Source organism: Nocardia gamkensis NBRC 108242, from assembly GCF_001612985.1.
Lineage (GTDB): Bacteria > Actinomycetota > Actinomycetes > Mycobacteriales > Mycobacteriaceae > Nocardia > Nocardia gamkensis.
On sequence record NZ_BDBM01000008.1, the window covers coordinates 56,533 to 169,528 of the forward strand.

Sequence of the window (112,996 nt, forward strand, 5' to 3'; positions counted from 1 at the left end):
CGGCCGGACAGCGCCTTCCACCGATATCCGGTCAACTATCGGGCACATCCCGACAGTCACTCCATCAACCGCTGCGCCCGCTCGAAGAGTTCCAGCGTGATCGCGTGCAGGAAGTCGCCGACCTCCTTGGGGGCCTTTCCGGCGAACGCGCGCGCGTGCGTGCCCTCCAGGACGATGCCGAGCTTGAAGCAGGCCAGCACGGTGTACCAGGGCATCGCGCTCAGGTCGCGATCGGAGAACTGCCCGTAGTGCGCGATCATCTCCTCGGCCGTCGGCAGACCGCCCACCGCGCCGAGCTTGCCGACCAGCGCCGCGCCGGTGGTACCGGGTTCCGGGCGGGTGGCGATCTGCCAGCCGAGGTCCAGCAGCGGATCGCCGATGGTGGACATCTCCCAGTCGACCATCGCCGCCACCTGCGGGCCGTCGAACTCGAACATCATGTTCGCCAAATGGCAGTCACCGTGCAGGATGCCGGGAGTCCACTGCGCGGGGCGATTGCGGTCCAGCCACTCGCCCACCGCCGCCACGCCGGGAATCTCCGGACCGGGGTAGCCCTCGTTGGCCGAATACGACTCCAGCTCACCGAGCCAGCGCGGCACCTGGCGCTCCAGGAAGCCCTCCGGCTTGCCGTAGTCGGCCAAGCCGAGCGCCTGGTAGTCCAGCGCACCGAGCCGCGCGATGGCTTCGACCGCCGACAGGCCCATCTGCCTGCGAACTTCCGGATCGCCCGCGTGCAACTCGGGCAGTTCGTTCTGCGGATTGAAGCCGTGGATCGGCTCCATCAGGTAGAAGACCGCGCCGAGCACCGACTCGTCGGCGCAGGCCGCGATCACCCTCGGCGCGCGGACCTCGGTGCCGCCCAGCGCGCCGAGCAGCCTGGCCTCGCGCCGGATCACGTCGTTGCTCTTGGCGCGCAGGTGCTTCGGGCCACGGCGCAGCACGTACGTGCGGCCGCCGCGCGTGAAGCGGAGCATGATGTTCTGCGTTCCGCCACCGAGCGCGATCACATCCTCGAACTCACCCCCGGACAGACCCTGCTCATCCATCCACTTTCCGACGACGGCGAAGTCGACGACGGCGGGATCCACATCGACCGGTTGCGCAACAGACATGCACCACATTGTGCACCACCCGCCGACCCGAACTGAAGGCAGACGACAACAGTTTAGCTCCGACCGGTGCGGCGTAGGGTTTCCAGCACCATGCACACGCTGTTGATCGACAACTACGACTCGTTCACCTACAACCTCTACCAGCTGATCAGCGAGGTGAACGGCGTCGAGCCGGCGGTCGTGCGCAACGACGAGGCGCGCACGGTCGCCGAACTCGATCTGGGCCGCTTCGACAACGTCGTGGTCTCGCCCGGACCGGGACGGCCGGGCGTGGCACGCGACATGGGAATCTCCACGGCGGTGATCGTCGAGAGCGACCTGCCGTTGCTCGGGGTGTGCCTGGGCCACCAGGGCATCGTGGTCGCGGCGGGCGGCGTGGTCGCCGAGGCGCCCGCCGCCAGGCACGGGTATCTCGACCGCATCCAGCACGACGACCGCGATCTGTTCGCCGGGATTCCGCAGGGCTTCACCGCGGTGCGCTATCACTCGCTGTGCGCGCTGCGACCGCTGCCGGACGATCTCGAGGTCACCGCGCTGTCCGGTGACGGCGTCGTGATGGGTGTGCGGCACCGCGCGCGCCCGCAGTGGGGCGTGCAGTTCCATCCGGAATCGATCGCGAGCGAGTTCGGCGCGGCACTGCTGCGCAACTTCGCGAAGCTCACCGCCGCGCACCGGAGCAGGCGTGCCTCCACGGTGCGGAACCCGTCGATCGCCCCGGCGCGTGATCGCGTGGCCGAGCCGGTCCTGGCACGATTCCCCCTCCCCGACGCGGCCTCGCCCGTGCCGCTCGCGGCCGAGCAGTTCCCCGCCGCGGCCGTCGAACTCGATCGCGCGTCATCCGCTGGGCGTACGGGCCCGATGCGTTCCATGCCGCGGACCTACCGGCTCCAGCGGGCCGTGCTCGAACGGCCGATCGATACCGAGCGCGCGTTCGTGCAGTTGTACGGCAACTCCCCGACGGCGTTCTGGCTCGACAGCGAGCATGTGGAGCCCGGAGCCGACCGGTTCTCCTTCCTGGGCGACGCGAGCGGTCCGCTGGCCGAGGTGCTGCGCTATCGCGTGGGCGACGGCGAGGTGACCGTCGAGTCCTCCGACGGGCATCGGCGCACCGCACCGGGCGGCATCCTCGATTTCCTGGCCGCCGAGCTGCGCACGCGCCGGCTCGAATTGCCCGATCTGCCCTTCGATTTCGTCGGCGGCTACGTCGGTTATCTCGGTTACGAGGTGAAAGCCGACTGCGGCGGGAACGCGGTTCACCGCGCCCCGACCCCGGACGCTCAGTGGATCTTCGCCGACCGGATGGTGGTGGTCGACCACGTCGGCGGGCGCACGCACCTGCTGGCGCTGAGCGACGACGTGGAGACCGCCCGATCCGCCGCCGACTGGCTGCGCGACACCCGCGAAACCCTGAACAGCCTTCCGACCTGGACGAATCCGCCGCCGCTCGAGGTGCCGCCGGACGATGACGCCGTCGAGCCACTGCTCACCCGCGGCCGGGAGCGCTATCTCGCCGACATCGCGGTCTGCCAGGAGCGGTTGCACGCCGGCGAATCCTACGAGATCAACTTGACCGACAGCGCCACGATCCCCGCCGCCGCGGCCGACGGCCTCGATTTCTACCGCACGCTGCGCCGGTGCAACCCCGCCCCGTACGCCGCCTACCTGCGCTTCGACGACCTGGACATCGCCTGCTCGTCGCCGGAGCGCTTCTTGAAGGTCGACCGCCGCCGCATCGTGGAGAGCAAGCCGATCAAGGGGACCGCGCCGCGCGGCGCGACACCCGAGCAGGACGAGCGCCTGCGCCGCGAGCTGGCCGACAGCCCGAAGACCAGGGCGGAGAATCTCATGATCGTCGATCTGCTGCGCAACGATCTGGGCCGGGTCTGCGAGATCGGCAGTGTGTATGTCCCGAAGCTGATGGTCACCGAGCAGTACGCGACCGTGCACCAACTGGTCTCGACGGTGCGCGGCAGGCTGCAACCGGAGATCGGCGTGGTCGATTGCCTGCGCGCCTGTTTTCCCGGCGGCTCGATGACCGGCGCGCCGAAGCTGCGCACCATGGAGATCATCGATGCGCTGGAAACCGAAGCGCGGGGCGTCTATTCGGGCACGATCGGTTTCCTCGGGCTCGGTGGCACCGCCGACCTCAACATCGTGATCCGTACCGCAGTGCGCTACGGCGGACGCTGGCGGATCGGAGCGGGCGGAGCCATCGTGCTCGACTCCGACCCGGCCGGCGAGTACCACGAGGTCCTGCTCAAGGCGGCCGCCACGTTGCGCGCGGCCGCCGACCACGCGCACCGCTGAACGCGAGCGTCCTTCTCGACTATTTGCGCCGCTTCGTCGGCTTTCGCCGGGCGGGCTGCTCGACGGGTTGTTCTTCGGCCGTGCTCAGGCCGGTCAGCTTGCCGAGCAAGGCGATGCCGGGCAGTTTCGCCAGACGCCCGAACAGGTCCTCACCCAGCGAGATCATCGCTTCCAGCCGGGGCAGCAGCCGGTCGTAGGCCGCGAAGGCCGGATCGGCCAGGGCCAGGGTGCGGTCGAGCCGATCGATGGTGGAGTTGAGCCGCTCGATCGCGGTCGAGAGGTTCTCGATGAGGCCGGGCAGTTGCGCGGCCAGCTGCGCGGACGCGGGCGGCAGCCGCACCGCCGTGTCGAACGCCGAGGTCGCGGTGAGCTGGGCGGCTTCCAGCGCTTGGCCCGCGGCCGTCTGCGCCGCTTCGACCGCCGCCTGGGCGGCGGCGAGGACGTCGGCGGGGCCGGGCACGCGCCCGCTGGGCAGTCTCGGGGTCGGCGGCTTACGACCCGGGCGTTTCGGGTTCGTCATGGGGAACACTGTGCCGCACGCCCCGCCGAAGGACCTCCCCTCGCGCGTTCGGCGTGTCGGAGGGGCGTGGCATAGTTCGAGCACAATGAAACTCAGCAAGGGCGCGAACGCAGCGGTACCGACATCCCTTCTAGCCGTGGTTGTTTCATGGCGATCGGAGCACGCGGTGGACGCGCACGCCTTGCTGCTGGACGCGAACGGCACGGTCCGCTCGGATCGGGACCTGGTGTTCTACAACGCGCCGCGCCACGTCTCCCAGGCGGTCACGCTCGATCAGGAACCCGCGCCGGGCACCGCGCGGCTGAGCGTCTCGCTGCCGCGCACCGAAGCGGACGTCGAACGCATCGTCGTATCCGGATCGGTGGAGGGAAGCACCTTCGGCGACATCCGGGAGCTGACCGTCGCCGTGCACTCGGTCGACGGGGTGGTCGCGGCGTTCGAGATCGACGACGCGGACGCGGTCTCAGCGCTGATGTTCGGCGAGTTCTACCGCCGCGACGGGCAGTGGCGGTTCCGCGCGATCGGCCAGGGCTGGTCCAGCGGGCTGGCCGGGTTGGTCGGCGAGTTCGGCGTGCAGGTCGACGACCCGTCGGCGCCAGCCCGCACCACCCATCCCACCAACCCGTTCCGGCTACACCGATCGGCCGCGGCGGCACCGGCTCGAGAACGACTTCAGGCCGTCGCCGACTCCGGCCTCGACTCGGCCGAACGGGCCGATCGCCACGACTTCGCCCAGCCCCGGCACGTCTCGCACGGGTCGTTGTCCTCCGGGCAGTCGCGCAGGAACGGGGAATCCGCCGCGGCCGAGCGAACGGACGCACCGAACGTCGCCGCCGAACACGCTCCGGTGCAACGCGTCCGCGAGCACGACCATCAGGCCGAGAACCCATCCGGGCGATCCGAAGGCGCCGAAGCGCCAGGGTCCGGCACCACCGCATGGCCACACACCGAAGTGCTCGGCCGCGCGGACACCGCTCCCCTCCCGCACACCCCCCGTCCGGTCGATCTCAACCGCTACACCCCCGAAAGCGCACCTCCCCCACCGCCCCCGGACCCCGAACGCGCGGACTGGCACCCGGATCCGGAGAACCCGCAGCGCATGCGCTGGTGGGACGGCGCAGGATGGACCGAGGACCGGTACCTGCCCCCTCCGCGCGGCGACCGCCACTGCGCTCGCTGCGCAAGCCCGCTGCGCCGCAAGTTCTTCGGCGGGTTCGCCCCGTGCCAGAGGTGTGCCGAGGAGATCGAGGAATACCTCGTTCATTGGCACACCCGCGCCTGGCGGGTGCTCACCGGCCACGGTCCGCGCGGCCCCGAGTGGGCGGCGCTGTGGGCGTCGTTGCGTTATCAGCGGATCGTCGCCGAAGCCGGACGCGCGGCGTTGCGCGACGCGGCGCTCAGCTATGTGGAGCGGCTGGTCACGTTCGCCTTCGCCGACAGCGAGGTCAGGGACGCGGAGCTGGAACTGTTCGAGCAGGCGGTCACCGAACTCGGCCTCGGCGGACCGCTGATCGATGACCTGCGCAGACGGATGCATCGCGGCAACACCCTCTATCGGTTGCGCACGGGTGACCTGCCGGTGGTCCGCACGCCCGGACTGCATCTGGACCCCGAGGAGAAGGTGCACCTCGACCTGCCCGCGACGCACGTCCGTCAGCTCGCGCGCGGCCCGAAGCTCACCGAGGGCAGGCTGATCGGCAGCAATAAGAAGCTGCGATTCGTCGGCGCCGACACCGGTATCGAGATGCTCTGGTCACGAGTGGTTTCCGTGCACGCGGAGCAAGGCGCGGTGGTGATCGCGGCCACCTCCGCGCGCGGCGGCGCGACGTTCGCCGTCGACGATCCGGACTACGTCTCGGCCGCGCTGGAAGGCGCGCTGCGCGTGGCCAAACGTCTCGTCCTCACTCCGGGCCAGCGTGATACCCGCAGCATCTCGCAGGAAGTGAAGGCGCAGGTGTGGCAGCGTGACGGCGGCCGGTGCGTCGAGTGCGGCGACGGGCACTACCTGGAGTTCGACCACATCATTCCGCTCAGCCGCGGTGGGGCGACCAGCGCGGCGAACCTCCAGATCCTGTGCCGCGCGTGCAACCGAGCCAAGGGCGCCCGCATCTGACCCGGTCTCACTCGGTGAGCAAGCCCGCCGTGCGGCCCAGATCGGCGAGCATCGCGTCGAACAGGATCTCCGGATTGTCCAGCGGGATCGGGTAGTTCCCGAAGACCTCGAGTGTGACGTGCCCGTAGAGCCGCGCCCAGATCTGGATCATCAGATACGTCACCCCGAGATCCAGTTTCTCGGCGGGGAATTTCTGGCTCGACTCCGACAGCGCGGCCAGCAGTTCGGTCTGGAAGTGCACCAGGTCCTCGCGCAGCCCCGGCGGAATGACGTCGGTGGACGGCGTGACGATGTCGTAGGTGGCCAGCAGCCTGCCCGCCGCGGCCAGGAAGACCCGGCCGAAGGGCTCGTCGAAGCGGCGCAGCGCGCGGGCCTGCCCGGCGCCGGGCGAGGCGAACACCAGGGTGAACTCCCTGGTGTGCGTCAGCGCCCAGCGCCGGAAGCCACGGCAGATGGCGAAGAACTGCACGGCGCCGTCGTCGGGCAGCGTGGCGATCTCGGCGGTCAGTTCCGCCGCCAGGTCGGCGCAGAAGTCCAGCCGCAGTCGCTCCAGCAGGTCTTCCAGCGAGTTGTAGTACCGGTACAGCGCGGGCGCGGTGACACCGAGTTCGCGCGCGATGGCGCGCAGGGTGACCGCATCGGGTCCGCGTTCGACCAGCAGCGCGCTGGCCACCCGCCGGATGTCGGTGTCGGTCACCACCGGCGCGCGACCCCGTGGTCTGGACTGTTGCACCGATCGATTCAAGCGTATTCGACTTCCCAGCGCTTGATTCCGTTCAGCCAGCCCGACCGCAGCCGCACCGGCTCGGCGACCTGCCGCAGGTTGGGCATCACGTCGGCGATGGCGTTGAACATCAGATCGATCTGCAGCCTGGCCAGGTTCGCGCCGACGCAGTAGTGCGTGCCGGTGCCACCGAAACCCACGTGCGGGTTGGGATCGCGCAGCACGTCGAAGGTGAACGGATCCGCGAAGGCTTCCTCGTCGAAATTGGCCGAGCTGTAGAACAATCCGAGCCGCTGCCCCTTCTCGATCTCCTGGCCGCCGAGCACGGTGTCCTGGGTCGCGGTGCGCTGGAACGCGGTGACCGGCGTGGCCCACCGGACGATCTCGTCGGGCGCGGTGCGCGGGCGCTGCTGCCGGTAGATCTCCCACTGCTCAGGGTGGTCCACGAACGCTTTCATGCCGTGGGTGATCGAATTGCGGGTGGTCTCGTTGCCCGCGACCGACAGCAGGATGACGAAGAACGCGAACTCGTCCGAGCCGAGGTGCTCGCCGTCGATGTCGGCGTTGACCAGCTGGGTGACGATGTCCTCGGCCGGGCAGGCGCGCCGCTGCTCGGCCATGTTCCAGGCGTAACCCATCACCTCGGCGGTGGCGGCGTGGTGATCGCCGTCGAACTCCGGGTCGTCGTAGGAGATCATCTGGTTGGACCAGTCGAAGATCTTCTTCCGGTCCTCCTGCGGGATGCCGAGCAGCTCGGCGATGGCCTGCAACGGCAGTTCGCAGGCGACCTGTTCGACGAAGTCGCCGCTGCCGGACTTCTTCGCCTCGTGCACGATCCGCGCGGCGCGTTCGGTCAGCGCGGCGCGCAGGCTCTCCACCGCGCGCGGGGTGAAGCCCTTGGAGATGATGCGGCGGGTCTTGGTGTGCTTGGGCGGATCGAGGTTGAGCAGCAGCATGTCGCCGAGCATGTCGATCTGCTCGCGCGTGGTCTCCTCGTTGAACCGGATGATGGCGGTGTTCTCGTGCGAGGAGAACACCTCGGGATTCTTCGAGATCTCCTTGATGTGCGCGAGCTTGGAGACGACCCAGTAGCCACCGTCGTCGAACCCGCTGGCCCGATCGGGCTGCGCGCACCACCACACGGGGGCGGTGCGGCGCAGTTCGGCGAACTCTCCGATGGGCAGGCGGGTGGCCAGCAGGTCGGGGTCGGTGAAGTCGAATCCCGTGGGGATCGAGGGCGTGGTCACGGTCACGGCTAACTCCTACGGCGGTCTGGGCGCAGACCTGACAACGATGCAGGGGACACGGTCAAGGACATGCAACCACAGAACCAGGCTTCGTGAACAGTGTTTAGTAAACCCTGTTTACTTTTTCGGCGCGCCCGGGTCTCGCCGGGGTGGATACGCAGACCGGCTCGTCAGAGCGTGATCAGCGGCGGCGGCTGCCAACGCCGCTGCAAGACGGCCGCTTTCGGTGCGAACAACGCCAGGGTCACCGAGAACGGGTCCGATTCCGGGATGGGCAGCCAGTTGCCCACGGGGACGCCGGAACCCGGATCATCGTGCTGAAGCGTGAGGTCGAGGGAGCTGTCCGCGTTGAGCACGACGTGCACATGGTGACCGATCGAGTAGATCTCGGCCGGATTGGCCACCAGGTAATCGGCGGCATCGTAGACGGCAAGCGACCAGAACGCGTCCACCGGCGGCAGCTCGCCCGATGCGAAGTGCAGCCGGAAAGGACCGGAGCCGGCGGGGACCGCCGTGAAGAGGTAATGCGCGTCCTCGGGCAGCGGGATGCCGAGCGCGCCGAACGCGGTGACCGCTCGCAGCAGATAGTCGGTGCCGTACCGGCCCGCCCCGAGGTCGGAGACCCAGCCGTTGTCGTTGACCGTATTCGTGCCCAGCGTCACCGGGAGCTGCTGCTTCACGGTGTCGGCCGCGGCGGTCAGTTCACCTTCGGAGACGCCTTCGACCGCGCCGCCGGGCCGGATGCCGATCGCCGCGAAACGGCGCATGGCGGGCGCGTCCTCGGGAGCGGGCGGATCGACCGCGAGCACCGCGCACATCCGATCGAAGAAGTCGCGCGCGTTCATCCCCATGACCTGATCGACCGGGCGTCGCGTCTCCGATTGCCCGCTGGGCGGTCCACTCGCGGGCGGCTCGGCGCCCGCCCTCCACGCACTCAACGGAACCAGCCGCAACCTCTCCTGCACCGAGCGCACCACCGCGAGGTCCTTCTCGCCGTCGACCTGGATACGCACGATCAGCCACACCGTCGGCGTGGGCATCGGCAAGGGCGTGAGACCTTCCGGCAGGGCACCCGACCAGCCCGGGCCGGTCACCGCGTAGGTGAACGGCGCTGACGCCGACCGCGCCTGCGGCCGGACACTGCTCGGGTTGTGCACGTTGTTCGTCCAGGCGTCCAGCACCTGCGCCAACCAGAACCGGCCCCCTTCCATCGCGGGGACGCTCAGCACCATCGGCTCGTTCGTCACGTCGAGCCACGCGGTCGAGTGCAGCGTGTCCGGGTCCGGCCGCGCCACGTTCCGTTGTGCGTGGGTCGGCAACGAGGTCGCGTGCTCGAACCGGTTGACGGGCGTGGACGCCTCCGCCGCCATCCGGGCGACGTCCATCAGCACCAGCGGAAAGCCGAACACATAGGCGTCCTTGGCGATCGCTCCGGCCTCGCTGGTCACCGTCGGGTGGGCCGAGTCGTCCTCGTCCGATCCGCCGCACGACGCCACGCCGAGCGCGGCCACCGACGCCGCCATCCCCAGCACGGTGCGCCGCGACAGCGCGGATTCACGGTAGGTCCGGTCGTCCATGATCCTGTTCCGTCTCCGATCCGATCGGTCGCCGAGCCGGGTCCGTTCCGGAGTATAACCACCTCCGGCGGGAAAATAGCTGGTCAGCGCCCGGCGAGCGGCCGGGAACGTGCGGCGGTGCGGGTCAGAGCACCGGCACCAACGGCGGCGGACGCCAACGGCCGTGGATGGCCTCCTCCTTCGGCGCGTACATCCGCAGGGTCAGCGAGAATTGACCGGCTTCGGGGATGGGCAGCCAGTTCCCGGCGGGAACGGAAGGGCCGGGATCGGTGTACTGCACCGCGATGTCGGTGGACCCGTCGGGGTTGAGCGTCACCGGCTCCGGATGGCCCACCGCGTAGATCTCCGCGGGGTTGGGCACCAGGTAGCTGTCGGCGTCGTAGGCGGTCAGCGACCAGAAGTTGTCGACGGGCGGTAGCTGACCCGGTGCGAAGTGCAGCCGGAATCGGCCCGTGCCGCCATCGCCGGTGCCGGTGCCGGTCGAGGCGAACAGCGTCGGATAGAAGGCGTCCTCCGCCGGACTGGCGCCCAGAGCCACCCTCGCGATGGCGGCGCGGAGCAGATAGTTGGTGCCGAACCGGCCGACGTCGGGGTCGATGAGCCAGCCGTTCTCGTTGACCGTCCGCGCGCCCAGATAGACCGGGATCTGCTGCTGGGCGGTCTCCACCGCGGCGGCGAGTTCCACGTCCGAGAGGCCTTCGACCGTGCCGCCGGGCCGGATGCCGATCGTCTCGAAGCGCCGCATGGCGGGCTCGTCCGCACGCGCGGGCGGATCGACCGCCATCAACGCGCACATCCGATCGAAGAACACCTTCGGGTCCATCTCGTCGACCCACTCCGGCGGTGGCTGCGCGATCCCCTCCCTGGGTGGCGCGGCGGGCGGCTCGGTGCCCGCCACCCACGCGCTCAACGGAGCCAGCCGCAACCGCTGCTGCAAAGAGTGCACAGCGGGCAGATCGCTCTCGCCGTCGACCTGGATCCGGACGATCAGCCACACCGTCGGCGTCGGCATCGGCAACGGGGTCAGCCCGGCGGGCAGGTCACCCGACCAGCGCGGGCCGGTAACCACGTAGGTGTAGGGCGGCAACACCGATCGCGCCTGCGGACGGCGACCGCTGGGGTTGTGCACGTTGTTCGTCCAGGCGTCCAGCACCTGCGCCAACCAGAACCGGCCCCGGTCCATCGCGGGGACGCTCAGCACCATCGGCTCGTTCGACAGATCGAGCCACGCGGTCGACCGCAAAGTGTCCCGGTCCAGCCGCACCACCTCGCGCTGCGCCGGGGTGGGCAGCGACGACGCGTGCTCGAACCGGTTGACGGGCATGGACGCCTCCGCCGCCATCCGGGTGACGTCCATCAGCACCAGCGGGTACCCGAATTCGTAGGCGTCCTTGGCGATCGTGGCGGCGTCCCGGGGGACGGGATTCCTGTGCTCGGCCTCGCCGCAGGCAGCCAATCCGAACGCGGCCACCGATGTCGCGGCGATGCCCAGCGCCGTGCGCCGCGACACCGTGAACTCGCCCTCGGTCCAGTCGTCCATGATCCTGCTCCGCCTCCGATCCTATCGGGCACCGCGAGATCCGCACCGGAGTATAACCGCCCTCCGCAGCGAAAATCGCAGGTCAGCGGGGCAATCTCAGGAGGAGGAGCCGAATTCGGCGGAGTCCCCGGCGAGTGCCACGGGCGGCGATCCGGCGTTGGCACGCTCGTCGTCACCGACGAAGGCGCGCCGCCAGGATCGCCGCGACCGCCTGCGGTCAGAACTCCAGAACGGTGTTCATGATGGTGCCCGCGCTGGTGGCGACCACCCCGCCGAGCATCGCCCCCGCGATCATCTTCGGCGACTGCAATCCGCCGCCGCTCCACTTCTCCCAGGCGAATCTGCCGCCCGCGTAGATGATGCTGACGATGCCGGACGCGAGCGCGAACCAGGTCAGATACCGCACGAACTGTAAGAGCTTGTCCGCCAGGGGCGGAGCCTCCGGGGTCGGATTGCCGATCTGCGCCAACGTCGTGAACGAATCGCCGACCGACGCCAGAATGATGCTCACCGTCTACTCCCTCTACGCTCGAATACAACCCTGCGTCGACCAGCCGCTATGCGAAAACTGTTCGACCACCGATGAATTCGGCCACGCCCAGGATACGGGCATGCGGCCCGCCGCGGTGTGCGCACGGCGCGGATCCGCCGCGGCCGGACACGAGTTCGGCTACCCGGGCGCGGGCAGCGGAAACACGAACTTCCCTGCGCTGCACCGACCTGACTGCATCGGGGCGAGCGAACGGATACGATCTTCTCAGCGATTCACTTGCCCCTGTCCCGAATCCAGAATGAGCGAACGACGATGATCATGGCCGCCGCTTTCGACACCTTGGCGCAGATCGGCAATCCCACCCCAGAAGCGCCGCCGATCTCCGACAAGTTCCTCCAACTGGTCCGCTACCTGACGTGGTTCGTCCTCCTGTCGGGCATCTGCGGCATCATCTACGCCGGTGGGCGCTTCGCCTGGGAGAAGTGGACCGGCGGCGGGCTCGAGTCGCCGAAGATGGTGGCGGGAGCCATGATCGGCGGGGTGATCGCCACCAGCGCCGGCACCATCATGAACGCCGTCATCGGCTGAGCCGCGGCGGAGCGATCACCGCCTGCTATAGCTTCTCGCTATAACAAGCGGGCGATGCTCCGTGGGCAGGGCAGCCGCGGCATCGTTGCGGCGATGACGCCCACGCGTTCAGCGCAGGATGTTCGCGTTCCGCGCGGCGCGCAGCCAGTCGGGGAACTCGCCGAGCAAGCGGGCGTAGAGCTGCGCGTCGTCGACCTGATCGATGTCGTCGAGTGCGAAGAACCCCGCGTTGTCGACCGCCCGGTCGGACAATTCGTCCAGGGTGCGCAGCAGACCGTAGTTGGCGCGCCCGAGGCCGACGAACTGCCAGAACGCGGGCAGTAGCGAAGCCTCCCGCATGAGCGCGGCGATCTCGCGCTTCTTGGCGAAGCCCCCGTCGGTGAAGAACAACACGAGGGTGGGGCGGCCGCCGGGGCGCAACGAGTCGATGATGTCGCGCATGATCGGCAGCTCCTCGTTGCGGGCGCCGAGCGCGTCGTAGTCGATGCCGCCGTGGGTGCCGGTGAGGTGCAGATAGGTTCGCGCCCACTCCTCACCGCGCTCGACCGTGATGTCGGGCAGCTTGGCGAAGGAGCGGGCGTAGAGGTACGCCTCCAGGGTGCCGTCGTCGTCGAGCTGGGTGGCCACCGGGATCATCCGCTGCACGACGCGATGCACCACCTGGTCGCGATACTGCCGGTGCATGCTGCCGGTCTTGTCGACGACCAGAACGACGCGCGCGCGGATGCCGAAAGCGTTCTTGTCGACGAGGACTTTCGCGACCTCCCGCTTGCGCAGGTCCAGCTTCGCCCGCTTCTCGAAGGAGAGCTGCGCCTCGCCGGGGACGGTGAACACGTCCGACGCCGGGGTGTGCCCTGCCGCCAGGCCCGGCTCGGCTCGAATCGCGGACGAGGCCTCTACCCCCGGGGCGTCGTCCACGCTCACGCCGTGATCGGTGACCAGCGCGGCGAATCCGCCCGCATAACCTTGCCCGACCGCTCGCACCTTCCATCCGCCCTGGCGGCGATACAGTTCGAGCGCGATCACCACCGATTCGCTGCCCAAGCCCTCGATGCGGTACTCGTAGAGCACGTTTCCCGCCGCGTCGGCGACCGTGGCGACCAGAGGCGCGAACCCGCCGAAGGTCTGCGCCGGATCATCGAGAGTGAGCACCGCGCGTACTTGCGCGATGTCCACCGGCAGGTCGCTCAGCGAAACCGACAGCGCGCCGGGCGTTCCCTGCCCCAGCGACACCCCCGGTGCGCTCGGCTGATTGAAGAACACGAAATCCGCGTCCGAGCGCACCCGCCCCGCTTCGGTCACCAGCAGCGCAGACACATCGACCGCGGCCTCGGTGCGCACCGACACCAGCACGCGCGCCACATCCAATGCCCCGTTCTGACCTTTGACCAATGCCGCGCCCACCGAGACTCCCAGCCGTCGTCACTCCGAAATCGCCACCGGGATCAGCGTAAGTCCACTACCGGCAGGATGCGGGGCGTTCGCCGCGTCATCGAATACCCGTAGCGGTCAGCGTGGCCATCGGCGGCCGGTCGGCCGCGGGCACCGCGCCGGGCGTCATGCGCCGGCTCGAGCCGTGCGGGAGGTACTGCGTCAGCGCCGCTCCCGAGTCGGGAATGTCGAGCCTGCCGAGCAGCGTCGCGATCACCTGCCTGCTCATCTCGGCCAGCTCGTGCAGCGGGCGATTGCGGTGCACGCGGGTGCCGAGGTCGACCTGCGCGATGGCGCCTGCGCCGTGCCTGCGCCAGGTGTCGATCAGCAGACCGATCTCGACGCCGTAGCCGGGCGCGAACGGCAACGCCCGCAGCAGTTCCCGGGTGGCCGCGTACTCGCCGCCGAGCGGCTGGCGCAACTCGGCGAGCTCCGGGGCGAGCGCGGTGAGCAGCGGCCGGGCCACCAGCTGGGTGACGCGTCCGCCGCCGTCCGGCGCGTCACCGTGCGGGCGGCGGTAGAACCCCTTCACCAGGCGCAGTTCGTCGTCGGACAGCAGCGGCGCGAGCAGCGACGGCACGAACCGGGGGTCGGGAGCGACGAGATCGGCGTCGACGAACACGATGAAGTCGCCCGAGGCCACCGCCAACGACCGCCAGAGCACCTCGCCCTTGCCCGGACACGGCGGCACGGCGGGCAGCGCCTGCTCGCGGGAGTAGACGGTCGCGCCCGCCGCTCGCGCCCTGGCGGCGGTCCGGTCGGTGGAACCGGAGTCGAGCACGATCAACTCGTCGACCAGCGTGCCGACCAGGTTGCGGATCGAGGCGACCACGCCCGCCACGGTGTCTTCCTCGTTCAGGGCGGGGATGACCACCGAGACGCTGCGGTGCCGCTTGCGGTCGAGCAACTCGCCGTACGACCACGTGCGGTCGTAGAGGACGACACCGGACGCCGATGAGCTCATGTGGGAGCGTCCTTTCCCGGACCGTGGCCCGTCGTGTTGTTCGCGGTGGCCGTGTCTCCCACCTCGCCGGGCGCCGTCGCTCCCGACTCCCCGTTCCGCGGCGGCAGCGCCAGACTGAGCACGACGAGCGCGAGCGCGGTCCCCGCGACCACCCACAGCACGGTGACGCAGGCGGCGAGAAAGGTGTGCGCGGCGGCGATCTGTCCGGCCAGATCCGCCCCCGCGCCAGGACAGGTGTGCGCGTCGAGGCGCGGGGTCGGCGAACGCAAGGCCGAGTCGGCGCAATCGGCGAACGAGGTCACTACTCGGTCGCGCTGCGCGGTCGTCGTCGGCGAATCCGTCAGCGATGCGGCCAGAACCGCTTTCGCGTGCCCGACGCCCAGATCGGTGTCGGCGTCGACCCTGCGGAAGAACAGCGCGCCGAGCGCCGCCACCCCCAGCGAGCTGCCGATCTGCTGCACGGTCGGCACCGTTCCGGACGCCGAGCCGGTCGCCCGCTCGGCGACGCCCGTCATCATCGCCGCGGGCAGCGGCGCGGCGAACAGTCCCATCCCGGCTCCGGCGGCGAACACCGGGACCGCGAGCCGCCGCAGATCGATCGACGCGTCGGCGGGGTGGACGGTGAGCGCGACGACGGCGATGGCGGCCGCGAACAGCAGCACACCGAGGGTCAGCCCACGGCTGCCCAGCCGCGTCACCAGGATCGGTGAGGCCAGCGCGCCGCACGCCCCGCCGATCGCGAAGGGCAGCACCAGGATTCCGGTCCGCAGGGCGGTGAACCCCAGCCCCGATTGCACCGTCACCGACACGGTGAACAAGAACGCGGTGAAGATTCCGAAGAACAGCAGCGTCAGCACGGAGCCGACCGCGAAACCGCGGTCCGCGAAGAGGTCGATCCGCAGCAGCGGGCTCTCACCGGACCGCAGCCGCCTGCGCTGATGCCAGACGAACACCGCGAGCAGCGCGAGCCCGGCGCCGAGCAGACCGAACAGCGAAGGTGGCCATCGCTGTTCGCGTCCGGCGGCGAGGGGATACAGCAGGGCCACCAGCCCACAGGTCACCAGTAGTGCGCCGGCGACATCCAGCCGTTCCCTGGTCGCGGGCTTGCCCACGTGCAGATGCCGGTGCGCCAGTAGCAATCCGAGCACACACGGCGGCACGTTCAGCAGGAAGACCGCCCGCCAGCCGAGACCGAACGGATCGGAGGCGATGACCGCCCCGCCGAGCAGCGGGCCCGCGATCGCCGCGAGGCCGGCGGCCGCGCCGTAGAGCCCGAAGGCCAACGGCTGCTCGCCCTTCGGGAACACCGCGCTGATGATGGCGATCACCTGCGCGGACATCGCGGCGGCCGCCAGGCCCTGCACGGCACGCGCCGCGATCAGCTCGCCCGGCAGGTGCGCCAGGCCGCACCACACCGAGGCGGCGGTGAAGCCCGCCATGGCGCCGAGGAAGACGCGCCGCCGCCCGATCGACTCCCCGATGCGCGCGGCGGTCATCAGCGTGCCCGCGAAAGCCAGGCTGTAGCCGGCCACCACGAACACCTGGACCGAGCCGGGCGCCGCCAGATCCCGCGCGATGCCGGGCAGAGCGGTGTTCACGATCGTCATGTCCAGCATCTGCATGAACACCGCGAGCAGGCAGGCGCCCAGCGCTGCCCACGCCGCAGAGCCTGCGACCACCGGTACCGGGCCGGTGACGATGCGCGCCCCCGTGCTCATGGAAGGGCGCCGACCCGCACCGCGCGGTCGCCGTTCGCCACGACGTCGGCGACGATCGTCCGCATGGCGGTGACGTAGCGACCGATCACCTCGTGCGCCCGCGGGGTATCGGGGAACAGCAGACTGAGCGTGGTGACATCGTCGAACCGGTTGACCCAGATGTAGACCTCGCGCGAACTGCCGCGGTTGGCGAACATGCCGCCGTCGATCTTGTCGAACATCTCGACACCGGCCATCTTGCGGATGTCCAGGTAGGACAGCATGCGGGCGGTCCACCCGGGCCGGGTGCGGATCCCGAGTTCGGGCGGCGCGAGTTGCAACGCGCGGTGCAGGGAGACGTCGGTCAGGTCCTTGCCCTGGTCGTAGGCCGCCTGGGCCGCGGCGACCACATGTGTGAACGATTGATCGGCGCCCACCGGAAAAGCCACCGGGATCAGATTCGTGTACCACCCGACCGAGGCGGCCTCCCCCTCGGTGCGGCGTGTGTTCACCGGTGTGAGACCGAAATACCAGTCGCCGCCCGCCAGTTCGATCTCCGCGAGCGCGGCTGCGGCGAACAGCCCGCCGGTGAACCGGCCGTCATGTGCCCGGCAGACCTCCTCGAAACGCAGCGCACCCGGTTCATCGATCAGGACGGTGGTCACCTGCGCACCTCGGACGTGCTCGTCGTCGTCGACCCACAGGTCCACCGGGAACCCGGGAACGTCACCGCCGTTGCGCCGCAACAATTCCAGCCAGACCGCGATCTGCGGTGACTCGGCGGTCAGCTCGGCGCTGAGGCGGCGTTCCCGCTCGCAGTAGGCGATGTGACCGGTCACCGGCGCGGGAATCAGGCTGCCGCCGGACAATTCGCTGCCGTAGAGCGTCAACAGGTCCACACACGACAGCGCCTGTGCCACGCCATCGGTATGCAAGTGATCCACCGCCGCGTACATCGTGAAAGACTCCGCGTGTTCGATGATCCCGAAACCGAAGCAGTCCCAGTCCAGCGGGCCGGGCGTCTCGGCTAGGACGTGCGCCCGAATGGCGTCGCTGTCGGCGTAGACACCGTGCTCGGTGGGCACCATCCGGATGTCGGCCGGGTCGAGAACACGGCGCTGCACCCGACCCGCCGCGGTGATGGCGAACCAGCTCCAGAACGTATCGTGCCTGCGCAGGAAGGCCTCGACCGTGCGTGTCATCGCGGCGTGGTCCGGCGCACCGGGAATCGTGAACGCGATCATGCACACTCGCGAAACGCGCAAGCCCGCGTTCGCATTGCGGTGCGTGGTGCGCAGATACTCCTCCTGCTGATGGGACGGTGGCGCCGGATGCGCCGGGGCGCGGCGCGCCGCGGAGAGCGATTCCGGTGCCGGCCGCCAACTCGTGAGCTTTCCCGCCGTGGGATGCCATTCGTCGATGAAACCGAAATTGACCACAGGTGTTCTCGATTCGTGCGGGTGAGGAAAATCCTCTACTGGCCCCTTGAAAGTCAACGACAAAAATCATCGGACTACCATGGCTGCCGCCGAATTTTGTGACCACCACCAGACGGCGGATCCGGCACCTCGTCGAGTTTCCCAAGAATGCGCGTCCATGCTTGCCGGACAGCCTGATCGCGCCCTACGTTCGCCAGCATTACAGTGCACGAACCGAATTCGGAGGTCTCGCGTGCGGGCTCGGACGACAAGCAGGCCGGGCGCGATCGTCACTTCGATCGCCGTGTCGCTCGCGCTCGCCACCACGACACTGTTACCCAGTTGGCCTGCGGCGACAGCGCAGACGGATCCGTCCGATCCGGTGGCCTCCGACGGATCACGGGTGCTCGAAGTAGGCCAGGACACCGGCCGCCTGACCGACGTGCGGGTCTATTCCGCCGCGATGGGCACGACGGTCCCGGTGAAAGTAATCCGCGCGCCGGACATTTCGAGACCGGCGCCCGTTCTGTATCTGCTCAACGGAGCCAGCGGCGGCACCGGAGGAAGCAACTGGCCGAAGCAGACCGATATCGAGGATTTCTTCCGCGACAAACAAGTGAACGTCGTCGTGCCCATGGGCGGCGAAGGAAGTTATTTCGCGGATTGGCGGGTGGACGACCCGGCGCTCGGCAGGCAACGCTGGACGACATTTCTCACCAGAGAACTGCCGCCCCTGATCGACGCCACCTTCGCGGGCAACGGCGCCAACGCCGTCGCCGGAATCTCCATGGCGGCCACCTCGGTATTCCAGCTCTCGCTGGCCGCACCGGGGCTCTACCGCGCCTTGGGCTCCTACAGCGGGTGCGTGCGCACCAGCGACCCGCAAGGCCAGGCCATGGTCAACGCCGTCGTCACCCGCTGGCGCGGCAACACACTCAACATGTGGGGACCACCCACCGACCCGCAATGGGCCGCCAACGACCCTTACCTGCACGCCGAACAACTGCGCGGCACCGCCATCTACGTCTCCACCGGCACCGGCATGCCCGGCCCGCTCGACACCCCCGACGGGCCGGGCATCGACGGCAACGGCGAGAAATTGATCAGCCAGCTCGTCACCGGCGGATTTCTGGAGGCGGTCATCAACCGGTGCGCGCACGACCTGAGCAAGCGGTTGGGCGAACTGGCCATCCCCGCCACCTTCGACTTCCGCCCCTTCGGCACGCACTCCTGGGGTTACTGGCAGCAGGACCTGCACAACTCCTGGCCGGTGATCGCCGCGGCGCTGGCGATCGAGGACTCCCCCGCTCCCGGTTAGCGGGTCATCACGTGCGGGACGATTCCGCGGCGCCGGTGATGTTGCGCGCCATCCCGCCGAAGATGCCCGCGTGGAACGGCGCGATGGATTTCCAGTACAGGTGCCCGGCCAGCCCGTGCGGTTCGAACAACGCGCACTGGTGATAGGTGGCGCCCGGGCCGCACGGCAACCACCCTTCCGATGACCTGCTCAGGTGATGACCCCGGACTGCCGGGTCAAACAGCGCGTTCCCCAGCTGTGCGGCTCGGGTGCGCGGCCGCGAGCCCTGATCGATCGGGTCCTCACGTGCCAGACTGGGCCGGTGAGCGAACGTAGCAAAAGCCACGGACCGGACAAGCCCGCACCGCGCGATCGCGGCGACGTCATCGGTGCGGGCCTGGTGTGGCTGGCCAAGTGGGCACTGTGCATCGTCGCCATCGCGGCGGGGGCGTGGGTGCTCGGGTTCCTGGTCGCCCGCCTGTGGGTGGTGATCCTGCCGGTCGCGCTGGCGATCGTCGTCGCCACCGTGCTGTGGCCGCCCGTGCGCTGGCTCACCGCACGCGGCCTGCCGCCCGCCGCGGCCGCCTCGATCGCGGTGCTCGGTTTCGTCGGCGTGCTGGCCGGCATCATCGCGCTGATCGTGCCGTCGGTCGTGGATCAGGCGCCGGAACTGGCCGACAAGTCGAGCGCCGGTGTCGAACAGGTGCGCGACTGGCTACAAGGGCCGCCACTGAGAATCCGTGACGAGCAACTGGATTCGGCCGTGGACGCGATCGTCTCCCGGCTCAAGTCGAGTTCGGAGCAGATCGCGAGCGGCGTGTTCAGCGGCGTGTCCACCGCGACGTCGGTGCTGGTCACCCTGTTCCTGGTGCTGGTGCTGGTGTTCTTCTTCGTCAAGGACGGACCGCGTTTCCTGCCCTGGTTGCACGGCGTTTCCGGCAGCCGCGGCGGCAAGCACCTGGAGGAGGTGCTCGGCCGGGTCTGGGTGGTGCTCGGCGGGTTCATCCGCACACAGGCGCTGGTCAGCCTGGTCGACGCGGTGTGTATCGGCGCCGGGCTGGTCATCCTCGGAGTGCCGCTGGCACTGGTTCTCGCGGTGATCACCTTCCTCGGCGGCTTCGTCCCGATGGTCGGCGCGTTCGTCGCGGGTGCGCTGGCGGTGCTGGTCGCGTTGGTGGGCAACGGTTTCGTCACCGCGCTGATCGTGCTCGGCATCGTCATCGCCGTGCAGCAGCTGGAAGGCAACGTGCTGCAACCGGTGCTGCAAAGCCGCAGCATGCAACTGCACGCGGTCATCGTGCTGCTCGCGGTCACCGCGGGCGGCTCGCTGTACGGGATCGTCGGCGCGTTCCTGGCCGTCCCCGTGGTCGCGATCGCCGCGGTCGTCCTGCGGTACGTCGGCGAGCAGATCGATGCGGCCACAGCGCCGCCGGAGCCGGAGCCGGAGAGCGAGACCGCGGACTGACCGCGCCGCGGGAAACGCCATCGTTGCACTCAGTCCGAATGTAACTCTCGCCGTCGTCCGCCGCGGTTCCTAGCGTCACTGGACATGACAACTGATGTGAGCACCCCGCTCAACGACATCGCCGACGCGACGGCCAGGGCCGTCGCGGACGACGCGGCGAACGCGCTGGTGGTGTTCCGTGCCTCCGGAACCACGGAGGGGACGGTGGGCAGTGCGATCACCCTCGGCAAGTACACCGTGCGCGTGGACGAACCGCACGCGCTCGGCGGCGCGGACACCGCGCCCAATCCGGTCGAGGTGTATCTGGCGTCGCTCATCTCGTGTCAAGTGGTGACCTACCGGTTCTGGGCGCAGCGCCTCGGCATCACGATCGATGATTTGTCGGTGAGCGCCGAAGGCGATCTCGACGTACGCGGATTCTTCGGCTTGGATGACAACATCCGCGCCGGGTTCCAAGCGGTGCGGGTGACCGTTCGCATCAGTGGACCCGACACCGAGCAGCGCTATGCCGAACTCCAGCAGGCCGTCGACGCGCACTGCCCCGTGCTGGATCTCACCACCGGGCGCACCCCGGTCGACACCACCCTGATCACCGATTAGCCGCCGCCCCACCCCGATCGATCACCCGCCAGAAGGAGGACCTCCCCGATGACCGAATCCGACCTGTCCCAGAACTGGAGCTTCGAGACGAAGCAGATCCACGTCGGACAGATTCCGGACGGCACGACGAACGCCCGCGCGCTGCCGATCTACCAGACCACCTCCTACACCTTCCGCGACACCGCGCACGCGGCGGCGCTGTTCGGTCTGGCCGAGCCCGGCAACATCTACACCCGGATCATGAACCCCACCCAGGACGCGGTGGAGCAGCGCATCGCCGCACTGGAAGGCGGCGTCGCCGCCCTGCTGCTGGCCTCCGGGCAGGCCGCGGAGACCTTCGCGATCCTCAACATCGCCGGAGCGGGCGACCACATCGTCTCCAGTCCCCGGCTCTACGGCGGCACCTACAACCTCTTCCACTACTCGCTGCCCAAGCTCGGCATCGAGGTCTCCTTCGTCGACGATCCCGACGACCTCGAGCAGTGGAAGGCCGCCATCCGCCCGAACACCAAGGCGCTCTATGGCGAAACGATCTCCAACCCGCAGAATCACATCCTCGACATCCCGGGGATCGCGGGCGTCGCCCACGACAACGGCGTCCCGCTGATCGTGGACAACACCGTCGCCACGCCGTATCTGATCCAGCCGCTGGCCCACGGCGCCGACATCGTCGTGCACTCGGCCACCAAGTACCTCGGCGGACACGGCGCGGCCATCGCGGGCGTGATCGTGGACGGCGGCAAGTTCGACTGGACCGGTGGCCGGTTCCCCGGCTTCACCGAACCCGACCCGAGCTACCACGGTGTCGTGTACGCCGAACTCGGCGCACCCGCCTACGCGCTCAAGGCGCGCGTGCAACTGCTGCGCGACCTCGGCGCCGCGGTCTCGCCGTTCAACGCGTTCCTGATCAGCCAGGGACTGGAGACGCTGAGCCTGCGGATCGAACGGCACGTGCAGAACGCGCAGGCGGTGGCCGAATTCCTCACCAGCCGTTCGGAAGTCACCTCGGTGTCCTACGCGGGCCTGCCGTCCTCCCCGTGGTACGAGCGCGGCCGCGCCCTCGCACCCAAGGGCACCGGCGCGGTGATCGGCTTCGAGCTGGCCGGCGGCGTCGACGCAGGCAAGCGATTCGTCGAGGCACTGCGGCTGCACAGCCACGTCGCCAACATCGGCGACGTGCGCTCGCTGGTCATCCACCCCGCCTCCACCACCCACTCCCAGCTGACACCCGAAGAGCAGCTGGCCGCGGGCGTCACCCCCGGCCTGGTCCGCCTCGCCGTCGGCATCGAGGGAATCGACGACATCCTCGCCGACCTGCGCGCCGGATTCGCCGCAGCCTCCTGACAAGGTGCGCCCCGGGGTGATCGGCCCCGGGGCGTCGGGTGGCTACCGGTTAGGCCGCGATCGGCCCGACCGTGATCGCTCGCCCGTCGCGAGTGGTCACGGTAACCCGCGGTGTCTCGCTGCCGGTCGCGCGGATGACCGCGAACGCGAGACCGTCCGCGCCGATCGGCACGACGCATTCCTCGAACGAGGACGTAACCGAAAGGGACACCGCGTCGTGGGCGGCTCGGCCGATGACCGCGTACCAGCCATCACCGAACCGGTCGGCGGTGGCCGACCGGAACCGGGTGCCGACTCGTTGCAGCGCCTCCCAGGCCGGGGTGTGTTCGTGCCGAGGACCGGAAGGACGGGGTGCGCCGAACATCGTTCCGCGCGTCTTCCACTGGTCACCGTCGGGGTGGACGAACACGATATAGCGGCCCCGGTCGCCGTCTACAAGGACTGCGATGATCTCCTCCCGGACGATGACGTTGATCGGGGCGAGGCTCGAGTCAGCGGCCGCAAGGGCATCGAGCGCTACGCTGACCGCTGGGTGGTCCAGTGTGCCCATCGGCTGTGCCCTTCCCTTTCGTGTCAGCAGATCGCGGAAATGGTGGCGCTGTTGTCGCCGCCGTCATCCCACGTACCGGCGATCGCGGTCACCTCCACCTGGGTATGGAACCCGTAGAGAATTCCCGCCGACGAGCACGACGCGGAGTACAACGCTTGCACGTCGGGGTCGGTGCTGGTGTCGATGCGTTCGGCGTGCTTGTACCAGTCGGTCTTCCACGGCTCGATGGCGTGCACGAAGCACACGATCTCGTCGTTCGCGGCGCGTACGGGTTCGGCGTCGGCGATGGTGGCCGGGCCGAGCACCCACGCGCTGGTGAGCATGGTGGCGCGGATCGCGACAGCAATGGTCATGGATTCCTCCCGTTCCGGCGCCTGGACCAGACATCGAGGTGCACGCCGCGGTAGGGGTGCTGCGAACCGAATTGGCCGCTTACGATCTCGACAACGACAATGTGTCGCACGTGCGCCCGATCGGACAGATCACGGCCGACGTCGAGCAGGTGTGTCGATATCGCCGCGCCGCATCGTTCCACAAACTGGGCCGATCTCTGCCACCGCTGCTCGGCGAGGTACGCGCTGCGGTGCACCGCAGCAGCGGCCGGGAGCGGGACCAGGCGCTCGTCCTGTTGTGCGAGCTGTACTACTCCGCGCACAGCATCGCCCACAAACTCGGGTATGGGGACCTCGCCGCACTGGCCGTCGATCGGCTCGCGTGGGCGGCCACCGAATCCGGCAACGAATTGTGGATCGGCACCAGTCAATTTCACCGCGCGGCGCTACTCAGTTCCGGCGGCGACTGGACCGCCGCACTCGGATTCTTGGAGCGCTGCCGGTCCAGCATCGAACCCCGCCTCAGCGCCGGACACCGCGACGACCTCATCGCCTGGGGCGGCCTGCACCTGCAATCCGGGCTCGCCGCGTCGCGCTGCGGCAATCGCGACCTTGCCGACGAGCACTTGGCCGAGGCCCGGGAGACCGCGCTGCGCCTCGGTGATGATCGCGACGTCATTCTGTCGTTCGGGCCGACAAACGTCGAGATCTGGTCGGTGGCGCTTGCCGTGGAGAGCATGGACGGCACCGAAGCACTCAACCGGGCACAGTCGCTGGTCATCCCGGATGGCACCCCGAAGGAGCGCGCGGGTCATCACTACATCGACCTGTCGCGCGCCTACCTCCTGCATGGGGACCGCACACGCGCCTTGGATGCGCTGCTCACCGCGAAAGCGATTGCCCCGGCGCAGACTCGCTGGAATCCGATGGTGCACGAGACAGTACGGGCGCTGGCTCGTGCGGAAGCACGCAGCGTCGACACCGTCCACGGCTTCGCCGTATGGTGCGGGATTGCCGCGCGCCTGTGATCCGGTCAGCCCGCCGCGGGCAGACCCTTCGCATCGGCGGGCGACAGGAACTCCACCCGGAACGAAGCGACGTAGTTCTCCCGCCGGCTCAGGAAGTGCCGCGTGTGTGGTTGCCGCTCGTGCTCCTCGAAGGCCGAACGATCGCGGTACACCTCGTAAAAGATCCGCGACAGCGGCTCACCCTCGACGGCATGCGTGGCGTACACCAACGTCCCGGGTTCGAAGTCGGCTATCGCTTGAACGGTTTCCGCCACCAACTTGTCGAACTCGGCCGCCTTCCCGGCGTCCAGCAGGTCGAACCTCACGACGAGCGCGAACATAGCCCCTCCTCCGCACAGTGCGCCCCGACCGGATGAGGATTCGGGACACGGCCACCGTACAGGCAGATGCGGCTATGCCACTGTAGAGCGGTCCACCCAGTCCGCGTACTCATCGGGGCACCATGCGATGGGCTGGCCGGTCAGCTCCGGGTTGTCCCAAGGGTGCAGTTCCTTGATCCTGGCGGCGAGCTTGTCCCGGGTGGTGTCGGAGGTTCGCAGCTCGACGCGCCACTCCTGGCCTTCACCGGATTCGCCGAGGTGCCAGAACACCGACTTGATCGGGCCGGTGATGAACGCACCCGCCGCCAGCTTCTCCGTTACCGCGGCGCGAGCGATGGATTGGGCAGCGTCTTCGGTGGGGGTAGTGGTCGTTACGGTCCACACACTCGGAGTTGCCATTCCGACAGACTAGGGGACAGGCGCTCCACGGACCGGCCGCAGTCTCCTGACGCGTTGCCCCGGAGCGATCGGCCCCGGGGCACTCCGCCTGGTCGCGATGCGGACCGGAAGCCTTGCAGCGGGGCGCGAACCCGTTTCCCCGCCGGTTTTCCTGATTTCCGTCAGCAATTTGACCGCAATCGCTTACGCCATCGGTTGCCTCACGGCGCCACCGATATTCGATACCGCCGCACGGATTCGATTGGCACGTGGAGCGGTTCCCCGCTATCGGAAAAGAAATCCAAATTTCGCGCATCCGTAAGGCTTTCTGAATCGAACTAGAAAGGTAGGTATATGTCCTCTTCAGAATGAGGTGGGTAAGTCCATGGGCATAGCAGTACCCGAAACTCCAGCACACCCCTTCTTACGCCGCGCCGCCACGCTGGTCGTCGCGGGCGCCATCCCGTTGTCCGTGGTCGGCGCGGCGACCGCCACCGCCGATCCGCTGCTGCCGGAGATCTCCGTCCAGCTCCCGTTCGCTCCGGCGCCCGCCGTCGGCGTCATCACCCCGGTGGCCGATCCCGCGGACCCGGGAGCTCTTCCCCCCGAAGCCGTTCCGCCCGCGCCCCCGGTTTCGGCGGGCCGCAACGACCTGAGCGTCAACCGGCCGATGCCGGATCCGAACGTGCTCGCCCCGATAGTCCCGCAGCGGCTGCACCTGCCCAACCCCGCCGCCCCGGCACCCTCGGTCGCGCCGATCGAGGCGCCTCCCGGCACCCTGCGCGTCGGTTCGGTGGTGATCGGCAGGCCGGACTTCCTGACTCCCGAGCAGGGCAAGATGTTCAACGACGCGATCGCGGGCCCGGAAGCCGGCATCGCGCAGACATTGGACTCGGCTGGCTTCGAGCCGTCGCGCTCCGACGCCATCGCCGCCGACATCCTCGGTTCCACCGCCATCGGCGCCTCGGTGGGCAGCATGGTGGCCTCGCCGGTCGCCTCGATCGGCGCGGTCATCGGCGCCGTCTGCGGCGCCATCGCGGGCCTGCCGATGTTCCCGACCGGGACGGTAGCCGTCATGGCGTTCGGCGCCGCCATCGGTTACGGGTTCGTCGCGTCCCCGGCCATCGCCGTCGGCGCGGCTGTCGGCGCGGGTGTCGGTGTGCTCCAGGGGCTCCTCACGCCGCCCACGGTGCCCGCCTAGTAATTCGCTTTCCGACGTGCTCCGCGGCCGGAGAACGCCGCGTGGCCTCGTCGTTTCGATACGCCCGAATTTCGTGAAGACCCGGTTTCGACCGGGTCTTCCGCTTTGCGCGGAAAGGCCGGACGTTTGGCTTCTCGATAACGGGCTATCGCGAAGAAGACCGGCTGAAGATGGTCGGCCGGTCTCTTCACAAGGAGGTTGTGACATGAGCACAGTCGACAAGGCGAAGAACAAGGCCGATAAAGTCGCTGGTCAGGCCAAAGAGAAGGTCGGCGAGGCGACGGGCGACCGGGGGAAGCGCGACGAAGGCCGCACCGACAAGGTCAAGTCGGACCTGAAGGACGCAGGCGAGAAGGTCAAGGACGCCTTCAAGCACTGACCACCGTCGAACGGCGCCGCGGGAGGTGGTCCCCGGCGCCGCGCATGGTCGGAGCGATGACAGAGATACGCCTTCCCGAGCGGATGGCCGCACGAGCGGTCATCCGCTTTTCTCTGTGACTTCCCCGCCCTGCGCCGATTCGGCGGCGGCCTCCCCCTCGACGAGTCGCAGCTCGCTCGGCCACCAGAGCTTGCGTCCGATCAGGCTGAACAGCGCCGGGATCACCACCGTGCGCACGACGAAGGTGTCGAGCAGGATGCCCAGGCCCACCACGATGCCGACCTGGGTCAGGGTGATCAGCGGGAGCACGCCGAGCACGCAGAACACCGCGGCCAGCACGATGCCCGCACTGGTGATCACCGCGCCGGTGACCGCCACCGCCCGCACCATGCCGCGCGTGGTGCCGTACCGCGGCGTCTCCTCGCGCGCCCTGGACACCAGGAAGATCGTGTAGTCGACGCCGAGGGCGACCAGGAACAGGAACGCGAACAGCGGCACGCTGATATCCAGCGCCGGGAATCCGAAGACGTGCTCGCTCATCCAGCTGCCCAGCCCCAGCGCGGCCAGCGCGCTCAGCACGGTGACGGCGACCAGCAGCAGCGCGGCGGGCACCGCGCGCAGCAGCGCGAGCAGCACCACGAGCACGACGACGAGGATGAGCGGGATGACCACCTTGCGGTCCCGGCTCGCGGCGGTCTGCACGTCCAGCGCCTGGGCGTCGGTGCCGCCGACCATCGCGTCGGCTCCGGGCACCCGCGCGACCGACGCGCGCAGCGCCTCGATCGTGTCGAAGGCGCGCGCGGAAGACGGTGGCGCGTCGATCACCACCGACCACCGGGTCAGTCCGGTCGGCGAGGTTCCCGTCTGCGAGGTCAGCACCACGCCATCGGTGCGGCGCAACGCCTCATCGATCCCCGCCGCCGCATCGCTGCGCGCGAGGACGATCGCGGGATCGGAAGCCCCGGAGGGGAAATGCCGCGCGAGGGCGTCGAAGCCCTCCACCGACTCCGCGCGGACCCGGAACTGCTCGGTCTGCGAGAGTCCCACCCGCGTCGACAGCAATCCGGTCGTGCAGACCGCGAGCACCACGATCGCACCGCCCGCGACCAGCGCGGGCCTGCGCACCACCCGCGCGGCGATCGCGTGCCAGACGCCCTCCTCCGCCGTGTCGCGGTCGTCTGCCTGCGGCACGAAGGGCCAGAACACCTTGCGCCCGCACAACGCGAGCGCGGCGGGCAGCGCGAGCAGGACGAACACCACCGCCACCAGCAATCCGAGCGCGGCCATCACACCGAGACTGCGTGTGCTCGGCACCGAGGCGAGCAGCAGCACGAGCAGCGCGGCGACCACCGTCACGTTGCTGGCCAGGACCGCGGGTCCGGCGCGCCGCACCGCCTGCCGCAGCGCCGCGCGGTGGTCGGATTCCCGGTGCAGTTCGTCGCGATAGCGCGATACCAGCAACAGCGCGTAGTTGGTGCCCGCGCCGAACACCAGCACGCTCGTCACGCCGGAGGTCGACCCGTCGAAGGTCAGGTCGGTCAGGCGCGCCAGCGCGGTTCCCGCGCCGGTGGCCACCCGGTCGGCCGCGCCGACCACCGCGAGCGGCACCAGCCACAGCACGGGTGAGCGATACGTCGCGATCAGCAGCACCGCGACGACCACCGCGGTCACCGCCAGCAGCGTGACGTTGGCGCCGGAGAACGAGTCGGCGATGTCGGCACCGAAGGCCGGACCACCGGTGACCTGGAGAACGAGCCCGTCGGGCAAGCCGTCCCGCGCGGCGGAACGGATTTCGTCGATGCGGTCGGTCAGCGCGAATCCGTTCAGGTCGGCGTTCACCGGAACCTGCCCGATCGCCGCCTTCCGGTCCGGCGCGGCGAGGAGGTCGCCCGGACCGGGCGGGCGTCCCGCCGCGCGGGAAACCGCCGCGGCGGTGGCGTTCCGGTCGTCGTCGGTCAGCTCGCCGTCGTCGGCACGGGTGACGACGACGATGGCGGCGGCCGTCCCGGCGTCCGGGAACTCCTCCAGCGCCTGTTCGACGTGCGCCGATTCCGCCGAGGACGGTAGCGCGGTCGGAGCCTGCCCGGCGGACTCGTTCTCACCCACCGCACCGATCAGGCCTACCGAGGCGGCGGCGAGCACCACCAGCAGCACCCACGAGGTCCGGGCGGTCACCACCGACGCATAGCGATCCCAAGCGCTCACACCGCAACTCTCTCAGAAACTGAAATATTAAGCAATCGAGACATCGACTGAACTACGCTGACCCCCGTGTGGAAAAGGATGCGCCGTTGACCCCTGAGCCGAACGCGGACCGGCCGGACCGTGATGGATTGGAAGCCGGCATCGCCGCCGACATCCGCGCTCTCACCGCGATCTCCGAGCAGATCGGCCAGGTCTTCGCGCGTACACACCAACTGCGCGCCAACGACTTTCGCGCGCTGATGCACGTCGCGACCGCCGAGATCGAGGGCGCGCCGCTCACCGCGGGCGGGCTCGGCAAGCTGATGGGAATCTCCTCATCGGCGGTGACCTACCTGGTCGAGCGCATGATCGACTCCGGTCACCTGCGCCGCGCCGCCGACCCGACCGACCGCAGGCGGGTCATCCTGCACTACGACGAGCACGGCATGGATGTGGCCCGCGGGTTCTTCACCCCGCTCGGGCGGCAGACCCGCGCCGCGATGGCCGAACTGCCCGAGGCGGACCTGGCCGGTGCGCATCGCGTCCTGGTCGCCGTGGTCCAGGCGATGCGCGAGTACCACGACGAGCTGACCGGCGACTGAACGCCGCGCGCGTGCGTCAGTCCCGCAGAGCCTGCTCGCGCAGCGATTTCAACGTCTTCGACAGAATCCGCGAGACCTGCATCTGCGAACAGCCGATCCGCTGGGCGATCTGCTCCTGGGACATCGAGTCGAAGAAGCGCATCACCAGCACCTGCTTCTCGCGCTCCGGCAACGCGGCCAGCAGCGGCTTCACCGCCAGGTAGTTCTCCACGGTGCCGAAATCCGGGTCCTCGGCGCCGAGCGAGTCCAGCAGCGAGGGGCCGCCGGATTCCGAATCGTCGGTGTCGGAGGCGGCATCGATCGAAGAGGTCTGGTAGGCGTTGCGGGCGATGAGCGCCTGGGTCACCTCGTTCAGGTCGGCGCCCAGTTCCTCGGCGATCTCCCGCGCCCGCGGCATCCGGCCCAGCCGCTGCGACAGGATCTCCACCGTGGGACCGATGGTGGACTGGATCTCCTTGAGCCGACGCGGCACTCGCACCGACCAGGCGTAGTCGCGGAAATGCCTGCGCACTTCGCCCATGATCGTCGGCACCGCGAACGACAGGAAGGTCGCGCCGTGTCCCGGATCGAAGCGGTCGACGGCGGCGAGCATGCCCACCCGGGCGATTTGCAGCAGGTCCTCGAAGCTCTCGCCGCGCCCGCTGAACTTGCGGGCGATGTGTTCGGCCAGCGGCAGGCAGCGCTCGATCAGCTCGGCGCGCACGGCCTCCCGGCGCGGATCGTCCGGGGCCAGCGCGGCCAGTTCGGCGAAGAGCGGCTCGATATTGTCGTAGCTGTCTCCCCGGGATTTGCGCTTGGCACCGGCCGGATTCGACTCGCTACGCATTATTCGAGCCGCCGCGGACCCAACGGAAGTCGACGACAGTCGGGTAGCCGCCCGCGGCGGAGTCGTGTGCGCCTCGGGTGGCCGAGACCGAATCCGTCAGCGTCGCGACGATGTGCCAGCCGAAGCCGGACTCGTCCGGGCTGGTGTCCGACACCGTGACGGTGGACACGCGCACCTCCACCGCGTCGTCCTCGAAGCCGAATCCGCACTCGAGCTCCGCCCCGTCCACGGCGTCCAGCACCAGCGCGCTGGCCACCTCGTCGAGGGCCAGCCGGATATCGGTCACCTCATCGATGCCGAAATCGGCCATGAGCATGACGGTCTCGGCCAAGGCACGCAGCATCGCCAGCTGTTCGGAGACCGCGGGCACCCGCACGCTGATCGTGCCGGTCCGCGTAGTAGCGGGAGGAGTCCCCTCACCCTTGCTCATGCACCGCTCCCAGAAAGTCGCGCCGTCCGTCGGAGCGCTCAGCCTACGCCCTCTCGTCCACTCGCTTCGATCGGCCACGGTACAACACGTGGGTCCTCGCCCGCGGCGACAGGTCACGACGGCCCGCGCCGCGTCCCCACCACCGTCGACAATGCGGATGACCTGCACTTTCCACGGGGTGGCCTCCGCCTCCTCGGGTCCGGTGCTCGATCGTTCCCGCCCGGATCATTCGGTTCCCGGGGCAGGCAACGGCCCTACCCGTTTCGGCGGAAGACGACGACGTCCGTCTCCGACCGCACGCACCAGATCGGTGTAGGAGATCTCCAATTCCGCCAGCCTGGTCCATGCCGCGTGCATGCGCTCGCCACCCGGATCGTCGTTCATCAGCAGATGGAACGCCTCTTCCGCCACGGCGGCCATCCGGTCGATCATCACGCCCAGGCTGACGTCGTGCAGCCGCACACCCGGCGCGGCGGACGGCAGCTGCAACGTCGCCCACGTGTCGATCCGGTCGACCAACTCGGCACGGCGCCGCTCCAGCTCGGCCAGGTCCCGCGCCTGCTCACGCCGCTGCCGGTGCAGTTCGGTCAGCTCGCGTGCCCACCGGCTCACCGGGCCCTGCACGTGCTGACCGCCCAGCGCGCACAGCAGAGCGCTGGGGCTCGGCAACGCCGAACTCTCGGACGGCTTTCGTGGTCGCGCACGCTGGACCAGCATCGGCTACCTCCTCGGCACGACCACACCGATGCCGCGGCCGGTCGTCGAAGCCTTCATCGGGACAGCGTTCATTCCGGAACGGGCATGCCCGCGCTGGGCGCATGCAAACTCACAGTGGCGCAGTGAGTTCGAGATGTATGCCGTCGGGATCGGAGAACGACAGGATAGCGATGCCGAAATCGGCCATTTCCGTGATCTTCCCGTGTTCGATGCCCGCCTCGGACAGGCGCGCGGCCGCGGCCACCAGATCGTCCCGCGCGGGGACGGCGAAGCTGAGGTGGTCCAATCCCACACGCTCGGAATCGAATCGATCCGTCGCGGCGGCCACCGGGCGCAGGCCGAGCAACATCCCGTTGGCCTGGAACACCACCCCGCCGAACAGGCGCATCGGGTCGGCGCGCACCGCAGGATCGTCCGGGCTGCCAGGGGATTCGGCGGCGATCGGGAAGCCGAGCACGTCTCGGTAGAAAGCGCGGGACCGCGCGATATCGGTCACCGTCAACCGGATGTGGTGGGTCCCGGTGGTTTCGATCATGGTCACGCGAACTCCCAAGCGTCGAGGTACTGCGGGCTCGAACGACTCCGCCGGCGGCGAGCCGTCTCGCGATGACAGTAGGACAGAACTTCCGCGGAACGGAGTGTCGTGAACGACATCTTCGGTACCGTTTCCGACATGGACGTCGTTGTCTTCGTGGTGGACGGGGTAGCCGATTTCGGATACGCCGCCTTGCTGGAGACCTTCAACACCGCCAACGCCGTGCGCACCGAACTGGCCGACCCGCCGCAGCCGTGGCGGATCCGCAGCGCGTCGTTCGGCACCACGGTGCGGTCGGGCAACGGCAACACCGTGCCGACGATCCCGCTCGACGAGCTCGGCGACGAATTCGAGCTGATGATCGTGCCCGCGGTCAACGTGCTGGAGGCCGCGGCGCTGATCGAACTCATCTCCGCACCGGCCAGCCGCCCCGTGCTCGACCGGCTCGTCGCCGCACGGGATCGAGGAGCTCATCTGGCCGCCGCCTGCACCGGAACGTTCTTCCTGGCGGAGGCGGGCGTGCTGGACGCTCCGCGGCGACCACGAGCTGGTGGCTCGGCCCCAGCTTCCGGCGCCGTTATCCGCGCGTCGAACTGGACGAGGGCCGGACGCTGTGCCGCGGCCAGGGCGTCACCACCGCGGGCGCGGCGCTGTCGCATATGGACCTGGCGCTGTCGCTGATCGCCTCCAGGAGCCCGGCGCTGGCCGAGCGCGCGATGCGCTATCTCGCGGTCGGCGCGGGACGACCGCAACGCGAGTTCATCGTTCCCGAGGTCATCGCCAGGGGCGATTCCGTCACCGCCGCCTTCGAACGCTGGGTCCGCGAACATCTCGGCGAGAATTTCCGGATCGCCCACGCCGCCCGCGCCATCGGTGTCACCGAACGCAGCCTGCAACGGGCCACGCACGCCGAACTCGGCATGTCCCCCACGGAGTTCGTGCACGACATCCGCCTCGAACGGGCCGTGCACCTGCTGCGCACCACAGCGCTCACGGTGGACGCGGTGGCCGCCAAAGTGGGCTATCTCAACGCCGGAACCCTGCGCGGATTGTTCCGCCGCCGTCGGGGCATGTCGATCTCCGAGATCCGCATGACGCGCGTGTCGTATTGAGTCGAGCGCCGGAAGCGGCCGAGGAACCCGCGCGAGGAGGATCCCCGTGACCGATCAGCAGTTCACGACCACATCCGACGAGGCACGATTCCCGGCGTCCGCCGGGCCGACCGCGCACGACACCGCGCGGCTGAGCGTGGTGATCGCCGCACTGGGCGTGGTATTCGGCGACATCGGGACCAGCCCGATCTACACCATCCAGACCGTGTTCAACCCGCGCGACCCGCATCCGGTGCCCGTCACCACGGACAACGTGTACGGCGTGGTCTCGCTGATCTTCTGGTCGGTGACCATCATCGTCACCGTCACCTACATCCTGCTGGCCCTGCGCGCCGACAACGACGGCGAGGGCGGCATCATGGCGCTGATCACGCTGCTGCGCCGGTGGGGCTCGCAACACGGGCGCCGCCAGACCGCGGTGCTGGCGGCGCTGGGCATCTTCGGTGCTTCGCTGTTCTTCGGCGACAGCATGATCACTCCGGCGATCTCGGTGCTGTCCGCCGTCGAGGGAATCGAGGTCGTGGAGCCGTCGCTGCGGGAGTTCGTCGTGCCGATCACCGCGGTGATCATCGTGACGCTGTTCCTGGTGCAGCGCCGGGGCACCTCGGCGGTGGGCCGGGTGTTCGGACCTGTGATGATCGTGTGGTTCCTGACCATAGGCGCGTGCGGGGTGGCGGGCATCGCCGCTCATCCGCAGATCCTGCGGGCCCTGTCACCGACCTACGCGCTGGGTTTCCTGTTCGGACATTTCGGCACCGCCTTCTTCGCCTTGGCCGCGATCGTCCTCGTGGTGACCGGAGCCGAGGCACTGTTCGCCGACATGGGTCACTTCGGCCGCCGCTCGATAACCCGGGCCTGGTTGATCCTGGTGTTCCCGGCGTGCATTCTCAGCTATTTCGGCCAGGGCGCGTTGATCCTCGGCGATTCCCGCCACGTCAGCAGCCCGTTCTTCCTGCTCATGCCCGCATGGGGCCGGCTGCCGCTGGTGCTGCTGGCCACCGCGGCGACGGTGATCGCCTCCCAGGCGGTGATCACCGGCGCGTACTCGGTGGCTTCCCAAGCCGCCCGGCTCGGCTACCTGCCCCGGCTGCGGATCGCGCACACCTCCGAGGCCACCGTCGGCCAGATCTACGTCCCGTGGATCAACTGGCTGCTGATGGTCTCGGTTCTCACCCTGGTGTTCGCCTTCCGCAGTTCGGCGGCGCTGGCCTACGCGTACGGCATGACGGTGACCGGCACGATCACCATCACCACCCTGCTGTTCTTCTACATCGCCCGCCTCAGATGGAACATCCCGCTGTGGCTGCTCGCCTTGGGCGCCGTCCCCTTGGTGTCGGTGGACCTGCTGTTCGTCGCGGCGAACCTGACCAAGCTCGCGCACGGTGCGTGGCTGCCGCTGCTGATCGCGCTGACCGCGTTCACCGTCATGACCACCTGGCAGCGCGGACGCGAGATCGTCAGCGCCGAACGCGAACGACGGGAAGGGTCGCTGCGCGAATTCATCGATCACCTGCACGCGGGCGACGACCCGTCGATACGCCAGGTCCCCGGCACGGCCGTCTTCCTCAACCGCGGCAAGCGAACCGCGCCGCTGGCCATGCGGGCCAACGCAGAACACAATCATGTACGCCACGCGCACGTCGTGATCATGTCGATCGAGACCGAGCCCGTACCCCGCGTTCCGGCCGATCAGCGGATCAGCGTCGACTCCCTGGGCTACACCGAAGACGGGATCATCCACGTCCGCGCCCGCTTCGGCTACATGGAGGCCCAGGACGTGCCCGGCGCGCTGGCGCTGCTCGACCCCGCCGTCACCGAGGGGCCGTTGCAGCTGGACCAGGCGTCCTACTTCTTGTCGAAGATCGAGCTGCGCGCCGGCTCCGAGCCGACGATGGCCGCGTGGCGCAAACGCCTGTTCATCGCCACCTCCTACATCACCGCCGACGCCGCCGAGCAGTTCGGCCTACCGCGCGAACGCACCGTCATCATGGGCGCGCACATCGAGATATAAGCGCTGCGACTGTCGGCCGTCCGCCACGGCGACAGCTTTGGCCGAACGTCGGTAAAGCCGACAGCGATTTCCGCTGTATCGGTTACCCGAACAAACTTTTACCCAGCATTACGACCGGGCGTTCCGGGTAGTTCGCTACTCGTGTGCTGCGGGCACCGTGACCCGACGATGGCAACAGCCGGTGCGACGACGACGTCGTCACCCCGCTCACCTCGAACCCGGAGTCCCCGATGCCTGCGAAAAAGAACTCACCTTCCCACCGGTCCCACGCCGAAAACGACGATCTGCTCACCGCGCTGCGCACATTCATCCGCAGCAAAGGGGAAAGCTTCCTCGAAGACCCCAATATCTCCTCGATCGGCGTCGGCTACAAGCAAGTCGACGGAAAACCGACGGACGAGATCGCGGTGCAGTTCACGATGAACGAGAAGGTGTCCGAGCCGGAGGAGCTCGAAGCACTCGGCACGTCGACGATTCCGGAGACGGTCACCGTCGACGGGTTCGAGGTGCCCACCGATGTCCTGCAGCGCAAGTTCGAGCCCGCCTTCCGGCTGGTCACCGAAGCGGCGGCGCCGCAGCGCAAGACGCGCCAGGATCCCATCGTTCCGGGCATCAGCGTCGGCCATCCCACCACCACGGCCGGAACGATCGGTTGTGTCGTCTACGACCGAGACGACGGGACGCCGTACGTCCTGAGCAATTGGCACGTCCTGCACACCGCGGCGGGCGCACTCGGCGACGTGGTCGTGCAGCCCGGCCCGCGCGACGACAATCGAATCGACCGCAATCGGCTCGGCAAGCTCGTCAGGTCTCATCTCGGCACGGCGGGCGACTGCGCCGTCGCCGCCATCGAGGACCGGCGGTTCAGCGCCGAGATCACCGGGCTGGACGTCGTTCCGGACCGTCTCGGTGAACCCGAGCTGGGCGACAAGGTGATCAAGAGCGGCCGGACCACGGCGGTCACCCGCGGCATCGTGCGGCGCGTCGACGTGATCGCCCGGATCGATTACCGCGGGGTCGGCCCGAAGAGCATCGGCGGCTTCGAGATCGGACCGGATCCGGCCCATCCCGCGTCCGACGGTGAGATCAGCAGCGGCGGCGACTCCGGGTCGGCGTGGCTGTTCGAATCGGCCGACGGCCAGACCAGCACCGTACTGGCCGGATTACATTTCGCGGGTGAGACGGGCGCCGACACCGACGAGCACGCGCTGGCCTGCCTGCCGCAATCGGTGTTCGAGAAGCTCGGCATCAGCTTGACCCCGCCGCCCGCGGAGGAAGTCGCGGCGGTGGCCGGATACGATCCGCGGTTCCTCGCCTCGCCGATACCGCTGCCCGAGGTGGACGCGCAGCTGCGCCCCGACGTGGCGACCGCCCTCGACGGTGCCGACGTCCTGCACTACACGCACTTCTCCCTCGCGATGCGCCGCTCACGCCGCTTCGCCATCTGGGTGGCCTGGAACATCGACGGCGCCTCGATCAAGAAGCTCTCGCGCAAGAAGATCGACTTCGTCAAGGATCCGCGACTCGACGCGGACGCGCAGGTCGGCAACGAGTTGTACCGCGACAACCGGCTCGATCGCGGCCATCTCGCGCGACGCGCGGATCTGCTGTGGGGCAGCCTGCCCGAAGCGGCGAAAGCCAACAAGGACTCGTTCTTCTACACCAACATCACCCCGCAGATGGACGACTTCAATCAGAGCATGCGCGACGGGGTGTGGGGGCGACTCGAGGATGCCGTCTTCGCCGACGCCACCGTCGACGATCTCAAGGTCAGCGCGTTCGGCGGCCCGGTCTTCACCGCGGACGACCGCGAATTCCGGCAGGTCAAGATTCCCCGCGAGTTCTGGAAGGTCATCGCGTTCGAGGAACACGGTGAACTGAAGGCCCGTGGCTTCCTGTTGAGCCAGAGCCTAGACCAGCTCGAGGTCCTCGACCTCGACGAGTTCCGCGTCTTCCAGGTCCCGTTGAACGAGATCGAGCAACGCGCCGGCTTCCACTTCCCGCAAGCTCTGCGGGACGCGGATCTCCAGTTGGCACCGGAGGAAGTGGAAGCCCCGTTGACCTCGGTCGCGGACATCCAGTGGTGAGCCCGGACCGGTTCGCTACGTGACAGCTACACCGCGCGCGATTGCGGAGGGGCGGCGAATCCCTCCGCGAATTGGATGAAGTTGCGCGCGACGGTTTCGCTCTCCCGGCGCACGCTGCGTTTGAGGAGGAGACCCGGCAACAACAGGGAGGACTGCAACTCGGTGTGATACCAGACCTGCGCTCCCGCACGGTCCTCGGACACTTCGAACCATCCACCGCCGCCGAGGCCGACACAGCTGTCCACGACCTGCCACGACACCCGGTCATCGGTCCACTCGTATTCCAGCACCTGCAGATCGGACCTGCCGAGCAGAGTATCGGCGGTCACGTAAACCCGTTGTGGCCGACCGGATTCGCCGCGGGTGGCCACGCGCGCATCCGAATACGCCGACCATTCGGGGAGCATTTCGATCGCTGCGAGGGCATCGAAGACCTGAGCGGGATCGACAGCGACGTCGAAATATATATCCGTTTTAACGCGCATAACTCCTCCACCCCCTGTTCCGACCCGGCCGATTCTGCCCGGGACGGTTCGCATCCGTCAATACGTCCGCGGCCCGCAATCATCGGCTATGCGCGAAGGCCGATGTCAGAAGCTCCCCATGGTTGAAAATAAGTAGTTAGCTACTTATGAGCTATTGGGAGCTATAACAGTTACCGGCGAGTATCAAAGTGGGATCCGCCGGTGGCGACGCCGACGCACGGGGGGAAATCCTTACGCGAATTCGCGGTACAACTCCGGCAGGAACTGGGCGAGGTGGTTCATTTCCTGGCCGCAGTGCATCGGATCGGGTGCGTGCGGCCCGCACAGCCTGAGGTCCGCACCCTCATCGAAGCCACCGCGCACACCGTCGAGGCGCGACTGTCTTGACCGGCTCTCGGGGCGGGGATCCTCCGAATCCCCGCCCCGAGGTTCTTCCGTTTACCGGGCCGTTTCCGTCCAGGTGACCGGCAGTTCGTGGACGCCGTAGATATTCATGTCGGTCCGGAGTTTCACTTCGCCTGCGGGGATGGCCAGCTCGAGGGTCGGAAAGCGGCGCAGCAGACCGGCGAAACCGGCGCGCATCTCGATGCGGGCCAATTGCTGGCCCAAGCATTGATGGATGCCGTGGCCGAAGGACAGATGCCCGCGGGCCGTGCGGTGGATGTCCAGGGTGTCGGGGTTGTCGAAGCGCTGGGGGTCGTGGTTGGCGGCCAGCAGCGAGACGACGACGGTCGAGCCCTTGCCGATCGTCTCGCCGCCGAGTTCGATGTCGTCGGTGGCGTAGCGGTAGAAGATGTCGGCGACGGACAGGTAGCGCAGCAATTCCTCGACGGCGCCGGGCACCAGATCCGGGTCGGCGCGCAGTTGCGCCAGCTGTTCGGGGTGCTCCAGGAGCGCGAAGGTGCCCAAGGCCAGCATGTTGGCGGTGGTCTCGTGGCCCGCGAGCAGCAGCAGGAAGGCGACGCCGGTCAGCTCCTCGATGGTGAGGTCGTCGTGGCGAGTGAGATCGGACAGGATGTCCTCGCCGGGTTCGGCGCGTTTGCGGGTGACCAGTCCGGCCAGGTACGTGGTCATCGCACCGTAGGCGGCCATCTTCTCTTCCAGCGGCTGTTCCTTGACCAGGAATTTGGCGGAGTTGACCTGGAAGGTCTCCCGATCGGCGTAGGGGACGCCGAGCAGCTCGCAGATCACCAGCGAGGGCACCGGCAGCGCGAACGCCTCGACCAGGTCGACCGGCGGGGTCAGCCGCGCCATCTCGTCCAGTTGCCGTTCGGTGATCTCGATGATGCGCTCTTCGAGCTGCTTCATGCGTTTGACGGTGAAGGCGCCGGTCAGCTTGCGCCGCAGCCGGGTGTGGTCCGGCGGGTCCATGGCGACGAACAAGCCCGGCACCTGCGGGGACGGTTCGGTAGCGGCGGGCATGCCGGGGGTCTGGTACGGCACGTGGAGAATGCCGATGTCCTGGCGAGAGCTGAACCGGGTGTCGGCCATGAGCCTGCGGACCGCGTCGTAGCCGGTGACGAGCCAGCCCTCGTGACCGTCCGGGAAGATCAAGGGGCAGACCGGGCGGGTCTCGCGCAGCCGGGTGATTTCGCGGGGCGGGTCGAAGGGGCCGGCGTCGCGCTCCATGGGGAGGCCGTTCGGGATGGGAACTGCTCGAGTCATCAGGTTTCCTCTGTTGCGGGTGTTGTGCCGGAGTTGTGGACTAGTCGCCGGAGACAAGGGTGATCGCGCCGGACGGGCACACCTGTGCGGCCTCGCCGACCGCAGATCCCTGGTCGGGCACGGGCGTGCGGTTCAGCAGCACCACCCGACCGTCCTCGGTGTCCTGGTCGAACACTTCGGGGGCGGTCAGTGCGCACATGCCTGCGCTGATGCAGCGCTCGCGGTCCACCCTCAGTTCCACTGGTAACCCCGGGTGAGGGGCAGGGAGCGCATGCCGCCACCTGCAATCGCTGAACTATTCACAGGGATACTGTCGGCGGCCCGGCTGATACCGCCCTGACACCGACCTGACACGTCCGCTGACACGGTGTTCGACGGTCGGGAAAACTGCCGGGTCGTTGACGGTCGATGCCATCGGACCGGTTATCACTCCAGGGACGGGCGGCCCGCCGACTGCCGATCGTCCACGGCAGAATGGGCCGGTGCGAATCGGGATGCTTGGACCGCTCGAGATCCGACTAGACGACGGCGGATCGATCGAGGTGCCGGGCGCTCGGTTGCGGGCCCTGTTGATCGCCCTCGCGCTCGAACCCGGTCGCGTGGTCGCCAAAACAACGCTGGTCGACTGGATCTGGGGTGCACAGCCACCCTCCGACGCCGCGAATGCCTTGCAGGCGCTGGTCTCCCGGCTGCGCAGGGTGCTGCCGGACGGGTTGCTCGACGCGCAGGCGGGCGGCTACCGGCTGACGGTGGAACCCGGCGCTGTCGACGCCGTGCGATTCGAACAGCTTCTCGACCAGGCACGCGGCGGTGCGGACGCGCGGCAGGCCGGGCTGCTGCGCGAGGCCGTCGACCTGTGGCGGGGTGCGCCGATGCAGGACATCGGTATCCAGGACAGCGAAGCATTGGACGCGGTGGTCACCCGGCTCGAGGGGCTGCGCCTGGCCGCCATGGAAGATCTGTACGAAGCGGAGATCCGCCTCGGCCGGGGTCAGGAACTGGTGGCCGAACTGACCGAACTGGTGGCCCGGCACCCGGTGCGGGAACGGCTCGTCGCCGCGCTGATGCGCGCGCTCGGCGCCGCGGGTCGCGGCAACGAGGCACTGGTCGTGTACCAGCAGGCCCGGGAGGCACTCGCCGACGAGTTGGGCGTGGACCCCTCGCCGGAACTCTCCGCACTGCACGTCGCGCTGCTGCGCGGCGAAGTGGGCGCGCGGGAAACCGACCGCAGGACGAACCTGCGGGCCGAGTTGACCAAGTTCGTGGGCAAATACGCCGACGTCGCCGTCGTGCGCGAACTCATCGCCGACCATCGGCTCACCACGTTGACCGGGCCCGGCGGTTCCGGCAAGACCAGGCTGGCCCTGGAAACCGCGCGGACCATGCTCGACGACTTACCGGACGGGGCATGGCTGGTGGAGCTGGCGTCGGTCGGCGCGAGTGGTGACGTGTCGCAGTCGGCGCTAGCCGCGCTCGGGCTGCGAGACGCACTGCTCGGCGGCACACCGAACGCGGAGCCGATGGACCGGCTCGTCGCCGCGATCCGCGAGCGCGAAACGCTGCTGATCCTGGACAACTGTGAGCACGTGATCGAGTCCGCGGCGGCGTTCGCGCACCGGCTGCTCGGCGAGTGTCACCGGCTGCGGATCCTCGCGACGAGCAGAGAACCACTCGGCATCACGGGTGAGGCGATATGGCAGGTCGAGCCGCTGGCGTTGCCCACCGAGAACGCGGGCCCGGACGAGATCGAGTCCTCCCCGGCCGTTCAGCTGTTGCGCGACCGGGCCGGTGCGGTGCGCAAGGATCTCGCGGCCGATGCCCGCGCATTGTCGACCATGGCGCACGTCTGCCGGGCGCTCGACGGAATACCGCTGGCGATCGAATTGGCCGCGGCCAGGCTGCGCACCATGTCCCTCGATCAGCTCGCCGACCGCCTCGACGACCGGTTCCGCCTGCTGACCGGCGGCAGCCGTACCGCGCTTCCGCAGCATCGGACACTGCGCGCGGTGGTCGACTGGAGCTGGGAGCTGCTCACCGACGCCGAACGGATGGTCCTGCGCAGACTCGCGGTGTTCTCCGGCGGCGCGAGCCTGGAAGCGGCCGAGCAGGTTTGCGCGGGCACGGAGGGCGGGCCCGAAGGGCAGGCGGGCGCGAAGAACGTGGTGGTCGAGCAATGGGAGATGCTCGAGCTGCTCACCGCGCTGACCGAGAAATCGCTGCTCACCGCCGGGGACGGCGGACCGCGCTATCGGATGCTCGACACGATCAAGCAGTACGCCCTCGACCGGCTCGTGGAGGCGGGGGAATCGGACGCGGTGCGCCGGGCCCATCTCGCGTACTTCACCGGACTCGCCGACAGCGCGGAGCCGCACCTGCGCCGCGCCGAGCAATTGGAGTGGCTCGCCGCGCTGGAAGCCGAGCACGACAACATCGCCGTCGCGATGCGTGGCGCGCTCGCGGCGGGCGACGCGGCCGAGGCGATGCGGCTCGCGGCGGCCACGGGCTGGTACTGGTGGCTCAGCGGGCACAAGGCCGAAGGCATGGAGCTGATCACCGCGGCCGCCGAGCTGCCCGGCGAAGTGGACGACGAGATCCGCGCCAGGGTGTACGGACTGGTCGTGCACTTCATGAACTCCGGACCGACCGACGAGCACCAAGTGGAGGAATGGATCCGCCAGGCATACCGATTCAGCCGGCGCAGCAAGAGCCGATACCCCCTGCTGGGGTTCGTCGCCGCGATGGAACGCATGTTGCAGGGGCCCGACGCGCTGCTGCCCGCGTTCGAACCGCTGCTCGCCGACGACGATCCCTGGGTGCGGGCGCTGGCCCGGCTCCAACTGGGCAAGGCGCGGATCGCGCTCGGCCAGGAGGGCCGGGAGGCGGACACGTATCTCGAGACGGCGCTCGCCGAGTTCCGGGCCATCGGCGAGCGCTGGGGAATGTCGTTCGCGCTGACCGAACTGGCGAATCGAATCGCCATGCGCGGCGAGTTCGCCGCCGCGTGCGAACACCTCGACCAGGCGATCGCGGTGGTCACCGAAGTCGGCGCGATCGAGGACGTCTTCCTGATGCGGGCCAGGCAGGCTCAGCTGTACTGGCTGCTGGGTGATGCGGAGGCGAGCGCGGCCGCCATCGCCGAGGGGCAGCGGTACGCCGACCGGTCAGCCTGGCAGAACGCACTGGCCGAACTCGCCTTCGCGAAGGCGCAACTGGCCCATTGGAACGGCGACACCGCGCAGGCGCGCCGGGAGATCGACCTCGCGACGACCATGCTGGGCAGCGACGCGGAGCAAGTTTACGTCAAGGCGGTGACACACGACCTGCTCGGTTACCTCGCGGAGGGTCTCGACGAAGCGCGCGAACACCGTGCCGCGGCCTTCCAGGCGGCGTCCGCGGCGGGCTACGCGCCCCTCATCGCCCAAATCCTCGTCGGCGTCGCGGATCTTGCCCTGCGCGACGGCCAGGACGAACAGGCCGTGCGACTGCTCGCGGCGAGTGCCGCAGTACGCGGACTGCCCGATCGTTCTCAACCGGATGTGGCTCGGATCGAGCAGACAGCACGACATCGCCTCGGAGCAGCACGGTTCACCGAGGCGACGAGGGAAGGTGCGCAGGGGAATTGGAGTGATCTGGTCGCGACCACGCTCGCTGGTTGAGCATGGCGGAAAACGGCCGCACCCCGGTGCACGACCCGACATGGAGTCGTGCACCGGGGTGCGGTGTTCACCACGCTGACGTGGGGTGCGGGTGTCCGTGGAGATGACCGGGCTGCTGAGCTGGATGAGCTAGGCGGCGGTGGCGTGCCGGATGATGATGTTGCCGTAGGAGTTACGTGCGTACACCTCCACGGTGTCCTCCTTGCCTTGCGACCGGTCGACCGGTCGCATCAGGTTCTGCACGGCGCCGGAGAGCGCGTTGGCTTCCAGCCGCGCCGCGCTGCCCGGGCTGATACCCACCTCCAGCTCACCCATGGATGTCTCCAACCGGAGCACGCCGCGGGAGGCTTCGCCGATGCGGATGTCGCCTTTGGCGGTTTTCGCGGTCACCGAACCGCCCGGGCGCTCGACGGTGATGTCGCCGGCGGATACCTCCAGGTCGCACTCGCCGAGTTCGCCGGTGCCCTGCAATCGGCCCACAGCGGCCGTGCCCTTCAGCCGGGAGCCGGTCGGTACCTCGATGGTCACCTCGATCGACGGGTTGCCGCCGAACGGGCTGTAGGTCCGCCAGTCTTTCGGCGTCTTCACGGTCAATGCGCCTGCGGTGAAAGCGACCTCGGTCTGCTCGGCGGCGCGCACGTCACCCTTTCTGGACCCATCGGCCGGCCGGACCTCGACGACGGTGTCGGTACGGTCGGAGGCGATCACAGTGACGTTGCCGGAGAGCACGTCGACGGTGACGACGATCGGCTTCGGTGTCTCGAACGTGGGCATGGCTGTCTCCTCGAAATTGTTCGGTATGTGAAATGAATGGCGGACCCGGCCGGTGACGCGCTTTCGGCGCATCGCGGACGCGCCCCGATCAGCGCGGTCAGCCGGCGACTACGCGCGCTTGTTGAACGTGGCCCGCGACCACAGGTATCCGACCAGGGCGAACCCGGCGCACCAGGCGAGCGCGGCCGCCGTGTAGCCGCCGGAAGGATGGCCGCCGAGAAACCCACGCAAGGCTTCGATGATCGGCGTGAAGGGCTGATACCGGGCGAACTGCCGGATACCCTGTCCCATCTGGTCGGCGGGCACGATCGCGCTGCTCACGAACGGCAGCATGATCAGCGGCACCACGGTCATGCCCGCGGATTCCGGAGTCTTCGCGGCCATGCCGAGTGCGACCGTGAGCCAGGAGGCCGCGAACGATGTGGCCGCCATGATGCCGATCGCGCCGAGCCAGTGGAGTGCGGTCGCCGACGACCGGAAGCCCAGCAGGAATGCCACACCGAGGACGGCCGCGATGGCTATCACATTGGTCAGAACGGTGGCCACGACATGGCCGGTCAGTACGGCGCTGCGGGAGACGTCCATGACCTTGAAACGGTTGATGATGCCCTTCGCCATATCGGAACTCACCGATACCGCGGTGCCGGACAACCCGTAACTGATGGCCAGCAGGATCATGCCCGGTGTCGCGTAGTTGATGTACTGTTCGCCGACATCGAACGCGTTGCCGAACACGTACACGAAGATCAGCATCATCACGACCGGCATGAAAGCCGCGTTGAATATGGTGACCGGACTCCGGGCGATGTGCTTGAAGTTGCGACGCAACATGATCGACGAATCGGCCAGCGGTGCGGAAATGGTGCTCATTGTGCGACAGCCTCCGTGGTGGCGTGACCGGTCAGGGAAAGGAAAACGTCGTCGAGGTCGGGGGTGTGGACGGAGACCTCGTCGGCGTCGATCGAGTGTTCGGCGAGCCGGTCCAGCAGGTCCCGCAGTGATTTCGTGCCGCCGTCGCCCGCGACCCGCAAGGTCAGAGCCTCGTCGTCGCGGGTGGCCCCGGGCAGGATCCGCGCCGCCGCGTCGAGCGCCGTGACGTCGGCGAACCGGAGCCGGATGTGGCTGCCGGGCACGCGGCGCTTGAGTTCCTCGGGTGTGCCTTCGCCGACGATGCGGCCCTGGTCGAGCACCGCGATCCGGTCGGCCAGCTGATCGGCTTCCTCGAGGTACTGGGTGGTGAGGAAGATCGTGACACCGCCGTCCGTCAACTCCCGGACGATTTCCCACATGGTGCGACGGCTGCGCGGATCCAGTCCGGTCGTCGGCTCGTCCAGGAAAACGATGGCCGGCTTGGTGACCAGCGTCATCGCCAGGTCCAATTTCCGGCGCATACCCCCGGAGTAGGTCGACGCCTGCTTTCGCGCCGATTCCACCAGATCGAACCGTTCCAGCAATTCGGCGACCACCCGCTTGCCCTCGGCGGCCCGCAGATGATGCAGATCCGCCATCAGCCAGAGGTTCTCCTCCCCCGTCAGCAGATCGTCCACCGCCGCGAACTGACCGGTGACCCCGATCGCCGCGCGCACCGCTTTGGGCTCGGTCGCGATATCGTGCCCGCCCACCCGCGCCGTGCCGCCATCGGCCTTCAGCAGCGTGGTCAGCACGTTCACCGTCGTCGTCTTACCCGCCCCGTTCGGACCGAGCAGCGAGAAAATCGTCCCTGCACCGATATTCAAATCGATGCCGTCGAGGATCGTCTTGTCCCCGTATGCCTTCCGCAGCCCGGAAGCCGCGATCGCTGTGCTGTTCATGTGGACAACTGTCGCCAGGATGGCTGACACGGGCCTGATACCGGCCTGACACGTCCACTGACACGGTGTCAACCCTGGTCACAGCGGGAACGTCGGCCGAGCGGACACCTGTGTACCGCCGTCTTGCGTCAACTCGTCTGGCAAGATCTTCCTGGTCACACGGCTGTCACTCGCGACCGCTCGGTAATGCCGAGTTCGGGGCGTTCGCGGGAGCGTGCACACGATCTCGGCTGCACCGATGAATTTCGGATGGATCCGTCGTCGATTCCTCTGGAGAGACCGAATGACAGGAGTCCGGACATGACGAGACCGTTTCGATTCGGGGTCGTTGCCCCGCTCAGAACCGACCTGCCGACGTGGCGAGATCGCGTGCGCCGCATCGCCGACAGCGGCTACTCGACGCTGCTGGTGCCCGACTTCCCGCTGACGCAACCGGCGCCCGGTCCCATGCTGGCCACCGTCGCGGCCCTGACCGACCTGCGCGTGGGCACGTGGGTGTACGCCTCTCCGCTACGCCCGGCCTGGCTGACGGCGTGGGAAGCGCACTCGCTGTCGCTACTGACCGACGGTCGCTTCGAGATGGGCATCGGCACCGGCAGACCGGGAATCGAGGACGAGCTCCGCGACAAGGGAGTGCCCGCCGTACCGCCGCCGAACGAGCGGCTGGCACAGGTCCGTGAGACCGTCACGAGGCTGCGAGATCTCGACGGCCCCGACCGTCACACGCCCGTGGCGATGGCCGTATACGGTCCGAAGGCTCGGGCGCTGGCGGCCGAGGTAGCGGACACGGTCACCTTCCCGCTGGGGGATCAGCCTCGGGGCGAAGTCGAGCGGCTGGCACGCGACTTCCGCGCCGACGGGGACGTCGAACTCGCGCTCGCCGTGCCGGTCATCGGTGACACTGTCGCGCCGCACATGGCGCCTCCCGACACCGACCCTGCGGCACTTCGCGCGGCAGACGCGGTGACCGTACTTCCGGATGATCCGGCGGCCGCCGCCGAGGAAATCCAGCGGCGACGGGAGGAGATCGGCTTCTCCTACTTCGTCTTCGGCGCAGACTTCGCCGACAGGTTCGCTCCGATCGTCGCCGAGCTGGCCGGACGTTAGTCGGGCGGTGCGGGAGTTGCGGCGGAACCCACCGGTTTCGAGAGCGCTATCCCCGGCCAGAAAGTCCGACGCCCCACACCCCACTTGTATCGAAAACATGTTCGACTCGAGGTAGGGTGCCGGAGCATGCCGGACCTCGAGCCCACCCAGTTCGCCTACTCGCAGATCAACGCCGTACGCAGGCAACTGCTCGATGCCGCCGCCTTCGGAAAGCACCTCCGCCCCGAACACCTGGAGAACATGGCAGGCAAGCTCGCCGAAGGATTGCGCGCCTACACCGAAGCCATGACCCCCACTACCCCACCCACCGACGGCCGCGCCTGCCTCGACTACCGAGGACGCAACCACTGACGGTCCACCCTCGCCCGTGCGGCGTCATCCCGGCGAGCAAACCTGCCCCGAGGGTCCGGACACCAGGATGAGGAGCACGAACCCGAACATCATGACGAGAATCCCAAAGCTGCTCAGAGCGAATCGAATTCGGCAGAGACGTCGACGATGTGCCCACAGGTCGATCAACAGGACACACCCCACACCCAGCATGGTGCCCGCACCCGCGATTTGAAAACCTTGCGCAGCGTCGAACTCCGCGGCGTTCGCCGTACTGTCGCAGTAATCCATGAGCCCTTGGGTCAAGAGCAGATAGCCGCCCAGATAAATGGCAGGCCCGAAAAGCACCGAGCAGAAGGAATAGACCAACGCGAGTACAACCGGGCGTTCCAGCGGCTTCACCCTCCGCACCGTAGTTCATCACCAGCACTGAAGACTCGGAGCAGAAACCGGCACCCCACCGCCTCGCGCATGCTTTTGTGCGCCCCAGGAGGAGCGGACGCGCGGGCATAACACTCGGCGGAGACTCGGCCCGGCGTGTCAGTGCCCGCCAGCGACTCGTCACTATTGATATCAGTCGTCATAGTCGGACGGCCAGAAAATCATCGCGACGACGAGTGCGAGCGGCATGCCGATAACGAAGACAAGTCCGACTTGCGCCGCACTCACCGGCGGACCCCGCCCACCGGTGACCAGCGCCCGAACGACGCGCGCGGTGTCGCACATTCGACATCGGCAACCGCCATCACCCGGTCCAGCGTTACCACGTCCACGTGTGCGGACGATGGGAGCAACACCACGTCGACTCCGGATGACTCGACCTGTTCAGCCAGACCCAGTACCGACCCCGTGTCTGCCCAACGCAGCACATACCCCAACCGTCGCGCCAGGCGACGCACCTGAGCCGCGTCCCATTCTGATGTTGGTGACGATGGGTCTATCCAACCGAGCGCGTCCATTCTCCTTGTGCCTTCCGTCCCCTGTTGTTGGCAAGTTCCCGCCGCATAGTTCGGATTCCGTGGCACGTCGAGGGCGACTCGACTCGAGCGAACCCGTGACCACGTCTTGGATCGAGTACGGTTGCGTGAGCATCAAGTTCGCCGGTCGGTCGATTACGTTCCCCGTAGCTGACCGGACTCGGTCAGCTCCGCTCAAAGGCGGCCGGGAGCGCGACTACGGTCCACTGGTTCGACAACCCGCCCGAGCCGACCAGATCTACTCCCTGGTTGCTTAGCCCACCGAGTGCGACGCTCGGAATCGTCGCAGCACTTCCTGCACCGCTTCTGTGACCGGTGGTTCCTCTGTCAGCTTGATCCATGTGTAGGCGTCGTGCTCGGTCAAGACTATTTTGTCCGAGTTGACCACCTCGACCGTGAAGTTGAACTGTCGGCTCTTTTTCCCGCTGCCGGACTGGTAGTCGAACTCGCCGAGGTAGCTTCGGATGACGGTCACGTCCAAGCCGCTCTCTTCCTTGACTTCGCGGATCAACGCATGATCAAGGGATTCGCCGTCGTCGACCTTGCCGCTGGGCAGCTCCCAGATGCCACCCATGAAATCGTCGGCAGGTCGTTGCAGCAGCAGTACTTTGCCATCGTGTTGAACGACGGCACCCACGACGAGTTGTTGCACACCGTCACGGTCGGCTTCTTGGGCCAGCTTGTCCAGCAGCGCAGGTCCGATCATCGAGTTCATCCTTTCAGGGCGGCGTGGTTGCTGATGACTTTGTGGAGCGCTTCGATGTAGCGGTCTACAAGCGGAAGGTCCTGCTCACGGTGCCACACAGGAAGTTTCAGCGTGGCATGGTGGAGCTTCTCAGCCCGCGGGTGATCCCCCGGTGCGTAGGCCAGTCTGCCGGTGAAGGCCGGGAATAGTGGCCCTGGCTCCTGGAACACAGGTAACGAATTGAGCGGACAGGTGGATCCGGGCCGGTCGAATTCGCGGCAACCTTCGGCGTGCAGTGCCGCATGAAAGCGTTCGATCGGAACATTGTCGAAGAAGGCGGCGTCGTAGTAGATGGTCAGCCCGTACCACGCGGGCCGCGCCTGTGGGTCTTGCCAGGTGATCGTGATGCCCGGTTCGCGATGGAGCTCGGCGCGAATATGTTCGGCGATGCGTTGCCGCCCGGCCAGGTAGTCGTCGAGATGGGGCAGCTGCTGTAGGGCCACTGCCGCACCGAGCGGATGAATGCGGTGCTTGAGACCCATTCCTGTGACGCCGTACCGGCTCAGCGGAAAGCGCGGCGGGATCTCGTTTCGGCAGCGCTTGTTGTACTGGCCGTGTAACAGCACGCGGTAGTAGATCTCTTCGTCGTCGGTCAGAACGAAACCGCCTTCTCCCGCCGACAGAGGCTTCGGTCCGTTCATGCTGAATGCGGCAGCCCGGCCGAATGTGCCGACCTTGATTTCGTCGACCGTGGCGCCGTGGGCATGGGAAGCATCTTCGAGCAACGGCAGGCCATAGGAGTCGGCGAGCGCTGCCAGTCGTTCGATCTGGGCAGGCATGCCCCACATGTGCGTAACCACGATGGCCTTGGTGCGCTCAGTGATGCGTCGAGGGACATCAGTCGGGTCGAGGTTGCCCTTGGTGTCACAGTCCGCCAGGACCGGAGTCGCACCGAGGTGGAGCAGCGGCGTGGCGGTGGCAAAGAAGGTGTAGGCGGGCACGATCACCTCATCACCCGGCCCGATGCCGCAGGCCGCGTACATGGAGTACAAAGCGGCGGTTCCCGAACTGGTGAGCACGGCATAGCGGGTGCCGAAGTATTTCTGGAGCGCGTCTTCCAGTCGTTCGATGATGCCGGACCGATCGTAGATCGAGATGCCATTCTCCAGTTGGTCGAAGACCGCGAGCCTGGTGGCCTCCGTTATAGGCGGCCATGAAAAGTGCGGCACATCATCGGTGACGACCGGTCTACCGCCGAGCAGCGCGAGAGGTGACATCACCAAAGCTCCTTCGGATTGATCGCGGTGCGCGTGCGTGCCGCTTCGTAGCAGGCGGCAACAAACGTCATGTGAAAGAGGTTGTCGGCGGGACCGCTGAGGTTTGGCCTGCTGCCGTCGATGACGCGGTGAAAGTAGTCGATCTGGCAAGCCGCAGCCGAGGGCCAGGCCTGCTCCCGCCGGAGCGACTCGATGACGTCACCACTGTTGGTCAACCGGCGAATACGGCCATGCTCGAGGTGCACGACACCATCGGAGCCGACCAACCGGATTTCCTCGGTTTTCGGGCCGATGAACCGGGAGAGCAGCAGCGAACCGTACAAGCCGCCGTCGTAGGAGAAGTGCACCAGCGCCGTATCTTCGGCGTCGTAGCGCCGGTCCGGTCGGGCGCCCACCGACAGGTCGGCCGTGATGCTGTCGGGCAGACCGAAGTACCACAGAAGCAGGTCGATGAGGTGGTAGCCCATGTCGATGACGCAGCCGCCGCCCGCTTTGGCGGTCTGCCCGCGCCAGCCTTCGGACGGATCATCGATGTGCATGGTGTACCGGGCGTCGATCAGAAACGGCGGACCGATCTGATCGGCCAGCTGGAGGAAGCTGGTGTAGATCGGGTTGAAGCGCCGTTGCAGCGTCACCATCAGGACAATGCCGGATTGCTCGCACAGCTTGGCCAGCTCAATGGCCTCGGCCAAGGTGGTAGCAAACGGCTTCTCCTTGAGCACATGCACGCCGTACTCAGCAGCCGACTCCACTACTGCGCGACCAACATCGTGGGGTACGCAGACCACAACAAAATCGAGATCGACCTCTTGCAGCAGCTCGCGGTAGTCGGTGAAACCAGGCACCTGCCAGACTGCTTGCTGCTCGTGCACGGTGGTCGGATCGTCGTCACAGACGGCCACCAGGTCGACATGGCGCGACGCCGCAAGCGCTGGAAGATGATCATTCATCGCTTGCCGCCCGAGCCCTACAACACCCGCACGCAACACGGCGGTGCGATCACCGGGCCGATGCTGCGTGCGCCACTCCGGCCCCCTATTCGGGCAAACTATTCGCCGTGCCGGCACCGCCGCAGGAGTGACGCCGCGGAGCGATTCGCATGTCTTCATCTGGTCCCCCAACTCGTCACATTGTGCTGGTCGCCTCCAGAAGCCTTGTTCATCAATGCCCGTTCCTTCGAACGTAGGGAATGCTCTGCCGCTCTCTACTTTTCGTTAAGACGTCAGGCGTAAGGACCGCATAGGTGGACTTGCCCGGACGTCTCAGGTACTGTTCAAGACGTCCCTAGACGTCCCTAGATTGGAAGTCAAATGGCGAACGAACGCCTTCGCAGTGCGATGCAGCAGGCTGGCCTCGACATCCCGGACGTCGCGAACAAGGCCGGTGTAGAGCCGAAGACCGTCGAGCGGTGGATCACGAAGGGCCGGGTGCCCTATCCGAAGCACCGGCATGCGGTCGCCGCCCTGGTCGGAGAAACAGAGAACTACTTGTGGCCGGACGCACTCGCGCCGGAACGGAAGGTCGAGGTCGCACGATCAGAAGTCTTGACGGTCTACCCACACCGGAGTGCAATCCCAAGCGACCTGTGGAAGCGGCTGCTGTCGAGTACAAGCAAACGACTCGACATCCTCGTGCTCGCAGGTTTGTTTCTCGCCGAGGAGCCCGAGTTCACGCGAACCCTGCGCAAGAAGACATGTGACGGGATGAAGGTTCGACTGCTGTTCGGTCGCCCAACCGCAGCGGAAGCCGACAAGCGCAGCGCCGAGGAACGTCTGGCGGCAGGCACCGTGCCCTCGCGTATCAACAACGCACTCGCACTGATCGAGCCGCTGGCCGAGATCGGCAGCGTCGAACTCCGATACCACGACACGACGCTCTACAACTCGGTGTTCCGATTCGACAACGAGATGATCGTCAACATGCACGTCTACGGGCTGCCGGGCGCGCACGCCCCAGCGCTTCATCTGCGCCAGCTGCCCGCCGGCGACATGTTCGAGACGTATATGACCAGCTTCGAGCACGTATGGTCGAACGCGACCCCCGAAAGGTGATCGTTCATGGCCCGGACCGACTATTTCCACGACCCCGACGCTCCTACCCCGAACAGCATCAAGGTGGCCGTTAGTGCCCTCGTACGCGATTCACAGGGCAGAATCCTGATGATCCACCGCACCGACAACGATCACTACTCGATCCCTGGAGGCGGGCTGGAGGCGGGCGAAACGGTCACACAGGCGCTCATACGAGAGGTCAAAGAAGAAACCGGGATCGACGTCAAGGTCACCGACCTCATCGGAATATTCTCGAATCCAGACCACGTCATTGCGTACGACGATGGTGAAGTACGTCAAGAGTTTTCTATCTGCTTTCGCGCCGACCCAATCGGCGGCGAACTCCGAACAAGTTCGGAGTCGAAGGAAGTCAGATGGGTTGTACCGAGCGATGTTTCGTCTCTGGACGTCCATCCCTCGATCGCGCTTCGAATCGAGCGGGGTCTAACTCCCTCAGCGAGGCCGTATTACACGTAACAGACGATGAAGAGCTGACTATTCACGCAACAGCTTCTCGGTACGGTCAGCTGCTTCGATCAGCTCAGGCGCGGCCTCAGCCAACGACCTGGATACGACATGGTCCGGGCCGTAGCGTTCGCGGACCTCTGCAATGCGACTGAGCACATCCGTCGTCTCACCGGTTGGGGTCGTCGTAATATCCGCCCACCACAGCGCGTCACGCAGCACTGTCTGCTCGTCCGGCCATTCGATCTCTATATCGCGGTTACGCGCCTCAACACGAGCACACGAATGGTTGGCGACGAGAGCGCACAGACGGTCCGGCGCACCCTCACGCCGCAGGAACTCGGCGCCATCCACAGGGTGGAATCCAGTCCTACGAATCGATGGAGCGTAGCCGATGTCATGCAACCACGCCGCAGCCTGCAAGAGGTCCGAATCGTCAACCACATCGACGGCCTGCCGAGCATGCCGAGCGACGCCTTGGACGTGCCGCCACCGTCGAGACATGCCGACAAGATTGTCCCCCGCCAGCTGCGCAGCCCAGGCAACGAAGTTATCGGTCATACAGGCAACCGTAAAGCCTTGTCGAATGGCCCGCTGCTGCCCCGAGACTGCACCGGCCAGACCCGTCTTACAGTTTGGCGCCCGGCCAATGGATTGTGCGATCAAACTCCGACCACTGTCCTGACCAGGAAAATCCTGGCCAGGACAACGCATCCCCTCAGCCCGGGTCGCCGTCAGGCGCAGACGCGATTGAGTTCGTCGGTGTACGGGTCGAGGTCGGTGACGTTCTCATCTACCAGCGCGTAGGCGTAGGCGGTGATGACATCCTTCTCCGCGCCCTGGGCCAGATCGGCCAGCCCGCTCAGTCTGTCGGACAGCGCTGCCGCCGTCGCCCCGTCCAGGGTGCCGCCGTTCGTGTCGATCGCGATGTTGATCAGCTCGATGGCCTTGGCGCAGTGCGTGGACTGGGCATACGCGGGTGCGGCGGGCAGGAAGAACAGAGCGGCAGCGGCCGCAGAGAACACAGCGGCGAAGGCCGTCGACTTGGTCATGATTTCCTCTCAGAACGTTGGCGTGATCGTAGCGCCCCCGCGTCGAACCGCCCCCAACGAGACATCACCACCTACGGCTACAGGGGCACGTAACCCTTGGCGTCGGAGGTGAACTTGAACAATGTGACGGCGATGTAAGCATGAACAGCACGAGCGAAACTGCGGTGATCGCCCTGAAGGGGTCCCCATGGCACCGGCGCTCCCGCAATAATCCATTGGTGAACCCGAGCCGCTGTTCTGGATCGAAACCTCTCGCGAGAAACAAACTCGCTGGTCAGCGGCCATTTGTGGGGCGGGCGGGGCTCGAACCCGCGACCAATGGATTATGAGTCCACGGCTCTAACCGACTGAGCTACCGCCCCGTGCCGCGGGAACCGCGAGCGTTGTGGATGCTACCGGGTTCTATGGGGTGGAAACCAGTCGCCTGGCTTAGGGTGGAGGCTTCGGAAACTTACTGGAGGGTCAGGTATGGCCGGTCTGTTCACGAAGGTACTGAAGGCGCATCAGTGGGTGTACGAGAACAGCGGTGGGCTGGTGGGGCATCGGCTGCTGCTGGGGAATCCGACGCTGCTGCTGCGGACGGTGGGGCGTAGGTCCGGTGCGCAGCGGACTTCGGCGCTGACGTACGCGCGCGACGGCGGGGACTATCTGGTGACGGCGTCCAACGGCGGGTCGCCGCGGCCGCCGGGGTGGCTGGCGAATCTGAAGGCGCGGCCGGAGTGCGAGATCCAGGTCGGGCGGCGGAAACTGACGGTGCGGGCCCGGGCGACGTTGCCGGATGATCCCGAGTACGCCCGGCGATGGGCGCTCGTCGACAAGGTGAACAAGGGTCGCTACGGCGCCTATCAGAAGCTGACCAAGCGGCCCATCGCGGTCGTGGTGCTGACCCCGGCGGAGCGGGGTCAGTCGTCGCGATAGTCCTCTTCCCAGTCGTCCTCGTAGTCGTCGTCCCGGTCGTCCCATAGCTCGGCTTCCTTGGGTGGCCGGCTGGCGAACGCCACGACAGCGACGACGAAGCCGAGGACCACGATGACGATACCGACGACGAGCAGAGTCTCCACCCCGGCACCCTAGCGCCGTCGCCGGGACCTCGCACTACGTCAATTGTCCAGTTCGCCGCTTTGTTCACACTGTTAACAAAGTGCGCCCCACGGCCGCTCGGGACTCGATGGCGGCATGCGCCCGATGGGCTTCGTCGAGCGGGAAGGTCTGGCCGATGACGACCTCCAAGCGCCCCGCGGCGACCTCGTCCTGGGCGCGCCTGGCCAGCGCCTGCCAATCGACATCCGAACCGGTGATGTCGAACAGCCCGTAGACGGTGACACCGCGCGCCGCCGCGTCGTCCCGGTCCAGTGCGGCGAATTCCCCTGCGGCAGCGCCATATCCGAGGAAGCGCCCGCCGTCCGCGACGACCGAGAGGGCGGCCTCGCCGAGCGCGCCGCCCGCGCCGTCGAGCACCACGTGCGCGCCCGCTCCCCCGGTCGCCACGCGCGCCTCGGCCGCCCAATCGGGCACGGAGTAGTCGACCACCGCGGTCGCGCCGAGTCGCGCGGCCAGTTCCAGCTTCGTGGCGCCACGCGCGGCGGCGACCACGTTCGCGCCCGCGGCCCGGGCGAGCTGGATCAACAGGACGCCCAGGCCGCCGGCCGCGGCGGTGATCAGCACCCATTCCCCCGGTTGGACAGCGGCGCGGTCGAACACGGCGAGCGCCGTCCTGCCGTCGTGGGTGAGCGCGACGGCCTGCGCCGGGGTCAGCCCCTCGGGCGAAGTCACCAGCGTGTCCGCCTTGGCCAGTGCTTTCTCGGCGTATCCGCCGATCGGCAGGCCTCCGCCGATACCGCTGGCCGCGGTGGGCGTCGACACTCGCTTCCCGACCCAGGACGGATCGACACCGGGACCGACCGACGCCACCACACCGGCGATCGCGCCGCCGGGCACGTAGGGCAGCTCGATCGCGAAGAAGTCGGTGCCCCAGCCGGAACGCAGCCGAGTGTCCAGGAACATCACGTCCGCGGCGGCCACGTCCACGACCACCTCGCCCGGCCCGGCCGTAGGCTCCGGCAGCTCCCGCACCACGAGCACCTCTGGCCCACCGAACTCACTGGCTTGTACAGCCCTCATGACACACCCTTCGTCGTTCCTTGCCGTCCATCGACGAAGATCAGCATGGAACCTCAAGGCATGTTGAGGTCAAATCGTGCGTCAGGAACCGCCGCCGCAGCTCGAACTACTGCCCCCGCCACAGCTGGAGCTACTGCCCCCGCCACAGCTGGAACTGCTGCCGCCGCTGCAACTGGAACTGCTTCCCCCACCACAACCACTACCGCTCCCACCACCGCAACTACTGCCGTGGTGGTGATGGTCGTGGTGGTGGTGATGTCCGCCCCCGCAGCCGCTCGGCTGGTCGAACCCGCCGATCAAACCGGCGCCGCCGGCCGCCCAGAACGGATCCGTGGAACCCCCCTCGTGATATCCCCCGCTTCGATTCCCGACGCCCCACCCACCATACGGGGGCGGCGGCAGGAACCGGTTGCGCTGCGAGCGGATGACGACGACCACGACGATGATCGGAACCGCCACGAGGAGCAGCACCATCAAAAGAATGAACAGAAGGATGAGTGCGCTCATGTCAGAACGGTAGCGGCCCATCGGCGCGCACGTACAGTGAACTGTGGTGAACTTCAGGTTCCGTAGATCTCCGGCGCGCGAGATCGACCTGGCGATCGTGCGCGCCGCCGTCGACGCGCTGGAACTGCCCGAGGCCGTCTACAAGACCTGCCCGTGGCAGCCGCGGGAATTGGTGGACAAGGGATTGCGGCAGTGGCTGCTGTGCTGCGGCGCCGCCATGCGGGACGACCAGGTGATCGGCATGCCGTCGCACGCGGTGGACGAGGCATGGCACGGGTTCATCCTGTGCACCAAGCGCTACGCGGAGTTCTGCGCGAGGGCCTACGGCCGCTTCCTGCACCACTTCCCGGAAGGCGCCGGGCCGCCGGTCGATTCGCACGGCAGCATGGCGGAGCAGCTCGGCCGCACGGTGGTGGCGTGGTCGTTCGTGGCGGCTCCGGGCGAGGAATGCGTGCTGTGGGATCTGGACCGCCGGGTCGGCGTCGAGCAGCCGTGGGGCGTCGAGCCCGAGCGAGTCGTGGCCGTGGAGGCCGAACTCGCCCGTGCCCTCGCCTCCTGATCAGGTCAGCTTCACCCGCGCCGCGAGGAATCGCACGACGGCGGGCGCGAGCCGCCCGAAGTGGTATTGCAGGTGGGCCTCCGGCGTCACCGGCACGACGCTGCGATTGCCCTCGATGGCGCGCACGATCCGCTCGGCCACCTTCTCCGGGCCGTAACGCCGCATCCGATAGAGGCTGTCGTAACGCTCCTGCTTGCGCTGCTCCTCCTCCGGGCTGACACCGGAGAACCGAGTGCGCCGCACGATGTCTGTGTGCACGATGCCGGGGCAGATGGTGTGCACCGAGATCCCGCGCCCGGCCACTTCGGCCCGTAGACAGTCGGAGAACATGAACACCGCCGACTTGCTGGTGGAATAGGCGCTGAACCCTTGTTGCGGACTGTAGGCGGCCATGCTCGAGAGGTTCACGATGTGCCCGCCGAGGCCGCGCTCGGCCATGGCCGGGCCGAACGCGCGACAGCCGTTCAGTACGCCGCCGAGGTTGATCCGCATCACCCGGTCGAATTCCGCCGCCGACGTCTCGAAGAATCCCCCGGCCTGTCCGATTCCGGCGTTGTTGATCAGGATGTCCGGCACGCCGTGGGTCTCCAGCACGGTCGCGGCGTGCGCCCGCATCTCGTCTTCGTCGGCGACATCGAGCGGATAGGCATGCGCCACACCGTGTTCGGCGGCGATCAGCTCGGCGGTCTCCTTCGCGGCCGCGAGATCGATGTCGGACACCACGATCTCGGCCCCGCGACGGGCCAGGGCGAGCGCGGTCGCGCGGCCGATACCGCTGCCCGCGCCCGTGATGACCACCAGCTGATCGTCGAACGGCCGCCCGGTGCGACCCACCTCGGCGCGGCGCAGCGTCCGGGGCGCCGCCGAGCCGCCGAGCGTGTCGATCAGTTCGGTGGTCGCGGTGGCCAGTAGTTCCGGATGCGAGAACGGCATCCAGTGCCCGGCTGGCACATCCCGCCGCCACAGCCGCCCGGTCCACTTGTGTTCGTCGTCGAATCCCGCGGGCCGCACGGCGACGTCGCGTCCGGCGACGATCAACTGCACCGGCACCTCGGTGTGCCGCTCGCGCGGCGCGAGCATGCGCTGCACGATGTTCGCGCGATAGATCAACAGGCCGTCGACGATGTCGGCGCGGAAGGTCGGGCCGAGCCGCACGTTCGACGGCGCGGTCTCGTTCATGATCGAGACCACCCGCTGCCACACGCGTTCGGTCCCGGCCAGGCCGAAGGCGGCGCGCGGCAGCCCGGGAGTCATGAAGAAGAAGGTGTAGGCCGACGACAGCAGCTGGGTGAACGGCTGCCACACATTGCGCGGGGTCGGACGGGCCAGCCGGTTGCGGATCCACTTGCCGATGTGGTCCAGGTTCGGCCCCGACACCGAGGTGAACGACGCGACCCGAGTGGCGGCGCGCGGCTCGCACACCGCTTCCCACACCTGCACCGAACCCCAGTCGTGGGCGAGCACGTGCACGGGCCGGTCGGGGCTCACCGCGTCGGCGACCGCGTAGAAGTCCGCGGCCAGGCGATCGAGCCGGAAGTCGGCGGTGCGCCGGGTGCGGGTGGAACGGCCGTGCCCGCGGGTGTCGTAGGCGACGACGTGGAATCGCCGGGCCAGCCGCGGCACGACCGCGTCCCAGAGGTGATGGGTGTCCGGCCAGCCGTGCACCAGCACGACGGTCTCGGCGGCCGGGTCGCCGTATTCATAGACGGCGAGGTCGAATTCGCCGCTGCGCACGGTTCGTTCGATCGCGGGGAGTTCGGCGATTTCGGTGGTGGTCATCATTCTCCTAGGCCGATCGGGAGGCCGGATCACAGATCGAGCACGAGGCGTCCGCCATCGGCGCGCGAGACGCAGACGAGCATCGCGCCCGCCTCACGTTCGGCGGCGGTGAGCACGCTGTCGCGGTGGTCGGGTTCGCCGGCCAGCACCCGGACCTTGCACGTGCGGCAGAAACCCTGCCTGCACGAATACGGCCGGTCGGGCCGGGACGCGAGGATGGCGTCGAGCGCGGTGCGCGTCGCGCCGACCTCGACGACCTCCCCGGTGGAGGCGAATCGGATTTCGAACGGCTTGCCGTTCACGATCGGCGGCGGCGAGAACCGCTCGGAATGCAGTTCCACGGAGGGCATTTCCCGCACGGCGGCGGCGATCACGGCGATCATCGGCGCCGGACCGCAGCTGTAGATCGCGGTATCGGGACCGACACCGGGCAGCAGGGCGCCCGCGTCGGGGAGCCCGTGCTCGTCGTCGGTGCGCACCACGACGCGGTCGCCGAAGCCCTCGATCTCGTCCAGGAACGGCAGTGTCGCGCGGCTGCGCCCGGTGTACACCATCGACCACTCGATGCCGAGCCGGTGCGCCAGCCCGGCCATGGGCAGGATCGGCGTGACGCCGATGCCGCCCGCGACGAAATGCAGTCGTGCCGCCGGAGATCCGTGGCCCGGCACGGCGAAGGGGAACGCGTTACGTGGACCGCGCACCACGATCGGCGAGCCCACCGGAAGGGAGTCGTGCACCTCCACCGAGCCACCGCCGCCTTCCGGGATCCGGCGCACCGCCACCCGGTAGGCGCGGACGTCGGCCGGATCGCCGCACAGCGAGTACTGGCGCAGGCGGCCGGATGGCAGTTCGAGGTCGAGGTGGGCGCCGGGGCGCCAAGGCGGTAGCGCGCGTCCGTCGGGGGCGGCCAGCCGCAGGCCGACCACGTCTTGGTCGTGCGCCTCGATCCGGCGTTCGGTGACGACCAGCGCCATCCGCCGGTCGTCCGCCTTCGGACGGGGCTCGCGCCGGTTGACCAGCGTGGTCCAGCGCAATCGCGCCGAGGCGACCGCGTCGAACACCCGCACGGTGCGATCGACCTCGCGCCTGCCGAACAGATCCGCGGGCAGGTGGTCGGGCACGGTCACGAGGCAATCGCCCGCGCCGCAGGGGATTTGGCCAGGTAGGCCACCGCCTGCGCGGTGGAGCCGACCGTCTCCGGGTGGTAGCCCGGCTCGAAGGTGCTCAGGGCGCTGCGCAGCAGCGAGGGGACGCCGGGCAACGCGCCGCGCCACATCGCGCCGAAGACTTTTGCCAGCAACCGGGGGTAACCGAGATCGGGCAGATCGCGGTCCTGGTGGACCAGGAACTTGGTGCCGCGCACCACCAAGGTCAGGAAGATCGGGAACACCAGCAGCATCAGCCCGGCGCGGCGCAGGTAGCCGGCACCGAAGTAGACGGCAACGTCGTGCGCGACGTGCCGGTGCTCGACCTCTTCGGCGCCGTGCCAGCGGAACAGGTCGGCCATGCGCGGGTCGGCGCCGAACCGCTCCAGATCCGCGTTGAGCACCCAATCACCGAGGTAGGCGAAGAAGTGCTCCAGGCAGGCGATGAAAGCAAGCCGCTCGACCAGCACCTGCCGTCCGGCCACGCCGTCCACATCACGCGGCCCGAGTGTCCGGCGGAACAGGTACTCGGCCTGCCGCAGATAGGGCTCCGGATCGATGCCGTGCACCGCGAGCACCTCGTGCAGCACCTTGTCGTGCGTCTCGGCGTGCATCGATTCCTGACCGATGAACCCGAGCATCGCCTCGCGCAGCTTCTCGTCCCGCACGTACGGCAGCGCTTCGGCGTACGCGGCGCAGAACATGCGCTCGCCTTCGGGCAGCAGCAGATTGAGCGAGTTGATCAGGTGCGAGGCGATGGGTTCGGTGGGCATCCAGCGCAGCGGAGTGTCCGACCAGTCGAAACGCACGTTGCGGGCGTGCAGCGCGACCGCGCCCGGGTCGGTGTCGGGCCGCCGCCCTGCCCTGCGAAGTAGCTTCATCGGTACTCCTCGATCCGCACGCGCCCGCACTCGTCGCGCGTTTCCTACATATCCGTAGCAAGCATCATACACATATATGGAACCTTCGGTAACACACAAAGTGGCCACCCGCCGTTGTACGGTGGCATCACTTCGCGACAGTCGTCACACCGGCCGCGATCGCCACAAAACTAGAACATGTTCTAGTAGGCTTTTGCTATGGAACGATTGACCGGATTGGATGCCAGCTTTCTCTACCTGGAAACCGGAACCCAGCATCTGCACGTGTGCGCGCTGCTGATCCTCGACCCGTCGTCGGGTGACTACTCGTTCGAGAGCTTCAAAGCCGAACTGGCCCGGCGGATTCCGCTGATTCCGCAGATGCGCCGTCGCGTGTACGAGGTGCCGTTGAATCTCGACCATCCCGTCTGGGTGGAGGACGCGAATTTCGATCTCGACTACCACGTGCGCCGGATCGCGATCGCGCCCCCCGCCGGGCGCCGGGAACTCGCCGAACTCGTCGGGGACATCGCCGGCCGCCCTATGGACCGCGATCGGCCGCTGTGGGAGATGTCGGTGGTGGAAGGCCTCGACGACGGAAAGGTCGCGGTGGTCTGCAAATACCACCACGCCGCCGTGGACGGCATCACCGGCGCCAACCTGATGATGCACCTGTGCGATCCGGAACCGGGCGCCGCCAAAGAGGTCCCCGACCAGCAGTGGCGCCCCGACCCGAAACCGAACGACTGGCAACTGCTCGCCGAAGCGGTGGTGAAGTTCCCGGCCAGGGCGGGCATCGTCGGCATGCTGCCGAAAACCGTCGGTATCGTCGCGAGCTTCGCGCAGCGCCGCCGCAAGAACAAGGCGGGCATGGCGGTACCGTTCTCCGCTCCCCGCACGCCCTTCAATCTCGCCATCACCCCGCATCGCGCCGTCGCGTTCACCGACGCCGAACTCGATGCCATCAAGGAGATCCGCTCCGCGTTCGGCGTCAAGATGAACGACGTGGTGCTGACCGTCGTCGCCGGTGCGCTGCGCACCTATCTGGCCGCACGCGACGAGTTGCCGGATCGCTCACTCATCGCCTCCGTGCCGGTGTCCGTGCACGAGTCGACCCGGCACACCGCGGGCGTCAACAAGGTTTCCGCGCTGTTCGCGACGCTCGGCACCGACATCGCCGACCCGGTGGAACGCTTGCGCGAGGTGGCCGAGGCCAACCGAGGGGCCAAGGAAGAGCACGAGGTGATAGGTGCGGACTTCCTGCAGGACTGGTCGAAATACGCTCCGCCGAACACCTTCCGGCTCGCGGCGCGGATGTACTCGTCGCTCAAACTGGCGGAGGTGCACCCCGTGGTGCACAACCTGGTGGTGTCCAACGTGCCCGGCCCCGCGATGCCGCTGTACTTCCTCGGCTTCCGGGTGGACGGGATGTACCCGTTCGGGCCGGTGTTCCACGGCGCGGGCCTGACGGTGACCGTGCTGTCGAACAACGACAAGCTGAACTTCGGTTTCATCGCCTGCAAGGAACTGGTGCCCGACATCGGGGCGCTCACCGACGCTGTTCCCGGCGTGGTCTCCGAATTGCTCTCCGCGGCGCGGACATCGGGCTGAGTGCCGGTCGACTGTCCGCCATCGCCGCCGGACAGGACCGAGCACCCGTCAGATCTTCGCCGCGACGGCCTCGCAGGCTTCGAGCAACACCGGGACGAAACGATCGGCCTCGAGCACGCAACACGCGTGCCCGGCCGCGACACGGTGCGTGCTCGCCCCCGGGATCATGGTCGCCATCTCGACCTGCCGGTAGACCGGGACCGCCCGGTCCCGGGTCGTGACGACCACGGCGGTCGGCATCGTCAGGCTCGGCAGCCACGCGGTCGCGTCGAAGCGCCCGACCGCGGCGAGCACCTGGGTGAGCGCCCAACCACTGGTACTGCGGAACTCGCCCAGTGCCCAGCGATCCAATCGCCCCGGCGTCCAAGTGACCACCGGGAGCTCGGGCAGACGCCCGGCGAGCTTCTCGGCCCGGCGGTAGGAGTAGGGCCCCACGGCGGCGGCGAAGGCCGCGAACGTTCGGTGAAAAGCGTGCTCGCGCCATTTCTCGCGGAACCGATAGGGCGTCGCGCAGAGCACCAGTCCGCTCACCCGGTCCGGATGGCGATTCGCCGCCAGCAGGCCGACGATCCCGCCCAGCGAGAACCCCGCGCAGATGGCCCGGTCCAGTCGCAGCGCGTCGAGCACGGCCACCACGTCGTCGGCGCAGTCCTCCAGGGTGAACCGCTCGGAGCGGATGCCGCGCCCGTGCCAGCGCTGGTCGAACAGGATCACCCGGTACCGCTGGGCCAGCGCCGCCAGCGACGGGAACCAGGTGAGGTACGCGGTACAGGCCGTGGCGTGCAGCAGCACGAGCGCGGGCGCGCCCTCCGGGCCCGGGATGTCGACCACGTAGGTCCGGCCCCGGCCCGGCAGTTCGACCAGGCGCCCACCGGGCACCTCGGCGATGTCGGGCACCCGGAAACGTCCACCGAACCGCGTCGTGCTTCGGCCGGGGTTCGTCATGACGCACCTCCCGAGCGGTCACACCGAAGACACTCTTAGAACGCGTTCTACATAAGCATGACACAGCGTTGGACCGGACGGACGCGAGGCGCTCCTAGCCGAGGCACACGATCGCCTTCGCGCCACATCGGCGAACGTGCCGACACGCCGCGGATCGACCTACACCCCTCCGCTCGTTACCGGCTCCCCGAGGCCGAGGCGTCCGATGTCCCACTCACCGGGCCCGGCAGCGTCACCGACCACTTCCCAGCGACTACCTGGGTTACCGTCGCGAGACGCGCCCACCAGGCGCGTTTCTGTAACGTGTTACAGACAGTTCGAGAGACGGAGGTACCCCGGATGGGGCGGTTGACCGGCAAAGTGGCGTTGATCAGCGGCGGAGCGCGCGGCATGGGCGCGGCGCACGCCAGGGCCCTGGTCGCCGAGGACGCGCGCGTGGTGCTGGGCGACGTGCTCGACGACGAGGGCACCGCGGTCGCCGCGGAACTCGGCGACAACGCCGCCTACGTCCACCTCGACGTGCGCGAGCCGGGCGACTGGCGCAAGGCCGTCGACGAGGCGGTACAGCGGTACGGGTCGCTGAGCGTCCTGGTGAACAACGCGGGCATCGTGAACGGCAACCTGCTCGTCGCGTTCGAACTGGCCGAATGGCAGCGGATCATCGACATCAACCTCACCGGCACGTTCCTCGGCATGCAGGCCGCCACGCCCGCGATGATCGAGGCGGGCGGCGGCTCGATCGTCAACATCTCCTCCGTCGAGGGCATGCGCGGCAGCCCGGGCCTGCACGGCTACACGGCCACCAAGTTCGCCGTGCGGGGGCTCACCAAGTCCACCGCGCTCGAACTGGCGCAGTACAAGATCCGGGTGAATTCCGTGCATCCCGGCATGATTCGCACTCCGATGACGGAGAACATCCCCGAGGACTTCCTGCAGATCCCGCTCGGTCGCGCCGCCGACCCGGCCGAGGTCTCCGCGCTGGTGACCTACCTGGCCAGCGACGAGTCGTCGTACTCCACCGGTGCCGAGTTCATCGTCGACGGCGGTCTGACCGTGGGCGTTCCGCACAAGAGCTTCGGCTGAGTCATCGGCCGGTGGCCAGCAGCACGAGGGGCGGCAGCGCCGCCGACGCGAGGCCCATGAGCACATTGCTCCACTTGTAGGCCACCAGCAACGCCGCGAATTCGCGCAGGAAAGCGCTCGGCAGGTAGTAGAAGGCGGTCCTGGCGCCCGTCACCTCGGCATCCAGGCGGAGGCGGCGCGCCAGGATCGCCGTGCGCAGCACGTGGAAATTGCTCGTCACCAGCACCATGCGCGTGGTGGCGCCGCGCTCGCCGAGCAGCCGCTTGGTGAAGAGCAGATTCTCCTCGGTGGTTTCCGAGCGATCCTCCAGCACCACGTGGTCTTCGGGCACCCCATGGCGGATCAGGTAGTCCGCCATCGCCGACGCCTCGGAAACCTCCTCATCGGAACCCCTGCCGCCACTGGCGATCAACAGCGGGGCGCGTCCCGCGTCGGCTTCGCCACGGTAGACCTCGATCGCGCGATCCAGGCGCGCGGCCAGCAACGGCGGCACCTCGCCGTCGACCAACCCGGCGCCGTGCACCACGATCGCGTCCATCTCGGGACGATAGGACAGCAGGCCGTAGCAGAGCGAATACAACAGGAACGCCGCGAACAGGAAACCGACGTAGCTGATCGCCATCGTCAGCGAGGCCAGCAGCACTACCAGCCAGCGATTTTCGGTCACCAAGGCGAGAGCCAGCACCACATAGGGCACCAGCAGCCCGAAGCCGAGCCCGAGCGGCAGCAGATTCGGCAGACGCCACCCCTCTCGACGCACCAATTGCGCGCCGTTGGCGATCGACAACCCGGCGAGCACCAAGACCAGCAGCGGCGACAGGAGCACCAGCAGCGGTGCGAGCACCACCGGCAGATCCCCTTCGGCCACCCGGCCCACCGCCCACGCGCCGACGAACCCCGCCCCGAGAAGCAGCAGCACTCCATGTCCCAGCCGCCTGCGGTCCCTGCCGAATCGCACCGCGAACACACCGAGCAGGACCACACCGACCAGCAGAAGCACCGGGCCACGGTAGCCGACCGGGGGACGGCGCGCCCCTGCGTCGACAAGCGGCGCGGCTACCTCGGCTTTTTTCGATCGTCCCCTACAGTGTGCAGGTCCAGGCATCGGTCAAAGCGACCGGCGGCCGGGAGCATTCGACTTCAGCACACCAGCGTTACGGAACAGCACGTCGTGATGAATGGGAGTCGTCGAAAACCATGCTTCGATTGGTCATCGCCACCGCCGCGGCCGCGCTCTGCGTGATCACACCGCAAGCCGCAGCGCAGCCGATCTATCCCGCACCCGATCCGGATCCGTTCTACGCCACCCCGGCCGGCCTGGATCGCGCCGCACCCGGCGATGTCCTCGCCGTACGGCAGATGCCCGCACTGCCCGTATTCCCGGGCTCGACGGTCACGATGCTCAAGTTCCGCTCCACCAACTCCGTGGGCGACGCGATCGCGGCCACCACTACCGTGCTGACTCCGCCGAATCCCACCCCCGGTCGGCCGCTGCTGTCCTACCAGCACATCATCAACGCACTCGGCACCCAGTGCTCGGTCTCGCGTGTGCTCTACACCAGCGATCCCAACCTGGCGGTGCGCGAAGCACCCGCGCTCAACGCCCTGCTGCTGCGCGGCTGGTCGGTCGCTCTCCCCGATCATCTGGGCCCGACCAGCGCCTACGGTGCCGCGAAACTCGGTGGCATGATCACCCTGGACGGTCTGCGCGCCGCCCGGCGGGTCGCGGAACTGGGACTGGTGGACAGCCCGATCGCCCTGCTCGGCTACTCCGGCGGCGGCATGGCGAGTTCGTGGGCGGCCGCGCTGGCGCCGACCTACGCGCCGGAACTGCCGCTCGCCGGGGTGGCGGCGGGCGGGGTGCCGATGAATCTGGTCAAGATGATCGAGGGTCTGGGCTACGCGCCGCACGCGGCATTCGGCCTCGCCTTCGCGGCGGCCCTCGGACTGGAGCGGGAATACCCGGCACGGCTGCCGGTGAGCGAGCAACTGAATTCGGTCGGATTGGCGGTGCGCAACAGGATCGCCGACAGTTGCACGAACGAGATCCTCCTGGCAGGCGCAGGGCGCGGCATCGTGGACGTGGCGGCCTCGAATTCGCTGGCCGACGACCCGCGCGCTCGCGGGGTGCTCGAGGAGAACAGTCTGGAACTCTACGACGGTATTCCGGCCGTGCCGCTCTACCAATGGCGCGCGGAGAACGACGCGCTGATCCCGGTGGAGTCGGTCGATGCCACGCTCGGGCGGTATTGCCGTGCGGGCGTGCGCGTGCAATACGAGAAATTCCTCAGCCCGGACCATTTGTCCGCCGCCGTACTCGGAATCCCGTCCGCGCTCGATTGGTTGGACGCGCGCCTGCACGACATGCCCGCACCGAGTAATTGCTGAGGGCGGCCCGGTCGGCGGCAATTCACCGCCGACCGGGACCGGATCGCTCCGCCACATCGGAGCTCCCGACGGGAGCTAGACGTCCTTGCCGCTCTCGTACGCGTTCTGCCGCGCCTCGTCGAGATCCGCGTCCGCACGGGCCTTTTCGGCCTCGGCTTCCTTCTGCGCCGCGTCCCGCTGGGACTCGGCCTTGTCCTGCTGGGCGCGACCCTCTTTCTTCAGGTTCTCGTCACCGGTGACGACGCCAGCGGCTTCCTTCGCCTTCCCCTTGATGTCCTCGACGACACCCTCGACAGCTTCCCGGGGTCCGCTCTGATGCTCCGGCATCACATACCTCCCATTGATTAGTCGGCTGACATCCGCCGCATACCCGTCCCCGACGTCATCAATCGTCCTGTGACTCCCCCCACCTGCCACATCCACAACCGGACACGCCGTCATCCGACGGAGAGAACTGCGCCGTTTGGCGAATTCCCGGTGGGACGTGGCTCGAATGCCACTGGGCGGCAACGGGCCTCGTCGATACATTCGATTCGCCGAAGACCCTGCTCATAAGGAGTCCGCCGATCATGAGTTATGTCGCGCCGATACTGATCGGCGTCCTGTACGCGCTGGCCATGTCGGCGATTCCCGAGCCGCATCGCCGCCGTTTCAACGCCGTCATGGTCGCCGGCGCGGGAGCCGCCTACCTCAGCGGAGGCGGATTCGGCGGCTGGGAATTCGTCTTCACCGCCGCCGTCACCTACTGCGCCTACCGGGGACTGGAGTCCTGGACGTTCATCGGCATCGCCTGGCTTCTGCATACCGCCTGGGACCTGTTGCACCACTTCAAAGGGAGTCCCATCATCCCGTTCGCGCACGACTCCTCCCTGGGCTGCGCGATCTGCGACCCGGTGATCGCCGCCTGGTGCCTTTACGGCGGACCCTCGCTCTTCCGCCTGCGCCGCGAGGCCGCCGTTTCCTGACCGCTGCCGTCGTGGGTGACCTGACGGATGCCGCAGCGAGCTGGACGAGTCACTTCCCGCCACTACGGGTAAATCGCCGCACGAGCGGCCGATCAGTATCCAGAGCGCGGCTCGAAACCGGGGTCGGGGAGAGAGGGCGGCTCGGCCGGCGGCGGCTGCACCGGTTTCGGCTGCGGCGCGGGCTGCGGGACCCGTACGACGGGAGCCTCGACCGGCGGCGGAGCAGCGGCTTCCGGTACGGCTGCTTCGGACGCGACGACCTCCGGCACGGCGGCTTCGGGCGCAGCGGCTTCCGGCGGCCGGTTCGCGGCTTCCGAAACGATCGGCGGCGCGGGCTCCGCGACCGGCGCCGGATCCGTAACCGACGTCGGCGAGACAGCGCCGACAGGCGACGGCTCGGACGGCTCGCCGCAACCCCCGATCGCGAGGACGGCGAAACCGGTCGCGATCAGCAATCGGCGAGATCCGAATCGGCTGGTGCGCACGGTGCCAGGCTAATCGCGGGCCTCATCGAGGGCAGTCCTCCGTTCGACCGACAGCGGCGGACGGCGCGGCGACGCGATACTGGATCCTCCTGTGCCATCGAAAGATTGGGTGTGTGATGAGGTCGCTCCGAGGGAGGTCGACGGTCACCGCGATGCTCGCGGCGGTGTCGTTGGCCGTCCTGATCCCTGGCACGACCGCCGTGGCCGATCCGGCCGGCGGGACCACACTGGTCGTTCTGGGCGATTCGTTCACGGCGACCGCCCCCGTCCTGGGCCACGCCGACGACGGATGCACCCGTTCGCCCTCTTCCTGGCCGAACCAACTCGCGGCGGCGACACAGCCGGCCGGGACGGCCCAATTCCTCGACGTGTCCTGCAACGGTGGCACGATCGACACCGGCAACGGCTGGACGCTTGTGCACCAGGCACGAAAGGCGTTCGCACAGGGTGGTTTCGGGCCCGACACCCGGGTCGTCCTGATCCAAGCCGGACTGAACGACGTGTGGGGCAACTCGACCGGAACGGCGTTCCCCTCGACCGACTGTCTACTCAATATCGTGGTCGGGTGCGGGTTCGACGCCGCCGATCAGAACCGGCTGCCCGACTACCGCGCGGTGACCGGCTCCGGTTACGCCGATCGGGTACGCGAGGTCGTCACGTTCGTGCGTTACTACGCACCGAAGGCCCGGGTGGCACTCGTGGGGTATCCGGAAGTGTTCCCGGCGGGACAGTCGACCGCGTGCATGGATCTCGCTGTGGCCGGGCGGGTCGTCCAGCCGCGCGCGGAAGGCTATATCGCGTACCTCGATCGGGTCCAGGACGCGCAGCGGACGGCCGCAGGGCTGTTGGGGATCGAATTCGTCGACCTGCGCGCCGTCACCACGGGGCACGCCAGTTGTTCGGACGATCCGTGGATCAGCGGCCTTGCCGGCGCCGACTCACCGTTCGACGGCGCACCGGTACATCCCAACGCGCGGGGCAACGGCGTCGTCGCCGACCGGATGCGACAGCAATTCGGGCTCTGAGCAGGCCTCGCCCATGCTGCCCGACCACCGTCCAGGCACCGAACTGCCCGCCCTCACCGGCGCTCGATGGTGGGCGGCCTTCGCGGTATTCGTCTTGCACGCACTGGTGTTCCTTCCGGTCTACCCCTTCCAGAAGTCACAGCTGTTCCGCACCATCCACGGCTTCGTTCCCATGCAATTGGGCGCGGCGGGGGTGACCTTCTTCTTCGTGCTGTCCGGCTTCGTCATCTACTGGTCGTGCCGCGACGGTAAGTCGGTCCGGCTGTTCTATCGCCGCCGGATCCTGAAGATCTACCCGACCCACTTGGTCGCCGCACTGGTATTCGTCGTCGCGGCGGGCGTACCGCTGGCCCGTCCGGTGGTGTGGGCGCCGAACCTTCTGCTGGTGCACACCTGGGTGCCGAAGTGGACCACGCTGGGAGGGCTCAATGTGCCGTCCTGGTCGCTGTGTGCGGAACTGCTCTTCTACCTCAGTTTCCCCCTTGTCGCACCGGCTGTCGCCCGGATTCCGCGGCACAGACTGTGGTGGGCGATAGCGGCGCTGCTCGTCTTGATCCTCGCCTTGCACACCGGCTTCTACCTCTGCGCCGACGGGCCCAAGGGAATCGCCAACACCTTCGCTCCGAGGCTGCTCCGGGGTGAGGTCTCCCCCGAGTTCGAAATCCACGCCTCACCACAATGGTTCGCGCAACGCGATATTCCGATACCGCCGTCGTATTGGCTCAGTTACCTTTTCCCGGTATCTCGACTGCCCGAGTTCTACTCGGGAGTCCTCGCCGCTCGCCTGGTCGCCGAAGGGCTGTGGCGCAACATCCGGCTGACCATGCCGCTGACGGCGCTCGCGCTCGGCTACGCCGCCACCTGGTTCGTTCCGGTGAACTACAAGATGTCGGCGCTGCTGGTGGGTCCGATGGCGGCGGTGGTGGCCACCCTGGCCGCCCGCGACCTCGCGGGCCTCTCCGGTCTCAACGCCCGCCGCCCACTGATCTGGCTCGGTGACATCTCCTACGCGTTCTACATGATCCAGTTCCCGGTCATGGTGATCATCACCCGGCTGTTCATCGGCGGCCGGCGATACTCGATCGGCGGCTGGGCGATGTGGGCGACGGTCACTCTCGTGGCATCCATCCTTGCCGCGGCAGCCATCTATCACGGCATGGACAAGCCGATCATGAACCGTTTCGCCGGACGATCGGCCCGCGAACGCAGACGCTCGGCCACCGCGACTCCGAGTCAACCACCGATCAGCGTGCGGACGAAGCCGTAGGCGATCTCGTTCGCGGGCCTTCCACCGGCGGGCCCGTCGCGCAACGTGCACAGCACGATGATGGTGATGTCCGTGACGGGGTCGTAGCCCATGAACGTCTGAAAACCCGGAATGGCCCCGTCGTGGCCCATCATCGGCCCGAACGACTCCAGCCCGAGACCGTAATGGATGCCCGCCGGATCGCTCCGGTTCAGCGGAGCCGCACTGTCGAGGCGCTGTCGCTGAAGCCCGGACCCGAGCAATTCGTCGCCGCCGACCAGCTTCCGGACATAGGCGGCCAGGTCTTCCGCGGTGGAGATCGCCGCTCCCGCGGCCCCGATCCATGAAGGATCCAGATTCGTCACATCGGTCGGCAGTAAGGTGCCCGCTCGGGCTGCCAGGACTTCGTCGTCGGGCAACCGCGGCGACGCGAGCGCCTCCACATTGGTGCCGTACAGGTATCCATGCGGTGACGGCGCGGGCAGGGACGCGTCACCGGGTGCCGGAAAGGACGTCTTCGCCAGGCCGAGCGGGCGGAAGATCCGATCCATGAGCAACGAGCGGATATCCTCCCCGGTGATCTGCTCGAGCAGCGACGCCAAAAGGATCGTATTCGTATTCGAATAGCGGAACTCCGCGTCGGGTTCGAAATACGGCGGCGACGAGAAACCCAGCCGCAAGAGCTCTTCGGGCTGCCATGTGCGCCCGGGATCCTCGTCCATCGCTCGCGCGAGCCGTGGCGCCTCGTTGTAGCTGAACAATCCGCTGCGCATGTTCAGCAGCTCGGTGATCGTGATCCGCGCGCCGTTCGGAACGCCCGGCCGGTACTTCGACACCGGATCGTCCAGTGCCAGCTTGCCTTCCCGGACCAGTTGCAGTGCGACGGTGCCGACCATCGTCTTCGTAGTGGAACCGACCCGGAAGAAATCGTCCACCGTGATCGGGTCGTCCTGCCCGGCGGTCCGCGTCCCGAACGCCTGACGCCAGACGGTGTCCGGTGTGCGCACGTAGACCACCGCGCCGGGAACGAGCATCGAATCGAGAACGCCGCGCACGATCGGCTCCAGCCTCCGGCCGAGGGCAGTCGATTCACTCGGTCCTGCGGGCGGCTCGTGCGTGCCCGACTCGGTTCCGCTGCCCGCGACGACAACGGTCGCGTACGCGACGACCACCGCCACACCGAGCCGTGACCAGCGCGTTCTCCCCTTATGGATGTTGTGTATCGGCATCAGTCACCGATCACGGACAGTGTGCCGTCGGTGAAATTCGTGACATAGACGTTTCTGCCGGCGGGATCGACGACAACACCGTGCGGGCGGGCCCCGACCCGGATCGAATTGCCTGCCTTGCGGGTCCGGGTGTCGATCGAAGAAATGGTGTTGCCGGTACGCGCGTCATCGAGACCGTGGTTGGTGACATACACCGTCCGCCCGGGTTGATCCACCGCCACACCGACCGGCCCGAGCCCGACGCGCAGCGTCGCGGTGACCGCGCGGGTTCGGATGTCGATCACCGAGACGGTGCCGTCGGCGTGATTGGTGACGTACGCGGTTCGCGTATCGGCGTCGATCGCCACACCCCACGGCTGGTTACCGACATTGATGGTGGCGACCACGGCCGACGCGACGGGGTCGATGACCGACACCGTGTGATCGACCGCGCCGGGCGGGCCCGCGTTGGCGACGAAGACGCCGCGCGTACCGGGATCCACGGCCACGCCATAGGGATGGCTGCCGACCGGGATCGTCGCGGTGACCACCCTGGCCCCGGTGTCGATCACCGACACCGTGTTCGCCTCGAAGTTCGTGACGAAGGCGGTGCGCGCGGCGGAGTCGACGGCGATGCCGTACGGCCCCGCCCCGACCGCGATACTTCCGACCACTGCCCGGCTACGCGTATTGATCAGGGATACCGAGCCGCTTCCGGCATTGGTGACATAGGCGATGCCCGCTGCCGCGTCGATCGCGACCGCGGCCGGTTTCACCATGCCCGGCGCGGTGACCGACGCGGCGGCGGACGTCCGGGTATTGATCACCGAAACCGAGTTGCCCGCGCTGTTGGTGACAAAGACGCTTTCGGTGTTCGGATCGACCGCGACGCCCCACGGTTGCGCCCCCACCGCGATCGTCGAAGTCACGGTCGCCGGGATCGCCGCCACGGCCGGTGCCCGATCGCCTGCCGGGCCGGGATTGTTGCCGCCCGACGTCTTGCTGGTCAGCAAGCCGACGATGACGAGAACGACGGCTATCCCGGCGATCACTTTCACGCGCGTCGAAATGCGCCGGTAGAACGGGCGGCGGCGAGCGGGCCGAGGCGGAGCCACCTGCGCGGGTGGTAGTACCGGCGTACCGGCCCCGCCGGTGGGGGCCGGGCCGCGCCATGATGGTGTGCGCGTTGTTCGTGGTGGCGGCGAGGGCGTTCGGGTCGTCGCCTGGGTGGCCGCGTCGGTGAGCGCCGGAAGCCAGTCCGCCGGGCGGGGCCGCTGCCCCGGCGTGGCGGACAAGGCCGCGTCGACCAGCACCCGGACCGCACTCGGCACGGCGGCGGGCACCCGGTGCGGATCGCGGGTGCTCTGGTCTCCGGCCAGCAGCCGCAGGACGAGCAAGCCGAATTTGTAGGCATCCGATCGGTCGGTCGCCAGTTCCTCTCCTGGATTGATCACCCGGACCTCCCAGTCCGGAGTCTCGACCTGCGCGGACACCGACCGGGAGCGCAGTCGCATGGCATCGCAGTCGATGAAGTACACCTTCCGGTCCGGCTGCAACGAGAACAGCAGGTTCTTCGGCGACAGGTCACCGACCGCGATGTGGTGGCGATGCAGAATCGTCAGCGCCTCGGCGGCGTCCGCCAGCAATTCGTAGCGGTGCCGTTCGGTCAAGGGGATGCTCCGCCTCGCGAGGAAGGCGTCACCGTTGAGCAGGTGCTGGAACTCCGCGGTCTTCGACTGCACCGCCGAGGACATGGTCATCTCGATGAAGAACTCGTCCGGGATCGCGGGCATCACGAACCCGGTCACCTGTGTGGAGTTGTCCGCCTCCACCAGCCGGCACGGCCACGCCACCCGGGAGAGCAGATCCATGCCCTCGGCGAAGGGCAGCGATTCCAGATAGGCAGGCATCTCGTCCAGCACGTCGACCGAGACGCTGGGCAGCACAGCGGGTTTGTACTCCTTGTACACCACCGCCTTCGCGTATCTCATCCGCGCACCGGGGGCGCTGTAGACCACCCCCTGACCGCCGGAAGCCAGTTTGGTCAAAGGGCCCAGCTGACCGACCTTCACTCGCTGCTGTGTCACTGCCCGTCCCGTCAGTTCTCCCTCGGCCAGATGGCCACCAATGTGCGGTCGTCGTCGAAGGTCTCCCGCGAGAAGTCCAGGGCGTGCGCGAATTCCAGCTGCGACGGCACTCGACCGGCGAGCACCGAGGCGAACAACGCGCCGACTTCGCCGTCGCCGCTGCCGAGCGGATCCCCGAATCCGTCGGTGCCCACCAGCAACACCTGACCCGGCTCGACGATCACCGAGATTGGCTCGACTTCGTTCGGAACCCTGGGCAGCCCGCTCACCGCGGATGATGTCAACCCGGAGCCGGAAGCCGGCTTACCGCCGAGCACCGGAATGAAACTCGCGCCCGACAGCAACCACACACCGGAGTCACCGACCCCGGCCAGCGTCGCCGACAACCCGCCGTCGGCGTGCTGCTCGCACACCACACACGTCAGCGTGGTCGCCAGCGCTTGCTCGGCTTGCTCGGCATCCGCTTGCGGCAGCGACAGGACGGCAGCCGCCCGCTCGGTCAACATCCACGCGGTGTTCTGGAACAGCGAGTGCCAGCCGATGTCGCCGAACTCCTGCGCGGGCTGCTCTTCCAGCCACTGCGTGGCGTAGCGCACGGCGGTGGTCGAGCCGATGTGCGAATGCCGCGCCGCCGACACTCCGTCGGCTACGGCCACGATCAGTCGTTCCCGATCCGGCGCGGCGGTGACGGCGAAATCGTCCTGGCGCGGAGCACCGTTGTACCGGTGCAGATATCCGCGCACCGATGCCGCGCGGATCGTGAACGGACCGCGCGACCATCCGTCGATCATGGTGTCCGCGCGGTACGGCGTCCTGCCGTATTCGTCGCCGACGGCTTTCGGCTCGAACGCCGGTGTGGGATCGCCGACGACGATCGGCGCGCTCGGCAACCGGCTGGGTAGGGCCGAGGCGATTTGCTCACTTACCGGTTCCGGATTCCCGACATCAACCGTGTGCGCCGGCGAGGAGTCGTCCGGCATTCGCTGCTTGTCTCGCTTGCTCAGAAAGCGCATCACACCGTGTCCACCGCGAGCGAGACGAAGTTGTCCGGCTTCTCCACCTGAAGCGTCGCCTGGCCCGTCGCCAACGCCTGACCCGAATTGATCACCGATTGCGTCAGCGCGGTGATGAATTTCGAGATCGCGACGCCTGTATCGGTCCCGGCGGCGGTGATGAACGCGTAGTTCGGGCTCGTGGCGACCCGCCTGATAACGTTGGCGTCGGCCTGACCGATGCCGAACGCGAGAATGTTGGGACGCGCCGCGAAACTTGTCAAACGCGCGTGTTCGCTTTCCCAGCCGTCTCCCGGATTCGGCGCACCGTCGGTGAGGAAGAACACCGCGGGCCGGTTCACCAGATAGCCGTCGGATTTCAGCGCGGCGATATCGCGCGGTATCCGATCGGTCAATTCGGCGAATGCCGCAGCGAACGACGTCGAACCACGAGCCCGCAGTTCCGGCATGGCGTCCAGATGCCGCAGATCGGTGGGCTCCAGATAGCAGACCGCGGTGTCGGAGAACCCCAGCACACAGAAACGTACCTTCGCCGCGGCCATGGATTCACCCTGCAAGGTGTCGAGCAGGCTGGTCAGGCCCGTGTTCAGATCCGCTACGTCGTCGACCATCGAATACGATTCATCCGCGACGAAATACACCGGAAGAATCGTCGCCTTCGGTTCACTCATTCGGTGCCACTCCCTTTCACCTGCCACCCGGGCGTGCCAATGCTACCTTTTCCTACGAGAATTCACTGTCGGCCGTTCAACCGACAACCATGTTCGGCGCCGACAATTCTTCGCACGCGCCGCCGATCGTCACGGGTCGAGCCATCCGAAGAGAATCAGCACCACGACTGCGATGGCAATGCCGATACCACCGATGCCCATGACGATGTCGCTGTTCGTGAGATACCCGATCGCCGGCGCGAGCAGGCCGATACCACCGGCATAGGAAATAATGACGTGACCGTACTCGGCCGGCACCAGAAATGCGATGAGGCCGACAACGCCATTTCTGACGTCACCGGTCACGTAAGGCGGAGACGGTGACGAGGACCAGAGACAACCCGATGGCCACGGCGATACTCCAACCGAATGCGGTCGCGCTCGGATCTGTGAGCACAGCGGCGCCGCTGAAGGTGACGGCGAAGGGTAGGAGCAGAAACGAGATGACAGCGATGGTGGTCTGATTGCGGCGATCGCGGTCCTCGGACACCCGATGACGCTCCTCGCTGCGGCGCCTGCGTGCCTGCGCTTCGGTGATCGCCTCGTCTTCCAGTCGAGCGCGACGGGCTTGCAGATACCGGGAGATGTCGTCCAAGTCCGCCACGACCTGTGCGTAGAGGTCGGTCATCCGATGCTGGTTCTGGAAGGCGCGCAGCACATCCGCGACCTGCGCCCCACGCTCGGAGATGTTGTTCCACCACAGCTTCGCGCGGGTGTCGAGGATCTCGGCTTCCAGCGACTCGACCGGCCCCGCGCCGGTGCGGTCGACCCGGATGTCCGCGATCCGATCCGCGATGCGGTGCAAGGCGTTCAGTTGCAGGGAGCCGAGCAGAACGGCGTCCACATGGATCGACCGCACGTAAGCGCGTGCGACGGTGTGGAATTCGGTGGCACCGGTCGATGTCAGTGCCGTGTAGGTCACGCCGTCGCGCAGCACCAACGCGCGCCAATCCCCCGACAGATGGACGACGTCAACGAAAATCCGGGGATCACCGGGGTCGGGCAGGCCGTCCGCCACCGACGTGCCGGACGCCAGAAACCACTGCCATCGCTGCAACGTGGACCAGGAACCGAGTGCCGTCGGATCGGAAATCGGCTCCGGCATCGAATCGTTCGTCCAGCGGAGGTGGGTGACGACGCGAGGCCTCCCGGACTCGAACGATACGTCGTCGACGAGTCCGGCCAACCATCGGCGGCCCTCCCCTCGCACTTCGGTGAGTTCGGACAACACATCGACCGGCTGCTTCGACAGCTCCACATGCGCGACGGCGTAACCGCCTTCTTCGCCCAACAGCAATTCCCAGCCATGGACGATCGCACCCCGCCGGTCCGGCGGTTCACCGGTCGTCCGTCTGTGCCAACGGCCGGTGGCCGCCACCGAGTCCGCCGCGCCGTACAACGCGTCGTGCACGCGGGCCGAGAAGTACGCGGTCCGGGCGTTTCGGTCGGCGACCATCGCTTCGCCCCCGCGGCCGGCCGCAGCACCGGCCCTCGGGATCGGCACCGGGAGGGGGCCCGGGAACCAGCCACAGGCCGATGGCATTCGATCGGCCTTCCAGCGCACCCGAAAGATCAGGCACGCGAATACGTCAGCGGCCACCTTTCCTCCTGAGTCCAGTGGTCACGGGCCTAGTAGCCTTCGATGGAGAACGCGTCGGCATACTGCTCGGCGCGCGGAGACAGCGGTGCGTTCTCGAGCACGATCTTGACCTCTCGCAGCACGTCGACGACACCGGCCAGCAAACCGACCTGCAACTTCGTCCACGAGTCGGCGTCGTCGTCGGCGAGGACCTTCCGTCCGGTCAACTTGAGGCAGACCGCACCGAGCAATTCGGCATCGCGACTCTCGATGAACGCGTGCCCGTCGCTGTTGCGGAACCGCCGGACCGCGTCCATCCGCCAATCCCGGATCTTCTCGTAGACGCCGTCGACGCCGTACCGGTCCTTGGGCTCCTTGGGCTGCTCGCCTTTGAGCCGCCGGTCCAACGTCTCACCGAACGCCTGATGACAATCCATGATCCATGACGTGAAATCGCGCGCACCGTGCAGCGGACGCCCGAGATCGAGCAGTTTGCTGTGGTGCACCTGGCCGAAGAGATCGCTTTCACCGCATCGGCGCGAGAGGTCGTTCAACTGGGTCCGCAAGTTCAGCAGCTCCTCGGAAAGATCCCCGAGTCGCCGCCGCACTTCGCGGTCGACGCGGCGGCCCGCGGGATGGAGCGTGTCGATCGTCGACTGCAGCCTGGCGCCGCCGGGACCGGACGGTTTGCCGACATGATGCGCGACACCGGTGCCCAGATCCGCGAAATAGCTGTGCAGTACGTCTACCCCGCCGGTCCGGCTCGGATCGCCACCACCCACCCGCACCAGTTCCCGCAGCAACGCGTGGTTCGGGATCACACTGATATGCGGATCACGCTCGCCCGGTGGACGATTCGTCTGCCACCAGCGCATGAACGTGTCGCGATCGCCGATTCCGACGGCATGGAGGTTGATGCTCAGGAATTCGTGCAGTTCCTCCATCAGCGAGACCGGATCGGCGATCGCGACCACGGCCTCACCCGCGGCTTCCTCGCCCTTCTCTTTCCAGTCGGCCCCGTCACTGACCAGAACGATCAATCGGTCGTTGCCCGGCACACCGTGGCGGTGCAGCAGGTCGGACGCGAAATGCAGGGCCTGTCCGATGTCGGTCGCCGCGTTCTCCGGCCGCAGCAGGCCGATGGCGCCCTGGAAGTCCCGCAGTGTCCGCTCGTCGTCGGGGCCCTGAATCTCGGCCATCGAGCCCGACCTCGGGAAGACGCACATCGACGTGGTGGTGAACTTCACCAACGCGATACGGGCCACCCGCCCGGTCACGTGCCTGCGGATCTCGACCATCTCCATGAGCGAACGCTTCAGGGCATCCATCCGCGATATGTAGGCGGATCTCCGGCGCGATCCGAGACGGACGACGTCGGCGCGGTCCTCGATGTCGTCCCAGCTCATCGAACCGCTGCAATCGGCGAGGATCACGATGTCGACCCCGTTGCGATTGCCGGCCAGGAACACGTCCATTTCGGTCTCGGCGTCGATGTAGCAGAGGTCCGTCCGCTCCCGCCCGGAGCGGTCGAAGACCTGGCGTACCCGGAAGGACTCCCCGTCGGCGTATACCCACGAGTCGCCTCCACCGAGATGAACTTGCTGGCCCACGATGTCCTTCGCGTTCCGCAACTGCTGGCAGACCTCGTCCAGACGGTTCTCGGTGAGCGGTTCCAGGACGATCCGCGCAGCCGGATCGCACGCCATCGCGCTCAAGCGCCAACCGTGCTCATCGATCACACCCAGCCGCAGCTCATCCACCAGATCCGTGCTGACGACGACGGATCCCTCCGCGACCGAAGGCGAGGCGACGATCTGCACCGGTGCCTGCCGCGACGAGTCGGCGCCCACCTCGAAGAGACCGACCCGGGCGGTTTCGACCCGGCCGGACGTACCCTGACGATCCTCGGCGCTGACGGCGACGATATTCGCGGTGACCAGACCATTTCCCTTGGCGACCTGCAACGTGTGCCGCCTGCTGTCCCATTCGGTCGATGTCATTTCCGCTCCACTTCGACCCTGACCCCCAGGTCGTTCGACGCCGCTCGCTTCTCCGCGCCGCCGCGACCGATGAATCTGCCCATGTATTCCGGCTCGACGTCGACGAACAGCAGGTTGGACCGAGGCCGGTAGTCCGCGAAGCTGATGTGGTCGGCCACCTCGGCGCGACCGCGTGCCCGCAACCAAGCGGTGAGTTTGTCGAAGAGTTCGAGACCGCGTTTCTCGTCTGTTTCGAAAACGGCCACGTCCTGTTTGCGTATCTTCTCGTGCTCCTGCAACAGACGGCGCACAGCGTTGTCGGTGCGGCTGTCGTGCTGCAGCTCACCGAACATCCGGTCGATGGAAACCATGTCCAGCTTGCGTGAACGAGAATTGATGAAGATATGCCGGACGATCGTCAACCGAGGCAGCCCGATGTATGTGCGCCTTGCCTCGGAGCGCTGACCGCGCCGCCGATTCGCGGTTCCCGCCACGATCTGGAAGACGATCTGGCGGTCCTCCAGCGACTTCAACCGCCGCGCGTGATCCGGGCACAGCCCGAGCCCTCGTTTATGTGGTCCGAAGATCTGCCACCGATACGCGTGCCTGGCGCAAGCCGCGTTTCCGCAAGTCGCGCGCTTGCCATCGACGACGAACTCGCAAGCGATGCTTCCGGTCGAATTGCATCCCGGGCCGGCGCATTCCGGGAATTCCTTTCGATAACAATCCGGGCAGTACGACATGTCGGCGCCGCCGGGGTGCCCGACCCGGTGCCGGTCGCAGAACGCGTTGCGTCCCCGGCAAATCTCCCCGTTGCACCAGAAGGTGGCCGCGGCCCCGCACGCGCAGCTGGGCCGGTGGAGCGCACAGGTCGCGGTCATCCGACCTTCGATGACGACGGCGTGCTCGTCGCACACACGTCCCAGCCGATCCCCTTGGCCACACCCGGTGCACAGGAAGGGCGCGTAGGTGACCTTGCCTTCCGCCGAGCAGGTCGTGCACCTGTGCCGGACCATGGCGGGCTCCAGGACGCCCCGGATGGAGAAGGCCGTGCTGTCGTCGACCCGCTCCGGAGCGCGAAGCCGATCCTGTATCCACAGAACGCAAGTCCGGTTGTCCCGCAGCGGGACAACGACCTTCTCGGCGTCGCGAAGGCTGGCGCCGTTCAGATGCTGTTCGATCTGCGTCCACAGCGCCCGCAACTCGGCCGCGTCAGTGGGCGGATTGCTCGTCTGCCGGATATCCAGCACGACATTGACGGGCTGATTCACGACCGCGCCCCTTCGGTGGAGCCCAAGATGATCATCTCGATGCTGGCGCGGCGATCGGTTTTGCGTGCGTAGGTTTGGTTGGTGATCAATCCGGCACACGCTCCCCTCGGCAGTCTGCGTGCCAGATCCATCAGCGCGTCCACCGCGGATTTCCGTTCGGCCTCGGCCACATCGAGACGCACGCAAACCCGGTTGTTCCGCGACAACCGGCTGCCCAGCTCGTCCGGTACGCCATCGCCGAGTTCCTCCGGCGCGCTCAGTTCGAGCACCGTGGCATTCGGCTGCCGCAGCACCCGGCGAATCTCCTTGCTGCGACCGAGTCGCGACAGCGCCGGAGCCAGATTGCGCGGCGGGCGACCAGCCAGCAGGGCGCGCAGCCGTTCATCCATGTCACGCTGCTCGGTCAACTGGTCCAACTCGCGAATGATCTCGTCGTCCGACCGGCGCTGACGAGCGGGGCGAACCGGCCCCTTGCGCCCGTTCGGCGTCGAACGTCGCGGCCGGGCCGTCAGCTTGGTTCGCCAGGCCGCCTCCAAGGTCCCCAGGCTGCCCGGAGCGACTCGCCTGTTGTGCCTGGTCAGCTGGTCGTCGGCGAGCGCCGCCCGGTCCCGCAGCAATGCCGCGATCTGCTCGACTCCGAATGCGTGCTGCCGGCTCCAGACGGCCAGCAAGTCATTCTCCGTCTGGGCGTATTCCGGGTGCAGCTTCGCGAGTTCCGGCGCGGAGAGCAAGGGCAGGATCTCGCGCGGCTCGATCTGCATCGCGCGCAGTTCGGCATCGAGGTCGTCGAGCAGATCGGACACCGACTCGGCCGCCGAGCGCCGGACGGTCGCCTGTTCCCGCGCCTTGCGCGGGTCGTCCGCTTCACGCTCGAACTCCCCGCCCATGCCCCTGGCAATGGCGTTCGATCGATTTCTATCGAGCATCCGTTGCGGAACGGCGGGCATGCGCCGGCCGTCGCGCTCCATCATCCGCGCGCGTACCGCGAGTGCTTGCAGCACGACCGCCTGCGCGACAGCCGAACTCGGGAAGATCTGCGCATCGAGGCACCGAACGCTGACGTTGGGGATCTCCAGTTCCGCGTCACCGACCGGATTCACGTCCATCACAGCGAATCCCGATACGCGGTCGTCGCGGCGCAACGCCTGCTCGACCCGCCGCAGGTGCCGGGCGGATGCGGATGCGATATAGCGAGTGGAGACTTGGTCTTTCGATTCCGCCAGACGCAGCGACCCACGTCCGTTGACGCGGCCCGCGACGAACAGCGCGCGCCCACTGAGCGCGACGAGTTCGGGGACGTAGCGCCGGATCAGGTTGCTGAGAATCTCCCGCTGCAAGTCATCGGCGACTTCGACGGAATGCCCGTCCTCGCACAGCCGACGATGCGGCGGGCCGCCCCAGGAGATGCCCGACGGCAACAGCGTCCCACCGGCCCGCCGCACCTGTTCCGCGGCGGCGGACACGACGTCGGCCAAGGCGCCGACGAGCGCGGAGCGCTGCGCGGGATCGCTGATCCAGACCGGCCCGGTATCGATCCACAGACAGCCCGGCCGGTTCGCATTGAGACGCACTCGCGGGAACCCCCCGCCAGAACCGGACAACGCGCCGGATGACCGTTGCAACTTTCGATGCGTTTCGTCGATATCGTCTGCGACGATTACGTAGCCCTTCAGAATTCGATGCCGTAATGGAGCATTTCTGTAGGCGCTTACGAGCACAATATATACCTCATCACCCCGGCGGCGATGCGAACGTTCACGTCCCGTCGCCGATCATACTTCCGATAATGTTACCGCTGAGCTACCCGGAGGGAGGCGCCTGTGCGAAGTCATATATCGCCGACTTCGACGCGGATCGAGCAATATCTTGCCGAGCCCATGCATTTCCCGGCAAAATCCCGACCGGCGTCAGCAGCGTCATACCCGAACACCCACACCCGGATCCCGGGCGGCGCGAACGGTCCCGCCGTGCCGGCTGCCTCGGTCGACGCGGTCCGCGACGGACCCGTAGAGTCGCCCGGACCTTCGGCGCCGCAACGTCGTCCGGACCGTCCAATGGGACAGCAGGGACATTCGATGGTCAGAGGTCCTCGATGTCGATCAGTTCATCCTGCAATGCGCGGGCAACGAGGGCGGCCTTCGTCGGCGCGGGCCGGGCGACGGCGGCGTACTTGTCCCTGATCCGAGCCAGATGGGTATTGACCGTTCCCAGCGAGATATACAGGCGCCGACTGACTTCCAGTTTGGAGTCCGACGCGATCCACGCCAGCAGCACCTCGATCTCCCGACTGCTCAGCGCCGGACGCTCCCGCGCCCCCAGCGCGGCGGGCAGCGGGTCGTTCCTGTGGTCGAACGCGACACTCATGAATTCTTCCTTTACAACACTTCGATATTGTTTTCGACTACTCGAAGGAGCGCTGCCGATCCCCCGGGAACTCGGCGCGTATTCCACAGTTGTGCACCCCTGCTTCGCGGCGGGACCAGCCGAAACGTGTCTCGCGAGATGAACCGGTGGACGACAGCGACCCGACCGGCCGGGGTCGCGGACGCCTACCGCCGTCCGAACAGGTCGCGCAGACAGACCCGCAACAGGGCAACGGTCCCGACGAACAGCGTGAAGAAGATCAACGCACGCGATAGATCACCGGAGTTGCCTGCATTGCCCGTATAGGCGGACTGGCCGTAGAAGAAGTATGCGACGTCGAGGAGCAACATCCCCGCCAGCAGATACCAGGTCCAGAGGCGGCGCCGCGAGCCGTGGTTGATGCTTATCCGCTGTCGGCCACCATTGTTGGCGAAGACGCTGCCGCCGTTGTTGGCCATGTTGACTTGATTGTTGGTATTGGGGTGGTTGTTCGATCCCGGCGAAGGGTGCATTTTCATCTCCTGCCGGGGCCGTCCAGCCTGATGCGTTGGGTCCCGTTCTGATTGGCGTTCACGATGCCGCCTTCACTCGCGACGTTGACCTGGTTGTTCTGCGTACCCGGCGCGGCCGTCCGCTGCTGATCGTCAGGCCGGCTTTCGACCTGCGGGGCGAGTCGCCCGAGTAGGCCGCGGACGTCTTCTTCGAGCGTCCGGTAGCGAATACGCCAGTATTGCGAACCGGATAGGGCGCGAATGTCATTCGGAAGCTGCTCCGGGCTCGGCAGCGGCGTGTCGTCCAGCACCACGGGAACCACGCGTATCCCGCGTTCGAATGCGGTGCGCAACTCCAGCCGCACCCAGTCGCGCGGGTTGTCGATCCGACGACGTCCGCGTGCGTCGCGCGCCTCGAGCCAATGCGGGCCGATCACCGACACCATCGTGTCGCACTCCTGGAGCGCCCGGCGTATCCGGCGTGCGTACAACACGCCCAAGGCCAGGGAATCCTCGTCCCGGAAGACGCGCGCCCTGCCGAGATGGTGGGCCATCTGCTTGGATATCTCGTTGACGGCGTAGACGCTGTCGACGATGCGGTAGTTCAAGAATATCTCCGTCAACTGGGGCACTCCTCGAGGACGGTTATCAGCGCAGCACGGCGCGATGGGGATGTCTCGCGGTCACAAATCTCGTCCTCGACCGAAACACCACGGTTTTCGAATATAAGTCTGCACTCGAAACCAGATCCGGGCGACCGGAACAGCAAACGTTCGGTCATATACCCGACGGGGTGCAGCAAACGACCTCGCCGGGAAAGATTCTGGTTGGTTTATTTCCCTATTCGGTCGACTTCCCGCCACCGATGCTCGGCAGTCGACGTCACGCTGAGCCACGTGTCGATGTTCAGTGTAGGTCGGCGTATTCCTTCCTCGTCGCCGCGACGCATCGAAGCGGCGTTGTCGTCTTCTCGCCCCTGACGTATCCGGTCCGAAGACAGTGCCGCCCAGCGCGATACCGCCTGCGCCGGTGGCTCGGGATTTCCAGGCCGCGAACTACGGCTCGGTCTCCAGCATCCAACGGGCAGCCGACCGGCAACAGTGGTTGTCCGTTGCCGCTGCGAACGGCAACGGACAACCGGTCGTTCAACGCCTCGACAGGGCGGACATGAGAGCCGGTTGGATGTCGTGCAGCGCGGAGTGCCCGCGGTAGCGTCCGATCGTCCGAGCGAACTCGCGCAGATCGGCGCGGATGGTCATCGAGTCGACCGCACTGATGATGTCGAGCAACGGCTCGATCAGTGCACACGCTCGGTCCAGCTCACCGAGCGCGGCGTACACCAATGCCCGGCGGGTGCCGAACCGGGCACGGTCACGGTCCGACTGCTCGAAGTTCTGCGACAACGCACGATCGAAGAGAACGGCGGCTTCCCGGAGGTTGCCGAGGTCGTAGTGGCACCAGGCCTCGATGAGCACAGGCCGTTCATGCAGCGCTGACGGCCCCAGCGCGGTGTCCCCGGTGCGGTGTGCCGCGTCGTAAAGGCTCGCGGCCTTGTCCAGCGCTCGCATCGAACTCGAATCGTCCAAGCCGATGGCGTACCCCTGCGCGGCTCCGAGCGCGGCCAGCCAGCGGATCCGCGGATGGACGGCGTGGTCGGCGAGCACTTGTTCGGTGAGACCGGTCGTCGCGGTGGAATCGCCGCGATACAGGCTCAGCACCGCCCGGCGGACGAGCGCGTAGCTGGTCATGTGTTCGTCACTGACGGCAGAGGCGTGCAGGACCGCCTGATCGGTCCACCACAAGGCGCCCCGCTCGTCACCGCATTCTTGCGCCATCCATCCGGCGAACTCCGCGGTACGCGCGGCGTGCAGCAGCAGTCGCTGACGTAGCTCGCCGGTGCTCTGCCGCGCTGAGGTGACCGCGGCATGCGTCTGAGTGACGACCATCGGCAGCACGATGCTCGGGCTGCCGGCCCGGCCGAGCTGTCTCGTCTGCTCGAACATCGCGCTCAGGCCGGGTAAGACGACGGCGGAGCCGGTGAGCACCGGAGGGAACGCGGTCACCGGCGGCGCGTGTGATTCCCCGAGGTGGAACGCACCGGAACCATCCACCTGCAATCGGACGATCCACTCGGCCTCCGAATAGATGTCGTCATCGATCTCCGGATCGCCATCCGGTTGCGCTTCCGGCGGGGCGAGCATCAGCAGATCGCCGCCGGCGGACAGGACCTTGTCGCAGATGCGCGCCAGCGCCGCGGAGGGCGACTTGTGCCCGTTCTCTATTCTGCTCAGGTGGCTCGTGCTGTAGTGCACGCGTTCGGCGAGCTTCCCGAGGGTCATCTTCTGCTCGACTCGGCGTCTGCGCAGCTCCGGACCGAACTCAGCACTTGCCATCATTACCTCGGATCCGTTGCCTGCCAGCGCGTCTCGTCCACGATGAGATACTCCGACGAACCTGCAACTGCCCCTTCGAGCCGGGGCCGACCGGCTACCACACCCCTTGTTGCTGCGAGTCTACCGTCCACCGCTTCTCGCGGTACGCGAATTCGTTGTCGGACAAAGCCGCACACAGCCGATGCGCCGATGCCCTGATTCGTCCGTCGCGGACGTCGCGCTCCTACTGCCGTACCCTGGCGACTCGGACGTGAATTGCTCTCCGCCGGACAAGAATTGGGGACGGAATGGATACGGATCATCGAGTCAAGCACCTCGAGATGTTGCAATCCATCATCGCACGGTTGAGTCAGCAGTCGTTCACGGTGCGCGGATGGTCGGTGACTCTGGTCTCGGTGATCTTCGCGCTGCTCACCGCGCAGGCTCGGCAGGGATCGGGCCTGATACTGCTGGCTTTGGCGCCCACCTGGATCTTCTGGGGTCTCGACGGGTACTACCTGAGCCTGGAACGCCGCTACCGTCAGCTGTTCGCCTCCGTCGCCCAGCAGTTGCGAGACCCGGCAGCGACCGGATTGCTTCCGTTCGACATGACCCCGGTTTCCGGCCGTCCGGCTCGCGATTTCGCGCGAGCGATCGTCACCCCCAGCGTGGCCGCGATCCCCGCGGTGCTGACCGCCCTGATCATCGGCTACCGGGTAGTCACGATCATCAACGATTGAAAGGCGGCCGCGCACGGGTACCTACCCCACCGGGCGCGGCCGCATACGGCGAAGCCCTGGCGGTCGATGCTGCCAGGGCTTCGCCGTATCGGATTCGCTCAGTGCTTGGCGAGTTCGGGAGTCGCGGTCTCGAATTCGTCGGCTTCCGCAGGGGCGGCGGCCCGGCCCGGCAACAGCACGGCCATGACGATCACGAGCAACGCCAGAGCCGCCGACACGAGGAAGGCCAAGCGCATGCCGTCGAGATGGGCGGTGACGAGATCCGCGCCTTCCGCGGCGCGGGTGGTGGCGTGCGCCGACATCACCGTCACCACCAGTGCGGTACCGAACGCCGCGGCAACCTGCTGCAAGGTGCCGAGCATGGAGCTGCCGTGCGAGTACAGCTGCTGCGGCAACGCACCGAGACCCAGCGTGAACACCGGAGTGAACGCCGCCGCGAGCGACACCATCAGCAGAATGTGCAGGGCCAGCAGCTGCCAGTACGGCATGGTCATCGAGATCTGAGTGAACCCGGCCAGCGACGCGGCGATGCCGATCGAGCCCGGAATCACCAGCAGGCGCCCGCCGAACCGGTCGAACAGGCGCCCGACCGTCGGTCCGAGCAGGCCCATCGCCAAGCCGCCCGGCATCACCAGCAAGCCGGTGGCCAAGGGGCTCAGACCACGCAGGTTCTGCAGGTACAGCGGCAGCAGGATCATCGATCCGAGCATCGCCATGAACGCCACCGACATCAGGATCAGCGCCTTGGTGTAGGTGCCCGACAGCAGGACCCGCAGATCCAGCAGCGGCGTGCCGGTGCGCTGCAGGCGCAGCTGACGCCACACGAACCCGGCGATCAGCGCCGAGCCCGCGGCGACGATCAGCGCCGGGCCGGTGAGGTTGCCGCTCTCGAACCGGCTGAGCCCGAACACCAGCCCACCGAACCCGAGCGCCGCCAACGCCACGCTGGACACGTCGATCTGCCCGGCTTGCGGTTCACCGACGTTCTCCAGCTGACGCAGACCCAGCCAGGCGATGATCCCGGCGATCGGCAGCACCAGCACGAAAAGCCAACGCCAGGAACCGATTTGCAGTACCGCTCCGGAGATCACCGGACCCATCGCGGGCGCGACCGAAATAGCCAAGGTGACGTTGCCCATCACCCGGCCCCGGTCCTGTTCGGGCACCACCGTCATCAGCGTGGTCATCAACAGCGGCATCATTACCGCGGTGCCGAACGCCTGAACGACTCGCCCGAGCAGCAGCACAGCGAACGACGGCGCGATCGCCGACAGCGCCGTACCGGCGAGGAAGACACCCATCGCGGCGGCGTAAGCGTGCCGGGTGGACACGCGCTGCAAGAACCAGCCGGTGGTCGGGATGACGGCCGCCATCGTCAGCATGAACGCCGTCGACACCCACTGCGCCGCCCGGTCGGTGATCGCGAGATCCTCCATCAACCGCGGAATCGCGTTGATCATGATGGTCTCGTTGAGGATCACGACGAAAGTCGCGAGTACCAGCACCCGGATGACGGTCGGTGTCCGCCCTCCCGAGGCGGGAGCGGATAATTCGGCGGACATCGGATACCTCCGGGGCAATGGGTCGTTGACAAGAACATGTGGCCCTGCGCCGAGTCACCGGATCGGGTCCCGGCGCCACAGCAGTAGAGACGGCGTCGATCGCTCGAACTCATCGGACGCGGGTCAGTATTCCGGTCGGCACCGACAGAAATCACCCGATTTTCCGGCCGACCCACCTCACACGCCTACCAGAAACCGCTGTTCAGCAGCCGCTCCCGCCCGGTGCCGAGACCGAATCGTGAGCCTGGTCACTGCCCGCCAACCACTGGTTTCGGGCTCGCAGCCCGCTCCTACGCCGACCTGCGGACGAAGACCGCGATGTCGTCGAGAGCATCCTCGACTCGCCCGGCGATCTCGGGCTCGTTCGACATCGGGCGTAATACCGGAACAACACGTTCTTCATCGATTGCCCGATGGATTCGGGCGAGATGCCCGACAGCGGTGACCGCAGCCGCCCGCACCCCGAAGTCAGGACTATCCACCAACCTCAGCGCACGGTCGGTCACCCACGCGGCATCCGGAACTTGCAGTGCCACAGACAGAATCGCCTCGCGGACAGCGGTGCCGTCGCCCGAATCGAGCATCACCGTCGCCTCGCCCACCTGACCTCATTCCCAGGGAGCAGGACCGGTCCCGGAGTTCCATGCGGCCAGCGCACGGTTGTCCACGAGCCGGATGCCGCTTCGGGCGGCTGTGGCGCGAGCGGGCGCGGTGAACGACGCCGTCTTGCCATGTCTCCCCTTGGCGGTGCCGGTCGATCGTCGGCGGACAGAGCCGTAGCGACAACTTCGCCTGAGTCGAGTTGCCCCACCCCTCGGACAACAGCGTGCACTCATAGGACGAAGACTCTGCTTGTTCATGTTCGTCGAGTGCCGCACGGCCCACAGTTCGCCGGCTGAAACCTGTTGTTCCCCTCGAAACGGAAAAACCAGGGTCGAACTGATGCGTTCGCCCTGGTCACAGCTCCCCCATCTGGACTCGAACCAGAAACCTGCCGATTAACAGTCGGCTGCTCTGCCAATTGAGCTATAGGGGATTGCCCTTGGCTCGTCCGGTTGGTATCGGGCGGGCCGAGGAGAAACTCTAGCGTATCGCTGGGCGGGAGCCCAAATCGTGTCGCTACCTGCGACTTGTCCGGGTGGGCCGGGTGCGGAGCTATCGGGTGTCCGGATCGACAGGCGCGTGGGGCGTCGGGCAGGATGGGGGCGGCGAACTGGCAACTGGGAGGAGCACATCGAGATGCTGCGGTTGATCATCGGCGTGGCGGCCGGGTACGTACTCGGCAGCAAGGCCGGGCGGGCTCGCTACGAACAGATCAGCGCCGCGACCCGCGCGCTGACCGAGAGCCCGGTGACTCGCAAGCTCGTGCTCGTCGGCAGGCAGAAATTGTCGGACAAGCTCAGTACCCGTCCCCGCCTGGAGCCGATGGAGCCGCTCGACGAGCGGACCACCGTGCTGGTGCCGCACGACCAGCTCCGCCGCTGACCTGCCGCACACCAGACCTCTCCGCGATGTGCGAGGAATTCCGCGCGTACCTGCACCGACGCGGCCGCACGCTAGGCTCCGGTGGCGAAGTCCCCGTGGCTGCCCATCGCCTGGGTGAGCAGGCTCTTGCGGTACTGCTCCAGGGCGACGAGGTCGCCGAAGAGGGCGAAGTAGGCGTCCGGCTGTTCGGTCGAGGAAACCCGCTGGAGCTTGGACTTCAGCTCGGCGATCTGCCTGCCGACCCAGGCCTCCTGGGTGCGCGCCAGGACACCGGCGACGAAGCGCGGGATGTCGGCTTCCGTTTTCACCGGTAGCGGCTCGTTGGCCAGCTCCGAGAGCAGGGCGCGCACGGTCAGGTCGTCGGTGCGGTCGGCGACGGCATTGACCCACTCGGCGCCGCCCAGCCCGATCGCCGTACCGCCCACCTCGGCGATCAGGGCGCGCAGGACGGCGTAGGCGGGATGGGTGAAGGCTTCGGCCTCGAGCGCGTCGAAACCGGCTCCGGCCATCGCCGGGTACTGCAACGCGGCGGCCAGCACCTGGCGTTGCGGCATGAGCGTGGGATCGTTCGGATTCGGCCGTGCGGCAGGGTGTTCGGCGACCACTTCGCGCGGCGCGGGTGCCCGCCCGACACCGGCGGTGCCGCCGCCGTTGCGGTGCCGCTTGGCTTCCTCGCCGACGCGGCGCACCACGGTCTGGATGTCGTCCCAGCCGACCCAACCCGCGAGTTTGGTGGCGTAGGCCTTGCGCAGGGCGTTGTCCTTGATCTGCGCGACCACCGGCACCGCGCGGCGCAGCGCCTCCACCTGACCCTCGGCGGTATCCAAGTTGTGGTCGGCAAGCAGGCCGCGAATCACGAACTCGTACAGCGGGGTTCGGCGGGCGACCAGGTCGCGCACGGCGGCGTCGCCGGAGTGCTGCCGCAGTTCGCACGGGTCCTGTCCGTCCGGGGCGATCGCGATGTAGGTCTGACCGGCCAGCTTCTGATCGCCTCCGAAGGCTTTCAGGGCCGCCGCTTGGCCCGCGGCGTCGCCGTCGAAGGTGTAGATGATCTCGCCGCGCCAGAAATTGTCGTCCATCATCAGGCGGCGCAGCAGGGCGAGATGCTCGTCGCCGAAGGCCGTGCCGCACGAGGCGACGGCGGTCTTGACCCCGGCGAGGTGCATCGCCATGACGTCGGTGTAGCCCTCGACCACGACCGCCTGGTGGCCCTTGGCGATTTCGCGCTTGGCCAGGTCCAGGCCGAACAGCACCTGGGATTTCTTGTACAGCACCGTTTCCGGCGTGTTGATGTACTTGCCGGGCATGGTGTCGTCGTCGAAGAGCTTGCGGGCGCCGAACCCGATGACGTCGCCGGACAGGTTCCGGATCGGCCACAGCAGCCGCCGGTGGAAGCGGTCGATCGGGCCACGCTGACCCTGCCGGGACAGTCCGGCCGCCTCCAGCTCCTTGAAGTCGAAGCCCTTGCGAAGCAGGTGCTTCGTGAGGGTGTCCCATCCGGCGGGGGCGTAGCCGCAGCCGAAAGTGTGCGCGGCCGCGGCGTCGAAATTGCGCTCGGTGAGATAATTGCGCGCGGCCTCGGCTCCCGGCTCGCGCAGCTGGGCGACGTAGAACTCGTGCGCGGCCGCGTTCGCCGCGACCAGCCGGGACCGGGTTCCCCGGTCGCGCTGCACCGAGGTACCGCCACCCTCGTAGTTGATCTGGTAACCGATCCGGTCGGCCAACTGCTCGACGGACTCGACGAACCCGACATGCTCGATCTTCTGCATGAAGGCGAACACGTCGCCGCCCTCGCCACAGCCGAAGCAGTGGAACAGTCCGTGATTGGGCCGCACATGGAACGACGGCGACTTCTCGTCGTGGAACGGGCACAGGCCCTTCATGGAGTCCGCACCGGCGCGTTTGAGCGCGACGTACTCGCCCACCACGTCTTCGATCCGGACGCGTTCGCGTATTGCCGCGATATCGCGATCTGGAAGTCGTCCGGCCACGGCAGAGAGTCTAGGCGAACGCGAGGCCGACGCGCCCGGGCGGCTCCGCACAGCGAGTTCCGGTCGAACTGCCGACGAGCGGGTGGCCGGGCGGGCCGATGCGGCTCGGGCCGAGGCGGTGTCCGCCCTTCGATGGGGTCATCGCGTGGTCGAACCGGAATCGCTCGCGCGAGTGTCAGGAGCGGTCGAGTTCCGCGCGGATCGCCCCGATCGTCTCGGCCAGTCGTGCCTGGTGGGAGCCCTGCCAGTAGATCCGGCCGCAGTCGCGGCACCGCCGGAAGGTGTCGTAGTAACGACGGGTGAGCGGTTGCAGCCGATCCTCGACCTCGGCTTTGGCGACCTCGTCGACGACGCCGCCGCAGCGCAGGCAGCGGGTGAACGGATCCAGGCGCGCGACGAGGTCGAGCCGCCGGATCACCTCGACGACCTGGTCGACCGGCCGATCCGACCGGATGTAGACGCCGTGTGTGACGTTACGGCGCTTCAACAGGCCGCGGTCGCGAGTGAGCAGGATCCGGTGCTCGGCCGCCGACAGCTCGGCGAGTTCGGCGTCCGCGGCCTCCCACCGGCAGCGCACGTCCAGGCCCATCAGCCGCATCAGCTTGGCGAGACCGCCGAGATTCACGTCCGCGAGGAACCGCGGCTCACGCAACGGGCGCGGGCGAACCCTGGTCACGCGGCCTATGTCGAGCGTCTCGAAGACGGGATACGCGGTGATCCGCCCACCGGGAGGTGGGTGATGGTCGAAGTGCACCGGTTGTCCGTCGACCAGGACCAGGTCGATCTCGGTGTGCGGGACGCCCGCGGCCTCGATGACGTCCTTGACGGTCTGGTGCGGCCGGTAGGGCCGCCGAAGCACGGTGTACCGCTCGCCGGGCCGCAGGAAGTCGTTCAGCTCGGCGTAGACCCGCAGGTCGACGCTCATTCGACGAACAGCGCCATCGACGCCGTGAATCCGTGCAGCGCGTTGCGGCCCGCGATGGGCCCGATCTCGCCTGCGGCGAAGAACCCCGCGAGCGGGATGCCGTCGAGCAGGTCCTCGATCGTCGTGGCGTCGTGATCCGCGACCCCGAACATCCGCCGGCCGCGTCCGTTGCAGGTGAACAGCAGCGCACCGGCCGGACGCCCGGGAAGATCGGTGCGTGCCCGCGCCAGGGCCGCACGCAGGTCCTGGTCGGCGCCGATCGCGTCGCGGACCTGGAATTGGACGGTCGTGCCGACCTCCACGACGTCGCCCACCTCGATCGCCCCGCTGGACGGATCGGCGCCCAGCAGGCCGCGGATCAGGAAGTCGCCCTGACCGGGCTCGGCGAGATGCTCGTCGACGACGAATCCGATCTGCAGGCCGCGCGCGAGCTGTTCCTGCTGGGCGAGCGGGAGCACGGCCACGATCTCGCGCAACCGCTCGATCGGGGGCAGGCCGCCGAGCCCGGTGATCACCGTGCCGTCCGCGCCGGTGACGGTGTAGGGATAGCCGATCGGCCTGCAGCCCTGGGACACGATCGGCACGCTGCGCAGGCCGGGAAGGCGCACCCCGACCGCGCCCGAGGTCACCACGGTGTGGTCACGGAACAGACGGCTTCCTTCCGGGCCCCGTCCGCCGCTGACCAACCCGCCCATCACGACGGTTCCGGGCAGATCCGTATTCACGTACTCCAGCAGGAGATCAGCCGGGAACGAATAGGGGTCTGGCAGCAGCAGGTGGAAGTCGCGGGCGGCCTTGTCGAAACGGTAACCGGCGAGCAACCCGCCGCTCGCCGTGCGGAGGAAGTCCAGCTGGAAAGTCTCGGCGGCGGGCAGTCCGGAGGCCAGCCACACCACCACCGCGGGCTCGTCCTCGATCTCGCGACGACCCGCCACGATGGCCTGGGCCACGCATCCGATCAGCGCGGGCACCCGGACCGTCCGGTGGACGCCGTACAGCACCTCCACGGCGTCGTCGGTGTGGACGCGGGAGGCGAGCAGCACAGCGAGCGACGGCGCTTCGCCCGCGAGCTGGTCGCGGGCGCGCGCTGCGGCTTCCCGGCCCGCTCGCCGCGCTTCGGACGCGGTGGAGAGCCCTACTCCGATCCGCACCCTTCCATGGTAGCCAACTGGAAGCTGTAACGAATACCGTTGCCACACAAGGTAGTTCATCGAGACGATGAACAGCGCCGGGCCAAGGCGGCGGGGAGCGCGAGTCGACCGCCCGGCACTTCGGCATCGCGAGCAGGGCGGTAAGGATGCGGGCAGGTTGCGATTCGATAGCTGTTCGGCGGCTCGCGACCCATCATCCATCTTCCCAGCCCCGAGAGGTCCGGCCGGGCTGAGCGACAATGGCGCGACCACAGTTTGCTTTACGGTCACGCGAGATCAGCATGTCGGCGCACCGCGACACGACCTGATGAGGACAAGCGGGAGACATCGTGAGTCAGCCGTCGCGGATCGACACGGGCGAACTGCGGGCGATGGTATCGACACTGGAGCGGCTCATCGCCGATGCCTCCCGGACGGTCGGCGCGTTGAAGGCAGCCATCGCGTCCGCCGAGGCGCAGCTCAGCGACCAATTCGACCATGCGAGCGCACTGTCTGTCCCGGTAGCGGAGTCCCGGGCTCCGGAGGCCACGCCCGAAGCATCGGCCGCGCCCGAGCGGCAGGCGATGCCCACCCCGTGGGCCCGAAGAGCCGCGGCGTCGACACCGTGGTCGAGGCGGGTCGTCCGACCGTGCCCGACGGCGCCGAGTGCGCCGGTTCGGGTACCCGCGCACGGGGATACGGTGGCAGAAGTGCCCGCGCCTTCACGGCCACCGGCCGCCGCGCGCTACTCGGAATTCGACCCCGCAGCTCGTCGGACGGATGCCGTCGACGACCCGATATCCGTCCAGAGCACGGATGTCGCACACAGCCCTCCCTCCACCCCGAAAGCAATCACTGTCGATTCGGCGCTGATCCAGCGGCCAGGCCACGCAGAACGCTCCGCCCCCATCCCACGAACCGACGCCGCGTCCTTCCGCCGGACGAATGCCGTTGACGACTCCACAGCGATCGCACCGACCGGAGCCGCATCCGTCCCGCCGGTCGAGAATCGCACCCGGGGCTTCCGGCAGGCGAACAGGACCGACGATCCGGCCGGGCGCCCACAGATCGATGTGACGGTACAGAAGCCGCCGTCGGTCCCGAAGATAGATATCTCGCACCGCCCCGAGCCCCTTCCCCGGCCCGCGACTACGCACCATCGCGAATCAGCCCCGCGAGCAGACAGCGCCGACTGTTTCACGCCTCGCCGACACGTCGACATCGCAGACGACTCGACACCGCTACCGACACCGGCAGACCCCGCGCCGGTCGGCTACTCGCCGATTCGACAGACCGATCTCGCCGGGGCCTCCGCCTCGGCCCATACCGACTCCCCGGACATCCTCGACCTCGACAGCGCACTCCAGCCCGAGACGGCGCCGCCCCTCCAGGTCGCCCAGGACGAACCGATACGGCAGACCAGCGACGCGCACCCGGCCCCTCCTACGGATTCAGCTGGGACGTCCGCACCGCACCGAGATATCGCTTCTGCCCCTGACTCCGCATCCACACCGGACAACCCACCCACCCCCGACTCCACAACCACACCGGACAACCCACCCACCCCCAACTCCACAACCACACCAGACAACCCACCCACCCCCGAGCCCGAGTGCACACCCGCAGCCGCGCTCGCACCACCCGCAACCGCAGCACAAACGGCAGACGCGGACCTCCTCCGCCAGATCGACATGCCCGAGGACCTCGGACCCTTCCCGGCGGACGGCGGGCAGCGTTCCCCCATCGACGCCGGATACATAGGGGGCACCGAGACGAGCGGAACTCCGCACCCTCCGTCGATCGCCCAACAGAGCGACGCCACTATCGACTCCCCCGCCGCCCCAGCGTCCGAGATGGCAGGCGAGTCCACCCATTTGCGAAGAGACGACGCCACCGCCCGGTCGACCGCCGCCGCGCCACGGAGCGATCTGCCGAATGGTTCCCCAGCCACCGCCGCACCCAGCCCGCCGATCGAGACTGCGGAGCCGCTCGCCCGCAGGCAGACGATCAGCGCACCCGACGCGGTGGGGACAGTCGCTGCCGAGGATTCGACCTCCGTACCGGAGACCGATGCCGCGCGCCACTCCGCGCATATCCACCCGACCGGCGGGGCGGATCCCAGGGCGTCCGATCCGCGAACAGGCTCCGCGCCCATCCGGCAGACGGACCCCGGTGACGAACCCCTATCGCGTCGACGAACCGCGACCACCCCCGCCGCGCTCCCATGGCTCGACACACTGCGCTTCTCCTGGATCGACGCCGCGCGCGGCGCGCAGGTCACCCCGCCGAGTCCTGAATCGGCGGACGACCCCTCGGTCCACCGCAGGGACCCCGGACCGCATCCGCCGACCGACGATGCGGGCTACCACACCCCGGCCCAACGAACCGACAGTGCCTCAATGGAGCGCATCGGCCCTCGGTCTTCTCCGGAACCCATCGTGCGGGCCGACATCACACCTGGGCAGTCCGGCAGCACAGACGACATCGAAGCCAACCGGAAGACCGGCCGCGCGACTCATCAGGCAACCGGCCGTCGAACTGATTCGCCCGACCGCACCGGCGCGGCCGAACTCAGCCGACGAACCGACGCCCCGCGACCGCCCGCACCGATCGAAGACACCGCTACAGCGCACCGGCCCGGCCCTGCTCAGCGGACGACCACCACCGAAGGCTCCACCGCTGCTCGGGAAGGAATACGGCCGCCACAGGCGCGCGAGGCCGTCCCGCCGATCGCCGACACCGGCGCTCCTGCCCAACGAACCGGCGCCGCCGCGGCCGCTCGGAGAAAAAAGCCCGCACACGTCGAGCGGAGCAACACCACACCACGCCCCGCCGTCGCGGAGCGGACCGAGACCGCTGACGGGCCCGAGGCGCTTCGGATCGTCCGGGAGATGTCGGCGCGGCACGGGGTGGAAGTCGTCGGGTTCGACGCGGCGGACGTGGACGTTCAGGTGGTCCGTGAGATCGCGGCCGCCATCGATGAGCTGCTCGCGAAATACCCGCTGCCGCTGCAGGGCGTCGAGCTGGCCGACGGCGCGGAATCTCGTCCGAGGCCGGATCGCACACCGCCGGTGAAGCAGTCGGCGGAGTCCTCGATCTGGATCGTCCTGGACCGGGCTGCCCTGAATCCGCCGCGGGCGGCGCCGGTGGAGACGCGAAGAGTGTTTCGTAGACGTGGGCCCGCCGAGCGGCCGGTGTACAAGGCGGTCGTCCGCGAATTCGCGGGGGCATTGGACCTGGCGGGTGGTTTCCGGGCTCGGCAAGAAGCGTTGCGGACGTTGATCAACGAGTCCCTGCGCGGCGGCGGGGGTGGTGCCGGGCTGCTGGATCCCGGCCGGGCCTTGGTCGACGGCTTCACCGAGGTGGTCCTGCGGGGAGAGCGAGCGGGGGCGTCGGCCAAGGAGTTGCACGCGGCGCTGGTCAAGATGGCTCGAGCCGATTCCACCGACGGCCTGTCGGCATGACGCCGCCCGGTCTAGACGTTCAGTTCCACCGCGACCCGTTCCAGGCGGCTTTCGGTGTAAGAGGCGATCTGGTCCACGACGACGCGCACGCGAGCGGTGTCGTCGGTCGCGGCGTTCCAGAACGGCAGCAGCAGCGGATCGAGGCTGTGCGGGGCGGTGGCCAGCAAACGATCGGCCACGGCGAGGATGCGTTCGCGCTGCGCGGCCTGCCGTAACCGGTGCGCCGGGTCGGACATGACGTAACGCAACGCGACGGTCTTCAGCAAAGCCACCTCGGCGGCGACGATGCGCGGTACTTGCAGGTCCGCCGCGTATCGGGACACCGGTTCCGGACCGGCCACCTCCCTTGTCGCCATGATCGCCGCGGTGGCGAAACGGCCGACGAGCTCGCTGGTCAGGCGCTTCAGCGCCACCGAGGCGGTGAACGTGCCGTCGTAAGCGGTCACCGCCGCGACCACCGGGAGTTCCGACAGTCGTTGCGCGGCGGCGATCAACTCGTCGGCGGCCAGCGAGTGCTGGAACTGGCCGAGCGCCGCCAGCGCGTCCTGTTCGGCCGGGTCGGCCAGCGCGCGCAGGTCGATGCGGCCCGCGATCACGCCGTCCTCGACGTCGTGCACCGAGTAGGCGACGTCGTCGGACCAGTCCATGATCTGGCATTCGAGGCTGCGGCGCCGGTCCGGCGCTCCCTTGCGGATCCATTCCAGACGCTCGGTGTCGACCTCGTAGGCGCCGAACTTGGTGCCGGGACCCGTTCGGCCCCAAGGGTATTTGATCGCCGCGTCGAGCGCGGCACGGGTGAGGTTGAGGCCCGCGCTGGCACCGTCGAGTTCGAGCACTTTCGGTTCGAGGCGGGTGAGGATGCGCAGGTTCTGCGCGTTGCCTTCGAACCCGCCGAACGCGTCGGCGAAGGTGTCGAGGGCTTTCTCGCCGTTGTGGCCGTAGGGCGGATGGCCGATGTCGTGGGCCAGACCGGCCAGGTCCACCAGGTCCGGATCGCAGCCGAGTCCGTCGGCGATGCTGCGGCCGATCTGGGCGACCTCCAGCGAGTGGGTGAGCCGAGTGCGCGGGGTGTCGGCCTCACGCGGACCCATGACCTGCGTTTTGTCGGCCAGCCTGCGCAATGCCGCGGAGTGCAGCACGCGGGCCCGGTCGCGCGCGAATTCGGTCCGGTGGCCGATCTCGAACTCATCGCGCGGCGGGCCGAGCCCCGCGGTCTTGGCGCGCTCGACGACGAGGCGTTCGGTGTCGTGGTCGGTGTACCGGGCGCTCAAGGTCTCACTGTCCCGCCGTGTAGGGGAAGTCCGCTGCGAAGTGGGTGAGCTGATACCAGAGCAGGGCGCCGGTCTCCCGGGCGATGCCGTGCGCCTGGGATTCGCGGGTGTAGACGGCGGGACCGGTTCTGGTCGGCGCGGTCCACGCCGACAGACCTTCGTCCCTGGCCATGGTGCGGGTGCGCAGCGAGTGCCAGGGATCGCTGACCAGCACCGCCGACGACATGTCCCGCGCCCGCATCGCCGTCGCCACCGCTTCGATACTGCGCAGGGTGTCGGAGCCGGTCTCGACGGCGAGGATCTTGTCGCCCGGCACCCCGCGCGCCTGCAAATAGTTCTTGCCCGAGGCGGCCTCGGTGAACAGATCGCCCTCCTGCTTACCGCCCACGGTGATGACGCGCGGCGCGACACCGGCGCGGAACAGCTTGTACGCCTGATCCAGTCGCGCTTCGAACACCGAGGACGGGGTCCCGGAGTACTGTGCCGCGCCGAGCACGACGATCGCGTCGGCCTTCGCGTAGTCATCGACGCGCGCGACCTGCCACACGCGGAAAGCCGTCCCGCCGACCAGCACCGCGCCCATCACCACCGACCCGATGACCAGCCGCCGCGTCCAGCGCAGCAACCCGGCGCCGAAGCCGTGCGGCCGGGCAGGGTCGGGAGCCGGGAGAGCCCGGGTGCGCATCGTTGGCAAATCCACTCCCCAAGTCTGCCAGGAGCGGCGCCGGCGACCACCAGTGCCGGTTACCAGCCCCGGGCTCGCCAGTCCGGAAGGCTCGGGCGCTCGGCGCCGAGGGTGGTGTCGTCGCCGTGGCCGGGATAGACGACGGTGTCGTCGGGGTAGCGATCGAAGAGTTTGGCCGAGACATCGGTGAACAGGGAGGTGAAGTCTTCCGGGGCGGTGGTACGCCCGACGCCGCCGGGGAACAGCGAGTCCCCGGTGAACAGGTGGGTGCGTCCCGCCCCGTCGGTGAGCGCGAGGGTGATGGAGCCCGGCGTGTGCCCACGCAGGTGGATGACTTCGAAGACCAGGTCGCCGATCGTGACGGTATCGCCCTCGTCGAGCAGCCGGTCGGGGCGCACCGGCAGCGGGTCGGCGTCGAGCGGATGCGCCGCGGTGGGCGCTCCGGTGGCGGCGGTGGTCTCCCGCAGCGCCATCCAGTGGTCGCGATGCTGATGGGTGGTGACGATCAGCCGCACCTGCCCCGGCGCCTCCTGCTCGACGAGCGCCGCGATGCGCGGCGCCTCGTTGGCCGCGTCGATGAGCAGGGCTGCGCCGGTGCCGGTGCATTGCACCAGGTAGCAGTTGTTGTCCATGCCGCCGACGGACATCTTGACGATGCGGGCGCCGGGGACGTCGCGCTGCTGCGGATCGGAATCCGGGGACACGTGGCCGCTGTAGGAGCGATCGATGATGATCACGAAACGATGCTAGCGAGCTAGATTCGAGCCATGTCACTGCCGCCGCGGATCGGCCTCCTCCGCTTGCTCGCGACCAGCGTCCTGTTGGCCGCGATCGCCCTGCTCGGCGTTCCGGAGAGCGCGGCGGAACCGCCGTCGCGGATGAGCACCTACGTGGAGGATTCCGCCGGCGCGCTGGACCAAGGGCAGCTCGATCGGGTGCGCGGTGCGGTGGACCAGCTCTACGCCGACCAGCAGATCCGGTTGTGGGTGATGTACGTGCGCGGCTTCGACGGGCTAGATCCGCAGAAGTGGGCCCAGCGCACGGCTTCGATCTCCGGGTTCGGCGGGCGCGACCTGCTCCTCGCCGTCGCCACCGAGGACCGCGCGTACTGGCTGGAGGGTGAGCTGCCCGACGGCGTCAGCGATTCCGAACTCGACAGCATGCTGATCGGCGAGGTCGAGCCCGCCCTGCGTGACGGGCGATGGGCCGACGCGGGGATCGCGACGGCCGACGGGCTGGACGCGGCCATGCGCGGCGGCGGGGTGAGCGTGCGCGCCTTGCTCGTCATCGCTGCGCTGGTGGTTCTGGTGGCGGCGGGCCTCGTCTGGTACGCGCGCAAACGGCGTCGTGACCGAGCCGAGGCCGAGCTTGCGGCGGCGCGGCAACTGGATCCGGAGAACACGACGGCGCTGGCCGCGCTGCCGCTGGAAGCGCTGCACGCCCGCTCCCGCGAGACGCTGGTGGAGATCGACAACGCGATCCGCACCAGCGGCGAGGAACTCGAACTCGCCACCGGCGAGTTCGGCGCCACCGCCACCACGCCCTTCCGCACCGCGCTCGACAACGCGAAAGCCGCTGCCGCCGAGGCCTTCGCGATCCGGCAGCGCCTCGACGACGCGATCCCGGAGACCCCCGAAGAACAGCGGTCGCTGCTGGTCGAGCTGATCGGCACGGTGGGGCGCGCCGACCGCGAACTCGACGCGCAGGTAGCCGAATTCGATGCCATGCGTGATCTGCTGCTCGACGCCGCAGGCCGGCTGGACGCGCTGACCCGGGACATCGTCGACGTCACCGCCCGAACGCCCGGCTCGGAAGCCGAGCTGAACCGGCTCGCCGCCACCCATCCGGCCGGTGTCCTCGCGCCGATCGCGGACAACGTGCGGATGGCGCGGGAGCGCATCGCGTTCGCGGAGCGGAACATCGACGCGGGCCGGTCGGCGCTCGCCGAGCCGGTCGGCGAGCAAGGCGGCGCGGTGGCCGCCATTCGTTCCGCCGAAGCCGCGATCGGGCAGGCCCGCGCGCTGCTCGACGCGGTCGACAACGCCTCGAACGCCATCCAGCAGGCGCGCGACGGCCTACCGGCTGTGCTGGACGAGCTGCGCCGTGACCTCACCTCCGCCACCGAACTCTCCGCCTACGGCGGGCCGGGGCTGGCGGATGCCGGCACCGCGGCGCAGTCCGCGCTGGAAAAGGCGACGTCCACGGCGGACACCGATCCGCTGAGCGCCTTCCACGACGCGGTCACCGCCGACGCCGATCTCGACCGCGCACTCGCCGCCGCCACCGACCGCAAACTCGCCGTCGAGGATCTGCGGCGCAGGCTCGACGGCGCACTCGGCGACGCCCGGGCCCGGATCGGCGCGGCCGCCGACTACGTGACCACTCGGCGCGGCGGCATCGATGCCGAAGCGCGCACCCGCCTCTCGGAAGCTCAGCGCAACCTCGACGAGGCGCTGCGGGAGAGCGCGAGCGATCCGGCCCGAGCGCTGCGGCACGCGCAAGCGGCGGCGGATCTGGCCGGGCGCGCCCTCCAGGCGGCTCAGGCCAGTGTGCGGGCATGGGAGGCGCAGCGGGCCCCCTCCGGTGGCGCGCAGGCAGGGGCGGTGCTCGGCGGCATCCTGCTCGAAGGATTGCTGCGCGGGGCGGCCGGTGGCGCGCGGCACTCCGGAGGCGGCTGGAGCCCGGGCTCGTTCGGTGGTTCGTCCGGCTCCCGGCGGATCGGTCGCGGCGGGAGATTCTGATCGGGTGGGCACGCCGGATCAGCGGGCGCCCACCGCCGCCAAGGCGGTCAGCTCCGCCCGCACCGCCTCGGGCAGGCCCTCGGCGTGCGCGCCGCCGCCGAGCACGCCGACGGCCAACTCGCCTGCGAAGGTGTAGGCGAGGAAGGTGACCGCGGCCGACGCGCCCGCGGACGGGCGGGGATGCGCCGAGACGTAGACGATCTCGTAATCGGTGAACTCGAGGCAGGGGGGCATGCGGAACAGCGGGACGACGCCGGTGTTGGTCACCGCGATGTGCCCGGCCAGCGAGTGGATCCTGGTCGCGCCGTAGTAATCCGGGAAGTGCAGCACGGACTGCTGCACGACGCCGTCGGCCAGGTCGCCCGTCAGGCGGGCCGAAATGCGCTGTGCCAGTTCGAGCGGGTTGGCCGCGGGATCCACCTCCGCGGCGAAGGAAGCCAGACCGGCCATGTTGGTGCCCGCCGACGCGGCCACCGGCGGCTCCAGCCGGGTCCGCAGGTCGACGGGATACAGACAGCCCGAATGTGCCGCGCCGCCGACTGTTTCCCGTGCATGAGCGCGTAGCAGAGCGGCGGTGAGCAAGCCGTTCACCGTCACTCCTGCTCTGCGTCCGAGTTCGACGATCCGGGCGGTGGCCTCCCGGTTCAGCCGCACACGTACCGGACGGGCGAGCGTGCTCGGTGCCGGCGGCGCGCTGTCGGGCGGTAGCTCCCGCGCCTGCGGCGGCAGCGGCTCGGTCACGTCCTCGAAGCCGGATGTCGTGGTCCTGGTGATGCCGCGCGCTGCGACGTGCCACTCCAATGATTGCGGAATCCCCTGTGGCGCAATCTCTATGGATTGCCGTTCGGTGATGCCGGTATAGCAGTCCCAGAGTCGCGACAACAGCTCGACGCAGTGGCCCGCGTCGGCGACGCTGTGGTGCGCGAACAGCGTGATCCGCCATTCGTCCGCGCCCGAGCCGACGACGTCCAGATAGGCCAGTTGCGCCGTCGGATCCACCGCGGGAACGTCGATCACCGCCACGTCACCCTCGCGCACGGACACCGAGGTCCACGCCGCCTCGTCCCCGGCGAGCAGATAGCCCTGTCCTGCGGCGTCTTCCACGATTCTGCAACCGATCACCGGATACCCGCGCCGCAACGCCGCGAACGCCTCCCGCAGCGCCGTCACGTCGAGCGCTCCCCGCACCGACACCGACCGGCCCGTGTAGGTGCCATGCCGCACGAACCGCTGCTCCGACGGCGCCAGCATCCGAACCAGAGAATCCTCATCCCACAACACATCGCAAGGGTGCGGCACCACCGCCACGGGTGCAAACCGACCGGGCGGACGGATGCGGAAGACTGCCGGTATGAGTCTCGCGGCACGTTTGGAGATCCTCGGCCTGTCCTCGGTGGAGGAACAGCTCAACCATCCCACCGTGGTGGGTATCGCCGAGGGCACTCTGCCCGAACCGGTCTTCCGGTCCTGGCTGGAGCAGGATTACCTTTTCCTGCTCGACTACGTGCGGGTGTTCGCCCGCCTGGCATGGCAAGCTCCGCAGGCTCATCTGGGCGACCTGGTCGACCTGGCGCACGCCACCTACCACGAGGAGCTGTCGCTGCACCGCTCGCTGGCCGCCGAGTTCGGCGCGGATCTCGACGGCGCCACCAAAGGCGCGCCGTGCGCGGCGTACACCGCGTTCCTCCTGGACTCCGCCGCGTCCTACGGTGCGGGGCTCGCCGCCCTCTACCCGTGCATGTGGGGGTACTCCACGCTGGGCGCGCGACTGGCACAGCACCCGCCCGCCGAACCGCGCTACCGCCGCTGGGTCGACACCTACGCCGATCCGGGCTTCGCCGCCCTGACCCGCCGGTGCGCGCAGATGATCGATGAATCCGGAGTCGACCCGGCCCGCGCGGAGGAGCTGTTCCGCGAGGGATTGCGGCACGAACTGGCGTTCTGGGACGTCCCACTGAATCCATCCGGGCACTGATGAGTGACCTCGGTCGCGGTGCCGTGGGGACTCGCGCTGCTGCTCCCCACCACGATCGGCATGATCACCCGCAAGGACAACCGCTGAACGCCGGCGCCCCGTGGCCCATCACGGCCACGGGGCACCGCGGCGGACTCAGGCTCCGATCAGGTGCTGGGCCAGGTAGCCCTCCACCTTGTCCAGCGCGATGCGCTCCTGGGTCATCGTGTCGCGCTCACGGATGGTCACCGCCTGGTCCTCGAGCGTCTCGAAGTCGACGGTGATGCAGAACGGCGTGCCGATCTCGTCCTGGCGGCGGTAGCGGCGGCCGATCGCGCCGGCGTCGTCGAACTCGACGTTCCAGTTCTTCCGCAGTTGCGCGGCCAGGTCTTTCGCCTTCGGCGTGAGGTCGGCGTTGCGCGAGAGCGGCAGCACCGCCGCCTTCACCGGCGCGAGGCGGCGATCCAGGCGCAGCACCGTGCGGGTGTCCACGCCGCCCTTGGCGTTGGGCGCCTCGTCCTCGGCGTAGGCGTCGACCAGGAACGCCATCAGCGAGCGGGTGAGGCCCGCCGCGGGCTCGATGACGTACGGGACGTAGCGCTCGTTGGTGGTCTGGTCGAAGAAGCTCAGCTCCGTTCCGGAGTGCTCCGAGTGCGTCTTGAGGTCGAAGTCGGTGCGGTTGGCGATGCCCTCCAGCTCACCCCACTCGTTGCCCTGGAAGCCGAAGCGGTACTCGATGTCGGTGGTGCCCGCCGAGTAGTGCGAGAGCTTGTCCTTCGGGTGCACGAACAGCCGCAGGTTCTCCGCGGCGATGCCGAGGTCGGTGTACCAGGAGAACCGCGTCTCGATCCAGTACTTGTGCCACTCCACGTCCTCGCCCGGCTTGACGAAGTACTCCATCTCCATCTGCTCGAACTCGCGGGTGCGGAAGATGAAGTTGCCCGGCGTGATCTCGTTGCGGAAGCTCTTGCCGATCTGCGCGATGCCGAACGGCGGCTTCTTGCGCGCGGTCGTCATCACGTTGGCGAAGTTCACGAAGATGCCCTGGGCGGTTTCCGGGCGCAGGTAGTGCAGGCCCTCCTCGGACTCGATCGGGCCGAGGTAGGTCTTGAGCATCATGTTGAAGTCGCGCGGCTCGGTCCAGCGGCCGACGGTGCCGCAGTTCGGGCACGCGATGACTTCCATCGAGACCGTGTCCGGATCATCGATCTTGTTCTTGAGCGCGTACGCCTCCTGCAGGTGGTCCTGCCGGAAGCGGTGATGGCAGTTCAGGCACTCGACCAGCGGGTCGTTGAACACGCCCACGTGACCGGAGGCGACCCACACCTGGCGGGGCAGGATCACCGAGGAGTCGAGACCGACGACGTCCTCGCGGCCGGTGACCATGGCGCGCCACCACTGCTTCTTGATGTTCTCCTTGAGCTCGACGCCCAGCGGCCCGTAATCCCACGCCGACTTGGTGCCTCCGTAGATCTCACCGCACGGGTACACCAGACCCCGGCGCTTGGCGAGGTTGGCAACGGTGTCCACCTTCGACTTGGGTGCCACGCGAGAATTCTCCATCCACTGCGAGTCGGAATTTTGCATTGCACGAACACGATAGTTTTGTGTCGATGCTGCGATTGTGCCCAGCCTATCGGCAGGCCCGGTGCCGGTTTCAACCGCACGGTTCGGCGCGCCCGTTTGACATGCGCACCTGTGCATACGCAAACTGGTAATGCTTTCCATTAAGGAGTTGGTGACATGACCGCCGAGACCGCCCCGGCACCGCCGCACAACCCGTATCGGTCGCCCGGCCCGGCCCCGGTACCCGCACGATCCGTGCTGGAGGACGCGGGTGAGTTGTTGCGGGCGCTGGCAGCGCCGGTTCGGATTGCTATCGTGCTCCAGTTGCGCGAGTCACCGCGGTGTGTGCACGAATTGGTCGACGCGCTCGGTGTCACGCAACCACTGGTCAGTCAGCATCTGCGTATCCTCAAGGCCGCCGGTGTCGTGCACGGTGAGCGTTCGGGTCGCGAGGTGCTCTATGAACTCGTCGACGACCATCTGGCGCACATCGTCGTCGACGCCGTCGCGCACGCCGAGGAAGGGTGATTCGTGCCAGACAACACGACCGTTCCACAGAAACCGGTCGGTATCCGCAGCACCAGGCAGCGCAGCGCCATCGCCGCGCTGCTCGGTGACATCGATGAGTTCCGCTCCGCCCAGGACCTGCACGACGAGTTGCGCAAGCGCGGCGAGGGCATCGGGCTGACCACGGTCTACCGGACGTTGCAGTCGCTGGCCGACGCGGGCATGGTCGACGTGCTGCGCACCGACTCCGGCGAGTCGGTCTACCGCCAGTGCTCCACCGGCCATCATCATCACCTGGTGTGCCGGCATTGCGGCCACACCGTGGAGGTGGAGGGCCCGACGGTGGAGGCATGGGCCGAGGCCATCGCGAGCGAGCACGGCTTCAGCGAGATCAGCCACACCCTCGAGGTGTTCGGCACCTGCACGACATGCGGGGCGGCGCGCCGACGCGACGGCTGATCCACCCGATTCCCGGCGTGTCCGGTTAACGCGGCCTCCACCGGCGGAGATTCACCGGCGAGATCCTCGAACGCCCGGGCCGAGCCGAGCCCGATACGGAGGGTCCGCCATCTGCTGGGGAGGCAGCGTGTCAACGACCATCGACTCATCCATACGCCCGGTGCGCCGCCGGGCCGTGACCGTCGCCGGGGCCGCGCTCGTCGTGGTCTCGGCGATGCTCCTCTCGGCGTGCGAGGACAAGGACGGCACGCCGGTGGCCGTCTCCCCGACGCCCACTTCCGCGGTCGCGGTCCGGCCGGGCTCCGACAGCGGGCAGTCGACCGTCCGCACCGTCGGCAAGACCGGCTGGTACGACGGATTCGACATCACCGTGGACAAGGCGACCGTCGTGCCGGACGAATACGGCGGCGCGAAGGTGCGCATCGACATCACCTACAAGAACACCACCCTCGACGACCACACCCTGAGCATCACGCCGTCGCTGCTGGTCGGCAGGGAAGTGGACGGCGGGGCGATCTTCGACAGCCCGGCGGTGCCCGGCAACGGCTCGGCCACGGGCACCGCGACGACGTCCGTCGCGTCGGCCAAGGACGCCGAGCACCTCATCGACACGATGACCATCGTGTACGGCAAGGCCGCAGACAACCAGACCAAGATCCCGCTCGCCGCGGCGGGCAAGGTGGACAGCGTCCAGCCGAGGACATTGCCGATCAGCGGCACGCTGGTGCAGGACCAGACGACCATCCGGATCACCGGAGGCAGAATCAGCCCGAGCTACACCGAGAACGAGAACGGCAAATCCGATCTGGCGCTGCGCATCGCGCTCGTCGGCGGAGCGGGCATCCCCGCAGGCGGGACGAACATCTACTACGACTACTTCACCGTCCGGACCCCCGACGGACGGACCGTGGCCGCCGACGTCCGCGGCCCGATCAACGAGTTGCTCAACGCCAACGAGACCATCGACAATCCGAAGAACTACGTCGTCTTCGTGGTGCCCTCCCCTGGCACCGGCTCCTACACGCTGACGTACAACGCTCAGAAGGAAGATGGCGCGGCCGGCGCGCCCACACTGTCGTTCACGGTGGGCTGATCCGGTCGCCCGCCGCCTTTTCGGCGGACCTTGCCCGAGCCCCTCGAGAATCCCGGGGTGCAGTGGGGCAGTTACGCCGAGACCAAGCGTCCGAGCCGAGCGCATTCACTTGCTGAAGGATTGCCGCAGTGCGAGAGAGGCGATGGGGACAACGACGTGTCACGCGCAACGCCGCAGTGAAAATACCTCGGGACCGACCGGCGAGCCGCTACGGTCCGAGTTGGGTCAAGGCGCCCACCCCCTGCGGGTGCCCACCCACCCGGGGGGTGGACACTCTCCACCCCCCGGGGCCCGGGCGCTTCGGCCGCACGGCCGAGGACATCTCACATTCGGTACTGCCCTGCCAGTGAACCGGTCCACGTCCTGAAAAAACGACACGGTCGCCGCAACCTCCCGGCTAGAGGTGTTGCGACGACCGCGTGAACCCGACTTACAGTACGGCTCAGCGCCTGTGCGCGGTTCAGCCGACCGGGACCGCGGTCCGAGCCGACGCAGACGTCTGGACCGGGCGACCGCGCAGCGCGGCCACTCCGAGCAGTGCGAGCGCCAGCGCACTCCACACCAGCAGCACCACCAGCGGTCCGGTCGCGGCGGCGCCGTCGAAGAACGCGACCGAACGCAGCAACGACGCGGCGGCGCCCGGCGGCAGCAACTGCCCGACGGCGCCCCACGGCTGCGGCAACAGCTCCGGCGCGGACGTGGCCGCCGAGAACGGATTGCCGATCAGCAGCATGGTGAGCGCGGCGATACCGATCCCGGCACGTCCGAGCACCGCGGCGAGGCCGACGACCGCACCGGCGACCGCGAACGACACCAGCCCCGCGACCGCCGCGAGCACCAGGTACGACCCGGGCACCACCGACATCCAGCCCTGGATGATCGCCATCCCGAGCAGTCCACCCGTGACACCGAAGGTGGCCAGCCCGATCACCTTGCCTCCGATTCCCGGGATCAGCAGCGACAGGAGCACGCCCGCCGCGATGCCGGACATCACCAGCGGCAGCACCATCGCACCGAACGCGGTGCCACGCGGATCGTCCGAGTCGGCGGCCACCACGTCCTCGACCCGGGCGGCGGGTGCGCCGGAGAGCTGCTGCCCGATCTGGGTGAGTTGCTGTGCGACAGCGGGACTGGCGCCGGAGGCGACCAGCACACGCGGCGGTCCGTCGCCGGTGATGATCGCCCCGTAGACCTCCCGGTCCTCGATCGCGGCGCGAGCGGCGGCCTCGTCCGCGGGGGTGGTGATCTCGAAGGCGCCCGGACTGTGCTCGGCGAGCTTGCCGGTGACCATCGCGGCCTGCGGACCCGTGACGGCCAGCGGCAGGTCACGAGGCGCGATGTTCGCGGCCGGCCAGGCGAAAGCGATCAGCATCAGCGCCTGGAGCAGAGCGGCGCCGATGCCCAGCGCGAACGCCCGCTGCGTGGTGTTCATGACCTTCTCCCTAAAAATCGAATGCTCGTTCTTTTTAGTTGGGCCTACGGTCGCACGGGACCGGAAGGTTGTCAAGAACGGATATTCGTTTTATTTTTGGCCTATGCCCCGAGTCAGCGAAGAGCACATGGAACGCCGCAGGCAGCAGATTCTGGACGCCGCGCGGCTCTGCTTCGCCCGCAGGGGGTTCTACGAGACGTCCATGCAGGACGTGTTCGCGCAGTCGGGGCTCTCGGCCGGTGCGGTCTACCGGTACTTCAAAAGCAAGGACGAGCTGATCACGGCGCTCGCCACGGAGACGACGGTGTCCCTGCGCGTGGCCATGGCCGACGCGATCGGCCGTGACCCGCTGCCCACGCCCGCCGAGCTGATCACCGTGATCGCCGAGGAGGTCGTGCGGCGCAGCGGACCCGACGGGCCGGTGCGACTGGCGCCGCAAGCCTGGGCGCTGGCCCTGGTGCATCCGGGGGCGGCGGTGATGGTGCGCGAGACGATGATCTCGATGCGCGCGCTCTGGGTGACCTACGCCGAGCGCATGCGCGACAAGGGCTGGCTACCCGCGGACGCCGACCTCGACGCCGTGGCCAAAGCGATCATCGGGCTACTGCCGGGATTCATCCTCCAGCACCTCATCCTCGAGGACCTCGACCCGCAGACGCTGGCACGCGGCGTGCGCACCCTGCTGCCCTACGGCGAAACCACCGGCACGAACGCCGGCTGACGGCCGTCGTGCCCCCTTCAGGGCAGCAGACCCTGCCTGGCCCGGCTCGCGTTGGACAGCACGAGCAGCAGCATGGTGGTGAGGGCCTGGTCGTCCAAGCCCGCGGCGGGGAAGGTGTAGCGCAGGATGACATCGGCGAGCCCGCCGCGGGCGATCACGGTGAGCGAACCGAATTGCAGCGCGTTGTTGCGCTCGGCGACGCGCTTGTGCAGCTGCGCCTTCAGCGGGCGGTCCCAGGCCAGCACACAGGTGAGACTCAGCACGTCCAAGCCGGGCGCCAGGGTCACCGCGCGCAGCGAGCACAGCGCGCCCTCGTACTCGAAGCCCAGCGACCCTTCTGGGTCGACCCGCACGTCGATGCCGTAACTCGACAGGCAGGCCCCGGCCCGCGCCTGGAGTTCCCGATCCGGCGTCACCGCTGCGTCCATGTCCGACCCGCCGTTCACTTGGTGCCGCCGAAACGGCGGTCCCGGGAAGCGTACTGGAGGCATGCCTCCCACAGGTTGCGCCGATCGAAGTCGGGGAACAGCGTGTCCTGGTAGACGAATTCGGCGTAGGCCGACTGCCAGAGCAGGAAGTTCGAGCTGCGGAACTCACCCGACGGGCGCAGGAACAGGTCCACGTCCGGCATGTCGGGCTCGTCGAGGTATTTCGCCACCGTCGCCTCGGTGACCTTCTCCGGATCGATCTCACCCGCCGCCACCCGGCGCGCGATCTCCCTTGCCGCGTCGGCGATCTCGGCGCGGCCACCGTAGTTGACGCACATGGTCAGCGTCATCACCGTGTTGTCCTTGGTGAGTTCCTCGGCGACCTCCAGTTCCTTGATCACGCTGCGCCACAGGCGCGGTCGCCGACCGGCCCAGCGCACCCGCACACCCATCTCGTGCATTTCGTCCCGGCGCCTGCGGATCACGTCGCGGTTGAAGCCCATGAGGAAGCGCACCTCCTCGGGGCTGCGCCGCCAGTTCTCGGTGGAGAACGCGTAGGCCGACAGCCACTTGACGCCGATCTCGATACAGCCCTCGACGGTGTCCATCAGCACCGCCTCGCCGCGCTCGTGCCCGGCGGTGCGCGGCAGCCCGCGCTCCTGGGCCCAGCGCCCGTTCCCGTCCATGACGAGCGCGACGTGGTTGGGCACCAGTTCCGGCGGCAGTTGCGGCGGCCGAGCTCCCGACGGGTGCGGCGCGGGCGGGCGGACGGCGCCCGCGTGCTCGGGCGCGGTCGCGGTGGCGGAATCTCGGCGGCGGATCACGGCCTCCATCCTGCCTGATCGCTTCCGCCGCCCCTACCGCCGCGTTGCTTCCTGGCGAATTCCGCGGTTCCACCGGCGCCGGTGACTTATTCTTTTCCCTATCGTGATACTGGGGAGGGGTTTCTCGAACGTGACCGATTTACCAGGCACCGCGACCGCGGCGGGTTTCCGGGCCACTCGTGAACTGCTCGGCCTTCCGGTTCCATGGTGTGCACGGTTCTTCGCGGTCGCGGAACGCACCGTCGAGCGGTGGGAGAAAGGGGCCTTCCAGATTCCCGACGTCGTGGCCCGGGAACTCGCCTCCATCGCGGACGAGACCGACCAGGTGGTCGAGGCCATGGTCGACGCCATCGACGCCGGGGAGATCTCGCCCCGCCTGCACACCTACCGGACCAACGACGACTACTGCAAGCACGAGCCGGACACCCGCTACCCGGCCACCTGGCACCGCGCCGTGTGCGCCCGCGTCATGATCGAGCTGCCCCAGGTAGAGCTTCAATTCGTGGAGTAGACCGCTCGATCAACGGCAGCGTGCGCAACTGACGTTCCAGATGCCACTGCAAATGCGCCGCGACCAGGCCGCTGGCCTGTCGCCGCACCGCCTCGGGCGTCGCCTCGACCTGCTCCCATTCCCCGCGCAACAACGCGACCAGCAGGTCGAGCACCCCCGGCGCGGGCGTCGCCGCCCCCGGGGGACGGCAATGCACACACACCGCGCCTCCGGCCGCGACGTGGAAAGCGCGATGTGGACCCGGTGTCGCGCACTTGGCGCACTCGTCCAATGCGGGTGCCCAGCCCGCGAAACCCATGGCGCGCAACAGGAACGCGTCCAGGATCAGTTCGTGCGGGCGCTGTTTGGCCGCGATGGCGCGCAGGGCGCTCGCGGTGAGCGCGTGCAGCCGGGGCGCGGGCGCGCGCTCCTCCCCCGCCAGACGCTCGGCGGTCTCCAGTACCGCGCACGCGGTGGTGTAGCGCCCGTAGTCGTCGATGATGTCGGCGGCGAACGCCTCCATCGTGTGCACCTGGGTGACGGTGTCCAACGTGCGCCCGGGGTGCAGTTGCACGTCGATGTAGGAGAACGGCTCCAACCGGGCCCCGAACCTCGACTTGGTGCGCCGCACCCCCTTGGCGACCGCGCGAACCAGGCCGTGCTGCCGCGTGAGCAGCGTGACGATGCGGTCCGCCTCACCCAGCTTGTGCTGGCGCACCACAACCGCCTCGTCCCGATACAAACGCACGGGCTGAGTCTAATTGCAGCGCCTGCGGCGCTGCGTGTTCGCGGCCCCTTTATGGCTCGCGCGCGTCGGCACGCGCACTGCGAACATCGGGCACGCGGCCCCAGCCGGAAGACGGTTCGTCCTGCGGCCACCCATACGAGGTGAGTTGATTTCTGCCAGTGCCAACGGCGCATGCTCGGTCTCGCTTCGCTCGAAACCGGGAGTTGCCGTCAGCCGGGGGCGTCGGCATGCGAACTCCGGACATCGGGCACGCGGCCCCAGCCGGAAGACGGTTCGTCGTGCGAGTCCGGCCGCTTGACGCACGCGCTCAGCAGTTCGGTGCGTGGTCCTCACCTGGCCAAGAAGTGCCAGCCGAGCCATGCCCATATGAGCACGGCGGTGATTCTCGTTGTTCGCGTGAGGGTCACGTACGCGATCGTTTCGCCGAGGGACGCGACCGGATCCCGGCGCAGTCGCGTCAGCAGGATCGCGACGAGTGCGGCCGCCGCGATCAGGCCGAATCCGAGGAGGATGACGGCTCGGTCGCTCATCTCGACACCAGCCACCCCCCGGCGCCGAGCCACACCAGCCAGCCGGCGAGCCGCAGCGGCCATTGTTCGAGCGCCGGATCCAGCAGCGTGGACAGTGTCGGGTGCTCATCGCTCGGCTGATTCAGGGCGGGCTGCCGCGACAATGCGTAGACCTCCCACGCCAACACCGCCACCAGCAGCGCCGACCACACAGCCACGCCACGTCGGAGCCGGGGGGTGCACGGCGGCCGCGCGCTTCGCCCGCGGAACGCCAGCACCAGCGCGCCCAGCGCCGCCACCGCCACGATCGCGGTCGCAGGCCTGCTGAACGGGCGGGTCGCGGCACCACCTGCCGCCAGCAGGAGACCCACGGTCAGCGCCGTCGCACGCCACGGGAGTCGATATGCCGAGCGCGCCGGTTGCTCAGTCACGTGCGCAGAATAAGGCCGTGCGTGGCCGGATTCGGGGAGGCAAGGCGCCTACCTCATGGCGACGTGTCGGGCGCTGTTCCCGGCGCACCACGCGCGGTCATATGGACTCCCGACCGGCTCGATCCCCCAGGACGGCGGGTCTTCGTGATCGTTCGGCTGTCCGCGGTCACCCCGGAACCACGAGCGAGCGGCGCCGTCCGAGACCGACGCGGCCGAGCACAGCCGGAGCAATTCAACCGCTGGTGCGCAGGAGTCCCGAGATCAGCAACAGCACCGACTCCTGTGCCTCGGCGCGGGCGCGATCGGGGTCTTCGGCGTGCGCGACGATCAAGGAGGCCTCGCTGATCACGCTGACGACGAGCTGGGCCAGTACGGGGATGGGGGCGTCGGCGATCAACCCGGCGGCGCGGGCGCGCTCGAGTTGCCTGGTGATCAGGCCGAGGCCGTGCGCGGATTCGAATTCGCGCCAGGCCTGCCAGCCGAGCACGGCGGGGGCGTCGGTGAGGGCGATCCGCAGCATCGCCGGGCGCTGGCAGATCTCCAGGAAAAGCGCGAGCCCCACCGCCATTCCGGCCATCACGTC

112 protein-coding genes and 2 tRNA genes (1 of these 114 cut by a window edge) are annotated in these 112,996 nt (G+C 68.0%); 39 read left to right on the top strand and 75 right to left on the bottom strand.

Annotation, left to right across the window (positions count from 1 at the left end; genetic code table 11):
* Positions 1–56: 56 nt before the first annotated feature.
* Complete coding sequence (locus NG1_RS09340; protein WP_062969659.1) at positions 57–1,112, bottom strand: phosphotransferase family protein; 1,056 nt, start codon at positions 1,110–1,112, stop codon at positions 57–59.
* 90 nt (positions 1,113–1,202) lie between these two features.
* On the opposite strand from NG1_RS09340, the gene pabB reads away from it, so the two are divergent.
* A complete protein-coding gene (pabB, locus tag NG1_RS09345) occupies positions 1,203–3,419 on the top strand; it encodes an aminodeoxychorismate synthase component I (protein WP_062969660.1) in 2,217 nt (738 codons plus the stop codon).
* 19 nt (positions 3,420–3,438) lie between these two features.
* Here pabB and NG1_RS09350 read toward each other — a convergent pair whose 3' ends face one another.
* Positions 3,439–3,939, bottom strand: a complete 501-nt coding sequence (locus tag NG1_RS09350; RefSeq protein WP_174315422.1) for a hypothetical protein — start codon at positions 3,937–3,939, stop codon at positions 3,439–3,441.
* An 85-nt stretch (positions 3,940–4,024) separates the two neighbouring features.
* Between NG1_RS09350 and NG1_RS09355 the strand changes: the two genes are divergently transcribed.
* Positions 4,025–6,052, top strand: a complete 2,028-nt coding sequence (locus NG1_RS09355; RefSeq protein ID WP_084498802.1) for a TerD family protein — start codon at positions 4,025–4,027, stop codon at positions 6,050–6,052.
* A gap of 7 nt (positions 6,053–6,059) precedes the next feature.
* Here the strand turns inward: NG1_RS09355 and NG1_RS09360 are convergent, their stop codons facing one another.
* The 5 genes from NG1_RS09360 to NG1_RS09380 form a co-directional block, all read right to left on the bottom strand.
* Positions 6,060–6,785: a TetR/AcrR family transcriptional regulator gene (locus tag NG1_RS09360; RefSeq protein ID WP_062969662.1), complete on the bottom strand. Its 726-nt coding sequence runs from the start codon at positions 6,783–6,785 to the stop codon at positions 6,060–6,062.
* Positions 6,786–6,793: 8 nt separating this feature from the next.
* Complete coding sequence (locus NG1_RS09365; RefSeq protein ID WP_040865828.1) at positions 6,794–8,023, bottom strand: cytochrome P450; 1,230 nt, start codon at positions 8,021–8,023, stop codon at positions 6,794–6,796.
* A 170-nt stretch (positions 8,024–8,193) separates the two neighbouring features.
* Complete coding sequence (locus NG1_RS09370) at positions 8,194–9,600, bottom strand: DUF1254 domain-containing protein (RefSeq protein ID WP_062969663.1); 1,407 nt, start codon at positions 9,598–9,600, stop codon at positions 8,194–8,196.
* Between the two features lie 124 nt (positions 9,601–9,724).
* Positions 9,725–11,140, bottom strand: a complete 1,416-nt coding sequence (locus NG1_RS09375; RefSeq protein WP_062969664.1) for a DUF1254 domain-containing protein — start codon at positions 11,138–11,140, stop codon at positions 9,725–9,727.
* A gap of 217 nt (positions 11,141–11,357) precedes the next feature.
* A complete protein-coding gene (locus NG1_RS09380; RefSeq protein ID WP_040865713.1) occupies positions 11,358–11,651 on the bottom strand; it encodes a hypothetical protein in 294 nt (97 codons plus the stop codon).
* A gap of 294 nt (positions 11,652–11,945) precedes the next feature.
* Between NG1_RS09380 and NG1_RS09385 the strand changes: the two genes are divergently transcribed.
* Positions 11,946–12,221, top strand: coding sequence for a hypothetical protein (locus NG1_RS09385; RefSeq protein ID WP_040865712.1), 276 nt, complete (start codon positions 11,946–11,948; stop codon positions 12,219–12,221).
* A 108-nt stretch (positions 12,222–12,329) separates the two neighbouring features.
* Here NG1_RS09385 and NG1_RS09390 read toward each other — a convergent pair whose 3' ends face one another.
* The 4 genes from NG1_RS09390 to NG1_RS09405 all read right to left on the bottom strand — a co-directional run bounded on the left by NG1_RS09390 (position 12,330) and on the right by NG1_RS09405 (position 17,752).
* Positions 12,330–13,625: a vWA domain-containing protein gene (locus NG1_RS09390; protein WP_062969665.1), complete on the bottom strand. Its 1,296-nt coding sequence runs from the start codon at positions 13,623–13,625 to the stop codon at positions 12,330–12,332.
* A gap of 85 nt (positions 13,626–13,710) precedes the next feature.
* A complete protein-coding gene (locus NG1_RS09395; RefSeq protein ID WP_062969666.1) occupies positions 13,711–14,616 on the bottom strand; it encodes a glucosyl-3-phosphoglycerate synthase in 906 nt (301 codons plus the stop codon).
* Entirely contained in the window at positions 14,613–16,334 is a 1,722-nt protein-coding gene (locus NG1_RS09400; RefSeq protein WP_062969667.1) for an MFS transporter, read from the bottom strand. Before NG1_RS09400 ends, NG1_RS09395 begins: the two co-directional genes overlap by 4 nt.
* Complete coding sequence (locus NG1_RS09405; RefSeq protein ID WP_062969668.1) at positions 16,331–17,752, bottom strand: condensation domain-containing protein; 1,422 nt, start codon at positions 17,750–17,752, stop codon at positions 16,331–16,333. The genes NG1_RS09400 and NG1_RS09405 overlap by 4 nt, the downstream gene beginning before the upstream one ends.
* Positions 17,753–17,984: 232 nt before the next feature.
* Between NG1_RS09405 and NG1_RS09410 the strand changes: the two genes are divergently transcribed.
* The gene (locus NG1_RS09410) at positions 17,985–19,049 is read left to right on the top strand and encodes an alpha/beta hydrolase (RefSeq protein WP_245659847.1); all 1,065 of its coding nucleotides are present in this window, start codon (positions 17,985–17,987) and stop codon (positions 19,047–19,049) included.
* A gap of 7 nt (positions 19,050–19,056) precedes the next feature.
* Here the strand turns inward: NG1_RS09410 and NG1_RS39215 are convergent, their stop codons facing one another.
* Entirely contained in the window at positions 19,057–19,374 is a 318-nt protein-coding gene (locus tag NG1_RS39215; RefSeq protein ID WP_373686137.1) for a DUF2867 domain-containing protein, read from the bottom strand.
* Between NG1_RS39215 and NG1_RS09415 the strand changes: the two genes are divergently transcribed.
* From NG1_RS09415 to NG1_RS09425, 3 genes are all read left to right on the top strand, one after another.
* Entirely contained in the window at positions 19,351–20,493 is a 1,143-nt protein-coding gene (locus NG1_RS09415; RefSeq protein WP_062969669.1) for an AI-2E family transporter, read from the top strand. The two genes, NG1_RS39215 and NG1_RS09415, sit on opposite strands and share 24 nt — an antisense overlap.
* A gap of 84 nt (positions 20,494–20,577) precedes the next feature.
* Positions 20,578–21,093 (top strand): OsmC family protein, encoded by a 516-nt coding sequence (locus NG1_RS09420; RefSeq protein WP_062969670.1) that lies wholly within the window; start codon positions 20,578–20,580, stop codon positions 21,091–21,093.
* A gap of 48 nt (positions 21,094–21,141) precedes the next feature.
* A complete protein-coding gene (locus NG1_RS09425; protein WP_062969671.1) occupies positions 21,142–22,437 on the top strand; it encodes a bifunctional o-acetylhomoserine/o-acetylserine sulfhydrylase in 1,296 nt (431 codons plus the stop codon).
* A 49-nt stretch (positions 22,438–22,486) separates the two neighbouring features.
* Here the strand turns inward: NG1_RS09425 and NG1_RS09430 are convergent, their stop codons facing one another.
* Both NG1_RS09430 and NG1_RS09435 read right to left on the bottom strand, forming a co-directional pair.
* Positions 22,487–22,987, bottom strand: a complete 501-nt coding sequence (locus NG1_RS09430; protein ID WP_062969672.1) for a hypothetical protein — start codon at positions 22,985–22,987, stop codon at positions 22,487–22,489.
* Positions 22,988–23,010: 23 nt separating this feature from the next.
* Positions 23,011–23,340 carry a hypothetical protein gene (locus NG1_RS09435; protein ID WP_062969673.1) on the bottom strand — a complete coding sequence of 110 codons (330 nt, stop codon included), beginning with the start codon at positions 23,338–23,340 and terminating at the stop codon, positions 23,011–23,013.
* 38 nt (positions 23,341–23,378) lie between these two features.
* Here NG1_RS09435 and NG1_RS09440 point away from each other — a divergent pair, with 38 nt between their 5' ends.
* Positions 23,379–24,347 (top strand): transcriptional regulator, encoded by a 969-nt coding sequence (locus NG1_RS09440; RefSeq protein ID WP_157113939.1) that lies wholly within the window; start codon positions 23,379–23,381, stop codon positions 24,345–24,347.
* Between the two features lie 5 nt (positions 24,348–24,352).
* Here the strand turns inward: NG1_RS09440 and NG1_RS09445 are convergent, their stop codons facing one another.
* Positions 24,353–24,667: a putative quinol monooxygenase gene (locus NG1_RS09445; protein ID WP_062969675.1), complete on the bottom strand. Its 315-nt coding sequence runs from the start codon at positions 24,665–24,667 to the stop codon at positions 24,353–24,355.
* A gap of 72 nt (positions 24,668–24,739) precedes the next feature.
* Complete coding sequence (cutA, locus tag NG1_RS09450; protein WP_063910302.1) at positions 24,740–25,066, bottom strand: divalent-cation tolerance protein CutA; 327 nt, start codon at positions 25,064–25,066, stop codon at positions 24,740–24,742.
* A 364-nt stretch (positions 25,067–25,430) separates the two neighbouring features.
* Here cutA and NG1_RS09455 point away from each other — a divergent pair, with 364 nt between their 5' ends.
* A complete protein-coding gene (locus NG1_RS09455) occupies positions 25,431–26,246 on the top strand; it encodes a hypothetical protein (RefSeq protein WP_157113940.1) in 816 nt (271 codons plus the stop codon).
* 205 nt (positions 26,247–26,451) lie between these two features.
* Positions 26,452–26,625, top strand: a complete 174-nt coding sequence (locus tag NG1_RS09460) for a CsbD family protein (protein WP_040865702.1) — start codon at positions 26,452–26,454, stop codon at positions 26,623–26,625.
* Positions 26,626–26,724: 99 nt separating this feature from the next.
* Here the strand turns inward: NG1_RS09460 and NG1_RS09465 are convergent, their stop codons facing one another.
* A complete protein-coding gene (locus NG1_RS09465) occupies positions 26,725–28,830 on the bottom strand; it encodes an MMPL family transporter (protein ID WP_063910303.1) in 2,106 nt (701 codons plus the stop codon).
* A gap of 86 nt (positions 28,831–28,916) precedes the next feature.
* Here NG1_RS09465 and NG1_RS09470 point away from each other — a divergent pair, with 86 nt between their 5' ends.
* Complete coding sequence (locus NG1_RS09470) at positions 28,917–29,411, top strand: MarR family winged helix-turn-helix transcriptional regulator (protein WP_062969789.1); 495 nt, start codon at positions 28,917–28,919, stop codon at positions 29,409–29,411.
* Between the two features lie 16 nt (positions 29,412–29,427).
* Here the strand turns inward: NG1_RS09470 and NG1_RS09475 are convergent, their stop codons facing one another.
* From NG1_RS09475 to NG1_RS09490, 4 genes are all read right to left on the bottom strand, one after another.
* A complete protein-coding gene (locus NG1_RS09475; RefSeq protein ID WP_062969678.1) occupies positions 29,428–30,237 on the bottom strand; it encodes an RNA polymerase sigma factor SigF in 810 nt (269 codons plus the stop codon).
* Entirely contained in the window at positions 30,230–30,667 is a 438-nt protein-coding gene (locus NG1_RS09480; protein ID WP_062969679.1) for an ATP-binding protein, read from the bottom strand. The genes NG1_RS09475 and NG1_RS09480 overlap by 8 nt, the downstream gene beginning before the upstream one ends.
* A gap of 225 nt (positions 30,668–30,892) precedes the next feature.
* Positions 30,893–31,384, bottom strand: coding sequence for a DUF4254 domain-containing protein (locus NG1_RS09485; RefSeq protein WP_062969680.1), 492 nt, complete (start codon positions 31,382–31,384; stop codon positions 30,893–30,895).
* Between the two features lie 109 nt (positions 31,385–31,493).
* Positions 31,494–31,919, bottom strand: a complete 426-nt coding sequence (locus NG1_RS09490; RefSeq protein WP_062969790.1) for a VOC family protein — start codon at positions 31,917–31,919, stop codon at positions 31,494–31,496.
* 138 nt (positions 31,920–32,057) lie between these two features.
* On the opposite strand from NG1_RS09490, the gene NG1_RS38180 reads away from it, so the two are divergent.
* From NG1_RS38180 to NG1_RS09505, 4 genes are all read left to right on the top strand, one after another.
* On the top strand, positions 32,058–32,600 hold the full coding sequence (locus tag NG1_RS38180; protein WP_245659848.1) for a type 1 glutamine amidotransferase family protein: 543 nt from the start codon (positions 32,058–32,060) through the stop codon (positions 32,598–32,600).
* Positions 32,579–33,031 carry a helix-turn-helix domain-containing protein gene (locus tag NG1_RS38185; protein WP_245659849.1) on the top strand — a complete coding sequence of 151 codons (453 nt, stop codon included), beginning with the start codon at positions 32,579–32,581 and terminating at the stop codon, positions 33,029–33,031. Before NG1_RS38180 ends, NG1_RS38185 begins: the two co-directional genes overlap by 22 nt.
* Positions 33,032–33,167: 136 nt before the next feature.
* A complete protein-coding gene (locus NG1_RS09500; RefSeq protein WP_439956406.1) occupies positions 33,168–35,042 on the top strand; it encodes a potassium transporter Kup in 1,875 nt (624 codons plus the stop codon).
* A 230-nt stretch (positions 35,043–35,272) separates the two neighbouring features.
* Complete coding sequence (locus NG1_RS09505; protein ID WP_062969682.1) at positions 35,273–37,129, top strand: DNA/RNA non-specific endonuclease; 1,857 nt, start codon at positions 35,273–35,275, stop codon at positions 37,127–37,129.
* A gap of 26 nt (positions 37,130–37,155) precedes the next feature.
* Here the strand turns inward: NG1_RS09505 and NG1_RS09510 are convergent, their stop codons facing one another.
* The 3 genes from NG1_RS09510 to NG1_RS09520 form a co-directional block, all read right to left on the bottom strand.
* A complete protein-coding gene (locus NG1_RS09510) occupies positions 37,156–37,614 on the bottom strand; it encodes an SRPBCC family protein (RefSeq protein ID WP_062969683.1) in 459 nt (152 codons plus the stop codon).
* A gap of 438 nt (positions 37,615–38,052) precedes the next feature.
* Complete coding sequence (locus NG1_RS09515; protein ID WP_062969684.1) at positions 38,053–39,279, bottom strand: cytochrome P450; 1,227 nt, start codon at positions 39,277–39,279, stop codon at positions 38,053–38,055.
* Positions 39,280–39,319: 40 nt separating this feature from the next.
* Positions 39,320–39,520 carry a ferredoxin gene (locus NG1_RS09520; RefSeq protein ID WP_062969685.1) on the bottom strand — a complete coding sequence of 67 codons (201 nt, stop codon included), beginning with the start codon at positions 39,518–39,520 and terminating at the stop codon, positions 39,320–39,322.
* 253 nt (positions 39,521–39,773) lie between these two features.
* Here NG1_RS09520 and NG1_RS09525 point away from each other — a divergent pair, with 253 nt between their 5' ends.
* On the top strand, positions 39,774–42,935 hold the full coding sequence (locus tag NG1_RS09525; RefSeq protein WP_210750239.1) for an ATP-binding protein: 3,162 nt from the start codon (positions 39,774–39,776) through the stop codon (positions 42,933–42,935).
* A gap of 129 nt (positions 42,936–43,064) precedes the next feature.
* Here the strand turns inward: NG1_RS09525 and NG1_RS09530 are convergent, their stop codons facing one another.
* From NG1_RS09530 to NG1_RS09540, 3 genes are all read right to left on the bottom strand, one after another.
* Positions 43,065–43,709, bottom strand: coding sequence for a DUF4097 family beta strand repeat-containing protein (locus NG1_RS09530; protein ID WP_062969687.1), 645 nt, complete (start codon positions 43,707–43,709; stop codon positions 43,065–43,067).
* Between the two features lie 108 nt (positions 43,710–43,817).
* Complete coding sequence (locus tag NG1_RS09535; protein WP_062969688.1) at positions 43,818–44,579, bottom strand: ABC transporter permease; 762 nt, start codon at positions 44,577–44,579, stop codon at positions 43,818–43,820.
* Positions 44,576–45,520 (bottom strand): ATP-binding cassette domain-containing protein, encoded by a 945-nt coding sequence (locus NG1_RS09540; protein ID WP_062969689.1) that lies wholly within the window; start codon positions 45,518–45,520, stop codon positions 44,576–44,578. Before NG1_RS09540 ends, NG1_RS09535 begins: the two co-directional genes overlap by 4 nt.
* Positions 45,521–45,820: 300 nt before the next feature.
* Here NG1_RS09540 and NG1_RS09545 point away from each other — a divergent pair, with 300 nt between their 5' ends.
* On the top strand, positions 45,821–46,627 hold the full coding sequence (locus NG1_RS09545) for an LLM class flavin-dependent oxidoreductase (protein WP_062969690.1): 807 nt from the start codon (positions 45,821–45,823) through the stop codon (positions 46,625–46,627).
* Between the two features lie 126 nt (positions 46,628–46,753).
* Positions 46,754–46,978 (top strand): DUF6374 family protein, encoded by a 225-nt coding sequence (locus NG1_RS09550; RefSeq protein WP_040865689.1) that lies wholly within the window; start codon positions 46,754–46,756, stop codon positions 46,976–46,978.
* Between the two features lie 24 nt (positions 46,979–47,002).
* Here NG1_RS09550 and NG1_RS09555 read toward each other — a convergent pair whose 3' ends face one another.
* The 5 genes from NG1_RS09555 to NG1_RS09570 all read right to left on the bottom strand — a co-directional run bounded on the left by NG1_RS09555 (position 47,003) and on the right by NG1_RS09570 (position 51,005).
* Positions 47,003–47,359 carry a hypothetical protein gene (locus NG1_RS09555; protein ID WP_157113942.1) on the bottom strand — a complete coding sequence of 119 codons (357 nt, stop codon included), beginning with the start codon at positions 47,357–47,359 and terminating at the stop codon, positions 47,003–47,005.
* Positions 47,360–47,530: 171 nt separating this feature from the next.
* Positions 47,531–47,683: a hypothetical protein gene (locus NG1_RS36525; RefSeq protein WP_157113943.1), complete on the bottom strand. Its 153-nt coding sequence runs from the start codon at positions 47,681–47,683 to the stop codon at positions 47,531–47,533.
* A 504-nt stretch (positions 47,684–48,187) separates the two neighbouring features.
* Positions 48,188–48,640: an NUDIX domain-containing protein gene (locus NG1_RS09560; protein ID WP_062969791.1), complete on the bottom strand. Its 453-nt coding sequence runs from the start codon at positions 48,638–48,640 to the stop codon at positions 48,188–48,190.
* Positions 48,641–48,645: 5 nt separating this feature from the next.
* On the bottom strand, positions 48,646–49,896 hold the full coding sequence (locus NG1_RS09565) for a DegT/DnrJ/EryC1/StrS family aminotransferase (RefSeq protein ID WP_210750285.1): 1,251 nt from the start codon (positions 49,894–49,896) through the stop codon (positions 48,646–48,648).
* Positions 49,896–51,005: a Gfo/Idh/MocA family protein gene (locus NG1_RS09570; protein ID WP_084498806.1), complete on the bottom strand. Its 1,110-nt coding sequence runs from the start codon at positions 51,003–51,005 to the stop codon at positions 49,896–49,898. Before NG1_RS09570 ends, NG1_RS09565 begins: the two co-directional genes overlap by 1 nt.
* 201 nt (positions 51,006–51,206) lie before the next feature.
* On the opposite strand from NG1_RS09570, the gene NG1_RS09575 reads away from it, so the two are divergent.
* The gene (locus NG1_RS09575) at positions 51,207–51,947 is read left to right on the top strand and encodes a helix-turn-helix domain-containing protein (RefSeq protein WP_062969693.1); all 741 of its coding nucleotides are present in this window, start codon (positions 51,207–51,209) and stop codon (positions 51,945–51,947) included.
* A 6-nt stretch (positions 51,948–51,953) separates the two neighbouring features.
* Complete coding sequence (locus NG1_RS09580) at positions 51,954–52,424, top strand: NUDIX hydrolase (RefSeq protein ID WP_062969694.1); 471 nt, start codon at positions 51,954–51,956, stop codon at positions 52,422–52,424.
* A gap of 18 nt (positions 52,425–52,442) precedes the next feature.
* Here NG1_RS09580 and NG1_RS09585 read toward each other — a convergent pair whose 3' ends face one another.
* From NG1_RS09585 to NG1_RS09595, 3 genes are all read right to left on the bottom strand, one after another.
* Positions 52,443–52,973, bottom strand: a complete 531-nt coding sequence (locus tag NG1_RS09585; protein WP_063910304.1) for an HD domain-containing protein — start codon at positions 52,971–52,973, stop codon at positions 52,443–52,445.
* A gap of 173 nt (positions 52,974–53,146) precedes the next feature.
* Positions 53,147–53,464, bottom strand: coding sequence for a hypothetical protein (locus NG1_RS09590; protein WP_062969695.1), 318 nt, complete (start codon positions 53,462–53,464; stop codon positions 53,147–53,149).
* A gap of 288 nt (positions 53,465–53,752) precedes the next feature.
* Positions 53,753–53,826: transfer RNA gene (locus NG1_RS09595), tRNA-Ile, on the bottom strand.
* Positions 53,827–53,932: 106 nt separating this feature from the next.
* Here NG1_RS09595 and NG1_RS09600 point away from each other — a divergent pair.
* A complete protein-coding gene (locus tag NG1_RS09600; RefSeq protein ID WP_062969696.1) occupies positions 53,933–54,382 on the top strand; it encodes a nitroreductase/quinone reductase family protein in 450 nt (149 codons plus the stop codon).
* On the opposite strand, the gene NG1_RS36530 is transcribed toward NG1_RS09600, so the two are convergent.
* Together NG1_RS36530 and NG1_RS09605 are read right to left on the bottom strand one after the other, a co-directional pair.
* Positions 54,367–54,525, bottom strand: a complete 159-nt coding sequence (locus NG1_RS36530; protein ID WP_157113944.1) for a hypothetical protein — start codon at positions 54,523–54,525, stop codon at positions 54,367–54,369. The genes NG1_RS09600 and NG1_RS36530 overlap by 16 nt on opposite strands.
* Positions 54,526–54,589: 64 nt before the next feature.
* Complete coding sequence (locus NG1_RS09605) at positions 54,590–55,585, bottom strand: zinc-binding dehydrogenase (RefSeq protein ID WP_062969697.1); 996 nt, start codon at positions 55,583–55,585, stop codon at positions 54,590–54,592.
* A gap of 76 nt (positions 55,586–55,661) precedes the next feature.
* Between NG1_RS09605 and NG1_RS37725 the strand changes: the two genes are divergently transcribed.
* The gene (locus tag NG1_RS37725) at positions 55,662–55,823 is read left to right on the top strand and encodes a hypothetical protein (protein ID WP_174315423.1); all 162 of its coding nucleotides are present in this window, start codon (positions 55,662–55,664) and stop codon (positions 55,821–55,823) included.
* A 312-nt stretch (positions 55,824–56,135) separates the two neighbouring features.
* A complete protein-coding gene (locus NG1_RS09610; protein WP_062969698.1) occupies positions 56,136–56,651 on the top strand; it encodes a UCP032817 domain-containing protein in 516 nt (171 codons plus the stop codon).
* On the opposite strand, the gene NG1_RS09615 is transcribed toward NG1_RS09610, so the two are convergent.
* Genes NG1_RS09615 through NG1_RS09625 form a run of 3 tightly spaced genes read right to left on the bottom strand, consistent with a single transcriptional unit; the run spans position 56,652 to position 60,456 of the window.
* Positions 56,652–58,433 carry an SDR family oxidoreductase gene (locus tag NG1_RS09615; protein ID WP_062969699.1) on the bottom strand — a complete coding sequence of 594 codons (1,782 nt, stop codon included), beginning with the start codon at positions 58,431–58,433 and terminating at the stop codon, positions 56,652–56,654. It lies immediately after the preceding gene.
* 26 nt (positions 58,434–58,459) lie between these two features.
* On the bottom strand, positions 58,460–59,557 hold the full coding sequence (locus NG1_RS09620; RefSeq protein ID WP_062969700.1) for a PDR/VanB family oxidoreductase: 1,098 nt from the start codon (positions 59,555–59,557) through the stop codon (positions 58,460–58,462).
* A complete protein-coding gene (locus tag NG1_RS09625; RefSeq protein ID WP_062969701.1) occupies positions 59,554–60,456 on the bottom strand; it encodes a metal-dependent hydrolase in 903 nt (300 codons plus the stop codon). The genes NG1_RS09620 and NG1_RS09625 overlap by 4 nt, the downstream gene beginning before the upstream one ends.
* A 198-nt stretch (positions 60,457–60,654) precedes the next feature.
* On the opposite strand from NG1_RS09625, the gene NG1_RS09630 reads away from it, so the two are divergent.
* Positions 60,655–62,046: a WS/DGAT/MGAT family O-acyltransferase gene (locus NG1_RS09630; protein ID WP_062969702.1), complete on the top strand. Its 1,392-nt coding sequence runs from the start codon at positions 60,655–60,657 to the stop codon at positions 62,044–62,046.
* A 48-nt stretch (positions 62,047–62,094) separates the two neighbouring features.
* On the opposite strand, the gene NG1_RS09635 is transcribed toward NG1_RS09630, so the two are convergent.
* A complete protein-coding gene (locus NG1_RS09635; protein WP_062969703.1) occupies positions 62,095–62,991 on the bottom strand; it encodes an alpha/beta fold hydrolase in 897 nt (298 codons plus the stop codon).
* Positions 62,992–63,330: 339 nt separating this feature from the next.
* Between NG1_RS09635 and NG1_RS09640 the strand changes: the two genes are divergently transcribed.
* Positions 63,331–64,074: a glucose 1-dehydrogenase gene (locus tag NG1_RS09640; protein ID WP_062969704.1), complete on the top strand. Its 744-nt coding sequence runs from the start codon at positions 63,331–63,333 to the stop codon at positions 64,072–64,074.
* Position 64,075: 1 nt separating this feature from the next.
* Here the strand turns inward: NG1_RS09640 and NG1_RS09645 are convergent, their stop codons facing one another.
* A complete protein-coding gene (locus NG1_RS09645) occupies positions 64,076–65,074 on the bottom strand; it encodes a YdcF family protein (RefSeq protein ID WP_062969705.1) in 999 nt (332 codons plus the stop codon).
* A 197-nt stretch (positions 65,075–65,271) separates the two neighbouring features.
* Between NG1_RS09645 and NG1_RS09650 the strand changes: the two genes are divergently transcribed.
* On the top strand, positions 65,272–66,462 hold the full coding sequence (locus NG1_RS09650) for a lipase family protein (RefSeq protein ID WP_062969706.1): 1,191 nt from the start codon (positions 65,272–65,274) through the stop codon (positions 66,460–66,462).
* A gap of 75 nt (positions 66,463–66,537) precedes the next feature.
* Here the strand turns inward: NG1_RS09650 and mbp1 are convergent, their stop codons facing one another.
* Entirely contained in the window at positions 66,538–66,789 is a 252-nt protein-coding gene (gene mbp1, locus NG1_RS09655; RefSeq protein ID WP_062969707.1) for a microaggregate-binding protein 1, read from the bottom strand.
* A 242-nt stretch (positions 66,790–67,031) separates the two neighbouring features.
* On the opposite strand from mbp1, the gene NG1_RS09660 reads away from it, so the two are divergent.
* On the top strand, positions 67,032–67,427 hold the full coding sequence (locus NG1_RS09660) for a DUF6010 family protein (protein ID WP_062969708.1): 396 nt from the start codon (positions 67,032–67,034) through the stop codon (positions 67,425–67,427).
* 92 nt (positions 67,428–67,519) lie between these two features.
* On the opposite strand, the gene NG1_RS09665 is transcribed toward NG1_RS09660, so the two are convergent.
* Positions 67,520–67,882: a hypothetical protein gene (locus tag NG1_RS09665; protein ID WP_157113945.1), complete on the bottom strand. Its 363-nt coding sequence runs from the start codon at positions 67,880–67,882 to the stop codon at positions 67,520–67,522.
* A 194-nt stretch (positions 67,883–68,076) separates the two neighbouring features.
* Here NG1_RS09665 and NG1_RS09670 point away from each other — a divergent pair, with 194 nt between their 5' ends.
* Positions 68,077–68,937 carry an SGNH/GDSL hydrolase family protein gene (locus tag NG1_RS09670; protein ID WP_168434108.1) on the top strand — a complete coding sequence of 287 codons (861 nt, stop codon included), beginning with the start codon at positions 68,077–68,079 and terminating at the stop codon, positions 68,935–68,937.
* 13 nt (positions 68,938–68,950) lie between these two features.
* Complete coding sequence (locus NG1_RS09675; protein ID WP_062969711.1) at positions 68,951–70,204, top strand: acyltransferase family protein; 1,254 nt, start codon at positions 68,951–68,953, stop codon at positions 70,202–70,204.
* Here the strand turns inward: NG1_RS09675 and NG1_RS09680 are convergent.
* The 13 genes from NG1_RS09680 to NG1_RS09740 form a co-directional block, all read right to left on the bottom strand.
* Positions 70,171–71,412, bottom strand: a complete 1,242-nt coding sequence (locus NG1_RS09680) for a serine hydrolase domain-containing protein (RefSeq protein WP_084498810.1) — start codon at positions 71,410–71,412, stop codon at positions 70,171–70,173. The genes NG1_RS09675 and NG1_RS09680 overlap by 34 nt on opposite strands.
* Positions 71,412–73,478: a YVTN family beta-propeller repeat protein gene (locus NG1_RS09685; protein ID WP_157113947.1), complete on the bottom strand. Its 2,067-nt coding sequence runs from the start codon at positions 73,476–73,478 to the stop codon at positions 71,412–71,414. The genes NG1_RS09680 and NG1_RS09685 overlap by 1 nt, the downstream gene beginning before the upstream one ends.
* 11 nt (positions 73,479–73,489) lie before the next feature.
* On the bottom strand, positions 73,490–74,491 hold the full coding sequence (locus NG1_RS09690; RefSeq protein ID WP_062969714.1) for a protein phosphatase 2C domain-containing protein: 1,002 nt from the start codon (positions 74,489–74,491) through the stop codon (positions 73,490–73,492).
* Complete coding sequence (locus NG1_RS09695) at positions 74,491–75,162, bottom strand: vWA domain-containing protein (RefSeq protein WP_040865669.1); 672 nt, start codon at positions 75,160–75,162, stop codon at positions 74,491–74,493. Before NG1_RS09695 ends, NG1_RS09690 begins: the two co-directional genes overlap by 1 nt.
* A gap of 129 nt (positions 75,163–75,291) precedes the next feature.
* A complete protein-coding gene (locus NG1_RS09700) occupies positions 75,292–75,507 on the bottom strand; it encodes a hypothetical protein (protein WP_062969715.1) in 216 nt (71 codons plus the stop codon).
* A complete protein-coding gene (locus NG1_RS09705) occupies positions 75,497–76,657 on the bottom strand; it encodes a hypothetical protein (protein WP_157113949.1) in 1,161 nt (386 codons plus the stop codon). The genes NG1_RS09700 and NG1_RS09705 overlap by 11 nt, the downstream gene beginning before the upstream one ends.
* 173 nt (positions 76,658–76,830) lie before the next feature.
* On the bottom strand, positions 76,831–78,780 hold the full coding sequence (locus tag NG1_RS09710) for a vWA domain-containing protein (RefSeq protein WP_062969717.1): 1,950 nt from the start codon (positions 78,778–78,780) through the stop codon (positions 76,831–76,833).
* Positions 78,777–80,030 (bottom strand): KH domain-containing protein, encoded by a 1,254-nt coding sequence (locus NG1_RS09715; protein ID WP_062969718.1) that lies wholly within the window; start codon positions 80,028–80,030, stop codon positions 78,777–78,779. The genes NG1_RS09710 and NG1_RS09715 overlap by 4 nt, the downstream gene beginning before the upstream one ends.
* The gene (locus tag NG1_RS09720; RefSeq protein WP_062969719.1) at positions 80,027–81,601 is read right to left on the bottom strand and encodes a glutamate--cysteine ligase family protein; all 1,575 of its coding nucleotides are present in this window, start codon (positions 81,599–81,601) and stop codon (positions 80,027–80,029) included. The genes NG1_RS09715 and NG1_RS09720 overlap by 4 nt, the downstream gene beginning before the upstream one ends.
* Positions 81,602–82,109: 508 nt before the next feature.
* Complete coding sequence (locus NG1_RS09725) at positions 82,110–82,394, bottom strand: LuxR C-terminal-related transcriptional regulator (protein WP_062969720.1); 285 nt, start codon at positions 82,392–82,394, stop codon at positions 82,110–82,112.
* Positions 82,395–82,579: 185 nt separating this feature from the next.
* Positions 82,580–82,906 (bottom strand): hypothetical protein, encoded by a 327-nt coding sequence (locus NG1_RS09730; RefSeq protein ID WP_157113950.1) that lies wholly within the window; start codon positions 82,904–82,906, stop codon positions 82,580–82,582.
* A 2-nt stretch (positions 82,907–82,908) separates the two neighbouring features.
* Entirely contained in the window at positions 82,909–83,508 is a 600-nt protein-coding gene (locus tag NG1_RS09735; protein WP_168434109.1) for a toll/interleukin-1 receptor domain-containing protein, read from the bottom strand.
* Between the two features lie 522 nt (positions 83,509–84,030).
* Positions 84,031–85,281 (bottom strand): helix-turn-helix domain-containing protein, encoded by a 1,251-nt coding sequence (locus NG1_RS09740; protein ID WP_063910305.1) that lies wholly within the window; start codon positions 85,279–85,281, stop codon positions 84,031–84,033.
* 317 nt (positions 85,282–85,598) lie between these two features.
* Here NG1_RS09740 and NG1_RS09745 point away from each other — a divergent pair, with 317 nt between their 5' ends.
* A complete protein-coding gene (locus NG1_RS09745; RefSeq protein WP_157113951.1) occupies positions 85,599–85,997 on the top strand; it encodes a hypothetical protein in 399 nt (132 codons plus the stop codon).
* A 98-nt stretch (positions 85,998–86,095) separates the two neighbouring features.
* Here the strand turns inward: NG1_RS09745 and NG1_RS09750 are convergent, their stop codons facing one another.
* The 3 genes from NG1_RS09750 to NG1_RS09760 form a co-directional block, all read right to left on the bottom strand.
* The gene (locus NG1_RS09750; protein WP_062969725.1) at positions 86,096–87,559 is read right to left on the bottom strand and encodes an MDR family MFS transporter; all 1,464 of its coding nucleotides are present in this window, start codon (positions 87,557–87,559) and stop codon (positions 86,096–86,098) included.
* Positions 87,560–87,849: 290 nt separating this feature from the next.
* The gene (locus NG1_RS09755) at positions 87,850–88,161 is read right to left on the bottom strand and encodes a hypothetical protein (RefSeq protein ID WP_062969726.1); all 312 of its coding nucleotides are present in this window, start codon (positions 88,159–88,161) and stop codon (positions 87,850–87,852) included.
* A 361-nt stretch (positions 88,162–88,522) separates the two neighbouring features.
* Positions 88,523–88,595: transfer RNA gene (locus NG1_RS09760), tRNA-Asn, on the bottom strand.
* Positions 88,596–88,798: 203 nt separating this feature from the next.
* On the opposite strand from NG1_RS09760, the gene NG1_RS09765 reads away from it, so the two are divergent.
* Positions 88,799–89,044, top strand: a complete 246-nt coding sequence (locus tag NG1_RS09765) for a hypothetical protein (RefSeq protein ID WP_040865658.1) — start codon at positions 88,799–88,801, stop codon at positions 89,042–89,044.
* Positions 89,045–89,115: 71 nt separating this feature from the next.
* Here NG1_RS09765 and dnaG read toward each other — a convergent pair whose 3' ends face one another.
* From dnaG to NG1_RS09780, 3 genes are all read right to left on the bottom strand, one after another.
* Positions 89,116–91,035, bottom strand: coding sequence for a DNA primase (dnaG, locus tag NG1_RS09770; protein WP_062969727.1), 1,920 nt, complete (start codon positions 91,033–91,035; stop codon positions 89,116–89,118).
* 175 nt (positions 91,036–91,210) lie between these two features.
* Complete coding sequence (locus tag NG1_RS09775) at positions 91,211–91,960, bottom strand: Mut7-C RNAse domain-containing protein (RefSeq protein WP_062969728.1); 750 nt, start codon at positions 91,958–91,960, stop codon at positions 91,211–91,213.
* Positions 91,957–93,111: an FIST signal transduction protein gene (locus tag NG1_RS09780; protein ID WP_062969729.1), complete on the bottom strand. Its 1,155-nt coding sequence runs from the start codon at positions 93,109–93,111 to the stop codon at positions 91,957–91,959. Before NG1_RS09780 ends, NG1_RS09775 begins: the two co-directional genes overlap by 4 nt.
* A 2,870-nt stretch (positions 93,112–95,981) precedes the next feature.
* Here NG1_RS09780 and NG1_RS36540 point away from each other — a divergent pair.
* Complete coding sequence (locus tag NG1_RS36540) at positions 95,982–96,554, top strand: hypothetical protein (RefSeq protein WP_157113952.1); 573 nt, start codon at positions 95,982–95,984, stop codon at positions 96,552–96,554.
* A gap of 11 nt (positions 96,555–96,565) precedes the next feature.
* Here NG1_RS36540 and NG1_RS09790 read toward each other — a convergent pair whose 3' ends face one another.
* The 3 genes from NG1_RS09790 to NG1_RS09800 are packed head-to-tail and all read right to left on the bottom strand — an operon-like array spanning position 96,566 to position 99,247.
* Positions 96,566–97,825 (bottom strand): deoxyguanosinetriphosphate triphosphohydrolase, encoded by a 1,260-nt coding sequence (locus NG1_RS09790; protein WP_062969731.1) that lies wholly within the window; start codon positions 97,823–97,825, stop codon positions 96,566–96,568.
* Between the two features lie 4 nt (positions 97,826–97,829).
* Positions 97,830–98,510, bottom strand: coding sequence for a YdcF family protein (locus tag NG1_RS09795; protein WP_040865801.1), 681 nt, complete (start codon positions 98,508–98,510; stop codon positions 97,830–97,832).
* 59 nt (positions 98,511–98,569) lie between these two features.
* Entirely contained in the window at positions 98,570–99,247 is a 678-nt protein-coding gene (locus NG1_RS09800; RefSeq protein ID WP_062969732.1) for an MBL fold metallo-hydrolase, read from the bottom strand.
* A gap of 30 nt (positions 99,248–99,277) precedes the next feature.
* On the opposite strand from NG1_RS09800, the gene NG1_RS09805 reads away from it, so the two are divergent.
* Complete coding sequence (locus tag NG1_RS09805; protein WP_062969733.1) at positions 99,278–101,251, top strand: TPM domain-containing protein; 1,974 nt, start codon at positions 99,278–99,280, stop codon at positions 101,249–101,251.
* An 18-nt stretch (positions 101,252–101,269) separates the two neighbouring features.
* Here NG1_RS09805 and NG1_RS09810 read toward each other — a convergent pair whose 3' ends face one another.
* Positions 101,270–102,502 carry a phthiocerol/phthiodiolone dimycocerosyl transferase family protein gene (locus NG1_RS09810; RefSeq protein WP_062969794.1) on the bottom strand — a complete coding sequence of 411 codons (1,233 nt, stop codon included), beginning with the start codon at positions 102,500–102,502 and terminating at the stop codon, positions 101,270–101,272.
* Positions 102,503–102,602: 100 nt separating this feature from the next.
* On the opposite strand from NG1_RS09810, the gene NG1_RS09815 reads away from it, so the two are divergent.
* Positions 102,603–103,226 (top strand): TenA family protein, encoded by a 624-nt coding sequence (locus tag NG1_RS09815; RefSeq protein WP_062969734.1) that lies wholly within the window; start codon positions 102,603–102,605, stop codon positions 103,224–103,226.
* 135 nt (positions 103,227–103,361) lie between these two features.
* On the opposite strand, the gene NG1_RS09820 is transcribed toward NG1_RS09815, so the two are convergent.
* Entirely contained in the window at positions 103,362–104,753 is a 1,392-nt protein-coding gene (locus tag NG1_RS09820) for a glycine--tRNA ligase (RefSeq protein WP_062969795.1), read from the bottom strand.
* A gap of 195 nt (positions 104,754–104,948) precedes the next feature.
* Between NG1_RS09820 and NG1_RS09825 the strand changes: the two genes are divergently transcribed.
* The 3 genes from NG1_RS09825 to NG1_RS09835 all read left to right on the top strand — a co-directional run bounded on the left by NG1_RS09825 (position 104,949) and on the right by NG1_RS09835 (position 106,830).
* A complete protein-coding gene (locus NG1_RS09825) occupies positions 104,949–105,299 on the top strand; it encodes an ArsR/SmtB family transcription factor (protein ID WP_040865632.1) in 351 nt (116 codons plus the stop codon).
* Between the two features lie 3 nt (positions 105,300–105,302).
* Complete coding sequence (locus NG1_RS09830; RefSeq protein ID WP_062969735.1) at positions 105,303–105,737, top strand: Fur family transcriptional regulator; 435 nt, start codon at positions 105,303–105,305, stop codon at positions 105,735–105,737.
* 127 nt (positions 105,738–105,864) lie between these two features.
* Positions 105,865–106,830 carry a hypothetical protein gene (locus NG1_RS09835; protein ID WP_157113953.1) on the top strand — a complete coding sequence of 322 codons (966 nt, stop codon included), beginning with the start codon at positions 105,865–105,867 and terminating at the stop codon, positions 106,828–106,830.
* A 460-nt stretch (positions 106,831–107,290) separates the two neighbouring features.
* Here NG1_RS09835 and NG1_RS09840 read toward each other — a convergent pair whose 3' ends face one another.
* The gene (locus NG1_RS09840; protein ID WP_062969737.1) at positions 107,291–108,262 is read right to left on the bottom strand and encodes a hypothetical protein; all 972 of its coding nucleotides are present in this window, start codon (positions 108,260–108,262) and stop codon (positions 107,291–107,293) included.
* Positions 108,263–108,365: 103 nt separating this feature from the next.
* Here NG1_RS09840 and NG1_RS09845 point away from each other — a divergent pair, with 103 nt between their 5' ends.
* Positions 108,366–108,983, top strand: a complete 618-nt coding sequence (locus NG1_RS09845) for a TetR/AcrR family transcriptional regulator (RefSeq protein WP_062969738.1) — start codon at positions 108,366–108,368, stop codon at positions 108,981–108,983.
* Positions 108,984–109,000: 17 nt separating this feature from the next.
* Here the strand turns inward: NG1_RS09845 and NG1_RS09850 are convergent, their stop codons facing one another.
* Together NG1_RS09850 and NG1_RS09855 are read right to left on the bottom strand one after the other, a co-directional pair.
* Positions 109,001–109,411, bottom strand: coding sequence for a YbjN domain-containing protein (locus tag NG1_RS09850; RefSeq protein WP_062969797.1), 411 nt, complete (start codon positions 109,409–109,411; stop codon positions 109,001–109,003).
* Between the two features lie 14 nt (positions 109,412–109,425).
* Positions 109,426–110,244: an isoprenyl transferase gene (locus tag NG1_RS09855; RefSeq protein WP_210750242.1), complete on the bottom strand. Its 819-nt coding sequence runs from the start codon at positions 110,242–110,244 to the stop codon at positions 109,426–109,428.
* Between the two features lie 121 nt (positions 110,245–110,365).
* Here NG1_RS09855 and NG1_RS09860 point away from each other — a divergent pair, with 121 nt between their 5' ends.
* The gene (locus NG1_RS09860; RefSeq protein WP_062969739.1) at positions 110,366–110,746 is read left to right on the top strand and encodes an Aca2/YdiL-like domain-containing protein; all 381 of its coding nucleotides are present in this window, start codon (positions 110,366–110,368) and stop codon (positions 110,744–110,746) included.
* Here the strand turns inward: NG1_RS09860 and recO are convergent.
* The 4 genes from recO to NG1_RS09880 form a co-directional block, all read right to left on the bottom strand.
* Positions 110,703–111,473 carry a DNA repair protein RecO gene (gene recO, locus NG1_RS09865; RefSeq protein ID WP_040865627.1) on the bottom strand — a complete coding sequence of 257 codons (771 nt, stop codon included), beginning with the start codon at positions 111,471–111,473 and terminating at the stop codon, positions 110,703–110,705. The two genes, NG1_RS09860 and recO, sit on opposite strands and share 44 nt — an antisense overlap.
* Before the next feature lie 329 nt (positions 111,474–111,802).
* On the bottom strand, positions 111,803–112,003 hold the full coding sequence (locus tag NG1_RS09870; protein WP_062969740.1) for a DUF6186 family protein: 201 nt from the start codon (positions 112,001–112,003) through the stop codon (positions 111,803–111,805).
* Positions 112,000–112,413 (bottom strand): hypothetical protein, encoded by a 414-nt coding sequence (locus NG1_RS09875; RefSeq protein WP_157113954.1) that lies wholly within the window; start codon positions 112,411–112,413, stop codon positions 112,000–112,002. The genes NG1_RS09870 and NG1_RS09875 overlap by 4 nt, the downstream gene beginning before the upstream one ends.
* A gap of 232 nt (positions 112,414–112,645) precedes the next feature.
* Positions 112,646–112,996 carry the 3' portion of a TetR/AcrR family transcriptional regulator gene (locus tag NG1_RS09880; RefSeq protein ID WP_062969742.1) on the bottom strand. Its footprint extends 255 nt past the window's final position, so only the last 351 of its 606 coding nucleotides appear in the window; its start codon lies beyond the right edge, outside the window; the stop codon is at positions 112,646–112,648.

Excerpts from the sequence above, each read along its gene's own strand:
- NG1_RS09340 (WP_062969659.1), bottom strand. The coding sequence starts at position 1,112 with ATGTCTGTTGCGCAACCGGTCGATGTGGATCCCGCCGTCGTCGACTTC.
- pabB (WP_062969660.1), top strand. The coding sequence starts at position 1,203 with ATGCACACGCTGTTGATCGACAACTACGACTCGTTCACCTACAACCTC.
- NG1_RS09350 (WP_174315422.1), bottom strand. The coding sequence starts at position 3,939 with ATGACGAACCCGAAACGCCCGGGTCGTAAGCCGCCGACCCCGAGACTG.
- NG1_RS09355 (WP_084498802.1), top strand. The coding sequence starts at position 4,025 with ATGAAACTCAGCAAGGGCGCGAACGCAGCGGTACCGACATCCCTTCTA.
- NG1_RS09370 (WP_062969663.1), bottom strand. The coding sequence starts at position 9,600 with ATGGACGACCGGACCTACCGTGAATCCGCGCTGTCGCGGCGCACCGTG.
- NG1_RS09375 (WP_062969664.1), bottom strand. The coding sequence starts at position 11,140 with ATGGACGACTGGACCGAGGGCGAGTTCACGGTGTCGCGGCGCACGGCG.
- NG1_RS09385 (WP_040865712.1), top strand. The coding sequence starts at position 11,946 with ATGATCATGGCCGCCGCTTTCGACACCTTGGCGCAGATCGGCAATCCC.
- NG1_RS09395 (WP_062969666.1), bottom strand. The coding sequence starts at position 14,616 with ATGAGCTCATCGGCGTCCGGTGTCGTCCTCTACGACCGCACGTGGTCG.
- NG1_RS09400 (WP_062969667.1), bottom strand. The coding sequence starts at position 16,334 with ATGAGCACGGGGGCGCGCATCGTCACCGGCCCGGTACCGGTGGTCGCA.
- NG1_RS09420 (WP_062969670.1), top strand. The coding sequence starts at position 20,578 with ATGACAACTGATGTGAGCACCCCGCTCAACGACATCGCCGACGCGACG.
- NG1_RS09425 (WP_062969671.1), top strand. The coding sequence starts at position 21,142 with ATGACCGAATCCGACCTGTCCCAGAACTGGAGCTTCGAGACGAAGCAG.
- NG1_RS09430 (WP_062969672.1), bottom strand. The coding sequence starts at position 22,987 with ATGGGCACACTGGACCACCCAGCGGTCAGCGTAGCGCTCGATGCCCTT.
- NG1_RS09435 (WP_062969673.1), bottom strand. The coding sequence starts at position 23,340 with ATGACCATTGCTGTCGCGATCCGCGCCACCATGCTCACCAGCGCGTGG.
- NG1_RS09445 (WP_062969675.1), bottom strand. The coding sequence starts at position 24,667 with ATGTTCGCGCTCGTCGTGAGGTTCGACCTGCTGGACGCCGGGAAGGCG.
- cutA (WP_063910302.1), bottom strand. The coding sequence starts at position 25,066 with ATGGCAACTCCGAGTGTGTGGACCGTAACGACCACTACCCCCACCGAA.
- NG1_RS09455 (WP_157113940.1), top strand. The coding sequence starts at position 25,431 with ATGGGCATAGCAGTACCCGAAACTCCAGCACACCCCTTCTTACGCCGC.
- NG1_RS09460 (WP_040865702.1), top strand. The coding sequence starts at position 26,452 with ATGAGCACAGTCGACAAGGCGAAGAACAAGGCCGATAAAGTCGCTGGT.
- NG1_RS09475 (WP_062969678.1), bottom strand. The coding sequence starts at position 30,237 with ATGCGTAGCGAGTCGAATCCGGCCGGTGCCAAGCGCAAATCCCGGGGA.
- NG1_RS09480 (WP_062969679.1), bottom strand. The coding sequence starts at position 30,667 with ATGAGCAAGGGTGAGGGGACTCCTCCCGCTACTACGCGGACCGGCACG.
- NG1_RS09485 (WP_062969680.1), bottom strand. The coding sequence starts at position 31,384 with ATGCTGGTCCAGCGTGCGCGACCACGAAAGCCGTCCGAGAGTTCGGCG.
- NG1_RS09490 (WP_062969790.1), bottom strand. The coding sequence starts at position 31,919 with ATGATCGAAACCACCGGGACCCACCACATCCGGTTGACGGTGACCGAT.
- NG1_RS38180 (WP_245659848.1), top strand. The coding sequence starts at position 32,058 with ATGGACGTCGTTGTCTTCGTGGTGGACGGGGTAGCCGATTTCGGATAC.
- NG1_RS38185 (WP_245659849.1), top strand. The coding sequence starts at position 32,579 with ATGGACCTGGCGCTGTCGCTGATCGCCTCCAGGAGCCCGGCGCTGGCC.
- NG1_RS09505 (WP_062969682.1), top strand. The coding sequence starts at position 35,273 with ATGCCTGCGAAAAAGAACTCACCTTCCCACCGGTCCCACGCCGAAAAC.
- NG1_RS09510 (WP_062969683.1), bottom strand. The coding sequence starts at position 37,614 with ATGCGCGTTAAAACGGATATATATTTCGACGTCGCTGTCGATCCCGCT.
- NG1_RS09515 (WP_062969684.1), bottom strand. The coding sequence starts at position 39,279 with ATGACTCGAGCAGTTCCCATCCCGAACGGCCTCCCCATGGAGCGCGAC.
- NG1_RS09525 (WP_210750239.1), top strand. The coding sequence starts at position 39,774 with ATGCTTGGACCGCTCGAGATCCGACTAGACGACGGCGGATCGATCGAG.
- NG1_RS09530 (WP_062969687.1), bottom strand. The coding sequence starts at position 43,709 with ATGCCCACGTTCGAGACACCGAAGCCGATCGTCGTCACCGTCGACGTG.
- NG1_RS09535 (WP_062969688.1), bottom strand. The coding sequence starts at position 44,579 with ATGAGCACCATTTCCGCACCGCTGGCCGATTCGTCGATCATGTTGCGT.
- NG1_RS09540 (WP_062969689.1), bottom strand. The coding sequence starts at position 45,520 with ATGAACAGCACAGCGATCGCGGCTTCCGGGCTGCGGAAGGCATACGGG.
- NG1_RS09545 (WP_062969690.1), top strand. The coding sequence starts at position 45,821 with ATGACGAGACCGTTTCGATTCGGGGTCGTTGCCCCGCTCAGAACCGAC.
- NG1_RS09550 (WP_040865689.1), top strand. The coding sequence starts at position 46,754 with ATGCCGGACCTCGAGCCCACCCAGTTCGCCTACTCGCAGATCAACGCC.
- NG1_RS36525 (WP_157113943.1), bottom strand. The coding sequence starts at position 47,683 with ATGTGCGACACCGCGCGCGTCGTTCGGGCGCTGGTCACCGGTGGGCGG.
- NG1_RS09560 (WP_062969791.1), bottom strand. The coding sequence starts at position 48,640 with ATGATCGGACCTGCGCTGCTGGACAAGCTGGCCCAAGAAGCCGACCGT.
- NG1_RS09565 (WP_210750285.1), bottom strand. The coding sequence starts at position 49,896 with ATGTCACCTCTCGCGCTGCTCGGCGGTAGACCGGTCGTCACCGATGAT.
- NG1_RS09570 (WP_084498806.1), bottom strand. The coding sequence starts at position 51,005 with ATGAAGACATGCGAATCGCTCCGCGGCGTCACTCCTGCGGCGGTGCCG.
- NG1_RS09575 (WP_062969693.1), top strand. The coding sequence starts at position 51,207 with ATGGCGAACGAACGCCTTCGCAGTGCGATGCAGCAGGCTGGCCTCGAC.
- NG1_RS09580 (WP_062969694.1), top strand. The coding sequence starts at position 51,954 with ATGGCCCGGACCGACTATTTCCACGACCCCGACGCTCCTACCCCGAAC.
- NG1_RS09585 (WP_063910304.1), bottom strand. The coding sequence starts at position 52,973 with ATGACCGATAACTTCGTTGCCTGGGCTGCGCAGCTGGCGGGGGACAAT.
- NG1_RS09590 (WP_062969695.1), bottom strand. The coding sequence starts at position 53,464 with ATGACCAAGTCGACGGCCTTCGCCGCTGTGTTCTCTGCGGCCGCTGCC.
- NG1_RS09600 (WP_062969696.1), top strand. The coding sequence starts at position 53,933 with ATGGCCGGTCTGTTCACGAAGGTACTGAAGGCGCATCAGTGGGTGTAC.
- NG1_RS09605 (WP_062969697.1), bottom strand. The coding sequence starts at position 55,585 with ATGAGGGCTGTACAAGCCAGTGAGTTCGGTGGGCCAGAGGTGCTCGTG.
- NG1_RS09615 (WP_062969699.1), bottom strand. The coding sequence starts at position 58,433 with ATGATGACCACCACCGAAATCGCCGAACTCCCCGCGATCGAACGAACC.
- NG1_RS09625 (WP_062969701.1), bottom strand. The coding sequence starts at position 60,456 with ATGAAGCTACTTCGCAGGGCAGGGCGGCGGCCCGACACCGACCCGGGC.
- NG1_RS09630 (WP_062969702.1), top strand. The coding sequence starts at position 60,655 with ATGGAACGATTGACCGGATTGGATGCCAGCTTTCTCTACCTGGAAACC.
- NG1_RS09635 (WP_062969703.1), bottom strand. The coding sequence starts at position 62,991 with ATGACGAACCCCGGCCGAAGCACGACGCGGTTCGGTGGACGTTTCCGG.
- NG1_RS09640 (WP_062969704.1), top strand. The coding sequence starts at position 63,331 with ATGGGGCGGTTGACCGGCAAAGTGGCGTTGATCAGCGGCGGAGCGCGC.
- NG1_RS09650 (WP_062969706.1), top strand. The coding sequence starts at position 65,272 with ATGCTTCGATTGGTCATCGCCACCGCCGCGGCCGCGCTCTGCGTGATC.
- mbp1 (WP_062969707.1), bottom strand. The coding sequence starts at position 66,789 with ATGCCGGAGCATCAGAGCGGACCCCGGGAAGCTGTCGAGGGTGTCGTC.
- NG1_RS09660 (WP_062969708.1), top strand. The coding sequence starts at position 67,032 with ATGAGTTATGTCGCGCCGATACTGATCGGCGTCCTGTACGCGCTGGCC.
- NG1_RS09675 (WP_062969711.1), top strand. The coding sequence starts at position 68,951 with ATGCTGCCCGACCACCGTCCAGGCACCGAACTGCCCGCCCTCACCGGC.
- NG1_RS09680 (WP_084498810.1), bottom strand. The coding sequence starts at position 71,412 with ATGCCGATACACAACATCCATAAGGGGAGAACGCGCTGGTCACGGCTC.
- NG1_RS09690 (WP_062969714.1), bottom strand. The coding sequence starts at position 74,491 with ATGCGCTTTCTGAGCAAGCGAGACAAGCAGCGAATGCCGGACGACTCC.
- NG1_RS09695 (WP_040865669.1), bottom strand. The coding sequence starts at position 75,162 with ATGAGTGAACCGAAGGCGACGATTCTTCCGGTGTATTTCGTCGCGGAT.
- NG1_RS09705 (WP_157113949.1), bottom strand. The coding sequence starts at position 76,657 with ATGGTCGCCGACCGAAACGCCCGGACCGCGTACTTCTCGGCCCGCGTG.
- NG1_RS09710 (WP_062969717.1), bottom strand. The coding sequence starts at position 78,780 with ATGACATCGACCGAATGGGACAGCAGGCGGCACACGTTGCAGGTCGCC.
- NG1_RS09725 (WP_062969720.1), bottom strand. The coding sequence starts at position 82,394 with ATGAGTGTCGCGTTCGACCACAGGAACGACCCGCTGCCCGCCGCGCTG.
- NG1_RS09730 (WP_157113950.1), bottom strand. The coding sequence starts at position 82,906 with ATGCACCCTTCGCCGGGATCGAACAACCACCCCAATACCAACAATCAA.
- NG1_RS09740 (WP_063910305.1), bottom strand. The coding sequence starts at position 85,281 with ATGATGGCAAGTGCTGAGTTCGGTCCGGAGCTGCGCAGACGCCGAGTC.
- NG1_RS09745 (WP_157113951.1), top strand. The coding sequence starts at position 85,599 with ATGTTGCAATCCATCATCGCACGGTTGAGTCAGCAGTCGTTCACGGTG.
- NG1_RS09750 (WP_062969725.1), bottom strand. The coding sequence starts at position 87,559 with ATGTCCGCCGAATTATCCGCTCCCGCCTCGGGAGGGCGGACACCGACC.
- NG1_RS09765 (WP_040865658.1), top strand. The coding sequence starts at position 88,799 with ATGCTGCGGTTGATCATCGGCGTGGCGGCCGGGTACGTACTCGGCAGC.
- NG1_RS09775 (WP_062969728.1), bottom strand. The coding sequence starts at position 91,960 with ATGAGCGTCGACCTGCGGGTCTACGCCGAGCTGAACGACTTCCTGCGG.
- NG1_RS36540 (WP_157113952.1), top strand. The coding sequence starts at position 95,982 with ATGTCGGCGCGGCACGGGGTGGAAGTCGTCGGGTTCGACGCGGCGGAC.
- NG1_RS09795 (WP_040865801.1), bottom strand. The coding sequence starts at position 98,510 with ATGCGCACCCGGGCTCTCCCGGCTCCCGACCCTGCCCGGCCGCACGGC.
- NG1_RS09805 (WP_062969733.1), top strand. The coding sequence starts at position 99,278 with ATGTCACTGCCGCCGCGGATCGGCCTCCTCCGCTTGCTCGCGACCAGC.
- NG1_RS09810 (WP_062969794.1), bottom strand. The coding sequence starts at position 102,502 with ATGCTGGCGCCGTCGGAGCAGCGGTTCGTGCGGCATGGCACCTACACG.
- NG1_RS09815 (WP_062969734.1), top strand. The coding sequence starts at position 102,603 with ATGAGTCTCGCGGCACGTTTGGAGATCCTCGGCCTGTCCTCGGTGGAG.
- NG1_RS09825 (WP_040865632.1), top strand. The coding sequence starts at position 104,949 with ATGACCGCCGAGACCGCCCCGGCACCGCCGCACAACCCGTATCGGTCG.
- NG1_RS09840 (WP_062969737.1), bottom strand. The coding sequence starts at position 108,262 with ATGAACACCACGCAGCGGGCGTTCGCGCTGGGCATCGGCGCCGCTCTG.
- NG1_RS09845 (WP_062969738.1), top strand. The coding sequence starts at position 108,366 with ATGCCCCGAGTCAGCGAAGAGCACATGGAACGCCGCAGGCAGCAGATT.
- NG1_RS09850 (WP_062969797.1), bottom strand. The coding sequence starts at position 109,411 with ATGGACGCAGCGGTGACGCCGGATCGGGAACTCCAGGCGCGGGCCGGG.
- NG1_RS09855 (WP_210750242.1), bottom strand. The coding sequence starts at position 110,244 with ATGGAGGCCGTGATCCGCCGCCGAGATTCCGCCACCGCGACCGCGCCC.
- NG1_RS09870 (WP_062969740.1), bottom strand. The coding sequence starts at position 112,003 with ATGAGCGACCGAGCCGTCATCCTCCTCGGATTCGGCCTGATCGCGGCG.